This is a genomic window from Enterobacter sp. MF024, from assembly GCF_005843915.1.
Classification (GTDB): domain Bacteria; phylum Pseudomonadota; class Gammaproteobacteria; order Enterobacterales; family Enterobacteriaceae; genus Enterobacter; species Enterobacter barmai.
In genome coordinates, this window is record NZ_VCBB01000017.1 from 1 (window position 1) to 113,477 (window position 113,477).

Annotated in this window: 109 protein-coding genes and 1 tRNA gene; 43 read left to right on the forward strand and 67 right to left on the reverse strand. The window is 56.1% G+C overall.

Features of this window, described 5'->3' with window-relative positions; all coding sequences use genetic code 11:
- Window positions 1–79: 79 nt before the first annotated feature.
- From FFB58_RS19795 to FFB58_RS19810, 4 genes are read right to left on the reverse strand one after another with little or no spacing between them, the layout of a single operon-like run.
- Window positions 80–382, reverse strand: coding sequence for a PTS lactose/cellobiose transporter subunit IIA (locus FFB58_RS19795; RefSeq protein WP_072250852.1), 303 nt, complete (start codon window positions 380–382; stop codon window positions 80–82).
- A gap of 11 nt (window positions 383–393) precedes the next feature.
- Entirely contained in the window at window positions 394–1,779 is a 1,386-nt protein-coding gene (locus tag FFB58_RS19800; protein WP_039030208.1) for a glycoside hydrolase family 1 protein, read from the reverse strand.
- Between the two features lie 17 nt (window positions 1,780–1,796).
- Window positions 1,797–3,122 (reverse strand): PTS sugar transporter subunit IIC, encoded by a 1,326-nt coding sequence (locus FFB58_RS19805; RefSeq protein ID WP_039030207.1) that lies wholly within the window; start codon window positions 3,120–3,122, stop codon window positions 1,797–1,799.
- 12 nt (window positions 3,123–3,134) lie between these two features.
- Window positions 3,135–3,449, reverse strand: coding sequence for a PTS sugar transporter subunit IIB (locus FFB58_RS19810; RefSeq protein WP_039030206.1), 315 nt, complete (start codon window positions 3,447–3,449; stop codon window positions 3,135–3,137).
- A gap of 294 nt (window positions 3,450–3,743) precedes the next feature.
- On the opposite strand from FFB58_RS19810, the gene FFB58_RS19815 reads away from it, so the two are divergent.
- Window positions 3,744–4,691, forward strand: a complete 948-nt coding sequence (locus tag FFB58_RS19815) for a LacI family DNA-binding transcriptional regulator (protein ID WP_039030205.1) — start codon at window positions 3,744–3,746, stop codon at window positions 4,689–4,691.
- A 36-nt stretch (window positions 4,692–4,727) separates the two neighbouring features.
- On the opposite strand, the gene FFB58_RS19820 is transcribed toward FFB58_RS19815, so the two are convergent.
- On the reverse strand, window positions 4,728–5,024 hold the full coding sequence (locus FFB58_RS19820; RefSeq protein ID WP_039030204.1) for a YicS family protein: 297 nt from the start codon (window positions 5,022–5,024) through the stop codon (window positions 4,728–4,730).
- A 322-nt stretch (window positions 5,025–5,346) separates the two neighbouring features.
- Here FFB58_RS19820 and FFB58_RS19825 point away from each other — a divergent pair, with 322 nt between their 5' ends.
- Complete coding sequence (locus tag FFB58_RS19825) at window positions 5,347–5,766, forward strand: GNAT family N-acetyltransferase (protein ID WP_138370788.1); 420 nt, start codon at window positions 5,347–5,349, stop codon at window positions 5,764–5,766.
- Here the strand turns inward: FFB58_RS19825 and FFB58_RS19830 are convergent.
- The gene (locus tag FFB58_RS19830) at window positions 5,763–6,422 is read right to left on the reverse strand and encodes a TetR/AcrR family transcriptional regulator (RefSeq protein ID WP_039030202.1); all 660 of its coding nucleotides are present in this window, start codon (window positions 6,420–6,422) and stop codon (window positions 5,763–5,765) included. The two genes, FFB58_RS19825 and FFB58_RS19830, sit on opposite strands and share 4 nt — an antisense overlap.
- A 78-nt stretch (window positions 6,423–6,500) precedes the next feature.
- Between FFB58_RS19830 and FFB58_RS19835 the strand changes: the two genes are divergently transcribed.
- The 3 genes from FFB58_RS19835 (at window position 6,501) to nlpA (ending at window position 9,362) form a co-directional block, all read left to right on the forward strand.
- A complete protein-coding gene (locus FFB58_RS19835; protein ID WP_138370789.1) occupies window positions 6,501–8,006 on the forward strand; it encodes an MDR family MFS transporter in 1,506 nt (501 codons plus the stop codon).
- 111 nt (window positions 8,007–8,117) lie between these two features.
- On the forward strand, window positions 8,118–8,384 hold the full coding sequence (locus FFB58_RS19840) for an AbrB/MazE/SpoVT family DNA-binding domain-containing protein (RefSeq protein WP_138370790.1): 267 nt from the start codon (window positions 8,118–8,120) through the stop codon (window positions 8,382–8,384).
- 174 nt (window positions 8,385–8,558) lie between these two features.
- Window positions 8,559–9,362, forward strand: a complete 804-nt coding sequence (gene nlpA / locus FFB58_RS19845; RefSeq protein ID WP_039030200.1) for a lipoprotein NlpA — start codon at window positions 8,559–8,561, stop codon at window positions 9,360–9,362.
- A 14-nt stretch (window positions 9,363–9,376) separates the two neighbouring features.
- Here nlpA and FFB58_RS19850 read toward each other — a convergent pair whose 3' ends face one another.
- Window positions 9,377–9,652: a type II toxin-antitoxin system RelE/ParE family toxin gene (locus FFB58_RS19850; protein ID WP_138370791.1), complete on the reverse strand. Its 276-nt coding sequence runs from the start codon at window positions 9,650–9,652 to the stop codon at window positions 9,377–9,379.
- A gap of 3 nt (window positions 9,653–9,655) precedes the next feature.
- Window positions 9,656–9,904, reverse strand: a complete 249-nt coding sequence (locus FFB58_RS19855; RefSeq protein WP_138370792.1) for a ribbon-helix-helix domain-containing protein — start codon at window positions 9,902–9,904, stop codon at window positions 9,656–9,658.
- Window positions 9,905–10,085: 181 nt separating this feature from the next.
- Between FFB58_RS19855 and FFB58_RS19860 the strand changes: the two genes are divergently transcribed.
- Both FFB58_RS19860 and FFB58_RS19865 read left to right on the forward strand, forming a co-directional pair.
- Window positions 10,086–10,865, forward strand: coding sequence for an MBL fold metallo-hydrolase (locus tag FFB58_RS19860; protein ID WP_138370793.1), 780 nt, complete (start codon window positions 10,086–10,088; stop codon window positions 10,863–10,865).
- 25 nt (window positions 10,866–10,890) lie between these two features.
- A complete protein-coding gene (locus FFB58_RS19865) occupies window positions 10,891–11,844 on the forward strand; it encodes a helix-turn-helix domain-containing protein (RefSeq protein WP_138370794.1) in 954 nt (317 codons plus the stop codon).
- A 28-nt stretch (window positions 11,845–11,872) separates the two neighbouring features.
- Here FFB58_RS19865 and FFB58_RS19870 read toward each other — a convergent pair whose 3' ends face one another.
- The 4 genes from FFB58_RS19870 to FFB58_RS19885 all read right to left on the reverse strand — a co-directional run bounded on the left by FFB58_RS19870 (window position 11,873) and on the right by FFB58_RS19885 (window position 15,403).
- Window positions 11,873–12,961, reverse strand: coding sequence for an AAA family ATPase (locus tag FFB58_RS19870; protein WP_138370795.1), 1,089 nt, complete (start codon window positions 12,959–12,961; stop codon window positions 11,873–11,875).
- 144 nt (window positions 12,962–13,105) lie between these two features.
- On the reverse strand, window positions 13,106–14,065 hold the full coding sequence (locus FFB58_RS19875) for a DUF523 and DUF1722 domain-containing protein (RefSeq protein ID WP_138370796.1): 960 nt from the start codon (window positions 14,063–14,065) through the stop codon (window positions 13,106–13,108).
- A 102-nt stretch (window positions 14,066–14,167) separates the two neighbouring features.
- Complete coding sequence (uraH, locus tag FFB58_RS19880) at window positions 14,168–14,578, reverse strand: hydroxyisourate hydrolase (protein ID WP_138370797.1); 411 nt, start codon at window positions 14,576–14,578, stop codon at window positions 14,168–14,170.
- Between the two features lie 99 nt (window positions 14,579–14,677).
- On the reverse strand, window positions 14,678–15,403 hold the full coding sequence (locus FFB58_RS19885) for a MerR family transcriptional regulator (RefSeq protein WP_138370798.1): 726 nt from the start codon (window positions 15,401–15,403) through the stop codon (window positions 14,678–14,680).
- 117 nt (window positions 15,404–15,520) lie between these two features.
- Between FFB58_RS19885 and FFB58_RS19890 the strand changes: the two genes are divergently transcribed.
- Together FFB58_RS19890 and FFB58_RS19895 are read left to right on the forward strand one after the other, a co-directional pair.
- Complete coding sequence (locus tag FFB58_RS19890) at window positions 15,521–16,045, forward strand: lipocalin family protein (RefSeq protein ID WP_138370799.1); 525 nt, start codon at window positions 15,521–15,523, stop codon at window positions 16,043–16,045.
- Between the two features lie 76 nt (window positions 16,046–16,121).
- The gene (locus FFB58_RS19895) at window positions 16,122–17,120 is read left to right on the forward strand and encodes a class I SAM-dependent methyltransferase (protein WP_138370800.1); all 999 of its coding nucleotides are present in this window, start codon (window positions 16,122–16,124) and stop codon (window positions 17,118–17,120) included.
- A gap of 134 nt (window positions 17,121–17,254) precedes the next feature.
- On the opposite strand, the gene FFB58_RS19900 is transcribed toward FFB58_RS19895, so the two are convergent.
- From FFB58_RS19900 to FFB58_RS19925, 6 genes are all read right to left on the reverse strand, one after another.
- A complete protein-coding gene (locus tag FFB58_RS19900; protein WP_138370801.1) occupies window positions 17,255–18,556 on the reverse strand; it encodes a TRAP transporter large permease subunit in 1,302 nt (433 codons plus the stop codon).
- Window positions 18,556–19,059, reverse strand: a complete 504-nt coding sequence (locus tag FFB58_RS19905) for a TRAP transporter small permease (protein WP_138370802.1) — start codon at window positions 19,057–19,059, stop codon at window positions 18,556–18,558. Before FFB58_RS19905 ends, FFB58_RS19900 begins: the two co-directional genes overlap by 1 nt.
- Before the next feature lie 47 nt (window positions 19,060–19,106).
- Complete coding sequence (locus FFB58_RS19910; protein ID WP_039030190.1) at window positions 19,107–20,093, reverse strand: TRAP transporter substrate-binding protein; 987 nt, start codon at window positions 20,091–20,093, stop codon at window positions 19,107–19,109.
- Window positions 20,094–20,596: 503 nt separating this feature from the next.
- A complete protein-coding gene (locus tag FFB58_RS19915) occupies window positions 20,597–20,929 on the reverse strand; it encodes a hypothetical protein (RefSeq protein WP_138370803.1) in 333 nt (110 codons plus the stop codon).
- A gap of 202 nt (window positions 20,930–21,131) precedes the next feature.
- A complete protein-coding gene (rhuM, locus tag FFB58_RS19920; protein WP_138370804.1) occupies window positions 21,132–22,169 on the reverse strand; it encodes a RhuM family protein in 1,038 nt (345 codons plus the stop codon).
- A 64-nt stretch (window positions 22,170–22,233) separates the two neighbouring features.
- Entirely contained in the window at window positions 22,234–22,521 is a 288-nt protein-coding gene (locus FFB58_RS19925) for a SymE family type I addiction module toxin (protein ID WP_138370805.1), read from the reverse strand.
- 125 nt (window positions 22,522–22,646) lie between these two features.
- Here FFB58_RS19925 and FFB58_RS19930 point away from each other — a divergent pair, with 125 nt between their 5' ends.
- On the forward strand, window positions 22,647–22,838 hold the full coding sequence (locus FFB58_RS19930) for a toxin-antitoxin system HicB family antitoxin (protein WP_138370806.1): 192 nt from the start codon (window positions 22,647–22,649) through the stop codon (window positions 22,836–22,838).
- Window positions 22,839–22,881: 43 nt separating this feature from the next.
- Entirely contained in the window at window positions 22,882–24,054 is a 1,173-nt protein-coding gene (locus FFB58_RS19935; RefSeq protein WP_138370807.1) for a HEPN domain-containing protein, read from the forward strand.
- Between the two features lie 102 nt (window positions 24,055–24,156).
- Here FFB58_RS19935 and FFB58_RS19940 read toward each other — a convergent pair.
- Window positions 24,157–24,251, reverse strand: a tRNA-Sec gene (locus FFB58_RS19940).
- A 283-nt stretch (window positions 24,252–24,534) separates the two neighbouring features.
- Between FFB58_RS19940 and FFB58_RS19945 the strand changes: the two genes are divergently transcribed.
- Together FFB58_RS19945 and yicI are read left to right on the forward strand one after the other, a co-directional pair.
- Window positions 24,535–25,929: a glycoside-pentoside-hexuronide family transporter gene (locus FFB58_RS19945; RefSeq protein WP_039030187.1), complete on the forward strand. Its 1,395-nt coding sequence runs from the start codon at window positions 24,535–24,537 to the stop codon at window positions 25,927–25,929.
- 12 nt (window positions 25,930–25,941) lie between these two features.
- Entirely contained in the window at window positions 25,942–28,260 is a 2,319-nt protein-coding gene (gene yicI / locus FFB58_RS19950; protein ID WP_138370808.1) for an alpha-xylosidase, read from the forward strand.
- Window positions 28,261–28,352: 92 nt separating this feature from the next.
- Here the strand turns inward: yicI and FFB58_RS19955 are convergent, their stop codons facing one another.
- Window positions 28,353–30,062, reverse strand: a complete 1,710-nt coding sequence (locus FFB58_RS19955; RefSeq protein WP_039030185.1) for an AsmA family protein — start codon at window positions 30,060–30,062, stop codon at window positions 28,353–28,355.
- Window positions 30,063–30,181: 119 nt separating this feature from the next.
- Window positions 30,182–31,573, reverse strand: a complete 1,392-nt coding sequence (locus FFB58_RS19960; protein ID WP_138370809.1) for an NCS2 family protein — start codon at window positions 31,571–31,573, stop codon at window positions 30,182–30,184.
- A 224-nt stretch (window positions 31,574–31,797) separates the two neighbouring features.
- Between FFB58_RS19960 and gltS the strand changes: the two genes are divergently transcribed.
- Window positions 31,798–33,000 carry a sodium/glutamate symporter gene (gene gltS / locus FFB58_RS19965; protein WP_039030183.1) on the forward strand — a complete coding sequence of 401 codons (1,203 nt, stop codon included), beginning with the start codon at window positions 31,798–31,800 and terminating at the stop codon, window positions 32,998–33,000.
- On the opposite strand, the gene recG is transcribed toward gltS, so the two are convergent.
- The 5 genes from recG to gmk are packed head-to-tail and all read right to left on the reverse strand — an operon-like array spanning window position 33,001 to window position 38,864.
- Window positions 33,001–35,082, reverse strand: a complete 2,082-nt coding sequence (gene recG / locus FFB58_RS19970) for an ATP-dependent DNA helicase RecG (protein ID WP_138370810.1) — start codon at window positions 35,080–35,082, stop codon at window positions 33,001–33,003.
- Window positions 35,083–35,085: 3 nt separating this feature from the next.
- Complete coding sequence (gene trmH, locus FFB58_RS19975; RefSeq protein WP_039030181.1) at window positions 35,086–35,775, reverse strand: tRNA (guanosine(18)-2'-O)-methyltransferase TrmH; 690 nt, start codon at window positions 35,773–35,775, stop codon at window positions 35,086–35,088.
- Window positions 35,776–35,779: 4 nt separating this feature from the next.
- Window positions 35,780–37,891, reverse strand: coding sequence for a bifunctional GTP diphosphokinase/guanosine-3',5'-bis pyrophosphate 3'-pyrophosphohydrolase (gene spoT / locus FFB58_RS19980; RefSeq protein WP_039030180.1), 2,112 nt, complete (start codon window positions 37,889–37,891; stop codon window positions 35,780–35,782).
- Window positions 37,892–37,910: 19 nt separating this feature from the next.
- Complete coding sequence (rpoZ, locus tag FFB58_RS19985) at window positions 37,911–38,186, reverse strand: DNA-directed RNA polymerase subunit omega (protein ID WP_039030179.1); 276 nt, start codon at window positions 38,184–38,186, stop codon at window positions 37,911–37,913.
- A gap of 54 nt (window positions 38,187–38,240) precedes the next feature.
- Window positions 38,241–38,864, reverse strand: a complete 624-nt coding sequence (gmk, locus tag FFB58_RS19990; protein WP_039030178.1) for a guanylate kinase — start codon at window positions 38,862–38,864, stop codon at window positions 38,241–38,243.
- Window positions 38,865–39,115: 251 nt separating this feature from the next.
- On the opposite strand from gmk, the gene ligB reads away from it, so the two are divergent.
- On the forward strand, window positions 39,116–40,786 hold the full coding sequence (ligB, locus tag FFB58_RS19995; protein ID WP_138370811.1) for an NAD-dependent DNA ligase LigB: 1,671 nt from the start codon (window positions 39,116–39,118) through the stop codon (window positions 40,784–40,786).
- Here ligB and FFB58_RS20000 read toward each other — a convergent pair.
- From FFB58_RS20000 to FFB58_RS20010, 3 genes are all read right to left on the reverse strand, one after another.
- On the reverse strand, window positions 40,783–41,400 hold the full coding sequence (locus FFB58_RS20000; RefSeq protein WP_039030176.1) for a trimeric intracellular cation channel family protein: 618 nt from the start codon (window positions 41,398–41,400) through the stop codon (window positions 40,783–40,785). The two genes, ligB and FFB58_RS20000, sit on opposite strands and share 4 nt — an antisense overlap.
- Before the next feature lie 165 nt (window positions 41,401–41,565).
- Window positions 41,566–43,503: an acyltransferase family protein gene (locus FFB58_RS20005; RefSeq protein WP_138370812.1), complete on the reverse strand. Its 1,938-nt coding sequence runs from the start codon at window positions 43,501–43,503 to the stop codon at window positions 41,566–41,568.
- Between the two features lie 173 nt (window positions 43,504–43,676).
- Window positions 43,677–44,540, reverse strand: coding sequence for a YicC/YloC family endoribonuclease (locus tag FFB58_RS20010; RefSeq protein ID WP_138370813.1), 864 nt, complete (start codon window positions 44,538–44,540; stop codon window positions 43,677–43,679).
- Window positions 44,541–45,010: 470 nt separating this feature from the next.
- Here FFB58_RS20010 and FFB58_RS20015 point away from each other — a divergent pair, with 470 nt between their 5' ends.
- The 6 genes from FFB58_RS20015 (at window position 45,011) to pyrE (ending at window position 51,285) form a co-directional block, all read left to right on the forward strand.
- Window positions 45,011–46,711, forward strand: a complete 1,701-nt coding sequence (locus tag FFB58_RS20015; RefSeq protein WP_138370814.1) for a lysophospholipid acyltransferase family protein — start codon at window positions 45,011–45,013, stop codon at window positions 46,709–46,711.
- Between the two features lie 46 nt (window positions 46,712–46,757).
- A complete protein-coding gene (locus FFB58_RS20020; protein ID WP_138370867.1) occupies window positions 46,758–47,723 on the forward strand; it encodes an HlyD family efflux transporter periplasmic adaptor subunit in 966 nt (321 codons plus the stop codon).
- Entirely contained in the window at window positions 47,716–48,633 is a 918-nt protein-coding gene (locus FFB58_RS20025; RefSeq protein ID WP_138370815.1) for an ABC transporter ATP-binding protein, read from the forward strand. Before FFB58_RS20020 ends, FFB58_RS20025 begins: the two co-directional genes overlap by 8 nt.
- A complete protein-coding gene (locus FFB58_RS20030) occupies window positions 48,620–49,759 on the forward strand; it encodes an ABC transporter permease (RefSeq protein WP_138370816.1) in 1,140 nt (379 codons plus the stop codon). The genes FFB58_RS20025 and FFB58_RS20030 overlap by 14 nt, the downstream gene beginning before the upstream one ends.
- 96 nt (window positions 49,760–49,855) lie before the next feature.
- Window positions 49,856–50,572, forward strand: coding sequence for a ribonuclease PH (rph, locus tag FFB58_RS20035; RefSeq protein WP_039030171.1), 717 nt, complete (start codon window positions 49,856–49,858; stop codon window positions 50,570–50,572).
- Window positions 50,573–50,643: 71 nt separating this feature from the next.
- A complete protein-coding gene (gene pyrE / locus FFB58_RS20040) occupies window positions 50,644–51,285 on the forward strand; it encodes an orotate phosphoribosyltransferase (RefSeq protein WP_138370817.1) in 642 nt (213 codons plus the stop codon).
- A gap of 41 nt (window positions 51,286–51,326) precedes the next feature.
- Here pyrE and slmA read toward each other — a convergent pair whose 3' ends face one another.
- The 3 genes from slmA to coaBC form a co-directional block, all read right to left on the reverse strand.
- Entirely contained in the window at window positions 51,327–51,923 is a 597-nt protein-coding gene (slmA, locus tag FFB58_RS20045) for a nucleoid occlusion factor SlmA (RefSeq protein ID WP_039030169.1), read from the reverse strand.
- 116 nt (window positions 51,924–52,039) lie between these two features.
- Window positions 52,040–52,498, reverse strand: coding sequence for a dUTP diphosphatase (gene dut, locus FFB58_RS20050; protein WP_039030168.1), 459 nt, complete (start codon window positions 52,496–52,498; stop codon window positions 52,040–52,042).
- Window positions 52,476–53,687 (reverse strand): bifunctional phosphopantothenoylcysteine decarboxylase/phosphopantothenate--cysteine ligase CoaBC, encoded by a 1,212-nt coding sequence (gene coaBC, locus FFB58_RS20055; RefSeq protein ID WP_138370869.1) that lies wholly within the window; start codon window positions 53,685–53,687, stop codon window positions 52,476–52,478. Before coaBC ends, dut begins: the two co-directional genes overlap by 23 nt.
- Before the next feature lie 174 nt (window positions 53,688–53,861).
- Between coaBC and radC the strand changes: the two genes are divergently transcribed.
- From radC to mutM, 4 genes are all read left to right on the forward strand, one after another.
- Complete coding sequence (radC, locus tag FFB58_RS20060; RefSeq protein ID WP_138370818.1) at window positions 53,862–54,527, forward strand: DNA repair protein RadC; 666 nt, start codon at window positions 53,862–53,864, stop codon at window positions 54,525–54,527.
- Window positions 54,528–54,743: 216 nt separating this feature from the next.
- Complete coding sequence (rpmB, locus tag FFB58_RS20065; RefSeq protein ID WP_002436699.1) at window positions 54,744–54,980, forward strand: 50S ribosomal protein L28; 237 nt, start codon at window positions 54,744–54,746, stop codon at window positions 54,978–54,980.
- A gap of 22 nt (window positions 54,981–55,002) precedes the next feature.
- Window positions 55,003–55,170, forward strand: a complete 168-nt coding sequence (rpmG, locus tag FFB58_RS20070; protein WP_003024094.1) for a 50S ribosomal protein L33 — start codon at window positions 55,003–55,005, stop codon at window positions 55,168–55,170.
- 72 nt (window positions 55,171–55,242) lie between these two features.
- Window positions 55,243–56,052: a bifunctional DNA-formamidopyrimidine glycosylase/DNA-(apurinic or apyrimidinic site) lyase gene (gene mutM, locus FFB58_RS20075; protein WP_138370819.1), complete on the forward strand. Its 810-nt coding sequence runs from the start codon at window positions 55,243–55,245 to the stop codon at window positions 56,050–56,052.
- A gap of 45 nt (window positions 56,053–56,097) precedes the next feature.
- Here mutM and coaD read toward each other — a convergent pair whose 3' ends face one another.
- The 7 genes from coaD to FFB58_RS20110 form a co-directional block, all read right to left on the reverse strand.
- Entirely contained in the window at window positions 56,098–56,577 is a 480-nt protein-coding gene (gene coaD, locus FFB58_RS20080; RefSeq protein ID WP_039030164.1) for a pantetheine-phosphate adenylyltransferase, read from the reverse strand.
- A gap of 3 nt (window positions 56,578–56,580) precedes the next feature.
- Complete coding sequence (locus tag FFB58_RS20085; RefSeq protein WP_138370820.1) at window positions 56,581–57,351, reverse strand: glycosyltransferase family 2 protein; 771 nt, start codon at window positions 57,349–57,351, stop codon at window positions 56,581–56,583.
- Window positions 57,351–58,625, reverse strand: a complete 1,275-nt coding sequence (gene waaA / locus FFB58_RS20090; protein WP_138370821.1) for a lipid IV(A) 3-deoxy-D-manno-octulosonic acid transferase — start codon at window positions 58,623–58,625, stop codon at window positions 57,351–57,353. The genes FFB58_RS20085 and waaA overlap by 1 nt, the downstream gene beginning before the upstream one ends.
- A 153-nt stretch (window positions 58,626–58,778) precedes the next feature.
- The gene (locus tag FFB58_RS20095) at window positions 58,779–60,413 is read right to left on the reverse strand and encodes a sulfatase-like hydrolase/transferase (protein ID WP_138370822.1); all 1,635 of its coding nucleotides are present in this window, start codon (window positions 60,411–60,413) and stop codon (window positions 58,779–58,781) included.
- A gap of 18 nt (window positions 60,414–60,431) precedes the next feature.
- Window positions 60,432–61,403, reverse strand: coding sequence for a hypothetical protein (locus FFB58_RS20100; protein ID WP_039030161.1), 972 nt, complete (start codon window positions 61,401–61,403; stop codon window positions 60,432–60,434).
- A gap of 8 nt (window positions 61,404–61,411) precedes the next feature.
- Window positions 61,412–62,395, reverse strand: a complete 984-nt coding sequence (locus tag FFB58_RS20105) for a glycosyltransferase (protein WP_138370823.1) — start codon at window positions 62,393–62,395, stop codon at window positions 61,412–61,414.
- 125 nt (window positions 62,396–62,520) lie between these two features.
- Entirely contained in the window at window positions 62,521–63,891 is a 1,371-nt protein-coding gene (locus FFB58_RS20110; protein WP_138370824.1) for an O-antigen ligase family protein, read from the reverse strand.
- Window positions 63,892–64,145: 254 nt separating this feature from the next.
- Here FFB58_RS20110 and FFB58_RS20115 point away from each other — a divergent pair, with 254 nt between their 5' ends.
- On the forward strand, window positions 64,146–65,249 hold the full coding sequence (locus FFB58_RS20115; protein ID WP_138370825.1) for a glycosyltransferase family 4 protein: 1,104 nt from the start codon (window positions 64,146–64,148) through the stop codon (window positions 65,247–65,249).
- On the opposite strand, the gene FFB58_RS20120 is transcribed toward FFB58_RS20115, so the two are convergent.
- The 5 genes from FFB58_RS20120 to rfaD are packed head-to-tail and all read right to left on the reverse strand — an operon-like array spanning window position 65,228 to window position 70,405.
- Window positions 65,228–66,337, reverse strand: a complete 1,110-nt coding sequence (locus tag FFB58_RS20120; protein ID WP_039030158.1) for a glycosyltransferase family 4 protein — start codon at window positions 66,335–66,337, stop codon at window positions 65,228–65,230. The two genes, FFB58_RS20115 and FFB58_RS20120, sit on opposite strands and share 22 nt — an antisense overlap.
- On the reverse strand, window positions 66,334–67,437 hold the full coding sequence (gene rfaQ, locus FFB58_RS20125) for a putative lipopolysaccharide heptosyltransferase III (protein ID WP_138370826.1): 1,104 nt from the start codon (window positions 67,435–67,437) through the stop codon (window positions 66,334–66,336). The genes FFB58_RS20120 and rfaQ overlap by 4 nt, the downstream gene beginning before the upstream one ends.
- Window positions 67,430–68,413: a lipopolysaccharide heptosyltransferase RfaC gene (rfaC, locus tag FFB58_RS20130; RefSeq protein ID WP_138370827.1), complete on the reverse strand. Its 984-nt coding sequence runs from the start codon at window positions 68,411–68,413 to the stop codon at window positions 67,430–67,432. The genes rfaQ and rfaC overlap by 8 nt, the downstream gene beginning before the upstream one ends.
- Window positions 68,414–68,416: 3 nt before the next feature.
- Window positions 68,417–69,463 carry an ADP-heptose--LPS heptosyltransferase RfaF gene (gene rfaF / locus FFB58_RS20135; RefSeq protein WP_138370828.1) on the reverse strand — a complete coding sequence of 349 codons (1,047 nt, stop codon included), beginning with the start codon at window positions 69,461–69,463 and terminating at the stop codon, window positions 68,417–68,419.
- A 9-nt stretch (window positions 69,464–69,472) separates the two neighbouring features.
- Window positions 69,473–70,405 (reverse strand): ADP-glyceromanno-heptose 6-epimerase, encoded by a 933-nt coding sequence (gene rfaD, locus FFB58_RS20140; protein ID WP_039030154.1) that lies wholly within the window; start codon window positions 70,403–70,405, stop codon window positions 69,473–69,475.
- A 215-nt stretch (window positions 70,406–70,620) separates the two neighbouring features.
- Between rfaD and kbl the strand changes: the two genes are divergently transcribed.
- The 3 genes from kbl (at window position 70,621) to FFB58_RS20155 (ending at window position 73,795) form a co-directional block, all read left to right on the forward strand.
- Window positions 70,621–71,817 carry a glycine C-acetyltransferase gene (kbl, locus tag FFB58_RS20145; protein WP_039030153.1) on the forward strand — a complete coding sequence of 399 codons (1,197 nt, stop codon included), beginning with the start codon at window positions 70,621–70,623 and terminating at the stop codon, window positions 71,815–71,817.
- Window positions 71,818–71,826: 9 nt separating this feature from the next.
- The gene (gene tdh, locus FFB58_RS20150) at window positions 71,827–72,852 is read left to right on the forward strand and encodes an L-threonine 3-dehydrogenase (protein ID WP_039030152.1); all 1,026 of its coding nucleotides are present in this window, start codon (window positions 71,827–71,829) and stop codon (window positions 72,850–72,852) included.
- 139 nt (window positions 72,853–72,991) lie between these two features.
- Window positions 72,992–73,795, forward strand: a complete 804-nt coding sequence (locus FFB58_RS20155; RefSeq protein WP_138370829.1) for a glycosyltransferase family 2 protein — start codon at window positions 72,992–72,994, stop codon at window positions 73,793–73,795.
- 21 nt (window positions 73,796–73,816) lie between these two features.
- On the opposite strand, the gene FFB58_RS20160 is transcribed toward FFB58_RS20155, so the two are convergent.
- Genes FFB58_RS20160 through gpmM form a run of 3 tightly spaced genes read right to left on the reverse strand, consistent with a single transcriptional unit; the run spans window position 73,817 to window position 77,605 of the window.
- Window positions 73,817–74,761, reverse strand: coding sequence for a divergent polysaccharide deacetylase family protein (locus tag FFB58_RS20160; protein WP_138370830.1), 945 nt, complete (start codon window positions 74,759–74,761; stop codon window positions 73,817–73,819).
- Between the two features lie 3 nt (window positions 74,762–74,764).
- On the reverse strand, window positions 74,765–76,024 hold the full coding sequence (gene envC, locus FFB58_RS20165; RefSeq protein WP_286172805.1) for a murein hydrolase activator EnvC: 1,260 nt from the start codon (window positions 76,022–76,024) through the stop codon (window positions 74,765–74,767).
- A 33-nt stretch (window positions 76,025–76,057) separates the two neighbouring features.
- Window positions 76,058–77,605, reverse strand: a complete 1,548-nt coding sequence (gene gpmM / locus FFB58_RS20170) for a 2,3-bisphosphoglycerate-independent phosphoglycerate mutase (protein ID WP_138370832.1) — start codon at window positions 77,603–77,605, stop codon at window positions 76,058–76,060.
- A gap of 248 nt (window positions 77,606–77,853) precedes the next feature.
- Between gpmM and FFB58_RS20175 the strand changes: the two genes are divergently transcribed.
- From FFB58_RS20175 to cysE, 5 genes are all read left to right on the forward strand, one after another.
- Window positions 77,854–78,285, forward strand: coding sequence for a rhodanese-like domain-containing protein (locus FFB58_RS20175; protein WP_039030147.1), 432 nt, complete (start codon window positions 77,854–77,856; stop codon window positions 78,283–78,285).
- A gap of 14 nt (window positions 78,286–78,299) precedes the next feature.
- Window positions 78,300–78,551 carry a glutaredoxin 3 gene (grxC, locus tag FFB58_RS20180; protein WP_032615744.1) on the forward strand — a complete coding sequence of 84 codons (252 nt, stop codon included), beginning with the start codon at window positions 78,300–78,302 and terminating at the stop codon, window positions 78,549–78,551.
- Window positions 78,552–78,583: 32 nt separating this feature from the next.
- Complete coding sequence (gene secB, locus FFB58_RS20185) at window positions 78,584–79,051, forward strand: protein-export chaperone SecB (protein ID WP_039030146.1); 468 nt, start codon at window positions 78,584–78,586, stop codon at window positions 79,049–79,051.
- Window positions 79,051–80,070, forward strand: a complete 1,020-nt coding sequence (gpsA, locus tag FFB58_RS20190; protein WP_039030145.1) for an NAD(P)H-dependent glycerol-3-phosphate dehydrogenase — start codon at window positions 79,051–79,053, stop codon at window positions 80,068–80,070. The genes secB and gpsA overlap by 1 nt, the downstream gene beginning before the upstream one ends.
- Window positions 80,071–80,149: 79 nt before the next feature.
- Window positions 80,150–80,971, forward strand: a complete 822-nt coding sequence (cysE, locus tag FFB58_RS20195) for a serine O-acetyltransferase (RefSeq protein WP_039030144.1) — start codon at window positions 80,150–80,152, stop codon at window positions 80,969–80,971.
- Here cysE and trmL read toward each other — a convergent pair.
- The 8 genes from trmL to FFB58_RS20235 form a co-directional block, all read right to left on the reverse strand.
- Window positions 80,968–81,441, reverse strand: a complete 474-nt coding sequence (gene trmL, locus FFB58_RS20200) for a tRNA (uridine(34)/cytosine(34)/5-carboxymethylaminomethyluridine(34)-2'-O)-methyltransferase TrmL (protein WP_039030210.1) — start codon at window positions 81,439–81,441, stop codon at window positions 80,968–80,970. The two genes, cysE and trmL, sit on opposite strands and share 4 nt — an antisense overlap.
- 101 nt (window positions 81,442–81,542) lie before the next feature.
- Window positions 81,543–82,730 (reverse strand): FMN-dependent L-lactate dehydrogenase LldD, encoded by a 1,188-nt coding sequence (gene lldD, locus FFB58_RS20205; RefSeq protein WP_039030143.1) that lies wholly within the window; start codon window positions 82,728–82,730, stop codon window positions 81,543–81,545.
- The gene (lldR, locus tag FFB58_RS20210; protein ID WP_138370833.1) at window positions 82,727–83,500 is read right to left on the reverse strand and encodes a transcriptional regulator LldR; all 774 of its coding nucleotides are present in this window, start codon (window positions 83,498–83,500) and stop codon (window positions 82,727–82,729) included. Before lldR ends, lldD begins: the two co-directional genes overlap by 4 nt.
- A complete protein-coding gene (gene lldP, locus FFB58_RS20215) occupies window positions 83,497–85,152 on the reverse strand; it encodes an L-lactate permease (protein ID WP_138370834.1) in 1,656 nt (551 codons plus the stop codon). Before lldP ends, lldR begins: the two co-directional genes overlap by 4 nt.
- Window positions 85,153–85,421: 269 nt before the next feature.
- On the reverse strand, window positions 85,422–85,784 hold the full coding sequence (locus FFB58_RS20220) for a YibL family ribosome-associated protein (protein ID WP_039030140.1): 363 nt from the start codon (window positions 85,782–85,784) through the stop codon (window positions 85,422–85,424).
- 59 nt (window positions 85,785–85,843) lie between these two features.
- Window positions 85,844–86,434, reverse strand: coding sequence for a mannitol operon repressor MtlR (gene mtlR / locus FFB58_RS20225; protein ID WP_138370835.1), 591 nt, complete (start codon window positions 86,432–86,434; stop codon window positions 85,844–85,846).
- The gene (gene mtlD / locus FFB58_RS20230; RefSeq protein ID WP_072036667.1) at window positions 86,431–87,579 is read right to left on the reverse strand and encodes a mannitol-1-phosphate 5-dehydrogenase; all 1,149 of its coding nucleotides are present in this window, start codon (window positions 87,577–87,579) and stop codon (window positions 86,431–86,433) included. Before mtlD ends, mtlR begins: the two co-directional genes overlap by 4 nt.
- A gap of 108 nt (window positions 87,580–87,687) precedes the next feature.
- Window positions 87,688–89,601 (reverse strand): PTS mannitol transporter subunit IICBA, encoded by a 1,914-nt coding sequence (locus FFB58_RS20235; protein WP_039030137.1) that lies wholly within the window; start codon window positions 89,599–89,601, stop codon window positions 87,688–87,690.
- 653 nt (window positions 89,602–90,254) lie between these two features.
- Here FFB58_RS20235 and FFB58_RS20245 point away from each other — a divergent pair.
- The 5 genes from FFB58_RS20245 (at window position 90,255) to selB (ending at window position 95,792) form a co-directional block, all read left to right on the forward strand.
- Window positions 90,255–90,611 (forward strand): DUF3302 domain-containing protein, encoded by a 357-nt coding sequence (locus FFB58_RS20245; protein ID WP_039030136.1) that lies wholly within the window; start codon window positions 90,255–90,257, stop codon window positions 90,609–90,611.
- A gap of 2 nt (window positions 90,612–90,613) precedes the next feature.
- The gene (locus FFB58_RS20250; protein WP_138370837.1) at window positions 90,614–91,750 is read left to right on the forward strand and encodes an HlyD family secretion protein; all 1,137 of its coding nucleotides are present in this window, start codon (window positions 90,614–90,616) and stop codon (window positions 91,748–91,750) included.
- Between the two features lie 93 nt (window positions 91,751–91,843).
- A complete protein-coding gene (locus FFB58_RS20255) occupies window positions 91,844–92,452 on the forward strand; it encodes a glutathione S-transferase (protein WP_138370838.1) in 609 nt (202 codons plus the stop codon).
- A gap of 104 nt (window positions 92,453–92,556) precedes the next feature.
- Window positions 92,557–93,942, forward strand: coding sequence for an L-seryl-tRNA(Sec) selenium transferase (selA, locus tag FFB58_RS20260; protein WP_138370839.1), 1,386 nt, complete (start codon window positions 92,557–92,559; stop codon window positions 93,940–93,942).
- The gene (selB, locus tag FFB58_RS20265) at window positions 93,939–95,792 is read left to right on the forward strand and encodes a selenocysteine-specific translation elongation factor (protein ID WP_138370840.1); all 1,854 of its coding nucleotides are present in this window, start codon (window positions 93,939–93,941) and stop codon (window positions 95,790–95,792) included. Before selA ends, selB begins: the two co-directional genes overlap by 4 nt.
- On the opposite strand, the gene FFB58_RS20270 is transcribed toward selB, so the two are convergent.
- Complete coding sequence (locus FFB58_RS20270) at window positions 95,789–96,676, reverse strand: ROK family protein (RefSeq protein WP_039030131.1); 888 nt, start codon at window positions 96,674–96,676, stop codon at window positions 95,789–95,791. The genes selB and FFB58_RS20270 overlap by 4 nt on opposite strands.
- 166 nt (window positions 96,677–96,842) lie before the next feature.
- Between FFB58_RS20270 and aldB the strand changes: the two genes are divergently transcribed.
- Window positions 96,843–98,381 carry an aldehyde dehydrogenase AldB gene (gene aldB, locus FFB58_RS20275; protein ID WP_138370841.1) on the forward strand — a complete coding sequence of 513 codons (1,539 nt, stop codon included), beginning with the start codon at window positions 96,843–96,845 and terminating at the stop codon, window positions 98,379–98,381.
- Here the strand turns inward: aldB and FFB58_RS20280 are convergent.
- Window positions 98,378–99,340, reverse strand: a complete 963-nt coding sequence (locus FFB58_RS20280) for a LysR family transcriptional regulator (RefSeq protein WP_138370842.1) — start codon at window positions 99,338–99,340, stop codon at window positions 98,378–98,380. The genes aldB and FFB58_RS20280 overlap by 4 nt on opposite strands.
- A 119-nt stretch (window positions 99,341–99,459) precedes the next feature.
- On the opposite strand from FFB58_RS20280, the gene FFB58_RS20285 reads away from it, so the two are divergent.
- Window positions 99,460–100,200 carry a MipA/OmpV family protein gene (locus FFB58_RS20285; protein ID WP_138370843.1) on the forward strand — a complete coding sequence of 247 codons (741 nt, stop codon included), beginning with the start codon at window positions 99,460–99,462 and terminating at the stop codon, window positions 100,198–100,200.
- A 50-nt stretch (window positions 100,201–100,250) separates the two neighbouring features.
- Here FFB58_RS20285 and FFB58_RS20290 read toward each other — a convergent pair whose 3' ends face one another.
- Window positions 100,251–102,206: a glycoside hydrolase family 127 protein gene (locus FFB58_RS20290; protein WP_138370844.1), complete on the reverse strand. Its 1,956-nt coding sequence runs from the start codon at window positions 102,204–102,206 to the stop codon at window positions 100,251–100,253.
- A 10-nt stretch (window positions 102,207–102,216) separates the two neighbouring features.
- Entirely contained in the window at window positions 102,217–103,617 is a 1,401-nt protein-coding gene (locus FFB58_RS20295) for an MFS transporter (RefSeq protein WP_039030126.1), read from the reverse strand.
- Window positions 103,618–103,843: 226 nt separating this feature from the next.
- Here FFB58_RS20295 and FFB58_RS20300 point away from each other — a divergent pair, with 226 nt between their 5' ends.
- The gene (locus FFB58_RS20300; protein ID WP_138370845.1) at window positions 103,844–104,662 is read left to right on the forward strand and encodes a helix-turn-helix domain-containing protein; all 819 of its coding nucleotides are present in this window, start codon (window positions 103,844–103,846) and stop codon (window positions 104,660–104,662) included.
- Here the strand turns inward: FFB58_RS20300 and araD are convergent, their stop codons facing one another.
- The 8 genes from araD to yiaK form a co-directional block, all read right to left on the reverse strand.
- Window positions 104,663–105,358, reverse strand: coding sequence for an L-ribulose-5-phosphate 4-epimerase (gene araD, locus FFB58_RS20305; RefSeq protein WP_138370846.1), 696 nt, complete (start codon window positions 105,356–105,358; stop codon window positions 104,663–104,665).
- Window positions 105,352–106,212, reverse strand: coding sequence for an L-ribulose-5-phosphate 3-epimerase (locus FFB58_RS20310; RefSeq protein WP_039031165.1), 861 nt, complete (start codon window positions 106,210–106,212; stop codon window positions 105,352–105,354). The genes araD and FFB58_RS20310 overlap by 7 nt, the downstream gene beginning before the upstream one ends.
- A gap of 2 nt (window positions 106,213–106,214) precedes the next feature.
- Window positions 106,215–106,868 (reverse strand): 3-keto-L-gulonate-6-phosphate decarboxylase UlaD, encoded by a 654-nt coding sequence (gene ulaD / locus FFB58_RS20315; protein ID WP_039031164.1) that lies wholly within the window; start codon window positions 106,866–106,868, stop codon window positions 106,215–106,217.
- Window positions 106,865–108,370, reverse strand: a complete 1,506-nt coding sequence (locus tag FFB58_RS20320) for an FGGY-family carbohydrate kinase (protein ID WP_138370847.1) — start codon at window positions 108,368–108,370, stop codon at window positions 106,865–106,867. Before FFB58_RS20320 ends, ulaD begins: the two co-directional genes overlap by 4 nt.
- Window positions 108,371–108,514: 144 nt before the next feature.
- Entirely contained in the window at window positions 108,515–109,834 is a 1,320-nt protein-coding gene (locus FFB58_RS20325; RefSeq protein ID WP_039031162.1) for an MFS transporter, read from the reverse strand.
- Window positions 109,835–109,881: 47 nt separating this feature from the next.
- Window positions 109,882–110,808, reverse strand: coding sequence for a DUF4862 family protein (locus FFB58_RS20330; RefSeq protein WP_138370848.1), 927 nt, complete (start codon window positions 110,806–110,808; stop codon window positions 109,882–109,884).
- Window positions 110,809–110,959: 151 nt separating this feature from the next.
- Window positions 110,960–111,427: a YhcH/YjgK/YiaL family protein gene (locus tag FFB58_RS20335; protein WP_138370849.1), complete on the reverse strand. Its 468-nt coding sequence runs from the start codon at window positions 111,425–111,427 to the stop codon at window positions 110,960–110,962.
- 10 nt (window positions 111,428–111,437) lie between these two features.
- Window positions 111,438–112,436 carry a 3-dehydro-L-gulonate 2-dehydrogenase gene (gene yiaK / locus FFB58_RS20340; protein WP_138370850.1) on the reverse strand — a complete coding sequence of 333 codons (999 nt, stop codon included), beginning with the start codon at window positions 112,434–112,436 and terminating at the stop codon, window positions 111,438–111,440.
- 225 nt (window positions 112,437–112,661) lie between these two features.
- Here yiaK and yiaJ point away from each other — a divergent pair, with 225 nt between their 5' ends.
- The gene (yiaJ, locus tag FFB58_RS20345) at window positions 112,662–113,477 is read left to right on the forward strand and encodes an IclR family transcriptional regulator YiaJ (protein ID WP_039031158.1); all 816 of its coding nucleotides are present in this window, start codon (window positions 112,662–112,664) and stop codon (window positions 113,475–113,477) included.

The following is a 113,477-nucleotide window of genomic DNA, read 5'->3' on the forward strand; positions in this document are numbered from 1 at the left end:
ACAAGTTGATTTTTATTTTATGGGTACAGAGGCTTTACACTATTATCGTAAGACTATCTCCATTACTGATATTTAAATATTAGCGCTGATATAAATGAATAATCTCTTCGGATAATTCACGGGCCAGCAGCGAGTTCATTAAATGATCCTGGGCGTGCACCATAATTAAGGTCATCGGCTGACGGGCTTCGCCCGCGTCCTGCTCGATGAGTTTGGTCTGCATATGGTGCGCCTGGCGCGCGTAACCATCGGCTTCGCGCAGCAGGCTTTTCGCTTCGTCAAAGTTGCCCTGCCGCGCAGCATGCAGTGCTTCAAAGCACAGGCTGCGCGACTGACCAGCATTGACGATGATTTCCATTACGGCTTCTTCTAAGGCAATCATCATCTCTTACTCTATTTATCGAAACTATTATTCAGAGAGGTTTGGGCAAACCATTCTCCGCTCTTTTTAATGGTGCGCTGCTGCGTCTCTAAATCGAGCTGGACAAAACCATAGCGGTTTTTATACGCATTGCACCACGACCAGTTATCAATAAATGTCCACATATGGTAGCCAAGACAATTACTGCCTTCGCTAATACCTTTATGCAGCCATTTAAGATGTTCAGAAATAAAGTCGATACGATATTGGTCGTTAATCTGGCCGTTCTCAATAAAACGCTGCTCGTTTTCGACGCCCATTCCATTTTCAGAAATAAAACAGCGTGGGTTGCCGTAATTATCGCGCAGGTTAATGAGAATATCGTAAATACCCGGCTCGTAGATTTCCCAGCCGCGATACGGGTTCATCTTGCGTCCCGGCATCTCGTAGCTGTCGAAGAACCATTCCGGCATAAACGGCGCGTTCGGATTAATGGCCGTATCACGACACTTCACCCGACGCGGCTGGTAGTAGTTAATGCCCAGCAGGTCGATTTTACCGTCAGCAATCAGCGCGCTGTCTTCTGGCAAACAGGCTGGCAGCTGATCGTGCGCTTTCAGCATCGCCACCAGGTCCGCCGGGTATTCACCGCACAGCACCGGGTCGAGGAAGCTGCGGTTAAACAGCAGATCGCAATGGTGCGCGGCTTTCACGTCCGCTGGGTTCTGTGAACGCGGATAGGACGGGGTCAGGTTCAGCACGATGCCAATCTCACCGGGGTGATGCCCGGCGCGAAAGGCGCGAACCGCCTGCGCATGGGCCAGTACGGTGTGATAAGCCACCGTGGCCGCACGACGGAAATCGACCACGTTCGGGTAGTGGAAATCATACAGATACCCGCCCTCTACCGGCACAATCGGCTCGTTAAAGGTAAACCAGTGCATTACCCGATCGCCAAAAAGCTTAAAGCAGGTTTCTGCGTAACGACCATAAGCCGCCACCACATCCCGGTTTTCCCAGCCGCCAATCTCCTGCATCGCCATCGGCATGTCGAAGTGGAACAGGGTGATAAACGGCTTGATGCCCTGGGCGATCAGTTCGTCGATCACCTGGTTGTAGAAGGCCACCGCCTCCTGGTTCACTTCCCCGGTGCCGTCCGGGATCAGGCGCGCCCAGCTTATCGAGGTGCGAAAGCTATTGTGGTTCAGCTGCTTTAACAGCTGAATGTCGGCTTTCCAGTGCTGATAAAACGTGGACGTATTCTGCGGCCCCACCCCGTTGTGAAAGCGATTCGGCTCTGTGGCAAACCAGTGATCCCAGATGGATAATCCTTTACCACTGCTTTGGCTTTCCCCTTCGGTTTGAGTTGCAGAACAGGCGCTACCCCACCAGAAGTTCTCGGGAAATGCATATTTCATAAATCGTCCTCTTTGACTTAATTGCCGACGGTCTCTGCTGCACCTACGGTCGCCTGCGCTTTCTGCTCTTCGGTTTTCACCAGAGAACGCTCATAAGCACGCAGGAACGGTAAATACATCAGCGCCGACATCACCATACAAATGACGCACATCACCACCGGACTCAGGGCCCAGTTTGCCGCCCAGGAGGCACCAATCGGAGCCGGGGTCGTCCACGGCGTCAGCGACACAACCTGTGCCAGCCAGCCGAGTTTGGTGGCGGTATACGCCAGACAAGCGTTGATCATCGGAACGAACACGAACGGAATAAACAGCATCGGGTTCATGATGATCGGCGCACCGAACAGAATAGGCTCGTTGATGTTAAAGAAACTTGGCACCACGCCCATTTTACCAATGGTACGCAGGTGCGTTACGCGGCTACGCAGCAGCAGGAAGGCCAGCGGCAGGGTAGAGCCAACGCCGCCGATCAGCAGGTAGTGGTCCCAGAAGCCCTGCAGATAGACGTGCGGCAGTGCAGCGCCGGCAGCCAGCGCGGCCTGGTTGGCGGAGAGGTTAGCCATCCAGAACGGGTTCATGATGCCGGTGACAATCAGCGCGCCGTGGATGCCAGCGAACCAGAAGATCTGGCACAGCAGCACGGAGAGCAGGATAGCGGGCAGGGAATCCGAAGCGGAAACCAGCGGCTCCAGCAGGTGCATAATCGCCTGCGGGATAATCATCCCGGTCTGGGCTTCGATAAACAGGTTCAGCGGGTGCAGGGTACCGATAATGACCACGACCGGGATCAGGATCTCAAACGAACGCGCCACGCCGGTCGGCACTTCTTTCGGCAGACGGATGGTGACTTTGTGATCCTTCAGCCACGCGTAAACGCGGGTGGCATAGATAGAGGTGATTAGCGCGGTGAAGATCCCCTGGCCCGACAGATACTGGGTGGAGATTTTGCCGTCGGCATACGGGGCGGCCACCAGCAGGAACGCCATAAACGCCAGCAGGCCGGACATCACCGGATCGAGGTTAAACTGACGCCCGAGGCTCGCACCAATGCCCACGGAGATAAAGAAGGTCATCACGCCCATGCTGAGGTTAAACGGCAGCATCAGCTGTTCGCGGTAGGTCTCAGAAAAATCCAGCCAGCCGCGGGCAAAGCTGTTGGTGGTATCCGCGGAGAACGGCGGGAAGATGAACACCAGCATAAACGAGCCGATGATCATGAACGGCAGCGCGGCGGTAAAACCGTCGCGGATGGCAATCACGTACTTCTGCTGGCCCAGTTTGCCCGCCAGCGGCGCGATGGACTGCTCAATGACGGCAACCATAGATTGATATAACGAACTCATGAGAACACCTTCTTAGTGTGCCGCTTCAATGAGCGACAGAGCATAGTCCAGCACCTTATCACCACGTTGCATACCGTAGTCCATCATATCAATGGCTTGTACCGGCACACCTTGCGTAGCAGCCTTGTCTGAGAGCGTTTTTAACATGTATTTGACTTGCGGTCCGAGAAGCACGACCTGGTATTGCGGAAACTGCGTATCAAATTCTGCAACACCGTAAGCATCGATTTTGACAGGTAAACCGCGTTCGTCCGCGGCTTCGACCATTTTCCGTACCAGCAGACTGGTGGACATCCCGGCAGAACAGCACAGCATAATCTTGAACATCGACAACCATCCTCAAAATGTAAATAGTTATTGCGGAGATGATTGGATAACATATGGAAACCGGTTTCCATCCATATAAGACAGAAGTGTGACAGCCATCAAGATCCCTTGCTTATGGGGCCTGGTAATCGGATTTGGGTCACATATTTTGGCTGCTTTTGCATCAGTTAGAGTGGAAACGGAAAATCGGTTTCCATGGAAAACGGAAACAGATATACTCCTGAATGGCTATAATATGAGCCGAAGTGGGATCGGGAATTACAGGGGCCAGGAGAGACCTGTCAGGGGAAAAAGATGTCTACAATCAACGATGTATCACGTCTGGCCGGGGTGTCTAAAGCCACGGTATCACGGGTGTTGAGCGGGTCGCGCGGCGTGAAGGAAGCCAGCCGCCAGGCCGTACTGAAAGCAGTGGAAGAGCTGAACTATCGGCCAAACGTGATTGCCCAGTCGCTGCTCAGCCAGTCAACCGGCTGTATCGGGGTGATCTGCGCCCAGGACAACATTAACCAGACCACCGGTTATCTGTACGCGCTGGAAAAACATCTCAGCCAGCACCAGAAGCACCTGCTGCTTCGCTTCGCCAACTCTAAAGCCGACGTCATGAACGCGCTGGAAGAGCTCTCCTGCGGGTTATGCGATGACATTCTGATTATCGGTGCCCGTTTCCCGCTGCACATCGATCAGGAGAACGTCATCCTGGTGGACTGCATGGAAACCAACAACGTCAACAGCATCCAGTACGACCATGCTTTTGCCGCGGAAACCGCCTGTAACTTTCTCGCCAGCCAGGGGCGCCGTCAGATTGCCCTGATCCACCCGCACGGCAGCGGTTTTGCCGATCAGGTGCTGCTGGGCTACAAGCATGGGCTGGAGAAAAACTTCCTGCCGTTTAATCGCAACCTGGTCTTTATGGACGCCACCTCCTCCTCCGTGGCGCTGCAGGAGTTGCTCAACAACGCCAGTACGGTCAATTTCAACGCCTTACTGGTGGCCGACGAGCAGGAAGCACAGCGGGTGATCCCGCAGCTGCAGGCTTTCAACCGGTCCGTACCGGGGGACATCATGGTGTTCAGCCTTGCGGGATCGCTGCATCTGCCGGGCATTCCGACCATTCCGGCGATTGAGTATTCGATGGATGCCATGGCGGCACGGATCGTCAGCTGGCTGAATGAGAAGACCCAGATGCTCGGGTCGTATGTGCTGCGCGGGGATTTAATTATTCCGGATGTGCGGCGCTAAAAAACTAAGGGGGCTTAATGGCCCCTTTATGCGTAATCAGTAATCCTCCATGCAGTCCACCTGATTGACGGCATCCCAGTAACCTTCCTGGTTGTTCCGCTCCATCGCCACCACCGCGTTTTTGACCAGCATCTGATTCGCCTCAGAAGCCATAATCATCGCCTGCCACTCTTTATCGGTTTGCTTGCGTTGCGGGGAACAGGCTTTCTTCACATCCTTTAAAACCGCCTGTTTCATCTGCTCTAATTTTACCGGGTCGTTCATCTCCTGAGCATGAACGAAGGCGGCGAAAAGCAGGCAGACGATGAGGCAAAACAGGTGCGCTGACTTCATGGAAACCTCCGGAAAAAAACACACACGTTTATGAAATATATCGTTACATCCGCCTTTGCGACCCAAGCCGAAAGTATTAATTTTGCCAATAGTTGCGCAGGGGTACGACTAAGCGTAGCCGCAGAATTTGGGGTACAGGCAAGCCCGGAAGAAAAATTTGTGACGGCGGGGGACGGACAGCGCACAAAGGGTGATGCTGCTCGCAAAGGGGGTTTTGCGTTGATTGCACTTACATTTTTTTGCCAGCACAACGCCAGAATTTAGCGATTGTATCCTGGGCTCAGTGTGCGATAGTCGATGTGCAACGTAACGGGGGAATGATATGCAACTGAGTATTACCGACACCATTACTGAACATGAACAGGAAGAGTTACTGCAGGGACTGCGGATCTATAACAGCCAGTTTATTAGTTTCTCCCGCGTGGCGAGTGATATCGCCGTTTATGCCCGTGATGAGAACGGAAAAATGCGCGGGGGTCTGATCGGCAACCGCCAGGGCGAGTGGCTGAACATTAAATATCTGTGGGTTAGCGATGAAATACGCGGCAACGGGCTCGGGGGCCAGCTGATGCAGGTCGCCGAAGGCGAAGCGCGGAAACAGGGATGCCGGCATGCGCTGGTGGATACCTTCAGTTTCCAGGCGCGTCCGTTTTATGAAAAGCAGGGCTATCAGGTGACCATGACGCTGGAAGATTTTCCGTACGAGGGAATACAGCGCCATTACCTGTCGAAGGCGCTTTAAGCGCCAATACCGCTACCGATCACCGCCAGCGCATGACGCACGATCTGCTCAGGCGAGAGGGCGCGTAACCTCTCGTCATTGCGCATCCGCGAAAAGGGCACCAGCACCAGGCTCAACAGGGTGGTGAACAGCAGCTCCGGCGCCAGGTCGCGGTTCAGTTTGCCCTCCTGCTGCCAGCGGGCGACGGTTTCGAGCGTCGCCTGATATTTCTCATCGCCAAACCGGGCCTGCAGATGCGCACGCAGCACCGGCATTTCACCAATCACCTCCTGCATCCACAGCGGTGCGAACCAGTGGTGTTCCACGGCCAGTTCGGCCAGCTTTTCAACCATTAACGTCAGGGCAGTCACCGGATCGTCCGGATGGGCGCTGAAAAGCGTGGCGATGGCGCTGCGCAGCGGCAAAAAGCGCTCCTCGATCATTGCGTCGAGCAGTTGCTCCCGGGAGTTGAAGTAGTAGTGGAGCATCGCGGGCGTCACACCGGCCTCTCTGGCAATGGCGTTGAGTGACGTGCGGGCAATCCCCTGACGGGCAAAGAGATCCAGGGCGATATCCAGCAGCTGTTCCCGGCTGGTGGCGGTGGGTTTGCTCCCGCGCGGACGACCGGGGCGGCGGGCCTGTGGCGTGGGCTCAGAATTATCTTTATGTGCTGACATGCGCGGAGGATCCCTTGACCTGATTCATAACTTCATTAAATATTAATTATCCAATTAATTAATTTCAAGCGGTGTTTCATGGTGTCCGATTCGACAACGCAAACCAAAAACGCGCCCTCGGTGCGGCTGCTGTTCAGCGCGCTGCTGCTGGTGATGCTGCTCTCGGCCCTCGATCAGACCATCGTCTCCACGGCGCTGCCCACCATTGTGGGTGAGCTGGGCGGTCTGGATAAGCTCTCCTGGGTCGTCACGGCCTATATTCTGAGTTCCACGATTGTGGTGCCGCTGTACGGCAAGTTTGGCGATCTCTTTGGCCGCAAAATTGTTCTGCAGATCGCCATTGTCCTGTTTCTGGTGGGCTCAGCCCTGTGCGGGCTGGCGCAGAACATGACCCAGCTGGTGCTGATGCGCGCCCTGCAAGGGCTGGGCGGCGGCGGGCTGATGGTGATCAGCATGGCGGCGGTGGCCGACGTGATCCCCCCTGCGGAGCGCGGTCGTTATCAGGGTTTATTCGGCGGGGTCTTTGGTCTCGCGACGGTGATCGGCCCGCTGGTGGGCGGCTTTCTGGTGCAGCATGCCTCCTGGCGCTGGATCTTCTACATCAACCTGCCGCTGGGGCTGTTTGCCCTGCTGGTGATCGGCGCGGTATTCCACGGCAGCGCGAAGCGCAACAAGCATGAGATCGACTATCTGGGGGCGATTTACCTCAGCATGGCGCTGCTGTGCATCATCCTGTTTACCAGCGAAGGGGGGACGGTTCGCGAGTGGAGCGACCCGCAGCTGTGGTGCATCCTGGCCTTTGGCCTGACGGGGATCGCCGGGTTTATCTATGAGGAGCGGCTGGCGTGGGAGCCGATTATTCCGCTGTCGCTCTTCCGGGATCGCAGCTTCCTGCTCTGCAGCCTGATTGGCTTTATCATCGGTATGTCGCTGTTTGGCTCGGTGACCTTCCTCCCGCTCTATCTGCAGATTGTCAAAGAGGCCACTCCGACCGAGGCCGGTTTACAGCTGATTCCACTGATGGGCGGGCTGCTGCTGACCTCGATTATCAGCGGGCGCATTATCAGCCGCACCGGGAAATACCGCCTGTTCCCGATCCTCGGGACCCTGCTGGGTGTGGTGGGCATGGCCTTGCTTACGCGGATCACCATTGCGTCGCCTGTCTGGCAGCTGTACCTGTTTACCGGCGTACTGGGGGCGGGGCTGGGCCTGGTGATGCAGGTGCTGGTGCTGGCGGTGCAGAACAGCGTGTCTGCGGATCAGTACGGGGTGGCGACGTCCGGCGTGACCCTGTTCCGCTCCATCGGCGGGGCAATTGGCGTGGCGCTGTTTGGCGCGGTCTTCACCCACGTGTTGCAGTCGGGCCTGATGGCGCGCATTCCCGAGGGCACCGAGTTGCCGCGGGAGATGAACCCGACTGCCATCCATCACCTGCCGGATGCTCTGCGCCTGGACTATCTGGACGCCTTTGGCTCCGCCATTCATGCGGTGTTCCTGATGGCTGCCGGGATTATGGTGCTGGCTTTTGTGCTGTCGTGGTTTTTGCGCGAGGCACCGCTGCGCAAGGGAGAAGCAAGACGTTAGCGATTCGGCTATTTGTTGCGAGTCGCTTTCCGAATTTGAACGCTGCGGCTTGTCTTCCTTCCCTGTGCTGGCGCATGCTTTGGCCTGGTCAATAAAGCAGCAGAGGTGGCAATGGAACGCAAAGCAAAAGTGATCAAAAAGGGACGCAATCAGGCGGTGCTCCTGCCTGATGAATTCGCCTTTGAGACGGAGAGTGTGTACATCCGGCGGGATGAAGAGGGGAATGTTGTTTTGGCTGCAGAACCTGCTCAGGAAAAAAGCTGGGATGAGTTTTTCAGGTTGTTGGAAAACCTAACCGTACCCGATTCATTTTTGAGTCCAGAGGAGAGAAATCAGAGCATTACAAAGAGGGACCCTCTGGATGGAGCTCAGGTATGAGGCCTGACGTACCACGCCCGGTGGCGCTACGCTTACCGGGCCTACAAACCCAGGCACGCAGTCATCCGGAAAATCTGCATATAACTTATCCTTCTTATTGATTCCTTTTCGTTTTTTAACCTGCCGCTGGGTTGCCGATATAGTCGATAAAACATTTATCAAAAGGACTGACTGGTGAAACTTCGATTGGGTGCGCTTCTTCTCGCTGGCCTGCTGCTGGCGGGCTGTGACCAAAGCAGCAGCGATGCTAAACACATTAAAGTCGGCGTGATTAACGGCGCCGAGCAGGACGTGGCGGAAGTCGCCAAAAAAGTGGCGAAAGAGAAGTTCGGCCTCGACGTCGAGCTGGTGGGCTTTAGCGGCTCGCTGCTGCCAAACGACGCGACCAACCACGGCGAGCTGGATGCCAACGTGTTCCAGCATCGCCCGTTCCTGGCGGAAGACAACAAAGCGCACGGTTATAAGCTGGTGGCCGTCGGTAATACCTTTGTCTTCCCGATGGCGGGCTATTCCCGCAAGATAAAATCGGTGTCTGAGCTCAAAGATGGCGCAACCATCGCCATCCCCAACGACCCCACCAACCTGGGCCGGGCGCTGTTGCTGCTGCAAAACGAAAAGCTGATCGCCCTGAAGCCGGACGTAGGTCTGCTGCCGACGGCGCTGGACATCACCGCTAACCCAAAAAATCTCAAAATCATGGAGCTGGAAGGGGCGCAACTGCCGCGCGTGCTGGACGATCCGAAAGTGGATGTGGCGATTATCAGCACCACCTATCTCCAGCAAACCGGGCTGTCGCCGGTGCATGACAGCGTCTTTATCGAAGATAAAAATTCGCCCTACGTGAACATCGTGGTGACGCGGGAAGACAATAAAGATGCGGAAAACGTGAAGGAGTTTATCCAGTCGTATCAGTCACCTGAGGTGGCGAAGGCGGCAGAGACTATCTTTAACGGCGGCGCTGTGCCGGGCTGGGAATAAAATAATGCAGGGCGCTAGCGATCTTCCCGACGATGCCAGAGGTCGAGAATATAGAGCGCAGTGCCCTGTATTTCATAATGCACTTCATATTCATCAAAAAGCATTTTTCTGACTTCACGCGGCGCATAGCGGGGTTGATAAACACCCATAGCAGGGCACTCTCCGAGGTTCGTTGTTCCTTCCATAAGCCTGTCGAGTACGTTATTGGCGTGTTGACGACTGTACTGAAGTGCAAACTGGTAAATCCTTTCAAGATCGTCCTGAGCTTTCCGTGTCCAGAATATTTCCATGAATTACTCTTTTTTCAGGCGTGCCGCAAAATCCAGAATTTCTGAGTGGCTGACTACCCGCCCGGCATCGACATCGGCCATTCCGGACAGAATATCGTTATGGCGGCGTTCCCGTTCAGCGAGCATAAACGTCAGCGCCTCTTTGATGATCCAGCTTTTTGAGCGATCCAGCTCCTGAGCCAGCTTTTCGATAGCCAGCGCCAGTTCTACAGGGATTTGGGCGCTGATGGTCTGTTTAGCATGCGAAGGCATGATGACCTCACTTAATAACAGTTAATAACTTTTATTAATTTAGCATAGCTTTGGCGGGAATCGCAGCATGAACATAGTTCAGTAGCGTTTGGCCCAATCCCATCGCTTAATGCCCTTTAGCCCACATCCTGCAGTTCGCCCTCCGGCTATTCTTTTTGCATCACAGACCGGAGAACAGCCCATGAACATCACCCACATTCGTAACGCGACACAGCTCATTACCTACGCCGGAAAGCGTTTTCTGGTTGACCCGATGCTGGCACCCAAAGACGCATACCATGGTTTCCCCGGCACCGCGCGGGAGGAAATTCGCAACCCGATGGTAGAGCTGCCCTGCGCGGTTGAGACCCTGCTGGATGTCGATGCCGTTATCGTGACCCATACCCACCCCGATCACTGGGATCAGTATGCGATTGAGCAGATCGCCAAAGACAAGCCGATCTTCGTGCAGAACGAGGAGGACGCGCAGCTGCTGCGCAGCCAGGGTTTTACCAAACTGACGGTGCTGACGGACAACAGCCGGCTTGGCGACATCCAGCTCAGTAAAACCGACGGCGGTCAGCACGGTACCGATCGCGCCTATGCGGTGCCGGAGCTGGCGGAGCGGCTGGGCGAAGCCTGCGGTGTGGTGTTTCGTCACCCTGACGAAAAGACGCTCTGCATTGCCGGGGATACCATCTGGCGCGAGGCGGTGGCGATCGATCTGCAAAAGCATCAGCCGGATGTGGTGGTAATCAATGCCGGTTATGCCCATGTCATCGGTTTTGGGCCGATCATTATGGGCCAGGAGGATGTGCTCAACCTCCACTTCCTGTTACCGCAGGCGAAAATTGTGGCGGTCCACATGGAGGCCATCAACCACTGCCTGCTGACCCGCAGCGCGTTGCGCCAGTACGCAGAGGACAACCAGGTCAGCGAGGTGCTGACCATTCCCCAGGACGGCGAAACCGTTATATTCTGAGGTTTTCAGGGGAAAGGAGAGAGCAATGCCGCTTACAAAGGTCGCGATTGTCGCCGTGGACGGCTTTAGCCCGTTCCACTACTCCGTCCCCTGCATTCTGTTTGGTGATTCGGTTTCGGGTGAAAAGCGCTTTAATGTCACGATCTGCGCCGAAAAACCGGGATTACTGACCTCGCCAGACGGCTTCGCACTCAACGCCACGCAGGATTATTCTGCGATTGGGCAGGCGGATATCGTGGTGGTGCCTTACTGGCAACACGTGCTGGAGCGTCCGCCGCAGGCGCTGCTCGACAGCCTGGTGCAGGCAAGGGACAACGGGGCGGAGATTGTCGGGCTCTGTCTGGGGTCGTTTGTTCTCGGATACGCAGGCATTCTCGACGGTAAACGCGCGGCTACACACTGGGAGTTCGAGCGCCAGTTTCAGACGCTTTTCCCGGACGTGCAGCTCGATATCAACGCCCTTTACGTCGACGACGACCGTATCATTACCTCTGCCGGCACCGCCGCCGCGCTGGACTGCTGCCTGTATATCATCCGTCAGCGCTTTGGCGGCTCGGTGGCAAACCAGATCGCCCGGCGGATGATCGTGCCGCCGCACCGCGAGGGCGGGCAGGCGCAGTTTATTGCCCAGCCGGTGCCGGAAACGACCCGGGATGTGCGGATTAACAACCTGATCGACTATCTCCAGCGTAATATCAGCCAGCCGCTCAGTCTGGATGTCCTGGCAGACAGCGTGGCAATGAGCCGCCGCACGCTGACCCGCCATTTTATGAAAGCCACCGGAATGAGCGTCATCGAGTGGATCACCGCCGAACGCCTGCGGCGTAGCCAGCTGCTGCTGGAAAGCAGCAATCTGCCGATGGAAGCAGTGGCAGAGCAGGTGGGATATCTTTCAGCAGTGACCTGGCGTCAGCAGTTTAAGGCCCGCTTTGGCGTCAGCCCGGCGGAGTGGCGCAAAACCTTTCGTATGCGATCGTAGGCCGGGTAAGCGTAGCGCCACCCGGCATTTACCCCAGCCGCGCCATCTTCGTCTCTCCCTCCACCATCGAGAGCTGATAGAGCGAAAACGACCGGTGCTTCTCGATCAGGTTCGCCAGCTCCGGCGAGTGGCTGGTAAGCCAGATCTGCGAATAGCGGCTGGCCTCGGCAATCAGGCTCGCCAGGGCAGGCAGCATCTGCGGGTGCAGGCTGTTTTCCGGTTCGTTGAGGGCGATAAAGGCGGGCGGACGCGGGCTGAGCAGCGCCACCGCCAGGCACAGAAAACGCAGCGTGCCGTCGGAAAACTCCGCAGGCTCCAGCGGTCGGCTTAAGCCTTCGCGCTGCATCATCATGCGAAAGCGCCCCCCGGTGTTGTCGCTGTAAAACACGCAGCCCGGGAATGCCTGATCGAGAATGCGCATCAGCAGCAGCTCGTCGCCAATCTCGACGATGGTCTGAAACGCGGCCGCCAGGTTTGCGCCGTCGCTTGCCAGTACCGGCGAGCGGAACCCCACCTGCGGGGCGCGCATGGCTGAACCGGACGCGACGGAAAACTCATGATAAAAGCGCCAGTTACGCAGGGACTCGCGCATCTGCGACACCTCCGGGTAGAGGTGCGGCTCCCCGAGCTGCCCGAACACCGATTCGTTTTCATAGAGGGTGCCGCTGTGGGTCACCTTCTCGTGGTGAACGTTATTCAAAAACACCGTCTGGTTTTTACGCTGCATCAGGCGCGCAGAGGGGCGGCGCTGATGGCCGCTCAGCCAGATGGACTCCTCTTTGATTACCGGATCGAGCTGAAACTGCGAGGGATAGGGCAGCTTCTCAACAAAGCCCACCTGCAGTTCGTATTCCCAGGTCTCGGTTTCCACCGCCAGGCTCATGCGCCGCAGCTGGTCGCTGCGGGTTTTGCCCGCCCAGAACACCTTCAGAATGCCGCCTTCGTTCGCCAGCGCCTGGGAAAACTGCCCCTGCGCCGCGCTGTGCACCAGATGGATCGCCTTATAGATGTTGGATTTTCCGGTGCCGTTCGGGCCGAAAACGATGTTGAGCTGCTCCAGACCCAGCGACATGTCGCGGATCGAGCGATAGTTTTGAATGTGCAGGGTGTTGATCATCAGCGTACCCCTTTGCGGTCTTAAACTGTATAAAGTTACAGTATTTTAAGTAAACTGCAAAAAAAAAGACGACAGTGAGGGTGTCGTCTAAAAGGGGTATTGTTCGGGCCTCTGTGGGTCAACGGGGCCTTCGCATTTTTATCTTCATGTCACGGCCAGACGCAGACCCAAATCATCAGGATAGGGATCAAAGTAGTTTTGCGTCATCAGATAGCGGTCGGGGTATTCCGCCAGGTAGTGCTTCAGCAGCGTGAGTGGGGCGAGAATGGGCAGCAGCCCGTCGCGATAGTGCAGGATCACGTCCCGGAGTTCGCCGCGCTGACGGCTGTTTAGCTGGTTACGGAAATAGCCCTGAATATGCATCAGCACGTTGGTGTGATTTTTCCGCGAGGCGGGCTGCTTCAGGATCGCCATCAGCTTTTCGCGGTACGCCTCGAAGAACGCGTCCAGGTCTTCCCACTCGTGCAGCGAGGCGACAAACGGGCCAATCTCACGATAGCCTGCCTGATGGTGGGCCAGCAGCTGGAGTTTGTAACGGCTGTGGAAATCCAGCAGCGCGCGGCGCGTCAGTCCCTGGGCGCGCAGGGTGTTCAGTTCGTGAAGGGCGAAGACGCGCTCCACGAAGTTCTCCCGCAGCACCGGATCGTGCAGGCGTCCATCTTCCTCCACGGGGAGCCACGGCCAGGTTTCAAGAAGGGCGGCGGTGAACAGCCCGACACCCTCCTTGCGGCCCCGGTTGCCGTTTTCATCATACAGCCGCACGCGCTCCATGCCGCAGCTTGGGGATTTGGCACAAACGATAAATCCGGCCAGATCGCCGACCTTAGGCAGATAACCCGCCGCAAAGTCGGCCATCTTTTGCGTAACGTCTTCATGAGGTGCTTTGCTGAACCGCATCTGCGTCTCACCGCTGTCGGTCAGCGTCAGGCGCAGCGCCGGGCGCGGCGTTGGCAGGCCAATGGCCATTTCCGGACAGACGGGCCTGAAGGTGACCCACTGGGCCAGCTCGTCCATGACAAAGCCCATACGCTTATGCCCGCCGTCGAAGCGAACGGCGGAACCGGTCAAACATCCGCTAATACCCAGCACAGGTTTCGTTGTCATGGTGTGTACCTCCAGAGCCGATATCTAAAAGTTACACAAATTGACTATTTTGTCCAAGTATTGGCAGAGTTATTTTTTATTACCGATAAATATCAATGGCTTTTAACTGCCCTTATAGGTGGAATAACCGTACTGGCTGAGCAGCAGCGGAATGTGCAGCTTTTCGTTGGTGCGGGTCACGGTAAACAGCACCGGGATCTCCGGGAAGAACGAGGTCAGCTTGTTCGCCTGGAAGTAGTCGGCGGTTTTAAAGGTCACTTTATAGACGCCAGGCTGCATATCCTGATCTTCGGGATAGAGCGACTTGATGCGGCCGTCCTGGTCGGTTTTACCGCTGGCGACGGTGGTCCATTTGTCCTGCTGCTGTTTTTCCAGCGTGACGCTGACGCCCGGCGGCGGCGTGCCGGTTTGCTGGTCAAGAATATGGACGCTCAGCGTGCCGACAGGGGCACTAAAGGCGACAGGGGCGAAGGCCAGAGAGGCAAGGATCAGCAGAGGGGCAGTCTTTTTCATTGGGTTTTCCTGTGGAGTGGTAAGTCACAGGAAAACGTTAGCATCTGCCGCGCAGGAAAATATTCAACTTTTCGTGAAGATTCCCACAGGAGAAAATCGTCAGAGGATAATCACCTCAAGGGAAACCTGCTGCTGCCACTGCTCAACCTGCTTTTTGCGCGCGGCGTTGAGTTTACCGCTGGTGACCAGCAGCCACTGGCGGTCCGGGAAAATCTCCGGGGCCAGCGCGGCAGGGGGAATGGGCAGGATGTTGATCCGATGGCCCTGACCGGTACGGCTTAAGGCCTCGAGCCAGATTTCGCACGGGTCGTTCAGGTGCCAGCCGCTGAGCAGAAGGTTATCGCCCGGCGCTTTCTTATCGCCCTCAAGACAAAACGAGGTGTAGGCGATGATGATGCCGTCGAGGATCTCGCGCAGGGTCATGGCGGCGGCAACGTTGGCCGAGACCTGGCTGCGCAGGGGGCGTAACACCTTCGCCACCAGTTCCGGCCGCGGATATTCGCGACCGGCGTCGTAAATCATCTGGCGCAGGGATTCGATTTTCCCTTCCTGCAGACGTTGCAGCATGCTCATTTGCAGCGATAGCCAGTTGTTGGTGCGGTTCGGGGAAGGGCGCTCCAGCAGCGGCTTCACCTGACCAATGGGGACGCCTTTTTTCACCCAGTCGAGGATCTTCAGCGCCTGCTGGACGTCCTCTTCGCTGTACTGGCGATGGCCGCCCTCGGTGCGCTGCGGCTTAAGTAAACCGTAGCGGCGCTGCCACGCGCGAAGGGTGGTGGCGGTGATGCCGCTGAGTCTGGCGAATTCGCCGATGGAGTAGGCCATGTCTGCATCCGAAGGGAAGGAATAATCTCAATATACTACGAATATTTGCCTGCGGGATGAAGCACCAGACCGGTGCACTACACTTTACTTCCAGACGCGCAAATGAAAGGAGTTCTCATGAAACTATGGCCTGTTGTGACCGGTGTCGCCATTGCGTTGACCCTGGTTGCCTGCAAATCCCCAACGCCGCCGAAAGGCGTGCAGCCGATCACCAATTTTGACGCCAGCCGCTATCTCGGCAAATGGTATGAAATCGCCCGTCTCGAAAACCGCTTCGAGCGTGGGATGGAGCAGGTGACCGCCACCTACGGCAAGCGCAGCGACGGCGGGATCAGCGTGCTCAACCGGGGATACGATCCGGTGAAGCGCAAATGGAATGAGAGCGAGGGGAAAGCCTATTACACCGGTGCGCCAACGACCGCCGCGCTGAAGGTCTCGTTCTTCGGCCCGTTCTACGGCGGATATAACGTGATCAAGCTGGACGATGACTACCAGTACGCGCTGGTCAGCGGCCCGAACCGCGACTACCTGTGGATCCTGTCGCGCACGCCAACCATTCCGGACGCAGTGAAACAGGATTACCTGAACACCGCGCGCAGCCTGGGCTTCCGGGTCGATCAGCTGGTATGGGTGAAGCACTAAAGATCGTGCTTTCTTCCTGGGGCGGTGAGCGAACAGGGAAGTAGACTTCCGTCATGGGCAAACGGGAGATGAACTTATGCACTGGCAACCCTTTCGCGGCACCGCGCCGTCTACCATGACCATCCACAGCGCGTCGTTTCCTGATATCAGCGATAACTGGCCGATGAAAGACGAGGTGACGCGCGAACTCAACGCCTTCGACCGGGCGTTAAAAGCGGACCCGCAGCTGATGCCGCCCATCGTGGAAAAGGATGCCCGCGGAGAGAAAACCCTCAAATGCCAGCACCGCTGGTCTGAACAGGCTTATACCAATCGCCCCGCCGTTGTGGCCTGGCGCACCCGGCTGGTGCCCACGGCGCTGGCTCTGTACGCTATCCAGAACCCGCTGGACGAACACCTTCCCGACGGCACCCGTATGGACAGCAACAGCCGCCAGTGGTTTATTCACGCCAATGACGCTATTGGTATCCGCTCCCGCGCGAAAGTGATGGCCGTGCTGGCGGAACAGTACCTGCGTAACGATATCGACAACATCTGGGTCAGCCTCGCCAGCGGTGCGGCCGTTCCGGTGCTGGAGGCGCTGCGCGGCGCGCATCTCGACGGGCAAAAGGTGCATCTAACCCTGGTGGACTACGATCCCGTCTCCCTGAAATGGGCGGAGAAAATGACCGCCGCCGAGGGGCTGAGCGTCGGAGAGCAGGTCACGATATTGCAGCGCGATCTGAAAGATTGCCTGATCCACAGCGACAAACTGGTGCAGGAATTGGGCGAAGGCCACGTCGAGCTGGTGGATGCGCTGGGGATCTTCGAATATTTCAACGACACCGAGGCGGTGACCTTCCTGAAACACGTCCTGCGGCTGGTGAAACCCGGCGGGGCGATCATCGTCTCGAACATGCTGACCAGCAGCCCGCAGATCGATTTTGCCCTGCGCTGTATCGGCTGGACGCCAATATTTCCCCGTACTCTGCAACAGCTCCAGGATATCCACCTGGCGGCGGGCATTCCGGCGGAAAACGTCACGGTGATCGTGCCGAAGGATGGGGTGTATGCGGTGATGGAGGTGCGGGTTTAGCTTCCCTCTCCCGTTGGGGAGAGGTGTAGAGGTAGAGGCGCTAATTCCCGCCCAACGCCGGGTGGCGGCTTCGCCTTACCCGGCCTACAAAAACCAAAACCGTAGGCCGGGTAAGCATCGTGCCAGCGCGAACGTTACATCAGCCCCAGCGTCCGGGGAATAAACAGGGAAATCTGCGGGATGTAGGTGATCAGCATCAGCGCGATCAGCAGTGCGGCATAGAACGGCAGCAGCGGCTTGATCAGGTGCTGGATTTTCACCCCTGAAATCGAACAGCCGACGAACAGGGCGCTGCCCACCGGCGGCGTCAGCAGGCCGATACACAGGTTCGCCACCATCATGATGCCGAAGTGGACCGGGTCCATCCCCAGCTCCTGAGCAATAGGCAGGAAAATCGGCGTGAAGATCAGCACCGCAGGCGTCATATCCATGAAGATGCCGACAATTAACAGCACGATGTTGATCAGCAGCAGGATGATCAGTGGGTTATCCGAAATCCCCATCAGCGTGTCGCTGATCATGTACGGGATATCGGCATTGGTCATCGCCCATGACATACCTACCGAAAAACCAATCAGCAACAACACGATGGACGTGGTGACCACCGATTCCAGAATCAGCTTCGGCAGCTGATGCCACTTCACCTCACGGTAGATCAACACCGACAGGATGAAGGTATACACCACTGCAATCGCCGAGGCTTCCGTGGCGGTAAACACGCCGCCCAGAATGCCGCCCATCACGATGACCACCAGCAGCAGGCTTGGCAGGGCGTCGAGAAGCGCTTTCGCAGCCTGGGCGCAGGTCGGGCGTTCGGAGAGGGGGTAATTGCGTCGTTTGGCGATGATGGCGCAGACCACCATGATGGCCAGCCCCATCAGAATGCCTGGCAGATAGCCCGCCATAAACAGCGATGCGACCGATACGCCACCCGCCGTCAGCGAGAAGACAATCAGCACGTTTGACGGTGGGATCAGCAGCCCGGTAATACAGGAAGAGACGTTCACCGCCGTTGAGAATGCCGGATCGTAGCCCTGCTTTGTCTGGATTGGGTTGAGCGTCCCGCCCACTGCCGCCGCGGCGGCAACGGCTGAACCTGAGATTGAGCCGAACATCATATTCGCCAGCACGTTTACGTGGCCCAGCGAACCCGGCACGCGGCCGACCATCACCTGCGCCAGGTTAATCAGCCGTATCGCTATTCCCCCACTGTTCATCAGCGTCCCGGCGAAAATAAAGAACGGGATCGCCAGCAGGGCGAAGTTATCCAGCCCGTTTGCCAGACGCTGGGAGACGGTGATCACCGCGATGTCCCACGGGAACATCAATAGCATCGAGGCGAAGGTGGCAATGCCGATAGAAAACGAAATAGGCAAGCCGATAAACACCAGCACAAAGAAAGTGCCGAACAGTGTTAATGCGATCGTTCCATCCATCAGTGAACTCCTTCCTGCGGCCGGGACAGGCCGCGAATGCCGGTAGCGATAAAGTACAGGGCGTAGAACATCATTACCGCGCCGCACAGGGGCAGGATGACGTAGACGTAACCCATCGGGATTTGCATGGCGGCGGAGACCTGGGATGTCGCCAGGGTTTTATCAATTAGCTTCAGGCCGCCGGTAACGATAACCAATCCTGAGAAGAGGAAAATCAGCACGTTAATGACAATATTCAGAAGCGCCTGCTTTGGGCCTTTCAGCATCATGGCGAACAGATCGATAGAGAGATGCCGCTGCGCCCCGACGGTATACGCCGCGCCCAGTAGCCCTACCCAAATCATCAGGTAGCGGGCCAGTTCATCGGTCATCGTGCTTGGCTGGTTCAGCACATAGCGGCTGAACACCTGCCACACCACGCAGACCACCAGCGCGATCATCACTGCGACGGAAAAGGCCGCAATAGTGCGATCAACCAGCGTTTTTATGCGGTCAATTATCATCGGTTATTCCCTGGAGAAGCGGGCCTGCAGGCAGGCCCGGAGGTGCGTTATTCAGCGGCTTGTTCGAATTTTGCGAGCAGCGCGGCCTGCTTAGGATCTTTTTTGAAGTCGTCGTACAGCGGCTGTACGGCTGCGCGGAACGGTGCTTTGTCGACGGTAACAAACTTGCCGCCCATCGCTGTGGCCTGCGCACGCGTTTCTGCTTCGACCTTATCCCAGGCTTTCTGCTGCCAGGCCTCAGAGTCCTTCGCGGCTTTGGTGAGGACCTGCTGCTGCTCCGGTGTCAGCTTGTTCCAGGTTTTCGTGGAGATAACCAGGAAGTCCGGAATGGAAGCATGCTCGTCTTCAGAAAAGACGTTCGCGATTTCAATGTGACGGGTCTGCACCCAGGACGGGACGTTATTTTCAGCGCCATCCACCACGCCCTGCTGCATGGCGGTATACACTTCGCCGAACGAGATTGGCGTCGGGGAACCGCCCATCAGCTCAACCATTTTCAGGGTTGTCGGGCTTGCCTGAACGCGAATTTTCAGCCCTTTTAAATCGGCCGGCGTGGTAATGGGTTTTTTAGCATAGAAGCTGCGGGTCCCGGCGACATAGGCGGAAAGCGCAAAAAAACCTTTATCTTTACTGGCGTCCATAATTTCTTTGCCGACGCTGCCAAAGACCACTTTATTAAAATGCGCCTGATCCTTAAACAGGTACGGCAAATTATAAATGGCATACGTATTATCAAATGACTCCAGATCGCTGGCGGAGCCTTTGGTCATATCCAGCGCGCCGTTTTGCAGTAATTCCATGGTTTCTCGGGCGCTGCCCATTTGACTGCTCGGATAAATACGCAGCGTCATATTGCCATTGGAAAGTTGTTTGACCTCTTTAGCCATCTGCTCAAAGGCCTGATGAACGACGTGGCTGCGTTCAAGATTATGTGCCAGTTTTAACGTGACTTTTTCTGCTGCACTCGCCCCGGTAGCCAGCAGTGCAAACAGAGATGCGCCCAGAAGAGTTCGGGTGAATAAAGGTGATTTCATGATGTGCTCCATGCTGAAATTATATACGTTTGGTTTATATCTGGTGGCTATTAAACTATTTCTGTATGACATCTTATCCTGGTTGTCAGACAGCAATGGATAATCTGCGTCACACTTTTTCCGCAGACGATGAATTTGTGTCGCTTTTTGTGCGCTGGGTTAAATTTATTTAAGAAGCATGATGTGCGAATTATTAATAGTGGAAATATAACGGAGGAAATACACAGGTAATATCGATGGGTTGATTCATTATTAACGAGGTTAAATATCTTTTGGTGGCGGTATCGGAAATACCGAATATTGGATCAGGAATAACCGGGGGGATGCCTGAGTATTGGCACGATCGGCTCCCTCTCCTCTTTGGGGAGAGGGATGGGGTGAGGGGGAGCACGGGGTTGGGTGATTGTTTCGCTGAAGGGAATTTTTGATGAGGCGGTTTCGGGACCGATATTGTTCAGGCTTAGCTGAAAATAGTGGGCTGTGAGGTTAAAAAAAATGATTATCTACCGATCATGATTATCATGAGTCCGGTGTATTCTATAATACCGCCAGGATTTATACGCCAGAACTGGCGGTTGTACGAATACTACAATGAGCATTGAAATTAATAAGCCTGTATCAGTAGATATAACATAAGCCGTATTATTTGAAACCATAACCCAGATAAATACTGCCATACAGCAGAAAAATACCCAGAGCACAATTCTAAAGCGATTAGCAAGATCATGAATGGATTCATCTAAACTTCCGCAATAGTTATCTACATTATTTTTGATTTTTTGTAGATCCGCATGGCTAAGTCCTGATTCCAGTAATGCGGTTTCACTTACTTTCATAACACCCACCTTTCATCCTTAAAAGTTGCAGATATTTCGTGACGATTGTACATGAAATAGACTGACAAAGCGGAATTGTCACTGTAAACAGACCTGTTTTAGTTCCATGCATTTTTGCTCGGGGTGGGGTGCGTTTGCTGAGTGAAACGCACCACGGTCTGTCAGGCAGAAAAGGAATAGTTTTTAAGGTGGGCTTTCAGAGCTATTTTTTGGCTTCTTTTTTCCATTGTAGTAAACCGGCGATATCCTTCTCGCCCTCGGCTTCCTTCAGGCGTCGTTGCTGGTCGGCAAACTGGTTATATTCAGCCTGTGCTTTTTCGTCTGCCATCTTCTTACTGATAGTTCCGGCGCCTTGCAGAACTTCACGATCGTTAAACTGCAAAAACTGATCGAGCTTAACCTGCCAGTCGCGCAGAAATACCTGCTGGCGACGACGGGCCTGATCTTCGGCGAAGTCCAGCCACATATTAACTACGCGATTAAGTTCGCTGACTTCATCCTGGTTAAGGTAGTTTTTAGCAACCGTCACATCACATTTGCGCACGTCTTCGCCTTTATAACTGGTTAAGCCCATATGCGGTTTTTTAGCATCAGCACGTTTGTGGATGAGTTCAGCAGCAGTAAGGCCGGTACAGGCGAAATGCAGTTTATTCTGGATGATTTGGAAAAACTGGGTGGTTTCTTTAAGGGATGGCTGGTAATCGGCTGCTAACGCGAAGATCTCACGCACCCGCAAATAAACCCGGCGTTCGCTGGCGCGAATATCGCGGATGCGTTCCAGCATCTCATCGAAATAGTCAGGCACAGAGGATGAACCAACAGGCGGATTTTTCAACCGTTCGTCATCCATCACGAAGCCTTTGATTAGGTACTCCTGAAGGGTCTGGGTAGCCCACTGGCGGAACTGAGTGCCGCGAGAGGAGCGGACGCGGTAGCCGATGGCAATGATAACGGGCAGGCTATAATGCAGCGTGTTTCGACTTACCTGGCGATTCCCTTCCGTTCGAACCTGTAAGTAAGACTTACAGGTTGCGTTTTGCTCAAGTTCGCCTTCTTCATAGATTGCTTTGATATGTTGCGTAATGGCCTGGGGAGTAACCTGATAAAGGCTGGCGAGTGTCGCTTGTGGGAGCCACAAAGTTTCCTGCTCGAAGCGACACTCAATGCGTATTTCACCATCGCTGCTGGCAAACATGACAAATTCCCCGGTAGGGGAATGAGTTATCTGTTCATCTGCCATGTTGCCTCCGGTTTCATCCATTTAAACTCAATCGCCTGAAGAGTATGCCAGATATCACCGGTGGTTACACAATAGCCAGTGCTCCTTCAATCCCTTTCAGCTTCTGCTGCGCCTGTTTTAATTCGCTCAGCAGCATCTTTTCATATGGGTTGTGCGCCATCACGACGATACAGCCATCCATGACTTTTAACGTCACCTTATCGCCAGTATCAAACCCCGCCGCACGCAGCCATTTGCCGGAAAGGATCAGGTTTGGCGTACTGCGATCGCGACCTTGCGGGCGATATCCCACTATTAATGTACGCTCAGTTCCGGTTGCGGTGGTGTCTGGGGTAGAATGCGAATCAGCCATAATCAACTCCTTGATAGTTGGTGAGGTTAGACGCTCCGGTGTGTTCGAGCACACTGGCGCGTTGATAAAAATGGAGGTTTAGGTGGCCTCCTAATTTGATTTAGAGTAGATGGATAGGTGGCCCCATGTCAATCATAGCGCGTGAAAAAAAACCAAAAGGCGGTGGGCAATCTCCGCAGTTTAAAATGCGTATTGATCCGGCATTGAAGGAGCAGTTGGATGCTGTGGCTGCGGAGGAAGGGGTGAGTCTCGCTAGTTGGCTGAAGGAACTGGCGAGAGAGGCTTTGCGTAACCGAGGAATAAATCCAAAAGCTTAAAATCTTCTTTTATGAACATATATAAGAATTTAAGGACGTTAATATGAAAGTTGAGTATTTGGTTACGATAGAAATTAAAGATTCATTCTGCAAAACAAAAAAAGCATTTATTAATTTCATACAATCAAATTCCGAAATAATATTGACAAAAGAAAAGGTAAATTACAAAAATAATACATTCTATCTTGAAGTTCTGGAAGAAAAATCCCCATCTGAACGTCATAACATTTTTCATCTAAAATTAAAAAACGATAATGATGAAAAAATAGAATGTTTTGTTGAGTTTTTGAAAGTATTTAGAGGCATGCTGCATATTGCGTCAAAAAATAACGTGCAAACTATTTGGGATGATGTCAGCTTTAACTACTCATTAAAATGCTACCCCATAATACATGAGATAGAGAATTTGATGAGGAAGTTAATTACAAAATTTATGCTCACAAATGTAGGGTTAGGTTGGATTGAAACAACTTTCCCTGATGAATTACGTAAAACAAAAAGAGATAGAAGTGCATCTGCGCATAATAACTATTTATATGAAACCGATTTTATTCAGCTTTCAAGCTTTTTATTTGATACATATAGAACGCAAGATATAGATGACCTTATTCGTACCATAAAGAACCATAAGGATAATTCTATCGAGATTGATAGCATCAAAGAGTTTATTCCATCGTCTAACTGGCAAAGATTCTTTCAAAAACATGTTGATTGTGAAGGAACATATCTTAAGAGTAGATGGGAAAAACTTTATCAATTACGGTGTAAAATTGCACACAATAACATTGTCGATAAAAATGATTATGAGTTAATAATTACTCTTAATAATGAAGTCAAACCCATTTTAGAGGCTGCAATATCATCTCTTGATAAAATTACAGTCCCAGAAAGTGAAAGAGAAGAATTAGCGGAAAATGTTGCTATAAACAATAATCAATATTATGGTGACTTTATTGTTTCTTGGAAAGATTTTGAGAAAAATGTAAGGGATTTAGCCTACAAAAGTGGAGTTTCTTCTAACGCTAGAACTATGCCATTAACACCGATTATCGAGCAATTAAGGCATAGGAATCTAATAAGCGAGGATGTTTTTGAACAGTATTTGAAGTTGAGGCAAGTTAGGAATACTGTCGTTCATGATGTAAGTAGGGAAGTTACAGTTAATGATTTAGAGTATTATACTATGGTGATTAAAGGGCTTAATAATATGATTTAAATAATTAATATGTTATTTATATGTTCTATTTTAGTTTGAGAGTATAATTACTTGATGATAAAAATAAAAATTTATGATTAGGAGTGATATATCAGAAAATTTTGGCGGAAGATCACAGGAGTCGAACCTGCCCAGGACCGCTGGCGGCCCCAACTGGATTTGAAGTCCAGCCACCTCACCGGAGATGACGATCTTCCGCGCCTCGATTGCTACATGGAGGCGGGGCGCATTATATCTACTTTCAATCATTTACCCCAACCTTTCGCACACATTTTTTAGTCCCCTTTTGACCTGCATCCCCCCTTTTAAGGCAATTCTTAAGAAAATCCTCAGGTTACATTTTCCTTCCACGCACTTTTAACGCGATCACAAAAAACAAGAATCGTAAAAACGTAACCAGAAAACGCAATACCTGACGGGCGGGGCATGGTTTACAAAACATGTAACCGGTCTCAGCGCCCTACGCGTGAAGGAAAAATAATGAAAAGCGAAGTCTTATCCGTCAAAGAGAAAATTGGTTACGGCATGGGTGACGCCGCAAGTCACATCATCTTCGACAACGTCATGCTCTACATGATGTTCTTTTACACCGATATCTTCGGCATCCCCGCCGGGTTTGTCGGCACCATGTTCCTGCTGGCGCGCGCGCTGGATGCCATATCCGACCCGTGCATGGGGCTGATTGCCGACCGCACCCGTAGCCGCTGGGGTAAGTTCCGCCCGTGGATATTGTTCGGCGCCATCCCGTTTGGCCTGGTCTGCGTGCTGGCCTACACCACGCCCGACCTCAGCCTGAACGGCAAAATGATCTACGCCGCCGTCACCTACACCCTGCTGACCCTGCTCTATACCGTGGTCAACATCCCTTACTGCGCGCTGGGCGGGGTGATCACCAACGACCCGACGCAGCGTATCTCCCTCCAGTCCTGGCGCTTTGTGCTGGCGACGGCGGGCGGCATGCTCTCCACGGTGCTGATGATGCCGCTGGTGAATATGATTGGCGGCGAGGATAAAGCGTTCGGCTTCCAGGGCGGCATCGCGGTGCTGTCGGTGGTGGCATTCCTGATGCTGGCGTTCTGTTTCTTCACCACCAAAGAGCGCATCCAGGTGCCGCCGAGCACCACCTCCATGCGTGAAGATCTGCGCGACATCTGGCACAACGACCAGTGGCGCATCGTCGGGCTGCTCACCATCCTCAACATTCTGGCGGTGTGCGTGCGCGGCGGCGCGATGATGTATTACGTCACCTGGATCATGGGCTCGCCGGAGCTGTTCGTCGCCTTCCTCACCACCTACTGCGTCGGCAACCTGATTGGCTCCGCGCTGGCGAAACCGCTCACCGACTGGAAGTGCAAAGTCAGCGTCTTCTGGTGGACCAACGCCCTGCTGGCGGTGGCAAGCGTGGCGATGTTCTTCGTGCCGATGCAGGCCAGTATCACCATGTTCGGCTTTATCTTCGTGATTGGCGTGCTGCACCAACTGGTGACGCCGATCCAGTGGGTAATGATGTCCGATACCGTCGATTACGGCGAGTGGACCAACGGCAAACGCCTCACCGGCATCAGCTTTGCGGGCACGCTGTTCGTGCTGAAGCTGGGCCTGGCGCTGGGCGGGGCGTTAATCGGCTGGATGCTGGCAGGCGGCGGCTACGATGCCGCAGCCAAAACCCAGAACAGCGCGACTATCAGCATCATCATCGCCCTGTTTACCCTGGTACCGGCCGCGTGCTACCTGCTGAGCGCGGTGATCGCCAAACGCTACTACAGCCTGAAAACGCCATTCCTGGTCAAAATCATGAGCGATCTGGCGCAGGGCGCGCGTCGAAATGAGCAGGAGTTTAATACCCTGCCGGTCAGCAAAGAATTGCAGAACTAAGAGGACGAAAGCATGAAAATCAGTGACGGAAACTGGCTCATTCAACCGGGCCTGAACGTAACCTGTCCGGTTCAGGTGTTTGATGTGGAACAGCAGGGTAACGATCTGGTGGTCTATGTCGCCCCACGCGACGTACGTGAGCGCACCTGGCAGCTGGATACCCTGATGTTCACGGTGCGCTTGTTCTCGCCGCAGGAGGGGATTGTCGGGGTGCGAATCGAGCACTTCCAGGGCGCGCTCAATAACGGCCCGCACTACCCGCTCAACGTTCTGAAAGACGTTAACGTGCAGATTGAAAACAATGCGGAACTGGCTGAGCTGAAAAGCGGCAACGTCAGCGTGCGCGTCACCAAAGGCGAGTTCTGGTCGCTGGATTTCTTCAGGGACGGGCAGCGCATCACCGGCAGCCAGCTGAAAAACAACGGCTACGTGCAGGACGGCAACACCGATCGCAACTACATGTTTGAGCGTCTGGATCTGGGCGTGGGCGAAACCGTCTACGGTCTGGGCGAGCGCTTTACCGCCCTGGTGCGCAACGGCCAGACGGTCGAGACCTGGAACCGCGATGGCGGCACCAGCACCGAGCAGTCCTACAAGAATATCCCGTTCTATCTCACCAACCGCGGCTACGGCGTGCTGGTGAACCATCCAGAAAACGTCTCGTTTGAAATCGGCTCCGAGAAGGTGTCGAAGGTGCAGTTCAGCGTCGAGGGCGAGTATCTGGAGTATTTCGTCATCGACGGCCCGACGCCGAAAGAGGTCCTGAACCGCTATACGCAGTTCACCGGCCGTCCGGCGCTGCCGCCTGCGTGGTCGTTCGGCCTGTGGCTCACCACCTCGTTCACCACCAACTACGATGAAGCGACGGTGAACAGCTTTATCGACGGCATGGCCGAGCGCGACCTGCCCCTGCACGTTTTCCACTTTGACTGCTTCTGGATGAAGGCATTCCAGTGGTGCGACTTCGAATGGGACCCGGTAACCTTCCCGGACCCGGAAGGGATGATCCGCCGCCTGAAGGAGAAAGGGCTGAAGGTCTGCGTGTGGATCAACCCGTACATCGGGCAGAAATCGCCAGTTTTTAAGGAGCTGAAAGAGAAGGGCTATCTGCTGAAACGCCCGGACGGCTCACTGTGGCAGTGGGATAAATGGCAGCCAGGGCTGGCGATCTACGACTTTACCAACCCCGAAGCCTGCAAATGGTACGCCGACAAGCTGAAAGGCCTGGTGGATATTGGCGTCGACTGCTTCAAAACCGACTTCGGCGAGCGCATCCCGACGGACGTGCAGTGGTTCGACGGCTCCGATCCGCAGAAGATGCACAACCACTACGCCTACATCTACAACGAACTGGTGTGGAACGTGCTGAAAGAGACGGTGGGTGAGGAAGAGGCGGTGCTGTTTGCCCGTTCGGCGTCGGTGGGTGCGCAACAGTTCCCGGTTCACTGGGGCGGCGACTGCTACGCCAACTACGAGTCGATGGCCGAAAGCCTGCGCGGCGGGCTGTCGATCGGGCTCTCCGGGTTCGGGTTCTGGAGCCACGATATCGGCGGGTTCGAGAACACCGCTCCGGCACACGTCTATAAACGCTGGTGCGCGTTCGGGTTGTTCTCCAGCCACAGCCGCCTGCACGGCAGCAAATCCTACCGCGTGCCGTGGGCGTATGACGACGAGTCCTGCGACGTGGTGCGCCACTTCACCCAGCTGAAATGCCGGATGATGCCGTACCTCTATCGCCAGGCGGCGCTGGCCCGTGAGTTCGGTACGCCGATGCTGCGGGCGATGATGCTGGAATTCCCGGACGATCCGGCCTGCGACTACCTCGACCGCCAGTACATGCTGGGGGATTCAGTGCTGGTTGCACCGGTGTTCAGCGAGGCGGGGGACGTGCAGTTTTACCTGCCGGAAGGGCGCTGGACGCACCTGTGGCATAACGACGAAATCCAGGGCAGCCGCTGGCATAAACAGCAGCATGATTTCCAGAGTTTGCCGGTCTACGTCCGCGACAACACCCTGCTGGCGCTGGGCAACAACGATCGGAAACCGGACTACGCGTGGAATGAAGGCACCGCCTTCCAGCTGTTTAACCTGGCCGATGGCGCTACGGCGGTGAGTGAAGTCCCTGGGTTGAACGGTGCCGTGGCCTTTACCCTGACCGCAACGCGCAGCGGCGATACCCTGACGTTAAAAGGGTGCGGCGAAGCGCGGGGCTGGTCGGTCTGTTTGCGCAATGTGCAGCAGATCGGCGGGGTGAAAGGGGCGTCAAACGTCGGCAGCGAGTGGGGTGTGGTGGTAAAAGCGGAGGGGAGCGAGGTGGTGATTCACCTCTGAGTCCCCTCACCCTAACCCTCTCCCCATAGGGGAGAGGGAATAGTGAGTGCTCATCTTTAAGCGGGTGAGGACGGGTTTTCTCCCTCTCCCTTTTAGGGAGAGGGCAGGGGTGAGGGTTCTGCAACCGTGCTCACCGCTCCGCCCGTCATCGTCTGCGTCACCTGCTGTTTATCCATATTTACTGCGCTAAGTCTGCCGTTGACCGTCGGTTTCAGCGGGGAATCTTTCTGCACATTGCCGCTGGCGGTGAGCTGAATATTGCCATCGCCTGCGATCGGCAACGCTGGCCAGCCCCACTGCTGGATCACGTTCAGCGGCACGCCGCGCCCGGTCAGGTTGACGGTGGTCTGGCGTACCGGGGTCTGAGATACCGTCGCTTTTGCCTCAAGAATGCCTTTTTCGGTAAAGGCGCTCAGTTCATTGATAGAAATTGTCGAAGCGTTGGCTGACAAGGAGAGCGACGGACGGCGCACGTCCACGCGGTTAAAGGTGGCGGCCGCGCCGTTCAGCGTGGCGGTGCCCGCCCATACGCCCCACTGGCGATCTTTCGCCAGCTGCAGGTTGGTGCCGTAGCCGTCCAGGGCGGTGATCTGCCACGGGAAAACGGTGTCGACGTCGATCACCAGGTTACGGCTCAGGCCAAACTTGCGCAGCGTGACGCTTTGCAGCCACTCCGGCAGAGTATCCAGCCACTGCGTTTTCCAGTTCTCCGGCAGGGTGTATTCCAGCCCGGCGACGGCGACATCATCCAGCACCAGCGCTTTACCGCTGCGCAACCAGTTGCCGGAAGTGCGCACCATCCCGCCTTCCCAGCGCGAGGTGAACTGACGCAGGGCAATCCCCTGCGGGGAGAATTCGGCGTTGAGGATCGGGTCGAACAGGTGCAGGGAACCGTAGATAAATTCGCTGGCGTTCATCGACAGGCGACCGTCCTCGCTCTGCCAGTCGCCCTGGCTCAACGTCAGGTTGCGCAGGCTTAAATCGAGATCGGTTACCGCCCAGTCCGGCCCCTGCAGGCGGGCGTCGGTCACGTCCAGGCGACCAATCTGCAATGACGGCAGGGTGGTGATGGGGGCAAAGAAGTCGGCCAGGGATTTATCGCTCTGCAGGCGGATATCGTTCAGGCGCATGTTGTCCACCTTCCAGCCACCGTTGGCGTCGCGCCGCGCGGTGCCGGTGAGCGAGCCCCGGGCCATATCTGCGCCGATGGTGGTCAGCACCACCTCTTTATCACTCAGCTCGCCTTCAATCAGCACGTTGCTGGCCGGCACGCCGTTCAGCGTCAGCGACCCGGCGCTGATCTGGATCTGCGCTTTTTTGCCCAGTACGTTACCCGCTTCAGGGTCCCAGGGACGCACGCCGCCGGTCACCTTCTGGGCGCTCAGATCCCACGCGGTATTCGGGCTGTTGAACGCCATGTTATTCAGCAGCAGGCGATCGGCCTGGAAGGGAAGAGGGGCGGTCTGCGGCGAGAGGTTCAGCGTGCCGTCAAACAGGGTAATGGTATCCATGTGCAGCGGATCGGTGAGCTGGCGGCTGCTCACGCCAATATCGACCATTTTTGCGACCAGCGTCGCGGGCTGGCCGTCGCGCCCGAAGGTGACATTTTTCAGTACCAGGTGCGTGGGCGACGAGAAGCGGTGATCCATCAGGTCGAAGTTGAGTTCGTAATCGGTGTTTACCGTGATCCAGCTGCTGACCTGCGCTGCGCCCCAGCGAGTCTGGACAAGGATATAGAGCGCGAGGATCGCAATAAGCAGAACGGCCAGAATACCGACGAGAAGCTTTCCAATAAATTTCATGGTCTTCCATCACGTAAAACGCACATAAAGGAGTTATGCACGATTTATGCGCAATGCTCAAGGCGGGAATGGTGTAATTACGTGTCACGGCAGCAGTTGCCTGCTGCCGTAAAAGGGGATCAGTTCTTTTCTGGCGGGAAAATCAGGTTCAGGACGATAGCGGTTATCCCACCGGCGGCGATGCCGGAAGAGAGCAGGTTCTTCACCCAGTCCGGGGCGAACTGCAGGATCAGCGGCTGCTGAGACACACCCAGACCCACCGCCAGCGACAGGGCGATGATCATGATGGCGCGGCGGTTCAGCGGCTCGCGGGAGACGATACGCACGCCCGATGCCGCGATGGTGCCGAACATCACCAGCGTTGCGCCGCCCAGGACCGGCTCAGGGATGTGCTGCACAAAGCCGCTCACCGCCGGGAACAGGCCGAGCACGATCAGCATCAGCGCCACGACAAAGCCCACGTAGCGGCTGGCAACGCCGGTCAGCTGGATCACGCCGTTGTTCTGGCCGAAGCAGGAGTTCGGGAAGGTATTGAACACGCCGGATACAAAGGAGTTCAGGCCGTTTGCCAGTACGCCGCCCTTCAGACGCTTCATGTACAGCGGGCCAGAGACCGGTTGTTCAGAAACGTCAGACGTTGCGGTGATGTCGCCGATAGTTTCCAGGGAGGTGATCATGAATACCAGCATCAGCGGCAGGAGCAGGTTCCAGTCAATGCCCAGGCCGTAGTAAAGCGGCGTCGGGACCATGATCAGCGGGCTGTCGGTCGGTGCGCCGGACTGCGGCAGCATACCCATCGCCCAGGCTGCCAGGTAGCCTGCGGCCATGGCAATCACCAGCGACGCGACGCGCAGGTACGGGTTACGCTGACGGTTGAGCAGAATAATGATCGCCAGCACGATACCCGCCAGCAGCAGGTTTTTCGGCGCGCCGAAGGTGTGATCATTCATCGCCGCATAGCCGCCGCCGATGGAGGTCAGGCCCACCTGAATCAGCGACAGGCCGATAATCATCACCACAACGCCGGAGACCAGCGGGGTAATGATGCGGCGCGCCAGGTGCAGAACGCGGGAGATGACCATTTCGGTGCAGCTCGCCAGCATCAGGGTGCCGAACAGCGCCGCCATCATCGTTGGCACATCCGCGCCGCCGGTTTTCAGCGCCGTACCGCCCATGATCAGCGGGGCGACAAAGTTAAAGCTGGTGCCCTGAATCGACAGCAGACCGGAGCCTACCGGGCCCCAGGCTTTAATCTGAATGATGGACGCCACGCCCGAAGCGAACAACGACATGCTGATGATGTGTTGCGTGTCCTGCGCCGGTAAACCGAGCGCCTGGCAGATCAGCAGAGCGGGAGTAATCACGGCCACAAACATGGCCAGCAGATGCTGACAGGCGGCGAACAAGGTCTGCGCCAGCGGCGGACGGTCTTCAAGACGGTAAATCAGTTCACTGTTTTGCGTCTGCGCAATCGGTTGCGCATCCTGCTGTTCAACGGCGTTAACGGACATCTGCTGCGACCCCTGGAGGAAAAGCGGGCATTTTAGCCGAGTGGATGAGAAAAGCAAACGATTGCCAACAAAAAACGCAGAGAAATTCTACTGCAAAATACGCCTTTTTCTGTCCCGGGGCGGCAAAGTTCATTACACTCCTGCTCCCGATTGTGGTTATAACGCGCAATCGTTACAGGAAAACGCGCATGTTGATGGAGCACGTGCCTTTAAAGGAGCCCACTATGATTCATCTCGATACGTTGTCGACCCTCGTTGCGGCAACACTCGTTTTACTGCTTGGCCGTAAACTGGTTCACAGCGTCCCTTTTCTCAAAAAATACACCATCCCGGAGCCCGTCGCGGGCGGATTACTGGCAGCCATTGCGCTGCTGGTGCTGAAAAAAAGCATGGGTTGGGAAATCAACTTCGATATGACCTTAAAAGACCCGCTGATGCTGGCCTTTTTCGCCACTATCGGCCTGAACGCCAACCTTGCCAGCCTGAGATCTGGCGGTAAGGTGCTGGGGGTGTTCTTAATTGTGGTGGTGGGACTGCTGGTAATGCAGAACGCCATCGGTATCGGTATGGCGTCGCTGCTGGGACTGGATCCGCTGATGGGTCTGCTGGCCGGTTCGATCACCCTGTCGGGCGGTCACGGTACCGGCGCGGCCTGGAGCAAGCTGTTTACTGAACGCTACGGCTTCCAGAATGCCACTGAAGTAGCTATGGCCTGCGCCACCTTCGGGCTGGTGCTGGGCGGCCTGATTGGCGGGCCGGTGGCTCGCTATCTGGTGAAACACTCCACCACGCCGGACGGCAGGCCGGATGACGAAATGGTGCCGTCGGCATTTGAAAAACCGGACGTCGGGCGCATGATCACCTCTCTGGTGCTGATTGAAACCATTGCCCTGATCGCCATCTGCCTGACGGTAGGTAAAGTGATTGCACAATTGCTGGCGGGTTCCGCGCTAGAGCTGCCGGTCTTTGTTTGTGTGCTCTTTGTCGGGGTGATCCTCAGCAACAGTCTCTCACTGCTGGGCTTTTATCGCGTCTTTGAGCGGGCGGTATCGGTATTGGGTAACGTCTGCCTGTCGCTGTTCCTGGCGATGGCGCTGATGAGCCTCAAGCTGTGGGAGCTGGCGTCGCTGGCTCTGCCAATGCTGGCGATTCTGGGGGTACAAACCCTGTTTATGGCACTCTACGCTGTCTTCGTCACCTGGCGACTGATGGGTAAAAACTACGATGCGGCAGTGCTGGCGGCAGGACACTGTGGCTTTGGTATGGGGGCAACGCCGACGGCGATCGCCAACATGCAGGCCATTACCGAGCGCTTTGGCCCGTCGCATATGGCGTTTCTGGTGGTACCGATGGTGGGGGCGTTCTTTATTGATATCGTCAACGCGCTGGTCATCAAACTCTATCTGATGCTGCCGATGTTTGGCTGATCAGGCGTTCGAGTAACGCCCGGTCTCTGGCATCCAGCGGTCGATTAACGCTGCCGCCTGTTCGGGGTAGCGTTCATGAATATGGCGTGCCAGACGCTGAACTTCAGGGATCATGCCCTGATCGCGCAGTAAATCTGCCACTTTAAACTCGGCGTTCCCGGTCTGACGGGTGCCGAGTAGCTCACCCGGCCCGCGGATCTCCAGATCCTGTTGCGCAATCACAAAGCCGTCGTTGCTGTCGCGCAATACCTGCAGGCGCTTCTGTGCCGTTTTCGACAGCGGTGCTTTGTAGAGCAGCACGCAGTGAGAGGCCACCGCGCCACGTCCGACGCGACCACGCAGCTGGTGCAGCTGGGCCAGACCCAGACGCTCCGGGTTCTCGATGATCATCAGGCTGGCGTTAGGCACGTCTACCCCCACTTCAATTACCGTGGTGGCGATCAGCAGATGCAGCTCGCCCTGCTTGAAGGCCTGCATTACCGCCTGTTTCTCCGCAGGCTTCATGCGGCCATGCACCAGCCCGACGTTCAGCTCCGGCAGGGCCAGCTTAAGCTCTTCCCAGGTGGCTTCCGCCGCCTGCGCTTCCAGCAGGTCGGACTCCTCAATCAGCGTGCAGACCCAGTAAGCCTGACGGCCTTCCTGCAGACAGGCGTTGCGCACGCGCTCGATGATGTCGCTGCGGCGCGTGTCCGGGATAGCGACGGTGGTTACCGGCGTACGCCCCGGAGGCAGTTCGTCGATGACGGAGGTGTCGAGATCGGCATAGGCGGTCATCGCCAGGGTGCGCGGGATTGGCGTCGCGGTCATGATCAGCTGATGCGGGTGGTATCCCTGCTGGAGCCCTTTCTCCCACAGCGCCAGACGTTGATGCACGCCGAAACGGTGCTGCTCATCAATGATCACCAGCGCCAGCCCGTGAAACTGCACCTGCTCCTGGAAGATGGCATGGGTGCCGACAATCATCTGCACCTGACCGCTGGCAATCGCCTCCTGCTGCGCCTGTCGCGCCTTGCCTTTTTGCTTCCCGGCCAGCCAGCCCACTTCAACGCCCAGCGGCGCAAACCAGTTGCGGAAATTGTTCGCGTGCTGCTCGGCCAGCAGTTCGGTCGGCGCCATCAGGGCCACCTGTCTGCCGTGGGCAATGGCGCGCAGAGCGGCCAGGGCGGCCACCAGCGTTTTACCCGAGCCCACATCGCCCTGGACCAGGCGCATCATCGGCACGTCCAGCGCCATATCGCGCTCGATCTCGGCGGTCACGCGGGCCTGGGCCCCGGTGGGTTTAAACGGCAGCGAGGCCAGCAGTTTATCTTTTAAATCATTACGGGCCGGGAGCGGCAGGGCGTGAAAACGCTGTGCGCCGGCGCGTAACGCCAGCATGCTCAGGTTATGCGCCAGCAGCTCTTCGAGGATAAGGCGTCGCTGCGCCGGATGTTGGCCGCTCTCTAAATCGCTGAGCTGCAGCGTCGGCGGTGGTCGGTGCAGGGTGCGCAACGCGTCCGGCAGACTCATCATCCCCTGTGCCAGCTCGGGCGGCAGCAGTTCGGCTATGGCGCAGGTGTCGAGCAGCTCCAGCGCCTGATCGGTCAGCTTGCGCAGCGTCGCCTGCTTCACGCCTTCAGTCGTCGGGTAGACCGGGGTCAGCGTCTCCTGCAGCTCCGGCGTGCTGAGATCGCCCTGTACGCGGTACTCCGGGTGGATCATCTCTGCGCCGTATTTGCCGCGTTTGGCTTCGCCGTAGGCCAGCACCCGTCGCCCGGTAGCGAGGCTGTTTTTCATTGCCGCGCTGAAGTTAAAGAAGCGCATCGTCAGAATACCGGAGCCGTCGCTGATCTGGCAGGTCATCATCCGGCGGCCGCCGAAGGTGATGTTGCAGTTCAGGACTTCGCCTTCAACGGTGGCGTAAATGCCAGGCAGAAGTTCGCCAATCTGATAAAGCTGGGTGCGGTCTTCGTAACGCAGGGGGAGGTGCAGGAGGAGATCCTGCACGGTATGCAGGCCAATTTTTGCCAGTTTGCTGCTCTGGGCCGCGCCAACGCCCGTCAGGGAATTGAGCGGCACAGCATCCAGCAGGCGGCCTTGCATGATTTACTTCGCCGCCTGCATGGTGGCCCACCACGTCGCATCGGCTTCAATTTCGCCCTGCAGATTCACGTGGGGGTAAGGTAATTTTTTCTGCTTCGCCACTCTGGCCAGCACCGGATAACCGCCTTCAAACAGCAGGCGCTGCTGTTCGTCTTCCGGCAGCATGCTGTTCTCGCGTTCGTACATCCCGGCATTTTGTCGCTGACGTTGCGCTTCATACAGAATGAGCGCCGAGGCCACGGAAACGTTCAGGGACTGCACCATGCCGATCATCGGAATGATGATGTCCTGATCCGCCAGATCTAACGCTTCCCGGGTGATCCCCGTTTTCTCCTGACCCATCAGAATGCAGGTCGGGCGGGTGTAATCAATTTCGCGGAAATCGACGGCTTTGTCGGAAAGATGCGTCGCCAGTACCTGCATGCCGCGCCCTTTCAGATGCGAAATAGCTTCGCCAATGGTGTCGTGGGCTTTGACCTGTACCCAGCTGTTGCTGCCTGCGGCAGCCGAGGCCATAGGACGCATTCGCGTCCCCTTCCAGACGGCGTGCACTTCATGCACACCGACGGCGTCTGCGGTACGGACGATAGCAGCAACGTTATGAGGTTTATGGACCTGCTCCATGCAGACCGTCAGATCGGGCTGACGCCTGGCGAGCATCTCACAGATACGTGCATAACGCGTTGCATTCATAACACTAGTTTCGGTTACGGGTGACTTTAATGACGTCAGCCATCACGCGGATTTTGCGCATGATATTCGCCAGATGCACGCGGTCCCGCGCCGTCAGACGAATAAAGGCGCTGTACACACGGCCATCCTTCTCTTCGGTATTCAGGCTATGAATATTGGAAGAGGCGGTATTGATTGCCGCCGTCAGGTTCGCCAGTGCGCCCTGGTGGTTGAACATATCCACCTTGATCTCGGTGATAAATTCCTGCTCGGTCTCTTTATCCCACTCGACCGCCATAAACTTCTCGGGCTCTTTCTGGTAGCCGCGAATGTTACGACAGGATTCGTGATGGATAACCAGCCCTTTACCCGGGCTGACGTGGGCAATAATCGGGTCGCCAGGGATAGGGCGGCAGCACTTGGCAAAGGTGATCAGCACGCCGTCGGCGCCCTTGATCGGCAGATGCCCGTGGCTGGTGGATGACGGCTGCGGTACAGAGGTTTCACCCTGCTGCAGGTTCTTCGCCACCACGACGCTCATTGCATTACCAAGACCGATCTCCGCCAGCAGATCGTCAAGCGTGGCGAGCTTCATACGCTCGATTTCACGCTGCACGTTCTCTTTCGGGATCTCGGCCAGCTTGCGGCTTCCGCCAAGTGCATGGTTGAGCAGACGGCGACCCAGGCTAACGGAGTCGTCGCGTTTGAGGTTTTTCAGCAGCTGGCGGATCTTGGCGCGAGCTTTTGAGCTCACAACAAAGTTGAGCCACGCCGCGTTCGGACGTGCGCCAGGCGCTGTAATAATTTCTACCGTCTGGCCGCTGGTCAACGGCTGTGACAGCGGGTACGGCTGGCGGTCGACACGTGCCCCTACGCAGGCATGACCGATATCGGTATGCACGGCGTAGGCGAAGTCGACCGGCGTGGCACCAGCAGGCAGTTCGACAATGCGCCCTTCTGGTGTGAAAACGTAAATCTCATCCGGGAAGAGATCGGATTTAACGCTCTCGATAAATTCAAACGAGCTACCGGCGCTCTGCTGCAGTTCCAGCAGGCTCTGCATCCAGCGCTGGGCGCGGATCTGCGCGGTGGTGCTGGTTTCGCCGTGCTCTTTATAGGCCCAGTGCGCGGCAACACCCATCTCCGCCATCTGATCCATATCTTCGGTACGGATTTGCACTTCAACCGGCACGCCGTGCGGGCCAATCATTGAGGTGTGCAGGGACTGATATCCGTTCGCTTTTGGAATAGCGATGTAATCTTTCATCCGACCTGGACGCGGTTTGTACAGGCTGTGCATCTGACCGAGTACGCGATAGCAGGTGTCGGAGTCGTGGACGATCACGCGAAACGCGTAGATATCCATGATCGAGTGAAAACGCTGCTCTTTGAGCACCATTTTGCAGTAGATAGAGTACAAATGCTTTTCGCGACCGCTGACGCGGCAGGGGATACCGGCTTCCTGCAACCGTCCTTCGATTTCTGAGAGGATCTTCTGAATCATCTCTTTACGGTTGCCACGCGCGGCTTTCACCACCTCTTTAATCACGCGGAAGCGGTTCGGGTACAACGCTTCAAAACCCAGCTCTTCCAGCTCGGTTTTAATGTGATGAATACCTAAACGGTGCGCCAGCGGGCTATAGATTTCGAGGGTTTCACGGGCAATGCGACGACGTTTGTCCGGGCGAAGAGAGCCCAGCGTGCGCATATTATGGGTACGGTCGGCGAGTTTGATCAAAATGACGCGGATATCCTGTACCATCGCCATGATCATCTTGCGGAAGTTTTCGGCCTGCGCCTCTTTCTTGTCGCGGAAATTCAGCTTATCAAGTTTAGAGACCCCTTCCACCAGCTCGGCAACGCTTTTGCCAAACAGCTGTTCCATATCCTGGTAGGTGGCAGGGGTATCTTCTATCACGTCATGCAGCAGGGCGGCCATCAGCGTTTCATAGTCGAGTTTCATCTCGGCCAGAATACAGGCCACCGCTACCGGGTGCGTGATATAGGGTTCACCGCTTGAACGTGTCTGGCCCTCGTGAGCGTCACGTGCAACGAGATACGCCTGCTGGAGACGTTTAATCTGATCTACCGGCAGGTAGGTTTGAATCAGTTGATTCAGGCTTTCAAACAGATACAAGGGCGACCCGCAGGTTTAATTAACGACGACCTTCAGCAATGGCGGTAACGGCCTGCAGTTCTGCGGCTTCCTGCTCTTGCTGCTCCTGGCGCTCACGAACATCGAGGATCTGGCTGTTGATCAGGCCTTCTTCGATTTCGCGCAGTGCGATAACGGTAGTTTTATCGTTTTCTTCCGGTACCAGTGGATCTTTACCGCCTGACTGCATCTGACGAGCGCGACGCGCGGCGACCAGCACCAGGTCAAAACGGTTACCAATTTTCTCTACAGCGTCCTGAACAGTTACGCGTGCCATACTTAAAATGCTCCACAGATGAAGAAATGACTGGGCATGATACTGAATGTGGGTTCAGTCTGCCAACAGTTTGGTGATTAATGCGTCATGTCGCTGCTTCTGGCGGCACATGCGCAGACGTTCGGCGCGAAGGATAGTTTTGAGATCGCTCAGGGCGGCATCAAAATCATCATTCACAATCAGGTAATCATATTCGGCGTAATGGCTCATTTCCGCAACTGCCTGGGCCATACGTTTTGCGATAACCTCTTCGCTATCCTGACCGCGGCCGCGGAGACGACGATCCAGCTCATCTTTTGACGGCGGTAAAATAAAGATGCTGCGCGAATCAGGCATTTTCTTGCGGATCTGCTGTGCGCCCTGCCAGTCGATATCAAGGAACACGTTTACGCCGGTCGATAATACCTGCTCAATGGTTTCACGCGAGGTGCCGTAATAGTTCCCGAAGACCTCAGCGTGTTCAAGAAACGCGTCTCTGCCAATCATCGTTCTGAATTCGTCGTGATCGACAAAGAAATAATGTTCACCGTGTACCTCACCCGGACGCGGCGCGCGCGTGGTGTGAGAAACAGAAACCTGCGTATCATACAACGGTTGGGTTTTTAACAGCGCCTGAATCAGGCTGGATTTACCCGCGCCACTTGGGGCAGAAACAATATAAAGCGTGCCTTGAGCCATGAGAGTCTTTTGTATGTGTTAGCGAAGAAAGTCCTACATACGGGCTTATTATACACGTCGCCGCTGCGTGACGTAGCCTTTGTCACACTTTTTCCACGCTTTGATTGATTTTTGCGAGCCTTTTTCCTGTTTTCTGCGGTGTTTGCTGCAACAAAAATTCAATTCTGATGTTGCCTCGTAAAGTCGGTTTTTGCGTGTCGCCTGCGGCGGCGCATCGCGTTATACCCCTTACAAAACAGGGAGGGATAACGATGTGGCGATATGTTGGCGTGCTGTTGTGGATCTGGAGCTGCGTGGGGCTGGCGGTATGCCCGGTCTGGTCTCCAATGCAGGCAGAACAGGAGATAGCCAGGCTTAGCGCGCAAATCGCCCGCTGGGATAAGGCGTACTGGCAGCAGGGCGTCAGCGACGTGAATGATGAAGTGTATGACCAGCTTGCGGCGAGGCTGAAACAGTGGCGGGGCTGCTTTGGCGATGAGCAGGCGTCAGAGGCGCTGGCGGGTGTAGGAGGCGCGGTTAAACACCCGGTAAGCCATACCGGGGTTCCAAAAATAGCCGATAAAGCGGCACTCCGGCAGTGGATACAGGCGCGCCGTGACCTGTGGATCCAGCCGAAAGTGGATGGCGTGGCGGTGACGCTGGTCTACCGGCAGGGGCAGCTTGTGCAGGCGACAAGCCGGGGTAACGGCCTGAAAGGTGAAGACTGGACGGAGAAGGTCAAACGTATCGCCTCGGTGCCCGGGCAGGTAAAAGGCCCGCTCGCAAATAGCGTGCTGCAGGGCGAACTCTTCCTGATGCGCGATAACCATATCCAGCAACAGATGGGGGGAATGAATGCCCGGGCAAAAGTCGCCGGGACGATGATGCGACACGACACCGGCGCAAGGCTGGATAATATCGGTATCTTCATCTGGGCGTGGCCGGATGGCCCCGCCTTGATGCCCGAACGTCTGCAGGCGTTAACCCGAGCGGGCTTCACCCTTACCGGTCAGTGGACGCATAAAGTCAGTTCGGTAGAGGAGGCTGAAAAATTACGTGACCGCTGGCATAAGTCACCGCTGCCCTTTGTGACTGATGGCATTGTGATCCGCGCGGCGCAGGAGCCCGCAGGCAACCGCTGGCTGCCCGGTGAAGGCTGCTGGGTGGTGGCATGGAAATATGCGCCGGTCGCGCGGGTTGCGGAGGTGCGCGCCATCCATTTTACCGTGGGGCGTACCGGCAGGATTGCGGTGGTCGCCACTCTTGAGCCCGTGCAGCTTGATGATAAAAGGGTGCAACGCGTCAACCTGGGATCGGTGAGGCGCTGGCAGACGCTGGATATTGCGCCGGGGGATCAGATTCAGGTCAGCCTGGCCGGGCAGGGGATACCGCGCGTCGATAAAGTCGTCTGGCGAGGGAGCGAACGACGCAAACCCGTGCCGCCCGAAACGCGCTTTACGCCGCTCACCTGTTTTTATGCCACGCCGGAATGTCACAGGCAGTTTATGGCCCGGCTGACGTGGTTGAGTTCATCGTCAGTGTTGAATATCGAAGGGCTGAGTGAGGCTGGCTGGCAGTCGCTGCATCAGGCGCACCATTTTGATCACCTTTTTTCATGGCTGGCGCTCAGTCAGGAACAGTTGCAGCAGACGCCCGGTATAACGTCGCAGCGCGGCCTGCGGCTCTGGCATCAATTCAATCTGGCCCGTCGCCAACCTTTTACTCGCTGGCTTGATGCGCTGGGCGTTCCCCTGCCGCGCATGGCCATGCGCGCGCTCAGCGATCGGCACTGGCAGCAGTTGCAGAGCAGGGATGCGTTACGCTGGCATCAGGTTCCGGGCGTCGGTCCGGAAAAGGCGCGCAGGCTGGTGGAGTTTGTGCATCATCCCACCGTGAATGCCCTGACGTCCTGGCTGGGCGAGCAGGGCGTGCAGGGTTTTTAGTGGCTGTCGTGTGTGTAATAAAACACGGGTAATCCCAGCTTCAAACGCAGCGCCAGCAAGCGGGCGGTAAAGCCAAACAACAGCGTGGAGATGATCACCACGTCCTGATTGCTCACGTAGTGCTGAAGTGCGACGTACAGCACGGCGGAGGCAAAGGAAACGCCAGCATAGAGCTCTTTCTGGAAGACCAGCGGAATACGCTTGCAGAACATGTCGCGCAGCACACCGCCAAATACGCCGGTGATCACCGCCGCGATAGTGGCGATGACCGGGCCATGACCCATATCCAGCGCGACCTGGGCGCCAATAATGGAGAATACGATCAGACCGAGGGCATCCAGCACCAGAAACAGACGGCGCAGATGGGGCATAACCGGGGCGGCAATGGTTGTCAGCACGGCGGCGACGGCCACGATAATCACGTATTCAGGGTGTTGTACCCAGCCGAGCGGATAGTGGCCCAGCAGGATATCCCGGACAGACCCGCCGCCCAGCGCCGTGGCGGTGGCAATAATAATGACGCCAAAGGTATCCATACGACGACGCCCGGCGGCCAGGGCACCGGTCATGGCTTCAGCGGTAATACCGATCAGATACAGGATATGCAGCAGCATGTTACCCCCAGAGTTAAGGCCGTCAGGGTAACGTTTTGTGCTCTGGCTCACGATTTAGATTTTCTTGTGCGAGCGGTTAAGCCTTATTTTATCTAATGACACTTTGGCTTAAATAGAGCGATTCGGGGTTTTTACTCCAGAAATCGCATTAGATTTATTTAGCTTTTAATCCCGTTGGCGGGTAAAAACCTGTCGGAACATCGGCACCAGGACTTTATTACCGGTTTCGCTGAGGTGGTTATCATCGAAATACCACGGCTGTAAGTTTTTGCTGCCCATACAGCGGCTCGCCGTACAGAGCCATGCGGTGGGATCGAGAACCTGAACGCCACACTGTTTAGCTGCACGCGCCTGAGCCTGCAGAATGACCGCGTTTTGTTTAGCGTAAGTCGCAGTGGGGATGGATAAGTCGTGCGTGGTTCTGCCGGTCATCAGCCGATGAGATAACGTGCGAGGCACATTCTGCGCCATTTCCGGGATCGGGTTGACCAGATATACGGGGCGTGTGCTGTTAAGCGAGCATGCCATGTCCACTATCGCATCCGAGTACTGACGCAGGTAGTCCTGCTGGTTTTGCGACCCGGTACCGAAGTTGACGAGGCGCTTTTCGGCATAGTGCGTGAGTCGGTTCACAATCACCACCGGCACGTCAGGCGGGTAATCCTTCAGCCTTGAAGGAAGAGAGCGGTTAAATGCCCCGCAGCGATTTTGTTCTCCCAGTTCGCCTCTCGCCAGCGTCGGACAACCAGAGGCGGTGATCCCGATAACCGAACCTTTATCTTTTGCTGCTTCTGCCAGCGCGGTGGCGGTAGCTTCCGCATGGCTGTCGCCCACAATAATGGCAACAGGCTGACCTGTACCGTAAGTGCTCAGGTGCGTTTTAGGGTTGGCAGCGTAGTTTTTATTGGTGGCTTCCAGCGCGATTTTGTTCACCAGCGGGTCGGGCTGGCTGACAACAATCTGGTTTTTCACCAGATAACTAAACAGCCAGGCGACACCCACGCAGGCAAACAGGATCAGCCAGAAGGCGCGAGTTGAACGCTGGCTAAGGTAATTTTTGCCGGGTTGCTCGATAAGCACCCACGACAGCCAGCCGGCGGCAAAGGAGAGCGCAATCGCGCTCATTACCCACAGCCCGTTATGCTGCTTTCCGCAGTAGAGCAGAAACACCGCGACAGGCCAGTGCCATAAATAGACGGAATACGAGCTCAGCCCCGCCCAGCGAAAATTGCGGTCAAACAGACTCACCAACGGCTGGTAGTCACTGTAGATCACCAGCATCGCGCCCATGACGGGCAGTAAGGTCAGGGGCCCCGGCCAGGCTTGCTCAGCGGTGATGAAAAAGAGAGAAAACAGGATCAGCGCGTAGCCCGCAAGCGCCGCAACCGGGCGAAGCATAAACGGCATGACAAAGCGCTGAGCGGCGTACCACACCAGTCCACCACACAGCATCTCCCAGGCGCGATAAGGCATCAGGTAAAAGCTGGTGGCCGCATTGGTGGGCGTGTGCGTAATACTCACTATAAACGCCGCGATAGTGAGCACCGCCAGGCATAAGCCGGTGTTCAGCTTTTTTCGCAGGGGATAGAGCGCCATCATAATGAAAGGCAATACCAGATAAAATTGCCATTCAACGGACAAAGACCAGGTATGTAAAAACCAGTTCTCATGGGAGTCGAGGGCAAAATAGTCCCCGGACTCTTTATTCAGTTTCAAATTGGAAATAAATAAGGCGGCATAGCCAATGTAATTTCCGAGCTTCTGATACTCATTTGTCGGTAACCAGAAAAACGTCGTAACGGCCACAATCAGGCACATCGCCAGCAGCGCGGGAATTATTCTTTTGCAGCGGGCGGCATAAAAGTGAAGAAGATTAAAGCTGTTTCGTTCCAGTCCGGTAGCGATGATTTTGGTCATCAAAAAGCCGGAGATAACGAAAAACACATCCACGCCAGCGAAGCCGCCGGGCAGCAGCGTGGCGGTAAAGTGGTAAAACACGACAGATAGAATGGCTATTCCGCGCAGCAGGTTAATGTCCTGCCGGAAATCGCGGTCAACTGAGAGGCTTGAGGCTTCCTCTAAGGATAAGTTGATGTTTGCCATTATGATTCCTGAAGGGAGAGATCAGAATAGTGAATGCGGGATGCATTCTAACAAAAACAGTAAAAGAGTTCTTATGTTCTGATGCGCAGGTGGGATTCAGGACATACTCAAGCCAGTAATTGACAATGGTCCCTTAGCGGGACCATTAATAAAACAATAACGCACGTTACGGTTTATTCGATGTTCTGGATCTGCTCGCGCATTTGTTCAATCAGCACTTTCAGTTCAATCGCAGAGTTGGTTACTTCGGCATTGATTGACTTAGACGCCAAAGTGTTCGACTCACGGTTGAACTCCTGCATCATAAAGTCGAGGCGACGACCGACGGCCTCTTTCTTCTTCAGTATGTTGTAGGTCTCTTTGACGTGCGCTTCCAGACGGTCGAGCTCTTCCGCAACATCGATACGCTGGGCCATCAACACCAGCTCCTGCTCGAGGCGGTTGTTCTCCAACTGGACTTCGGCATCTTCCAGCTTGGCAACCAGACGCTCGCGCTGCCACTGGAGGATCTCCGGCATGTGGGCGCGGACTTTCGCCACTTCGCCGCTAACGCCTTCCAGACGCTGCTCGATAAGCGCTTTCAGCGCCAGACCTTCGGTTTCACGGGCGACGATGAAATCGTCCAGCGTGCTGTCCAGCGCGGTGAGGATCTCGGCAGTAATTGCATCCAGATCCTGTTCGCCTGAGGCCATCACGCCAGGCCAGCGCAGAATATCCACCGGGTTGATTTCGCCTTCGTCGCTCTGCATTTTGACCCAGTTAGCCGCATTCACCAGCTGTTTAGCCAGCTTCTCGTTGAGGATCAGTTCCCCTTGTGCGCTCGCATCGGGCTCAAAACGCAGATTGCATTCAATCTTTCCGCGGGTCAGGCGAGCGCGAATACGCTCACGCACCACCGGCTCAAGGCTGCGGAACTGCTCTGGCATACGGAAATAGGTTTCAAGATAGCGTTGGTTTACCGAGCGCATTTCCCAGGTAGCGCTGCCCCAGCTACCCTTGATTTCACGGCGGGCGTAGGCGGTCATACTGCGGATCATAGATGTTCCTGTTTTCGTAATAATGATGCAGAGGATTATAGCTATGCGAACGAGGACTTAACAGGAATAGTGATGAAATACTTGGATATGAATTCTTTTCTACCGCAAGGGTATAATGTGCTTAAAAGTAGCTGCTTAAAGTTTAGCGATATTTGATATGCTAAATAACACGTTAATGTTTTTATTCTATTATTCATGTTTGTTGCAAATATATTTCGTTACTCACAATTAAAACATAATCTTGAAAAATGAAATGGGGGTTTGTATTAAGCATTTTATATATATTGTTCAAAACTATTCATACAAGTGAAATTAAGTCGCGCATTAATTTTATTTCCTTTATGAATACTATCAATTTAATTATAAGTATGATTTTGCATAAGGTTTTTTTAAGTTTTCGTAGTATTGCTCGCAGATAGGATACCGGGTATAGTCCCTGTCAGGAAAGTTATTATAAAAAGGATTTTAAGATGGATGTTATTTTTAACAGAGTCATCAGGGAATTCTTCCCCGATACTAAACTACCTTTTTGGAAAAATTGGCTTTTCAGACGAGCATTTTGTAATAAAGCGTTTTCACGTTTGATTCATGATGATCAAATCTTTAATAAAAAAGGGATCTCCTGGGTTAATTCAGTTATTGATTTTTTCAAAGTAAATTGTGTAACGGATATCTGCGATTACAATAACATCCCTCGACATGGTGCTGCGGTTGTTATTTCTAACCATCCCACCGTTATGGATGGTTTGTCCTTAATACATACTGTGTCCAGGGTCCGTAAAGATATAAAAATAGTTGCGAACCAAATTTTACCTATTATCTTCCCACAGGTATCAGAGCTTACGATTGGAATTCAAAATATGGCTGGAAAAATGAGTCATAAGAAGTTCCGAGAGATGAACGACCATCTAAAAAATGGTGGTGTATTAATTATTTGTCCCGCTGGCAAATTGGCCAGTTGGTCACTTTCTGGATTACAAGAGCATGCATGGAATCCTGGTTTTTTACAGTTGGCGATGCGAAATGATGCGGCGCTAGTGCCTGTTCATATTACTGGTGCGAATAGTAAAACCTATTATTTTATGGCAACAATCTGGCGACAGTTATCCAACCTTATGATTATTCGCGAGTCTTTACGCCATCGCGGAAAAACCATTAAGGTTAAAATAGGACAGCAAATTTGCTTATCGTCCTTCGAGAAATATAACAAAGATCTCTCTGCAGCAGCCAATGCGTGTTCAATGCATCTCCAGAGCACCGGTAAGAATGGACCTGCGCTACTGGATACTGTCTCCCCGCAAGAACATATCGAAAGCAAAAGTGCATTAATCAATGCGATAAATGAGTGCGAAATCCTGAGACAGTTTAATGATGGTAAAAAGTTACTGATTTATCGTCGTAACACTGCCGGTAACTCGCCAATTATTAATGAATTAGGGCGCTTACGTGAACGCTGTTACCGCGATATTGGATCAGGTTCTGGTAAAGATAAAGATAACGATATTTTTGATGATAGCTATTTTCATGTCATTTTATGGGACCCCTCTGACACAGAAATCCTCGGTGCGTATCGAGTGATACCCGTCGGCGAGCAATTAGCCCGTAAGGGAGTCACAGGTCTCTACAGCAATAGCTTGTTTGAATATCACGAAGGTGCCTACACCTGCTTAGAAAAATCTGTGGAAATTGGTCGTGGATTTATCCAGAAACCTTATCAAAAAAGTATCGCACTTGATTATTTATGGCGAGGAATTTTTGATTTTGTTAAAAAATATCCTGGCTATAAATATTTGTTAGGTGTTTTGACGATTCCAGGATCTTTTCCAGAAGATATACAAAAGCTAATCGTGAACTTTTATAACATATATTTTTCAACGACAAATCAATTTTGCACGCCTGTAGATTTGTTTACGGCAGACGAGCCTCAGTTCTCTAACCATTTCTCCGGTAAAGATTTCAAAAATGACTGGATCATGCTCAACAATCTCCTGAGAGAAAGAGGTTATGAACTGCCATGGCCTTTCAAGCAGTGCGCTAAGTGGTTTTCGCCTGGAGGATCGGCGGTCATATGTTTTACAAAAGACGTCTCTTTTAACTCCATAGCAGGATTGAACCTTAGCGATATTGAAAAGCTAAATCAAATTTATTTCAAACATTATTTTAAGGATTAAATTATACATCACTGTATAAATATTATAGGCATATGGATGTGTGATGATGCAAAAGCCAAAAAAGACATTTTTAGCGCTGATAGCGGTACTGGTAATAACAGGCTGTGATAGCAAACCAGACAACATTTTCTCTGGATATTCACATGGAGAATTTGTATACCTCTCTTATTCTGGTACTGCGAGAATTGAACGGTTGTTAGTAAACAAAGGAGATGAAGTCACAAGCGGGCAGGAGTTGGTTAAGATTGAGTCATTTGATGCCCAAAATACTCTCTTGCAGGTTGAGGAAAAGCTGTCAGCTGAAAACGCATTATTGCGAAATTTAGCATCGGGAGAACGGCCTGAAGAGTTAGATATAATACGTGCTCAGATTAAAAAATCACGATCTTCAGAATCACAGGTTAAGCGCCAGCTTGAACGTTATCGTGATCTTTATGCCAAACAAGCCATATCACGGGCGGAATGGGAAGATATCAGCGATGAATTAACGCAAAAAGGCGCACAGGTTGAAGAGTTAATTAACCAGTTAAAAGCGCGCCAGCTGCCTGCCCGTCAGGATGAGATTAATAAACAGCTTGCGCAGGTAGAAGCCGTCAGGCTTGAACGGGATAAGGCTCTTTGGGATGTTCAGCAGACTACAATTGTTTCTCCGGTTAATGCCAGGGTCTTTGATACCATTTATCGAGCCGGGGAACGCCCTTCTGCGGGCAGCCCAATAATCAGCCTGCTACCGCCCGATAATATCAAGGTACGCTTCTTTATACCCGAAGCGATGCTCGGTAAATTTAAAGTCGGAACGAAAGTTAAGCTTTCATGTGATGGCTGTTCAGAGGCAATCCCTGGCATAATTAATTATATAAATCCTGAAGCCGAATTTACGCCCCCCGTTATTTACAGCACGAAACGCCGCGAGAAACTCATTTTCATGGCTGAGGCTATTCCTGCCCGGGAACAGGCTGCGCGTATGAAAATCGGTCAACCGTTTGATGTGGAAATCATTCCGGATGCATAATCTTTGTATTGATGTAAAAAACCTCAATAAGCATTTTGGCGAGCATCATGCCGTAAAAGATTTTTCTCTTCAGGTGGCAAAAGGTGAAATTTATGGTTTCCTCGGCCCAAACGGTAGCGGAAAAACAACGTCTATCCGGATGATGTGCGGTTTGATCACCCCAGATTCAGGAGAAGGCTCTTGTCTGGATATGGACATTTTTACCCAGCGGGAAGAAATCAAAAGAAATATTGGCTACATGACCCAGTATTTCTCCATGTGGGGAAGTTTGACTATTCGGGAAAACTTACTTTTTATCGCCCGGTTATATAGTCTCGACCAACCTAAAGCACGGGTTGAACGCGCACTTTCAGAGCTAGGTCTTACCTCCCGACAGCATCAGCTGGCGAAAGTACTCTCTGGCGGCTGGAAGCAGAGGATGGCCCTTGCGGCATGCATGCTGCATGAACCTGTTTTGCTCTTTCTGGATGAACCTACCGCTGGCGTGGATCCAAAGGCACGACGCGAATTCTGGCAGATGCTGCATCAGCTATCTGACAGAGGAATATCGATACTGGTCAGCACGCACTACATGGATGAGGCTGAGCGCTGCCATAAGGTTGCCTATCTGTCTTATGGCCGATTACTGGCGAATGGGACTATTCCTTCCATCATCGCGGCGCAGAATCTGATTACCGTGAGAACCAGCGGTGCCGGATTGACGGCACTTGAAAGCCAGTTGCAGCGTCTACCGGAGATTGAGCAAACCGTTATTTTTGGCAATCAGCTTTATATTACCTCCACAGATGAGGCGAAGTTAAAAGCCACGCTTTTTGCATTTACCCAAAAGGGCTATGAGTTCTGCCAGGTTGATACCAATCTGGAAGATGCATTTACCTATTTAATGAAAAGTGACTGTGAAAAAAATTAATATAAACTTCTCCATAACCCGCTGGATTGGCGTGGTTATCAAGGAAATTCACGAATTGCGTCGTGATAAAGTCAGTATCGGCATGGTGATCCTTACGCCTATTTTTCAGCTGATTATCCTTGGCTATGCAATAAATATGGATCCCCATAATTTGCCAACTGCGTTATTAAATTACGATACCGAACGCATGAGCCAGGTTTTTGTGACGAGTGCGCAAAATACCGGATATTTTTCGATGATACCTGTTGAGTCTGAAGAGGCTGCGCATAAAGCGTTTGTCCGGGGAGACGTCACGTTTATCGTGACTATTCCGGAAGGGTTTACACGTAACCTGCTCCGCGGTGACAAGCCTCAACTGTTAATTCAGGGCGATGCTATCGACCCAATGACAACGGGGAATGCGCTAAGCGCGCTGGTACAGGTTGCGAAATCGGCATTTCGGCAAGATTTGCCGGGAAACATGCGCGTAGCGCAAAAAGAGGATGATTTCGATCTGGTTATACATCGAATGTTTAACCCAGAAGGAATTACCCAGTTTAATACTATACCCGGTATTATGGGGTCGATACTCAGCACGACATTGATTCTCATGACAGCCTTGTCTATTACGCGTGAACGAGAAAACGGCGCGTTAGAAAATTTGCTGGTCTCTCCGTTGACCGGGCTGGAAGTGATTGTTGGGAAAATAACGCCGTTTGTTATTATTGGCCTTTTTCAGGCGACGTTAATACTGATCGCCGCCGTTCTGTTGTTCGATATCCCTCTTCACGGCAGCGTTTTCCTGCTGTTTATGGTGTTATTGATTTATGTTTTTCTTTGCCTTTCCATTGGCATTGGCATTTCTGGCCTGGCGCAAAATCAGTTGCAGGCGCTGCAAATGTCGTCCTTTTACTTTATCCCTTCAATCATGCTTTCCGGCTTTATCAGCCCCTTTATTAGTATGCCGGATTGGGCGAAAGCGATTGGCTCCTGTTTACCGCTGACCTATTTTATCCGGCTGGTTAAGGGCATTATGCTGAAAGGATATTCTGCAGCGGCATTGCTACCCGATCTTTTGCCGCTGATTGGCCTTGCGGTGGGTGTGATTGCCATAGGCTTGAAATCCTATCGCAAAACGCTGGACTGACATTATGTGTGTGCCCGGCAGGGGTTGGCATAGGCTTTTAGCCATGAAATTCGTATAATGCCGCCCACACATTCGTTTCAAGCCGGAGATATCATCATGCGTCCATCAGGCCGTAGCGCTAATCAGGTGCGCCCCGTCACCCTGACCCGTAACTATACAAAACACGCTGAAGGCTCCGTGCTGGTTGAATTTGGTGACACCAAAGTGCTGTGCACCGCCTCCATTGAAGAGGGCGTGCCGCGCTTTCTGAAAGGCCAGGGCCAGGGCTGGATCACTGCCGAATACGGCATGCTGCCGCGCTCCACCCATACCCGTAACGCTCGCGAAGCGGCGAAGGGTAAGCAGGGTGGCCGTACCATGGAGATCCAGCGTCTGATCGCCCGAGCCCTGCGCGCCGCGGTTGATCTGAAAACCCTGGGCGAGTTTACCATTACCCTGGACTGCGACGTGATCCAGGCGGACGGCGGCACCCGAACTGCTTCTATTACCGGTGCCTGTGTGGCGCTGGCCGATGCCCTGAACAAGCTGGTTGCAGCCGGTAAGCTAAAAGCGAACCCGATGAAAGGCATGGTTGCGGCGGTGTCTGTGGGTATCGTCAACGGTGAAGCGCTGTGCGATCTGGAATACGTTGAAGACTCGGCGGCAGAAACCGACATGAACGTGGTGATGACCGAAGACGGTCGTATCATCGAGGTTCAGGGCACCGCAGAAGGTGAGCCGTTTACCCACGAAGAGCTGCTCTCCCTGCTGGCGCTAGCCCGAGGGGGAATCGAATCTATCGTAACGACGCAGAAGGCGGCGTTAGAAAATTAATTTTAAAGGCGACTGATGAGTCGCCTTTTTTTTGTCCGTAGAAAAGCAAAAGTAAGATGAGGAGCGAATCCATGAAACCGTATCAGCGCCAGTTTATTGAGTTTGCGCTTAGCAAGCAGGTACTTAAGTTTGGCGAATTCACGCTGAAATCCGGGCGCAAGAGCCCCTATTTCTTTAACGCCGGGCTGTTTAATACCGGGCGCGATCTGGCACTGTTAGGCCGCTTCTATGCCGAAGCGCTGGTGGATTCCGGAATTGAGTTCGACCTGCTGTTTGGCCCGGCGTATAAGGGCATCCCGATTGCAACCACCACCGCCGTGGCGCTGGCGGAGCATCACGATCGCGACGTGCCGTACTGCTTTAACCGTAAAGAGGCCAAAACCCACGGTGAAGGCGGTAACCTGGTCGGTAGCGCGCTGCAGGGCCGTGTGATGCTGGTAGACGACGTGATCACCGCCGGTACCGCTATCCGCGAATCCATGGAGATTATTCAGGCCAACAATGCCACGCTTGCGGGCGTGCTGATCTCGCTGGACCGCCAGGAGCGCGGACGTGGCGACATCTCCGCTATCCAGGAAGTGGAGCGCGACTACAACTGCAAAGTGACCTCAATCATCACCCTGAAAGACCTGATTGCCTATCTGGAGGAGAAGCCGGAGATGGCTGACAGCCTGACGGCGGTGCGTGCGTATCGCGAAGAGTTCGGCGTCTGAGTTAATTGCCCGGTGGCGTTTCGCTTACCGGGCCTGCAATGTTATTGCAACTGGGCCGCCACTAACGGCCAGCGGGCGTCAAAATCATCCGTCGGACGATATTTGAATTCACTGCGCACAAAGCGCGAGAGCATCCCTTCACAGAACGCCAGTACCTGTCCGGCAAGCAGCGATTCATCTGTGCTGAAACCTTCGCCTTCACGCATCTTCTTTTCGCGTAATACCTGGCGCAGCTGCGCTTCAATACGTTCGAAAAGCTGGTTGATACGCCCCTGCAGCCTGTCCTGTTCAAACATCAGCGCGTGGCCGGTCAGGATACGGGTTAAACCCGGATTGCGCTCGCCGAAACCGAGGATCAGCAGGACAATCAGACGCAGCCGTGCGGTGGTGTCTTTTTCATCCTTCAGGATCAGGTTGATACGCGTGATCAGGCTATCTTCGATAAACTCGATCAGGCTGTCGAACATCCGCGTTTTGCTGGGAAAATGACGGTAAAGCGCCGCTTCCGACACGCCCACCGAGGCGGCCAGTTTTGCGGTGGTGATGCGTTGACTACCATCGCTGGATTCAAGCATCAGAGCCAGAGATTGAAGTATTTCTTCGCGACGATTCCTTTTCGCTGTTTGTTTTTCTGCCATGTTACAAAATACCCCTGAAAATAAGCACCTGTCAGGCTGGCATCCACACAACGACCGCAAACGGATGTTTGCGGTTTGTTATTACGTTATGCGTTGTGGAATGCGTATAGCCGGGTTTATTTACGCCCGGAATGGCCAAAGCCGCCTTCGCCGCGATCGGTCGCGTCGAACTCTTCTACCAGATTAAATTCAGCCTGTACCACCGGGACGAACACCATCTGGGCGACACGCTCGCCGGGTTGAATGGTGAAGCTGTCCTGGCCACGGTTCCAGACGGAAACCATCAGCTGACCCTGATAGTCAGAATCGATAAGCCCCACCAGGTTGCCCAGCACGATACCATGCTTATGGCCCAGGCCGGAACGCGGCAGGATCACCGCTGCCAGAGAGGCATCGGCAATGTGGATCGCAAGGCCGGTCGGCAGCAGCGTGGTGGCGCCCGGTGCCAGCTCTACGGCGTCGTCGAGGCAGGCACGCAGGTCAAGACCGGCAGAGCCGGAAGTGGCATAGGTCGGCAATGGAAATTGCTGACCAACACGCGGGTCCAGAATCTTAACGTCGATTTTTTTCATCATAACGGGTAACGATCTCGTCCAGTAATTGTTGGCCCAGGAGTTCCTTGCGCTCAAGCGGTAAGACTTTATCTCCATCCTGCCAGAAAAGGTGCAATGCGTTGCTGTCGCTGTTAAATCCTTGTGAGGCCAGCGATACGTCGTTCGCGCAAATCAAATCGAGGTTTTTGCGGGTACGTTTTTGCCGGGCATATTCTTCCACATTATTCGTTTCAGCGGCAAACCCAACGACGTAAGGGCGACGATCTTTTAGTGCGGCGACCCCGGCAACAATATCGGGATTTTTCACCATTTTCATTGTGATTTCATCGCCTTGCTTTTTGATTTTCTCATCCGCTATGGCGGCAGCGCGGTAGTCCGCCACGGCGGCACAGCCAATAAAAATATGCTGCTGCTGCGCCTGGGCCTGCACTGCGGCTTCCATTTCCAGCGCGGTTGTAACGTCGATGCGCTGCACGCCCGGCGGTGTGGGTAGCGACACCGGCCCGCTCACCAGCGTGACCTTTGCCCCGCGCAGTGCCGCGGCGGCGGCAATCGCAAAGCCCATCTTGCCGGAGCTCTGGTTGGTGATATAGCGCACCGGATCCAGCGGTTCACGCGTCGGACCCGCGGTAATCATGATGCTGAGATGTTGCAGATCGTTGACAGGTGAAAAATGGCTGGCGGCCAGATCCACAATTGCCAGCGGATCCAGCATGCGGCCCGGGCCGATGTCGCCACAGGCCTGGCTGCCGCTGTCCGGCCCCCAAATCAGCAGTCCGCGAGAGGCGAGGGTCGCCAGGTTATGCTGGGTTGCGGCGTTGCGGTACATCTGCTGGTTCATGGCAGGGACCACGGCGACAGGCGCCGGCGTGGCCAGGCAGATAGTGGAAACCAGGTCGTTGGCCATGCCGGCGGCGACGCGGGCGATGAGATCGGCGGTAGCCGGGGCGAGGATAACTAAATCGGCCCACTTACCCAGCTCGATGTGGCCCATCGCAGCCTCAGCTGCAGGATCGAGCAGGCTGTCCGAGACCGGGTAGCCTGAAACGGCCTGCAGGCTCATTGGCGTAATAAACGCTTTGCCCCCTTCGGTTATTGCCACCCGCACGTCCGCCCCACGCTCGCGTAAACGGCGCACCAGTTCTGGCGCTTTGTAGGCTGCAATGCCGCCGCTCACGCCAAGAACGATTTTTTTACCGGCCAGGCTCATCATGATTCTTTCCTGTTGGGTTCACCTGAGAAGCGGGCATTTTATCACAATCCGAAAAGCATCGTGATGTTGTCCATCCGCCACTTTGCGAGGCGTTACGCAAGACGAGAAATCCGTCGTCGTGAGGCATCGGGGTCTGTGGCAGCATAGCCTGGTCATGGAAGAGGAGAGAGTATGGAGACGTTATCCCCGCTGTTGCCGCGAGAGAAACTGCTGCGTGATGGCGCGATGCTGCTGACGGACGAAGAGCTGCTGGCGCTGTTCCTGCGTACCGGGACCCGGAGTAAAAATGTGTTTGCCCTTGCCAGAGATCTTTTGCAGCATTTCGGCTCTCTGCATGGTTTGTTGTCCACAGAGATGAAGGATTTCCGGCGAGTAGAGGGTATTGGTCTGGCGACATTCGCTCAGCTGAAAGGCATTGCTGAGCTTGCTCAACGCTACTACTGCTCGGGGATACGAGGCATCAACCCGCTGAAAGACCCGCAGATGACCCGGGAGTTTGTGCGCAGCCAGCTGGCGGAAGAGGAGCGCGAGATCTTTATGGTTATCTTCCTCGATAATCAAAATCGGGTACTGAGCCATAGCCGCTTATTTTCGGGAACCCTGAGCCATGTTGAGGTGCATCCACGGGAAATTGCACGCGAAGCGATAAAAGTGAATGCCGCGGGCGTGATCCTCGCGCATAATCACCCCTCAGGGCGCGCCGAACCGAGCAAAGCCGACAGAGACGTGACCGCACGCATCATCAAATGCTGTCAATTCATGGACATTCGTGTTCTTGATCATCTGGTCATTGGCCGCGGAGAATACGTTTCGTTTGCTGAACGTGGGTGGATTTAAGCCATTTCTCGCGATCCATCGGGATCTTTGTCTGTTCGGGACTTGAGCACATCCTCGAGTCAGCGTATACTACGCCACCTTTGAGAATCTCGGGTTTGGCATTTGGGCCTGGCAATCGATGGTTCACTTAGAATCGCGATGACTGGGCTGTAAAGCCTGACGAGGCGCCGATACCCCATACGAAGCTCGAGCTAATTTGATTTTTGGAGAATAGACATGTCCCGAGTCTGCCAAGTTACTGGCAAGCGTCCGGTGACCGGTAACAACCGTTCCCACGCACTGAACGCGACTAAACGCCGTTTCCTGCCGAACCTGCACTCTCACCGTTTCTGGGTTGAGAGCGAGAAGCGTTTTGTCACCCTGCGTGTATCTGCTAAAGGTATGCGTGTTATTGATAAGAAAGGCATCGATACAGTTCTGTCCGAACTGCGTGCCCGTGGCGAAAAGTACTAAGTACTTAAAGAGGAAATAAATCATGGCTAAAGGTATTCGCGAGAAAATCAAGCTGGTTTCTTCTGCTGGTACAGGTCACTTCTACACCACCACGAAGAACAAACGTACTAAGCCGGAAAAACTGGAACTGAAAAAATTCGATCCAGTTGTACGCCAGCACGTACTGTACAAAGAAGCTAAAATTAAATAATTTTAGAATCCTTGTATTGAAAAACCCCGCATCTGCGGGGTTTTTTGCATTCTGCATCCCAACGGAGGAACCATGCCTGAATTACCTGAGGTAGAGACCAGCCGCCGTGGCATTGAGCCTCACCTGGTCGGTGCGACCATTCTTCATGCTGTTGTCCGCAACGGTCGTCTGCGCTGGCCGGTGTCTGATGAGATCCACGCCCTGAGCGATAAACCCGTCCTTAGCGTGCAGCGCCGTGCAAAATACCTGCTGCTGGAGCTGCCCGACGGCTGGATCATCATTCACCTGGGGATGTCCGGGAGCCTGCGCATCCTCAGCGAAGAACTGCCTGCTGAAAAGCACGACCACGTCGATCTGGTGATGAGCAACGGCAAAGTGCTGCGCTACACGGATCCGCGCCGCTTCGGGGCCTGGCTGTGGACGAAGGAGCTGGAAGGGCATAACGTGCTGGCGCACCTGGGGCCGGAGCCGCTCTCAGACGCGTTCAACGCGGAGTACCTGAAGGCGAAGTGCGCAAAGAAGAAAACCCCTATCAAACCCTGGCTGATGGATAACAAGCTGGTGGTCGGCGTGGGGAATATCTACGCCAGCGAATCGCTGTTTGCCGCCGGGATCCATCCCGATCGGTTAGCCTCATCGCTTTCCGCCCAGGAGTGCGAACTGCTGGTCAGGGTAATTAAGGCGGTGCTGCTGCGCTCGATTGAGCAGGGCGGAACCACCCTGAAGGATTTCCTGCAAAGCGACGGCAAGCCGGGCTACTTTGCCCAGGAGCTGCAGGTCTATGGCCGTAAAGATGAGCCGTGCCGGGTGTGCGGTACGCCGATTGTGGCAACGAAGCACGCCCAGCGCGCCACGTTCTATTGCCGTCAGTGTCAGAAGTGATGCAGATGTAAGCCGGGCAAGCGCAGCGCCGCCCGGCAAAAAGAGTTATTTCAGCTTATCCATCAGCGCCTGATGCACGCTTGCCGGTAAGAAATGGGTGACATCACCCGCGTGGCGCGCCACCTCTTTCACCAGGGAAGAGGAGATAAACGACCACTCTTTGGATGGCATCAGGAAGACGCTTTCCAGCTCCGGCATCAGGTGGCGGTTCATGTGCGCCAGCTGCATCTCATATTCAAAGTCGGCCACCGCGCGCAGCCCACGAATTAAGATATTGGCCTGCTGGGCGCGGGCAAAATTCGCCATCAGATCGCTAAAGCCTACTACGTCAACATTAGGCAGGTGCGCCGTTGCGGCTTTTGCCAGCGCAACGCGCTCATCGAGATCAAACAGCGGCTTTTTGCTGGGGCTGGCGGCAATCGCCAGGATCACCGTATCAAACATGCTGGCGGCACGGGTGACGATATCAATATGGCCGTTGGTGATGGGATCGAAGGTACCCGGATAAATCGCTTTTGTGCTCATGGCTCACGCTTTCTCTGAGTAGCCGCGGCTCAGCGCCCACAGCTCGGTGTATTTATTAAAAGTATACTGGGCGTTAACCACCGCCAGTAACCAGCCCTGTTTCCCGTCCAGCACGCCACCACGCAGCACCAGCGTCTTCAGAAACGCCCCTGCGGTGTGGCTGAAAATTCCTGCCAGTGAGGTTCTCTTGCCGCGCTGGTGACGCTCCTGGGCCCACGCCGTGGCGTAATTAAGCTGTTTACGCTGGAAGCTGGCGAAATCACGGCAGGTGAGATGCAGCAGATCGCCGTCGAGGGCAATCACTGGCGCGCCGTCGCAGGCCAGCGATTCATGAACCAGGTTATCGTTGTACTGATAGCGCGTGCGCGGGTAAAGGCGCATCACGCGATCGGGATACCAGCCGCTGTGTCGCATAAAGCGGCCAAGGAAATAGTTGCGCCGGGCGATGCTGTAGACGGCGTCGGGCTGAGGGGCAGCCAGTACGCGCTGAATAGCCTGTTGAAGTTCAGGCGTGACGCGCTCGTCGGTGTCGATCATCAGGACGTAATCGCCGGTGGCGAACTGCTGCGCCCGCTGGCGCTGGATGCCATAACCCTGCCAGTCGGTATTAACATGCACCTGTACACCGGCGACGCGGGCGACGTTAACCGTGTCGTCGGTACTGCCGGAATCAAGCAGGACAATCTCATCGGCCCATGCCACGGAGGCGAGGCAGTCCGGCAGCAGATCAGCGGCGTTTTTGGCGATCATGACCACCGAAAGACGCGGGGGCATCAATGGCTCCGCACGGGCAGGTAAGGCTGCAGAAGTTGCAGCAGGCGGGTCAGCGCCCCCTGGTTCTGATGCAGCACTTCAACGGCGTGGCGGCCATACCACAGACGATAGTCTTCGTCGGTCAGCAGGGTGGAAATTTCCTTCACGATAGAGTTCGCATCGGTGACCGTAATCAGCCCGTCAGCCTGCTGCAGTTTGGCGCAGATATCTTTGAAGTTGAAGGTATGTGGCCCCATCAGCACCGGAATGGCGTGGGCTGCGGGCTCCAGCGGGTTATGCCCGCCACGCTCCACGAGGCTGCCGCCAACAAACGCCAGGTCTGCAATACCGTACAGCAGCATCAGTTCACCCATGGTATCGCCAATCACCACCTGGGTGCTGGCGGACGGGATTTCACCGCTGCTGCGCATCGTGAAGCTGAACCCGCCCTTTTGCACCATCTCGCGGGCGTCTTTAAATCGCTCAGGATGACGTGGCACCAGAATTAACAGCAGATCCGGGAAGGTTTCCAGAAGCTGGCGATGCGCCTGCAGGATAATCTCTTCTTCACCGTCGTGGGTGCTGGTGGCGATCCACACTTTGCGGCGCGGTGCCCACTGGCGACGCAGGGTCACTGCACGGGCTGCCAGCTCCGGCGTAACCGAAATATCAAACTTCAGGCTGCCGGTGACCGCCAGCTGGTTGCGCTTCAGGCCCAGCGACAGGAACCGGGCGCCATCTTCTTCATTTTGTGCCGCAATCAGGGTGATTTTGCTCAGCAGGCGGCGCATAAAGTTGCCCAGCTTGCCGTACCCCTTCGCGGAGCGCTCCGACAGACGGGCGTTGGCTACCACCAGCGGAATTTTGCGGGCGTGCAGGGCGGAAATCATATTCGGCCACAGCTCGGTTTCCATCACGATCACAAGCTTAGGGCGCACGGTGTTGAGGAAACGGTTCATGGCGCAGGGTAAATCATACGGCAGATAGACGTGATGCACGTCTTTGCCAAAGGCGGACATGGCGCGTTCGGAACCGGTTGGCGTCATGGTGGTGACGGTGATCGGCAAAGACGGATAGCGGTGGCGCAGGGCGCGGACCAGCGGAATAGCGGCCAGCGTTTCGCCCACCGAAACGGAGTGGAGCAGGATACCGTCCGGCGCAACTTTGTTGCGGCAATAACCATAGCGTTCAGCCCAGCGTTTACGGTAGGCAGGCGCTTTACGGCTACGCAGCAGCAGTCGTAGCCACACCAGTGGCTGAATAATATAGAGCAGAGCGGTATACAACAATTCCAAGCGATTATCCGTTTTTTCAGTTTCGGCGGGCAAATTCTAAGCATTTAGGCCGTTTAAAGCTATCCCTTTGGCGCTTTTGCTCAGCCATTTGCCTGCGTTACGTGCGTTCACAGATAAAAAACGGGCATTAGCTGCCCGTTTAATTATTTCTGCTTAACGTTCCGCTTCCGGCAGCTCGTTCAGGTGATAGGTGACGCGCTCCGACAGTCCCCGAATATCACCCCCGGTGATGTAGTAGCTGTCGTCTTTCTGGTTCGGGTTACTGACCGCATACCCCAGCATCTTGTTGATCAGCGTCGCCATCTGGTAATGGTTGAGCGGGACCTGCGGGCTAATGTCGCTCATCGTATACGCCGGGTCGTTGCTGAAGTAGAGGAACGGCACCTGGGCAATGGGCATCTCGACGATGGAGTGACCGAACAGACCGCCATCGCCCACGCGTTCGCCGTGATCCGAGGTAATAAAGACCAGTACCGGCAGTTTGGATTTTGCCATCGCAGTACGGATCGCCGACGCCAGCTCTTTGTCATACAGGCGCACGGCATCATCGTACTCGTTCTTCTTCTGCGCCACGTCATCACTCAGGCGTGGGGTAGAGAATTTGGCAAAGCCCTGCGGGATATTGCGCTCGTAAGGGATGTGCGGCGCACGGCTGTTCAGCACCATCAGGAAGGGTTTGTTCCAGTCCAGCTTCGCCTGCTCAACGGAAGGGGTCAGCACCACATCGGCACCCACGTCCGGCGCCGGGCGGATCTGCGTATCTTCCCACAGGTCAATATCGTGGATACCAATCCAGTTGCTCAGCCCTTCCAGACCCTGGGCGGAGATAAACGCCGTCTGGTAGCCCTGCTTTTTAGCATTGGTGAAGATGTTGGTCGACTTAGACTTATAGGCGGCGTAGTTGTCCGGCTCGCGCAGGTTGTTGACCAGCATCGGGATCGCCACACGTGTGGAGACCGCGTTCGACACGATCAGACGGCCGGTCCCCTGATACTGCTGCATCAGCGCGTTCAGCTCAGGCGTGGTGTCGCGCTCATAGCCCAGCGCGCTGACGTGGTGCGGATTCAGGCTCTCGCCAATCGCCAGGATGATGGAGTATTTCCCGACCTGGCTGCCTTCAACCGGCTTAACCTCATAGGGCTCATAGTGCGCGATGTTCTGGTTCTCACCGGAAAGGGCTTCCGGGATCAGGCGAATGGCGCTGTAGCTCATGGCCGACAAACCGTTACGCAGCAGGGAGTGGCGCAGATCCGGGTTGAATTTGTACATCTGCCCGTCGATGGCTTTGTAGAACTGACCGGCGAACATCACCACGATAGCCAGCAGGCACGGCATAGCCACCCACTTATGCCACTGCGGCGCAAGGCGACGGGTAAAGACCAGCGCGAAGATCACCGCGACGGCCATGATGATAAAGTAGATCCCAAGCGATCCCAGACTGTCCGTAATGCCGCTGGCGATATCTTTGGTTTCGACAAAGGCCAGCCACACTTCGCTCGGGCCATAAAACTGGCCGTAGAACTGGTAATAGACCGCTTCCGATATCTGCACGATAAAGGTGACCGCCAGCAGGAGCCGGGTCAGGAAGTAGCGGGCGCTGACGGCCGCCAGCAGGGAGATAATCAGGTACAGCGACATGTCGCTGGATTTCGGCTGGTACACATGGTCTTTCAGCAGGATGATGATTTCACACAGTGAAAACAGCACCAGGAATACCAGGGTTAATATCAGAGTACGCAGAATATTGCGGCGTGGCGTCAATGACGATCGTAAGGATGCTTTAAACATAAATGGACTCAAAGTAACTCAAAACTTCTTAGTCAGCGGGCGAATGGCTTTACCGAAACCAAAACGCAGTGCACGAACCAGGGTAGGGCGTTTATGCAGTCCTTTACGCCAGATATCTTCAAACAGGCTGAACCAGCGCGCGGCGACCGCTTCGCGGGAGTAGACCTGCAGACGCTTGTCACCCTGCTCACGCATCTGACGATAGAGTTCAGGGTGGTTTTTCAGCCGCATAATGGCATCGAAGGCTTCATCAGGCGTTTTGGCTATCAGGTAATCGAGTTCGCTTTCGCGAATAGCGCGATAGGAAGGTTCATCGTCGCAGATCATTACCGTTTTGCCGAGCCAGTTGTTAATCAGCTTGCTGGCAGGTTTGCGGGCCAGTTTGTGGTCATGTGATTTACGGAAACTGATACAGACGTCGACGTCCTGGTAGTTGGTCCAGTTATCGAAGGAGATACGCAGGTCTATGCCTTGCTCAGCCAGACGCTGTTTGAAAGCCTCGCTGCGGAACGCCTCCGGGAAGCTGTCCACGCGGCCAAAAAAGGCCACGGTTTTAATGGTTTCATCGGTACGTTCGCGCGGTTTCACCCCCGGCTGCGGCCAGTAGGGGACGAATACACCGTTGCTGCGGTTGCCGGCTTCCGGGTTCTGATCCACCACCACGTCAGCGCCAATCACCGGTGGGCGGTCAGCACGGGCCACGACGGTCACGCCACGCCAGGGTTTAACGCGCGAGCCAAAATCATCGTTGTGCATCAGGTTGATGGCATCCGGTCGACACTCTGATCCAAAAGAACACTCAATGTCGTCGCCGTAATAGTGTTTCAGCGCCAGGGTAGTCTGGAATGTCCAGCCGCCGCGCCCGCCGCAGTAAAAACGCTCCGGAATGGTGTCCGGGTTTACGCGGTTATCGAGCAGCGTCTGGAAATCTGCATAGTTTTTAGCGATGAAATCAGCGCGGGAGACTGCGTGTAATTTAAGTTTGCTCATAATGTCCGTTAGCCGATGATTTTCTTAAGACGGAAGTAGCGACGCCCCAGGCGCCAGCGCTGACGCAAACCACGCGCGTTTTGCCAGATCATCGACCAGATGCCGCGATCGAACAGTTCCTGGGTGATTTCGCGTTTTTTCGCGCTGTCTTCGATGTTGTTAATGCTGTGCAGAATACCCAGACCCTCTTTGGCGATTTGCCACTGACAGGCCGGGACACGCTTCACCTGTTCCGGGTGGCGCTTATTAATGGCGTCCAGCATTTCGAGGATCTTCATATAGTGACGTGACGAACGCATACGGGTGTCGTCAGTGCCAGGCGTATGGGAAACCGAGGCAGAGTGGATCAGATAGTCGTAATAGACTTCGTCAATATACTGAACGCGTTTTGCGGTAAGCAGCACTTCTGTAGTCCAGGGAATATCCTGATGGCGCAGGCCATGCTCGAAGGTAAAACCCTGGGCTTTGATAAAGGCGTGGCGATAAATATTCAGCCAGGTGACGTGCAGGAATTTGCGCGAGGTCAGCGCCATCTGCAGCCATTCGGGGCCGTCCAGTACGCCGGTTGAGGCCAGTTTATCGGATGGGAAAATCTTTTTCGACGGGCGGCCATCGTCATAAATATAGGTGCCGTTGCAGGTCGCGACATCCAGCTGGCCCGCAAAGGCGATCTCCAGCAGACGGGGATACATGCCAGGGTAAATAACGTCATCAATATCCGGGAAAGCAACGTATTCGCCGGTAGCCACGGCAAGGCCGGTATTGCGCGCGGCTGAGACGCCGCCGTTAGGCTGGTTAATGACCTGAAAATGGGTAAATTCGTCGGCATAGCGGGAAATAATTTCAGCTGAGCGATCCGTCGAGCCGTCATTAACAATAATCAATTCCAGACTCGGTAAATTCTGCTGTTTAATGCTGTCAAAAAAAGCGCTCAGGAATTTTTCGCCATTATAAACGGCAACGATGAGGCTTAATTGAGGCGTTTCAGACATGCTTTCTCCGTAAAAATACGCAGCAATTAAAAGGGTATAACCATTACATTCAACGGCATTTCGACAGCCGACAGGCTAAAGCGTTCCGCGCCAGAGTGTTAAACACCTCTGGCGCGGATAAATTATCAGGATGTTAGCTTTTCAGTCGGCGCAGGGCGTAGCGCGCACATGCCAACCAGCAGGCCGGTCAGTAACATATACTGCTCAAGATAGTGATCTTTGAGGTTATGGTCGACCATGGTTCGGCAGAAGAAGCCGACGGTAAAGAGCAGCAGGAACATCCCTACCATCATGTTGCCGCGACGGAACTCCCGCCAGCCGATGTACCAGCAGCCCACCAGCAGGAGCAGCCAGCCCGCGATGCCGACAACACCGTTCTGAATACCGAATTCAATCAGGCCGTAGTGGCTGTGGGGAATGTTAATGCGGTTATCCTGGGTATCCCGGCGCAGCACATAGCGGAAGGCCTCTTTTTTGGCCCCTACGCCTGCCGGGTGTTCGGCAATTAACATCCAGCCCTGGTGGAAGAAGCTGGCCCGACAGCCATTAGAATGGTTCATCGGTACACCCAGACTGTTTACCGGTACCGCACCGTCTGTTTTGTTATAGCAAAAGCTGGTGAAAGGAGCATTCCAGCCAGCAATGGCATCACTTTCAAGGGTTTGCCAGCGAGGGTCAGTTTTCCAGGAGGCGTAACCGAGCAGCGCAGAGGCAATAATAAGACCAACCAGAATGCCACCGGTGACGATAACCCGGCTGCGGCGCATGCTGTGCAGGCTCAGCAGGATAAAGGTAGAGAAAAGGCTACCGACCAGACCGATGGTACCCCAGCGGGTATCTACCAGCGCGGTACAGACCAGGTTGCTCAGCAGGATCAGCGTCAGGAACGGGGTTTTCAGGCGCAGGAAGCGTTGTTTTAACAGACCGCGCGCCAGCAACTCCGCAAGGATAAAGCCGGTGATCATGTTGATCTGGAAGCTCATGCGGGTGCGGTTATAGACAATCCGCGTTTCGCCCCAGTGAATAAAGCCGTCACGCCAGTAGAGCCAGAGAGTATCAAGCAGATGGACGCAGACCACGCCCCAGAAAAAGAGGATCACCAGCGTAAAGTAGCGCGCGGCGGTCACGGAAGGGTATGTCCTTTGGATCGCCGGTAATAGTACCAGGCCCGCACAGAACAGTAATACCGGACGTAACCACTGGCCGCTCCAGGCAGAAACCATCTCTTTTATGTCTGGCGCGACAAAAAAACCATTAATCAGAATAAAGAAAGTTAACGCCCATATAACAATAAGAACGAACTTAATTTTGCTTAAATCCAGCCGTTGTCTGGTAGTGCTTTTGCTAAAAAACAGGCCAAGGGCGACAGCAACAATGGGATAAATCAAACCATTGCGGTGAAACGGCAGCTGATCGTTGGGAATAGGCCAGACAAAACATAAAGCCAGTACAGCAAGGACTAACAGACCTGTCAGAATGTTACGAGTATTTGTCATATATTTTGGGCTGGTTAAGGATTTTCGGTTCTTACCGGCTAATTAACAATGCAGTGAGCGATTTCCACGGTTTTTCAGTGGGAAATAAAAAGCCAAAGAAAACTATCACAAATACCTGACCTACAGAAGGACAATGTTTGTAAGCAAGAATAATCCCTATCGCGCCTTCAGGTACCGGGAGTTTATGTATTACCGGGGCCGTAACGGTTATAATTTGTTGTTATGCCAGCTATTGCACAATAACCAGGAAAAGTATGCATATTGTTCACACTGAAGCAGACGGGGGTAAGGGCGGCCAGCCGTTACGCATTATTAATGAATCTCTTGGGATGATTCAGCGCGGCCATCAGGTGACCATACTTTGCCCGGAAAGTGCCCCGCTGCACGCCCTGGCACGCGATGCCGGGTTAACGGTGGTCACCATGCCGTTAAGGCGTAAAAATCTTCATAGCCTGCAGCAGCTGCGCGGCTGGCTGAAAGCGAACCGCCACTCTGTTGATGTCATAAACAGTCACAATTCTGCCGATACCTGGCTGGTGGCGCTGGCTAATCTCACCCTGTCGAATCCGGTCCCGCTGGTGCGTACCCGTCATGCCTCCGGCGTCCCGCGCAATAACTGGACCACCCGCTGGCTGTTTCGTAAAGCCTGCGCCCACATCGTGACCACCGGAGAGGCGCTGCGTCAGCAAATGGCGGACATCGGCGTGCCGATGGCCCAGAGCACGTCAGTACCCAGCGGCGTGGATACGCAGCGTTTTCATCCGGCGGATAAACAGCAGGCCCGGGCGCACTGCGGTCTGTCGCAGGAGGATTTCTGGCTGGGGGTAGTGTCGCATCTGCGTCCAAACAAAGGCCATAGCGTGCTGTTACGCGCTCTCGCTGCCATTGATAACCCGCACATTAAGCTGGCGATTGTCGGTGAAGGGCCGCATAAAGCGACGCTGGAGCAGGAGATCGTGGCTCTGGGGTTACAGGAGCGGGTGGTGATGGCGGGGCACCGCAGCGATCCGGAGCGCTGGTTCCCGGCGTTTGATATCGCGCTCAGTCCTTCGCACGATATGGAGGGCGTTCCGCAGGGGGTACTGCAATCGCTGGCCTCGCGGATCGCGACCATTGCCACCGACGCAGGCGGCACGGCAGATGCGGTGATTAACGGCCAGACCGGGATGTTGATTGCGCAGCGCGACGAAGCGGCGCTGCGCGAGGCGATTGTGAAGCTGTATGTGGACGCTTTGCTGCGCGAAACGCTGGCGCAGCAGGGTTACGATTACCTGTGCAGCCATTTCACCCGGGAGTGCATGCTGGAGTCGATGGAGAAGGTCTTCTCCACCGCGGCTCAGCGCAGCAGTTCGCGATAGAGCGCCTGCAGCTCTTTCGCCATTCGCTCCAGGGTATAAGGCTCAGCAGTCGCGCGTGCTGCTGCTGAGTAATCAGTGCCCTGCCTGCGTCCTTCAAGCCAGAGTCCGATTGTCTGCTGATAACCATCGCTGTCGAGCGCGTCGCGTACCCAGCCGTTTACCCCCTCTTCAATCCACTCCGCCGCACCGCAGCCATGGCTGGTGAGCAGCGGCAGGCCGCAGGCCAGCGCTTCGACACAGACGTTCGGGAAGGGATCGTAAAGCGTCGGCAGGATCAGCGCGTCGGCGGTGCCGTAAACCTGGCGTACGTCGGCAACCGGCCCCAGAAAACGTACCCGGGATGCCACACCGAGCGTCTGCGCCAGCTTTTCAAATTTGCGGGCGTGCTTGTCGCGCCCGGCAATCAGCAGCCAGACGTCAGGATGCGGCACAATAGCCCGCAGCGCCGTCGCCACCCCTTTACGGCTGAAGCCGGAACCCACATAGGCCAGAACAGGCGCATTCTGTGGGATCCCCTGCGCATCGCGCAGAGAGTGCGTGCGCACCGCCGGGCTGAAGTGGTTGGTATCCACACCGTTGTAGATCACCGTCAGCTTGTCATCCGTCAGGCCAAAGCGGCGGGCAATATCGTCCCGCACCATCTTCGAGTTGCAGATCACTTTGCGCAGTGCAGGGTGAGTAAACATCTGCGCTTCCGCCCGCAAAATATAGCGATGGTAGCGGCTCAGGGACTGCGCCCAGCGCGCCAGCGGCGACTGGATGCGGTTGTACTGCTCAAGCCAGGTGGCGTGTACGCCGTCACCGGCCCGGAAGATGGTTGCCCCCGGAATGCGCTCGTGGCTCTGCACGATATCGAACTGCGCAAACTGCGCCGCCGCGGCGTCGGCAAAGCCCGATTCGCGGTCAAGGCGGTTACGGAATGAGGGATTAACGGTCAGCGTTTTCCAGCCAGCGGCATCTTCCCACTGGCGGGCGATCAGCGTGACGTCCAGGGCCGTATCCTGAGCCAGGACGTTCAGCGCGCGGGAGACGAAGCGCTCCGCGCCGCCGTTAGGGTTATAGGTCTGTCGGACGATAGCCAGCTTCATGCCGGATTTTCCAGCAGCAGGGTATCAATGGCGCTCAGCACCATTTGCGGGGTGATGGCCGTAATACAGTCGGAGACGCCACTGTCGCCGCAGCCCGCTTTACCGCAGGGCTGACAGGTAAATCCTGCAGTGATGACGCGATAGTTTACTCCCCACGGCGCCCATTTGATCGCCCCGGTCGGGCCGAAGATGGCGACGGTCGGGGTGCCCACGGCGCTGGCGAGGTGCATCGGCATAGAGTCGACGCCGAAATAGATCCGCGCATGCTTCATCAGCGCACCCAGCTCTTTCAGGTTCAGCTGGCCGCTCAAATCAAACACCGGCTGGGTGAGCGCAGCGCGCAGCTCATCCATATAGGCTGTCTCTTCTTTTGACGGCGCGGCGGAGAGGATAATGGGCAGGCCGCGGGCCGCCAGCGTATCGATGGTCGCCGCCAGCTTGTTGATATCCCAGGCCTTAAACATCCAGCGCGACGTGGGATGGACCAGAATATAAGAGCCGCTGCTCAGCCCGAATCCGGCCAGTTTCTCCGCAATCGACGCTTCTGCCGCGTCGCCCGGCACAAACAGGGTATGTTTGTCGGCATCGGTCTGCGGATGAATGCCGATCCGCCGCAGCGCATCCAGGTTCACCTCCACCATATGGCGGCTGTTATCCTGGATCGCCGGATAGAGGGTGGTAAAGGATTTCACCCAGCGACGACGCGCCAGCCCGCCACGTTTATCAGGCTTAAAGCCGACGGAGACGCGGGGCTTCAGCCGACGCGCCAGACGGGCGCCGTGCCAGTGTTCGGTCAGGTTGATCAGCACGTCGTAGTCACGCGCTTTCAGGGTGTTCAGCAACGCACGGTACAGCCGGAACTGCGCGAACCAGCCTTTTTTACGCCAGTTACGCCCGATGGTGTGCACCTGGTCGATAAACGGATGGCTGGTGAGCATCGCCTGGGTGTCGTCATACACCAGGGCATCCACTTCGACGTTGGGATAGTTAGTTTTCAACACCGTGAAGACCGGCGAGGTCAGCAGAACGTCACCGTGATGACGCAGCTTAACAATCAGCACGCGCTTCGGTGGGCGCTCCGCTGAGAAAAAATCAGACATAGGCTCTCTCTGCTGCCAGCAAAGGCTCTAATTGCGCAAATACCGCAGTGGCGGACAGGTCGCTCAGCTGCGATGAATGTTCCGGGCGGCAGATATATTGATTTTTGCCGTAGCCGCCAATCAGACCCGGATCCGTCGGGCCGTAAAGCGTAATATTAGGACGATCCAGCGCCGCCGTCAGGTGGCTGAGTCCGGTATCAACCGAGACGACTGCCGTTGCTCCCGCCAGCTCCTGCGCGACGCCATCCAGCTTCATGCGGGGCAGCACGTCCACGTATGCAAACCCTTCTGCCAGACGTTTCGCCCTCGCCTCTTCATGCGGGGCGCCCCACGGCAGCCTGATGCGCAGGCCCGCGTTGCCCAGCAGGCCGATAAGCTCACGCCAGTGCGCTTCCGGCCAGTGTTTATCATCCCGGGTGGTGGCGTGCAGGAAGATGAGATAAGGCGCGTCTGGTTTTGCATCGTGCAGGAAATGCTGCGAAATCGCATAGTCGCCCTGCATCTCTGGTCTGGCATAGCCGAGGCTTTTGGCGAACAGCTCCCGGGTGCGTTCTACCGCGTGCTGCTGTTTAGCGATGGCGTGACGGCGGTTATAGAACAGGCTGGCCAGCGGTTCGCGGGCGCTCTGCCAGTCCATGCCGTGCTTCACGCCGTGCGCCAGCCGGGTGACCAGCGCCGCGCTTTTCACCAGCCCCTGGGCGTCGATGATGGCATCGTAACGCTGAGCCTGCACCGCCTCGCGAAAGGCCTTACGCTCGGCCTTGATCGGGGCGGAGAACCAGGCTTTGCGCCAGCGACGGATCGCGACCGGGATCACCCGATCGACGGCGGCATGCCAGGTGGGGATCTGCGCGAAGCCTTCTTCCACCACCCAGTCAAAACGGATGCCCGGAATCGCCTGCATGGCGTCAGTGAGCGCGGGCAGGGTGTGCAGCACATCGCCCATGGAGGAGGTTTTAACGATCAGTACCCGCATCCGTTATCCTTCTTCGCTCAACAGCAGCTCGTTGAGCTCGTCGAGGACACGCTGCGGGGTAATCTCGATCAGGCTCTGGTGATAGCCTTCGGCGGCGTCACCTTTACGCACTTTGTGGTAGCCGGTGATCAGACGAATGACGCGCGCCTTACTGGACAGCGGCGGCGTGAAGTCCGGGCTGCTCGGGCCGTACAGCGCCACCAGCGGGCGGTTGAGCGCCGCGGCTACGTGCATCAGGCCGGAGTCGTTCGTCACCACCGCCTTACAGGCGGCGAGCAGGATCACCGCCTGCTCCAGCTGGGTCTCCCCGGCCAGGTTACGGCACCAGGCCTGCTGCTCGATGCTCAGGGCGGCGAGAATTTCATTGCCCGCCTCGTGATCTTTCGCCGAGCCGAACAGGACAATCTGATAGCCTTCATCGATCAGCTGCTTCGCCAGCTCGGCATAGTGATAGTGCGGCCAGCGCTTCGCCGGGCCGAACTCCGCGCCGGGGCAGAAGCCAATCATCGGGCGATCGGCCAGCAGGCCAAAGGTGTTGCAGGTCTGGGATTTCTCACCCTCGTTGACCTGAAGCTGCGGCCAGAGCAGCGGCTGCGGCAGGTCTTTCGCGCTGCGCATCACCCCTTTGTCATAGGCCAGGGCCACATAGCGCTCCACCATCAGCGGCCAGGCCTCTTTATCCAGCACGCGGGCGTCATTCAGCAGGCCGTAGCGCATCTCGCCGCGCCAGCCGGTACGGTGCGGCACCCCCGCAAAGAACGGGACAAGGGCAGACTTAAAGGAGTTAGGCAGCACGAAGGCGCGGTCGTAGCGTTTGTCGCGCAGGTTATGGCCGAGCTTGCGGCGCTCTGCGAGCTCCAGCGCCCCGTGGCCGAGCGGCATCGGGATCGCCTCGTTAACTTCTGGCATCCGCGATAACAGCGGACGGCACCACGCGGGTGCCATCACGTCAATTATCGCCTGGGGATAGCGCGCCTTGAGCGTGCGATAGAGACTTTGCGACATCATCATGTCGCCCACCCATGACGGGCCGATCACCAGTATCTTCATGCTTATTTCTTACGCCTTGCGGTTCAGCCAGGCCATATATTCCGTTACCCCTTCGGCAACGGTCTTGAACGGCTTGTCATAGCCCGCAGCGCGCAGGTTGGTCAGATCTGCCTGAGTAAATGCCTGATAGCGGCCTTTCAGCTTATCCGGGAACGGGATGTACTCAATGCTGCCTTTCTGGTGGTACGCCAGGGTTGCGTCAGCTACCGCCTGGAAGGACTCTGCGCGACCGGTCCCCAGGTTGAAAATGCCGGAAACGCCGTTTTCCCAGAACCACAGGTTAACTGCCGCCACGTCACCCACGTAGACGAAGTCACGCTTGAAGCCATCGCTGCCTTCGAACAGTTTCGGGGTTTCGCCATTGTTCAGCTGGGTATTGAGGTGGAAGGCCACGCTCGCCATGCTGCCTTTGTGGCCTTCGCGCGGTCCGTAGACGTTGAAGTAGCGGAAGCCGACAATCTGGGAGTTCGCTTCTGGCAGCACCTGGCGCACGTATTCGTCGAACAGGAACTTGGAGTAGCCATAAACGTTCAGCGGCTGCTCGTATTCGCGGGATTCGATGAAGTCGGAGGTGCGTCCGCCGTAGGTCGCCGCAGAAGAGGCGTACAGGAACGGAATTTCACGCTCCAGGCAGTAGTGCAGGATCTCTTTAGAGTACTGGTAGTTGTTGTCCATCATATACTTGCCGTCCCACTCGGTGGTGGAGGAGCAAGCACCTTCATGGAAGATTGCGTCGATATCGCCGAACTCTTCACCCGCCATAATCTGGATCAGAAAGTCTTCTTTATCCATGTAGTCGGCAATGTTCAGATCCACCAGGTTTACGAACTTGGTGCCGTCTTTCAGGTTGTCCACCACCAGAATGTCGGTGATGCCTTTGTCATTGAGGGCCTTGATAATGTTGCTGCCGATAAAGCCCGCGCCGCCGGTAACGATGATCATAACTGTAACCTTTGAAGTGTGGAGCCCGGGGACAATCCCGGGCACTAATATTCATATCATATCATTAGTATGACCACCCTTCAGCCATTCACCGACTTAGCGCAGGGGTACACGTGATTTATGCTGCAAAAACGATAACAGTTAAAGCGTCATCTCGTATCAACGTATAGCTTTGGGTAATATGTGCCAAAATTTGTTGAGTCTGGAGAATTGCAATGCGTGGTGATTTTTACAAACAGTTAACCAGTGACCTGGAAACCGCGCGGGCGGAAGGGTTGTTCAAAGAAGAGCGAATCATTACTTCCGCTCAGCAGGCGGATATCACCGTTGCCGACGGCAGCCAGGTGATTAACTTCTGCGCCAACAACTACCTGGGTCTTGCGAATCACCCTGAGCTGATTGCCGCTGCGAAAGCGGGCATGGACACCCACGGTTTTGGCATGGCCTCCGTGCGTTTCATCTGCGGTACCCAGGACAGCCACAAGGCGCTGGAGAGCAAGCTGGCCGCCTTCCTCGGGATGGAAGACGCCATTCTGTACTCGTCCTGCTTTGATGCCAACGGCGGTCTGTTCGAAACCCTGCTCGGCGCGGAAGATGCGATTATTTCCGATGCCCTGAACCACGCGTCGATCATCGACGGCGTGCGTCTGTGTAAAGCGAAGCGTTTCCGCTACGCCAATAACGACATGGTTGAGCTGGAAGCGCGTCTGAAAGAGGCCCGTGAAGCCGGTGCGCGTCACGTGCTGATCGCCACCGACGGCGTGTTCTCCATGGACGGCGTGATCGCCAACCTGAAAGGCGTTTGCGACCTGGCAGACAAATACGATGCGCTGGTGATGGTCGATGACTCCCACGCCGTCGGCTTTGTCGGCGAAAACGGCCGTGGATCCCACGAATACTGCGACGTGATGGGCCGCGTGGACATCATCACCGGCACCCTGGGGAAAGCCCTCGGCGGCGCGTCTGGCGGCTATACCGCGGCGCGCAAAGAGGTGGTGGAGTGGCTGCGTCAGCGTTCCCGTCCGTATCTCTTCTCCAACTCCCTGGCCCCGGCCATCGTTTCCGCCTCCATTAAAGTGCTGGAGATGGTGGAATCGGGTGCCGATCTGCGCGACAAACTGTGGGCCAACGCCCGTCTGTTCCGCGAAAAAATGACCGCCGCAGGCTTTACGCTGGCCGGTGCCGATCACGCCATTATCCCGGTCATGCTGGGTGACGCCGTGGTGGCGCAGAACTTCGCCCGCGAACTGCAGAAAGAGGGTATTTACGTCACCGGTTTCTTCTTCCCGGTGGTGCCAAAAGGTCAGGCGCGTATCCGCACCCAGATGTCTGCGGCGCATTCCCCTGAACAAATTGAGCGTGCGGTGGAAGCCTTTACCCGCATCGGCAAACAACTGGGCGTGATTGCCTGAGGACGTGTGATGAAAGCGTTATCCAAACTGAAAGCGGAAGAAGGCATCTGGATGACCGACGTTCCGGAGCCGGAAGTCGGTCATAACGATCTGCTGATTAAAATTCGTAAAACCGCCATCTGCGGTACTGACGTACATATCTACAACTGGGACCAGTGGTCGCAGAAAACCATTCCAGTCCCGATGGTGGTCGGTCACGAATACGTCGGCGAAGTGGTTGGCATCGGTCAGGAAGTGAAAGGCTTTAAAATTGGCGATCGCGTCTCCGGCGAAGGCCATATCACCTGCGGCCACTGCCGTAACTGCCGCGGCGGACGCACCCACCTGTGCCGCAACACCGTCGGCGTGGGCGTTAACCGCCCGGGCTGCTTCGCAGAATACCTGGTGATCCCGGCGTTCAACGCCTTCAAAATCCCGGACAACATCTCTGACGATCTGGCCTCCATCTTCGACCCGTTTGGTAATGCGGTGCACACCGCGCTGTCGTTCGACCTGGTGGGCGAAGACGTACTGGTTTCCGGTGCAGGCCCAATCGGCATCATGGCGGCTGCCGTGGCGAAACACGTCGGTGCGCGTAACGTGGTGATCACCGATGTGAACGAATACCGTCTGTCGCTGGCGCGCAAAATGGGCGTTACCCGTGCGGTGGACGTCTCTAAAGAGAACCTGAACGACGTGATGGAAGAGCTGGGCATGACCGAGGGCTTTGACGTCGGTCTGGAGATGTCAGGTGCGCCGCCGGCGTTCCGCACTATGCTCGACACCATGAACCACGGCGGACGTATTGCAATGTTAGGTATTCCACCGTCGGATATGTCCATCGACTGGAACAAAGTTATCTTCAAGGGGCTGTTCATCAAGGGTATTTACGGCCGCGAGATGTTCGAAACCTGGTACAAGATGGCGGCGCTGATCCAGTCTGGTCTGGATCTCTCCCCAATCATTACTCATCGCTTCTCCATCGATGAGTTCCAGCAGGGCTTTGACGCGATGCGTTCAGGCCAGTCAGGGAAAGTTATCCTGAGCTGGAATTAAGTAAAAAGCGCCTGCGGGCGCTTTTTTTTCGCTGGCCTCACGTTTTTTAGTCCACAACCGGAATGCCACCAACTTTTCTTCGCTTTTTTCCCCCTGCGCTTATAGAGTCTTTGGAAGTTTACTCAACTTTACAGCGCCTATGTTCAAGCTCACCGTTTGTTTATTGACCTGTAACTCAGCGCGACTGCTGCGAGAGGTGTTACCTCCGTTGATGGTGGTCGCCGATGAGATCGTTGTCCTCGACTCCGGCAGTCACGACGGCACGTTAGCCATTTGCCAGGAGTACGGCATCAGCACCCATCATCACCCTTATGCCATGCATGGCGTACAGATGAATCACGCCATCGATCTGGCGAGCAACGACTGGGTGTTATGCATGGACAGCGATGAGATTCTGGATGCGAAAACCGTGGATTTCATCCTGCAACTGAAGGCAGGCGAGGAACCTCATCCGCAGCTGGCGTGGCGCATCTCCCGCTACTGGCACGTGCTGGGGGAAGAGGTACGCACTATTTATCCCATCTCTTCACCTGACTTCCCGGTACGGCTGTTTAACCGCACCCAGGCACGCTTCAATCAGCGTCCAGTGGATGACAAAGTGGAAGGGGCGATCCAGTCGGTAAAAATCCCGGGTCGCGTGCGCCATGATACCTTCTATTCTCTTCATGAAGTGTTCAACAAGCTCAACAGCTACACCACTCGCCTGGTGAAGTACCAGACCATCAGGCCGTCGATTGCGCGCGGTGCAATCAGCGCCATCGGCGCGTTCTTCAAGTGGTATCTGTTCAGCGGCGCGTGGCGCCAGGGGAGAGTCGGCGTGGTGACCGGTCTTTACGCCACCTTTTACAGCTTTCTGAAATACTTCAAAGCCTGGTATCAGCACAAGGAACAAAAAGCGTCCGCGAGCAAAAAAAAGCACGCGGACTCCCACGTCATTGAGTAAGCCATCCCGCCTGAGCTGGGATTAACTTTTCTTACCCCATCCCTGCCACTGCAACTGAACATATTTCACCAGCGTGCTCTGGCTGATGCTTTCACCAATCACCGAGAAGTAGCGGGTGACGTAGACCGGCTCCGGCGGCTGTTTAGGTGCGCAAAGCGTCACGCCACGGAAAGGGTTACGCGGTTTTGTGCCAGGCGCAGCGCCGGCGGGCGGCGGGCTGACCGGCCGGGAGGTATCCACCTGCGGCTCGTTGAGCAGGCTGCTCGCCGGAACCAGGGTGATATCCGCAGACAGGGATGGCAGCATCTGCTGCAATACGCGAACGGTGGACGGATGCGGGTGACCAATAGCGATAGCCGAACCTGAGCGACGGGCTACCTGCACGGCGCGGTTAAACTGGAAGCGGATATCGGCTTCGTTCTGCGTGTCATCGAGGAACACTTTGCGCTTAATCACCTTCACGCCGGTGCCCTGGGCAGCGCGCATCGCCTGGCTGTTGCCGATGGTCATGCTGTCCAGAAAGTAGAGGTTATAGCGCGCCAGGGATTGCATCACCTTCTGCATGCCAAACAGGCTGGAGGTCATGGCGCTGCCCATGTGGTTGTTCAACCCCACCGCGTAAGGCACTTTGTTGTACGCCTCGCGGATGATGCGGTCGATCTCGTCGCTGCTCATCTCCGGGCGCAGCGTGTCTTTTTCCAGCGGCTGTTTACTGAGCGGCGCCATCGGCAGATGGATCAACACTTCATGCCCGCTGTTATGGGCTTTGGTGGCCATTTCATGCGCGTGAGGCGCGTTTGGCAGGACGGCGACAGAGACGGCGGACGGCATCGCCAGGACCTGATTTTCTGTGTGTGGACGATAACCGAAGTCATCAATAACGATAGCGAGTTTACCTGCGTAAACCGGCATCGCCAGCGCCAGTGCGCTGACGAGGGGAAAAACCATACGACGAAATTGAAGCAAAACTTATCTTCCCAACCACGGCTGTGGATTGACCGCCTGACCCTGGCGACGAATTTCGAAATAGAGTGACGGGCGGCCCTGACCGCCACTGCTGCCCACAAGGGCGATAGCCTGACCGGCCCGCACCTGGGTACCAACGCTGACCAGCGCGCTCTGGTTGTAGCCGTAAAGACTCATGTCGCCTTTACCGTGCTCAACCACGACCACCAGGCCGTAACCCTGCAGCCAGTCGGCGAGGATCACCCGGCCATCGGCGATAGCTTTCACTTCGCTGCCTTCCGATGCGCCGATTACAATCCCCTTCCAACGTAGCTCACCCTGCAGCTGTTCGCCATAGCGATGCAGAATTGAGCCCCGTACCGGCCAGTAGGCCTGACCACGCGGAGAGCCCAGACCGCCGGTGCGGGACATCAGCGAGCGTTCGTTTTCGGTGGGTTTATAGGTAGTGCCTTTGCGGGAGGCTTCCTGCTGCTTGTCGCGCACGGCCTGCGCCTCGCGGGCCTCTTTCTCGGCGCGCGCTTTGGCGGCCGCTGCCGCGCGGGCGATGCTGTTGCGCAGCTTGGATTCGTTAGCGCGCATTTCGCTCAGCTGGCTCTGGCCTTCCTGAATGGAGGACTCCAGCCCGGCAAGGGTTTTCTTACGCTCGTTGCGCGCCTGCTCGAGTTTGGCCTGCTGGGCCTGCTGATCGTAAAGCAGAGTTTGCTGCTGGCTCTGCTTCTCTTCCAGCTCTGCTTTTTGCGTGGTGACCTCTTCCCGCGTCTGCTTTAGCTGGGCGATGGTCTCCTGGCGGGACTGGTTGAGATAGCCGAAATAGGCCTGCAGGCGCTGACCGCGCTGGCTCTCTTCGCCGCTGAGGATCAGCTGAACGCCGGTGTGTTCACCCTGGCGAAAGGCCGCGTCTAACTGGGCGGCAAGGCTGCGCTCCTGAGCCGCACGCTGGCGCTCAAGTTTGGCGATAGACGCATTCATCTCGTCTATTTGTTTATTCAACTGGGCGAGGGTGTTCTGGGTTTCACGCAGCTGACGCGCGGCCGCGGAGATGGCCTCTTCCTGCTTTTTAAGCTGCGCAAGCAGGGAGGAGCGCTGCTGCTGCTGCTGGCGTACCGCGCGCTCTTTGGCGGCGATATCGGCCTGAATGGTTTTGAGCTGATCGCGCTCATCTGCCTGGGCAGATGCAGCGCACAACAATACGCCAGCGCTGAGTGCGCTGGCGTACAGTAAAGGCCTGACTGATAACCGTAACGGCTTCACGACCCATGTGATTGAAACAATCGCCTTTCCCCTCATGGGGAGGGATTATTCCACGATGAACAGCGGCTTACCAGTCATCTCTTGCGGGATTTCCATGCCCATCAGGGCCAGCATGGTCGGGGCAACGTCCGAAAGCTTACCGCCATCCACTGCTTTGACTGATTTATCACCGACATAAATCATTGGGACCGGCAGGTTAGTATGCGCGGTGTGCGCCTGGCCGGTGGCCGGGTCGCGCATCTGTTCGGCGTTTCCGTGGTCGGCGGTGATCAGCATCTGGCCGTCCGCCGCTTCTACTGCTTTGGTCACCTTCGCAATGCACTCGTCCAGCGCTTCAATGGCTTTGATTGCCGCTTCCATCACACCGGTGTGGCCAACCATGTCGCCGTTCGGGTAGTTACAGATGATGGTGTCATATTTGCCGCTTTCGATAGCCGCGATCAGCTTCTCGGTCAGCTCGGCAGAGCTCATCTCTGGCTGCAGATCGTAGGTCGCCACTTTCGGCGAGTTGATCAGAATGCGATCTTCGCCTTTGAACGACTCTTCAACGCCGCCGTTAAAGAAGAAGGTAACGTGAGCATATTTCTCGGTTTCGGAGATGCGCAGCTGGGTCTTGTCGTGCTTCGCCATCCACTCGCCGAAGGTGTTCGCCAGGGAAGACGGCGGATAGGCGCATGGCGCTTTGATGTCGGCCGCGTATTCGGTCAGCATCACGAAATCGCCGAGCTTAACCTCTTTTTTACGGGCGAAGCCGTCGAAGTCGGCATTCACGAAGGCGCGGGTAATTTCGCGGGCGCGGTCGGCGCGGAAGTTCATGAAGATCAGCGCATCGCCATCTTCCATCGCGGCATCGGCCTGGCCTTCAGCACGGATGACGGTCGCTTTCACGAATTCGTCGTTTTCATCGCGGGCGTAAGCGGCTTCCAGCGCGGCAACGGCGGTGTCTGCCTGGAACTCGCCTTTGGCTTCAACCAGCAGGTTGTAGGCCTGCTCAACGCGATCCCAACGGTTGTCGCGGTCCATGGCGTAGTAGCGGCCAATGATGGAGGCCACGCGGCCTTTGCCCAGGGCGGCAAACTTCTCTTCAAAAGCTTTCAGGGAAGATTCAGCGCTGCGCGGCGGGGTATCGCGGCCATCGAGGAAGGCGTGCAGATAGATTTTGTCCGCCCCTTTTTCCGCAGCCAGCTCCACCATCGCCATGATGTGATCTTCGTGGCTGTGAACGCCGCCCGCAGAGAGCAGGCCCATAATATGTACGGCTTTGCCCGCTGCCGCCGCTTTCTCAACCGCGCCGGTCAGGACCGGGTTAGCAAAGAAGGTACGTTCTTTAATTTCAACATCCAGACGGGTCAGATCCTGATAAACAATGCGGCCCGCGCCCAGGTTGACGTGTCCAACTTCGGAGTTGCCCATCTGGCGATCCGGCAGACCCACTTCCAGGCCGGAAGCATCGATCAGCGTATGTGGACGTTTTGCCCACAGCGCATCCATGACCGGGGTTTTAGCGTTGAAAATGGCGTTATCCTGCTGATCTTCGCGATAGCCATAGCCGTCCAGAATCATCAGTACCATAGGTTTTTTAGAAACCGACATTGCGACAACCTCTTTGCTCAAAAGACAAAAAATTTGCGTAATTTTACTACAGCTGAATCGATCAAATAGCCGCAGAAGATCAAAGAAACCGCCGGGCCAAGGGTAAGGATAGGGGAATTTTGGTCTTTTTTTTCGTGGCAGTACGCAGAAAATGGATTAGCTTATTGTCGCTGGCTGTATTTGCCACAACGCACAGGTATACTCCTGTCCTGGTTTTTTATTCACTCAGTCGGGAGTCGTTACCCCCCATGCAAGAAATTATGCAATTTGTCAGCCGCCACCCCATACTTTGTATCGCGTGGATTGGTCTACTGGCAGCAGTACTGTTCACCACTTTTAAAGGCCTCACTTCGAAAGTGAAGGTGATCAACCGCGGCGAAGCAACGCGCCTCATCAATAAAGAAGAGGCCGTCGTTGTCGATCTGCGTCAGCGCGACGATTTCCGTAAAGGTCACATTGCAGGCGCCATTAACCTGCTGCCGACCGAAATCAAAGCCAATAACCTTGGCGAACTGGAAAAGCATAAAGATAAACCCGTTATTGTCGTTGATGGCACCGGTATGCAGGCTCAGGAGCCGGCAAATAACCTCGTCAAAGCAGGCTTTGCTAACGTCACTGTCCTGAAAGACGGCATCTCTGGCTGGAGCGGCGAGAATCTGCCTCTGGTTCGCGGTAAATAAACAGGAGTTGAGTCATGGCCAATATCGAGATCTACACCAAAGCGACCTGCCCGTTCTGCCATCGTGCAAAAGCGCTGCTGGACAGCAAAGGCGTTGCTTTTCAGGAGTTACCTATTGATGGCGATGCTGCAAAGCGTGAAGAGATGATTAAACGTAGTGGCCGTACGACGGTTCCGCAGATTTTTATCGATGCGCAGCACATTGGTGGCTGTGATGACTTGTATGCGCTTGATGCGCGTGGTGGACTTGATCCCCTGCTGCGCTAAGGCGTTTTAGGACAATTAAAAAGGGTTTTTCCATGTCAGAACAAAACAATACCGAAATGACTTTCCAGATCCAGCGCATCTACACCAAAGATGTCTCCTACGAAGCACCTAATGCGCCGCACGTTTTCCAGAAAGACTGGCAGCCAGAGGTTAAACTTGATCTGGATACCGCTTCCACCCAGCTGGCGGAAGATGTGTATGAAGTCGTGCTGCGTGTTACCGTAACCGCCTCTCTGGGCGAAGAGACTGCATTCCTGTGTGAAGTACAGCAGGGCGGCATCTTCTCCATCGGCGGCATCGAAGGTAATCAGATGGCGCATTGCCTGGGCGCATACTGCCCGAACATCCTGTTCCCGTATGCCCGTGAATGCATCACCAGCCTGGTTTCCCGCGGTACGTTCCCGCAACTGAACCTTGCGCCGGTGAACTTCGATGCGCTGTTTATGAACTATCTGCAGCAGCAAGCTGGCGAAGGTACTGACCAACATCAGGATGCCTGATGAGTACTGTCAATGCGTCAATGACTGTGATCGGTGCCGGCTCTTACGGCACCGCTCTTGCTATCACCCTGGCAAGAAATGGTCACGAAGTGGTTCTCTGGGGCCACAATCCTGAACATATCGCGACGTTAGAAGCCGATCGCTGCAACGTTGCGTTTCTCCCCGATGTGCCTTTCCCTGACTCACTGCATCTTGAAAGCGACCTTGCGACTGCGCTTGCCGCCAGCCGTAATATTCTGATCGTGGTGCCCAGCCATGTCTTTGGCGAAGTGCTGCGTCAGATTAAACCGTTGATGCGTGATGATGCCCGCGTGGTCTGGGCGACCAAAGGGCTGGAAGCCGAGACCGGCCGCCTGCTGCAGGATGTCGCCCGTGAAGCGCTGGGGGATGCTATTCCGCTGGCGGTGATCTCCGGGCCGACCTTTGCGAAAGAGCTGGCGGCAGGGCTGCCAACGGCTATCTCGCTGGCGTCCACCGACGAGACCTTCGCTGACGATCTGCAGCAGCTGCTGCACTGCGGTAAAAGCTTCCGCGTCTACAGCAACCCCGATTTTATCGGCGTCCAGCTGGGCGGCGCGGTGAAGAACGTGATCGCTATCGGTGCGGGCATGTCCGACGGCATCGGCTTTGGCGCGAACGCGCGTACCGCCCTGATCACCCGCGGGCTGACTGAAATGTCCCGCCTTGGCGCGGCGCTCGGTGCCGATCCAGCCACCTTTATGGGGATGGCAGGGTTAGGCGATCTGGTGCTGACCTGTACCGACAACCAGTCCCGTAACCGTCGTTTCGGCATGATGCTTGGCCAGGGCATGGACGTGATCGGCGCGCAGGAGAAGATCGGCCAGGTGGTGGAAGGCTACCGCAATACCAAAGAAGTCCGCGAGCTGGCACACCGTTTTGGTGTCGAAATGCCAATAACCGAGGAAATTTATCAGGTATTGTATTGCGGAAAAAATGCGCGCGAGGCAGCATTGACCTTATTAGGTCGTGCACGCAAGGACGAGCGTAGCAGCAGTTAACTGCAGGAAAGCGTTGTCACCTGAATGACCCGGCCGGCAAAGAACTGGCCGGTCATTATCATTACGTCTGGAGTAAGCAATGCCGTGTGAAGAACTGGATATCGTCTGGAACAATATTAAAGCCGAAGCCCGGGCTCTGGCTGACTGTGAGCCTATGCTGGCCAGCTTCTACCACGCGACGCTACTCAAGCACGAAAACCTCGGCAGCGCCCTGAGCTATATGCTCGCCAATAAACTGGCTTCACCGATCATGCCCGCTATCGCCATTCGCGAAGTGGTAGAAGAGGCCTATGCGGCCGACCCGGAGATGATCGCCTCCGCCGCGTGTGACATTCAGGCGGTTCGCAACCGCGACCCGGCGGTGGATAAATACTCCACGCCGCTGCTCTATCTGAAAGGTTTCCACGCCCTGCAGTCCTACCGTATCGGCCACTGGCTGTGGAACGAAGGCCGCCGCGCGCTGGCCATCTTCCTGCAAAACCAGGTTTCCGTAACCTTCCAGGTGGATATCCACCCGGCGGCAAAAATTGGTCGTGGCATCATGCTCGACCACGCGACCGGTATTGTAGTGGGTGAAACGGCGGTGATTGAAAACGACGTCTCGATCCTGCAGTCCGTAACCCTCGGCGGGACCGGGAAAACCAGCGGCGACCGTCACCCGAAAATTCGTGAAGGGGTGATGATTGGCGCAGGCGCGAAGATCCTCGGCAATATCGAAGTGGGACGCGGCGCGAAGATTGGCGCCGGTTCAGTCGTGCTGCAACCTGTGCCCCCGCATACCACCGCCGCAGGCGTTCCGGCGCGTATCGTCGGCAAGCCGGACAGCGATAAACCGGCGATGGATATGGATCAGTTCTTCAACGGCATCCACCATACCTTTGAGTATGGCGACGGGATTTAACTTCTGAGAATGGCGCCAGGGTATCCCAGCTGGCGCCAGGCCTCATACACCACCACCGACACCGCGTTCGACAGGTTCATGCTGCGGCTGTCCGGCATCATCGGAATGCGGATTTTTTGTTCAGCGGGCAGGGCATCAAGAATGGTGGCCGGCAGGCCGCGCGTTTCCGGGCCAAACAGCAGATAGTCGCCTTCCTGATAGCTAACCGCGCTGTGGGCAGGCGTGCCTTTAGTGGTCAGGGCAAAGATCCGTTCCGGCTTTTCCGCTTCCATAAATGCGGCCTGATCCTTATGGCGGATCACGGCGGTAAATTCATGATAATCCAACCCGGCGCGGCGCAGACGCTTGTCGTCCCACGTAAAGCCCATCGGCTCGATGATGTGCAGACGAAAACCGGTGTTGGCGCACAGGCGGATAATATTGCCGGTATTAGGCGGAATTTCTGGTTCGAATAAGACGATGTTAAGCATGCTGCCCCATTTCATTAGGCTCTGAAATTGCGGGGGGCAGCTTACCATCCCCTCTCCCCTTTGGGGAGAGGGTCAGGGTGAGGGGATCAGACCGCACCAACCTAAGCCGCATTTCCCTGCGCCAGCGGTGCCAGCCCGGCAGGGATCTTACTCAACTCCTGCACCAGCATCTCCTTGCTGATTTCCGGGATGGTTTTCGCGCCGGTCAGCGTCATCGCCACCTTCATCTCTTTCTCGATCAGGTTAAGCAGATTCGCTACTCCCGCCTGACCGTGGGTCGCCAGAGCGTACAGATACGCCCGGCCCAGCAGGACGGTGTCGGCCCCGAGGGCAATCATGCGCACCACGTCCAGACCGTTGCGGATCCCGGAATCTGCCAGAATGGCGATATCGCCCTTAACCGCATCGGCAATGGCGGGCAGGGCGCGGGCCGAGGAGAGCACGCCGTCGAGCTGGCGACCGCCGTGATTCGACACCACAATCCCGTCGGCGCCAAAGCGCACCGCATCCCGGGCATCTTCCGGATCGAGGATCCCTTTGATCACCATCGGGCCATCCCAGAACTCGCGGATCCACTCCAGGTCTTTCCACGAGATCGACGGATCGAAGTTATTTGCCAGCCAGCCAATGTAATCTTCCAGTCCCGTCGGTTTACCCAGATAGGCGGAGATATTCCCCAGGTCATGCGGGCGACCGTTCACCCCCACATCCCAGGCCCATTGCGGATGCGTCACCGCCTGCCAGTAGCGGCGCATCGCTGCGTTCGCACCGCTCATCCCGGAGTGGGCATCGCGGTAACGTGCGCCGGGCGTCGGCATATCCACGGTAAAGACCAGGGTGGAACAGCCTGCCGCTTTGGCGCGCTCCAGGGCATTGCGCATAAACCCGCGATCGCGCAGGACGTACAGCTGGAACCACATCGGGCGCTTGATGGTCGGGGCGACCTCTTCAATCGGGCAGACCGAGACGGTGGAGAGGGTAAAGGGAATGCCTTTCGCATCCGCCGCCGCTGCGGCCTGCACTTCACCGCGGCGAGCGTACATGCCGCACAGCCCGACCGGGGCGAGGGCCACCGGCATGGAGAGCGTTTCGTTGAACAGTTTTGTCTCAAGGCTCAGGTCAGACATATTCTTCAGCACGCGCTGACGCAGGGCCACTTCCGACAGGTCTTCCACGTTGCGACGCAGGGTGTATTCGGAATAGGCTCCGCCGTCGATATAGTGAAACAGGAACGGCGGCAGGATGCGCTGGGCGGCGGCGCGATAATCACTGGCTGCGGAAATGATCATGAATTGTTCTCCCTGGAAATAGCGTTGTCGCCAGGCAGACGGGTAATACGCGCCTGTCGGGCCTGATCTTCATCGAATCGTTTAATGGTGGTGTGGACGAAGCCCAGATGCGCCATCATCGCTGCGCGTGCGGCTTCGGCATCACCGGCAAGAATGGCGTTGAGTACCGCCTCGTGCTGCTCGGTCAGCCTGGCAAAAACGGGGGGCACCAGGTACATGCGCTGGCGGCTCTGCTTAACGGAGGATTGCAGCAGGTCGAAGAAGCCGCGCATGGTCTGGAGCAGAACGACGTTATGCGAGGCCTCGGCGATGGCCAGATGGAAACGCACGTCCGCCTGCGAGGCGATATCCGGGTCGCTGCTTTGCGTGGCGTCGAAACAGGCTCTGAGCTTCTCTTTATCCGCCTCGGTCGCCCGCATGGCCGCATGCCAGGCGGTGCTGGTTTCGATGGCGTGGCGGGCTTCGAGGATATCGAAGCTGTAGTCCGGGTCGTTCTCCATCAGGGTTTTCAACGGCTGAACAATGTTCTGTCCGGACCAGTCATCGTGCTGCCAGCGCACAAAGGTCCCGCCACCGCGACGGCTCACCAGAACCCCTTCGCTGACCAGGGTCGCTAAGGCTTCGCGCAGCGAGTTGCGCGACACGCCAAGCTGGGTGGCAAGCTGGCGCTCGGCGGGTAACTTCATGCCCGCCTCCAGCTGCATCTCTTCAATCAGCGCCCGCACGCGAGAAGCGATCTCGTCGGACAGGCGTCTGGGCATCACTATCATGGGATCATCCAGGTTAAGACATAGGCCTGCAGGGTGGTGATCACCCCCACCATGCAGGTAAATATCAGGCTGTGTTTAACGGTAAAGCGGAACAGATCCGACTCTTTGCCCACCAGGCCTACCGCCGCACAGGCAATGGCGATGGACTGAGGCGAGATCATCTTGCCGGTCACGCCGCCGGTGGTGTTGGCTGCCACCAGCAGCACATCCGACACGCCAATCTGCTGGGCGGCCGTGGCCTGCAGGGCCGCAAACAGGGCGTTCGACGACGTATCCGACCCGGTCAGGAACACCCCCAACCAGCCGAGGAACGGCGAGAAGAAGGTGAACGCGGAGCCGGTATGGGCCAGCGCCAGCGCCAGCGTCGATGACAGGCCGGAATAGTTCGAGATAAACGCGAACGCCAGCACCATGCCGATGGAGTAGATCGGCAGCATCAGTTCTTTAAGGGTAGCGGCAAACGTCTGCACCGCAGCAGCCGGCTTCATGCGCAGCCACACCACGGAAAGGATAGCGGCAAACAGGATTGCCGTGCCGGTGGCAGAGAACCAGTCGAACTTGAATACCGCCGCGTACGGCGTGGCGTCGTGCACCACCGGCGGCATACGCGCGACCATCTTGTCGAGGAACGGCACGGAGATATTCACCACCATGTCGTACAGCGCGCCGTTCGGAGCGAACAGGGCTTTAAACGGCGGAATACTCCACAGGGTAACGGTCGCGGTCAGGAACAGGAACGGCGACCAGGCGCGGACAATCTGTCCCGGCGTGTAGCCGGTGCGGGCCAGGGTCTGATCGACCTGCGAGGCGCCCATATCGGCAAAGCGGAAGATACGCACCGGCTGCCAGCGTTTCAGGAACAGCGTCAGGCAGACCAGAGAAACCAGGGACGAGATAATGTCCGGCAGTTCCGGGCCGAGGAAGTTGGAGCTCAGGTACTGGGCGATAGCGAACGAGCCACCGGCGACCATCACCGCAGGCCAGGTCTCCTTCACGCCGCGCCAGCCGTCCATAATCGCCATGATCCAGAACAGCACGATAATGGTCAGGAACGGCAGCTGACGGCCCACCATCTGGCCAATCTCAAAGCTGTCCAGCCCGGTGACCTGCCCGGCGACCAGAATCGGAATGCCCATCGCACCAAACGCCACCGGCGCGGTGTTCACGATCAGACACAGCCCGGCGGCATACAGCGGGTTAAAGCCCAGCCCAACCAGCAGGGCGGCGGTGATGGCCACCGGCGCACCGAATCCGGCGGCCCCTTCAAGGAACGCGCCGAAGGAGAAGCCGACGATCAGCATCTGCAGACGCTGGTCCGGCGTAATGGAAAGAATCGACGAGCGGATAATGTCGAACTGCCCGGTCTTGACCGAGATTTTATAGACGAAGACCGCAGCAATGATTATCCAGGCGATCGGCCACAGGCCGTAGAAGAAGCCATAGACGACAGAGGCCAGCGCGCGATCGACCGGCATTTTGTAGAAGAACAGCGCGACCATCAGGGCAATAGCGACGGTGTACGTCGCGGCAAGGTATCCCTTCAGCTTGAGTTTAATCAGCGCGAAGAAGAAAAACAGGATAGGTAGCGAGGCGATCAGGCTCGACAGCCAGATGTTTCCTGCCGGATCGTAGTTTTGTTGCCAGAGGCTCATTGCAGGTCTCCTGAGGACCACACCCGTTGTGAGGCGGTGAGTCTGTGCTCATCTCTGCGTCACATTCAGTGTAAAAGTGGTCCTGCCAATAGTGTGATGTAGGGTTAATGACAACAAATGGTTAACCAAATGTTATTGGTCGGCAATGATTTTGTAAGTGAAGATTATGGAAGTGTGAACCAGGGAAGGGTTGGTTGCGGAATTGGTTGGGCCAATTTTAGACGTGACAGAAAGGTAGGCCGGGTAAGCGCAGCGCCACCCGGCAAAAATCAGAACTCAGTCTTGCAAAAACCGGTCATCTCTTTCAGACCCATTTCACGACCCAGCTCGGTCATCGGGTGTACAACCACCAGGCCACGCACGCTTTTCTTCAGCTTGCCCATATCGGCCTGCTCTTTTTTGGTGATGGCACGGCGGAAAGGCAGTTTGGACAACTTCTGCGCTTCTTTGCTCAGCTTCTGCTCTTTCACGCCGCGCAGGCGCTCGATTTCGGTTTCCAGCGTCGCTTTCTCTTTTTCCAGCTCGGCGTACTTCTCGGCGGCGTCAACCAGCGACAGGCTGGCCTGCTGGTGGCGGATCAGATCCAGGCGATCGCTCAGGCGTTTGATTTCACTCTTTTCGACTTCTTTCATGACAAATGGCTCTAAAAACAGGGGGAATTACTACAAATGATACACGAATGTGCGCAGGCTTACTTCTGAAACGCTTTTTTTAAGCTGATTCGGGAAATCAGCTCGGTCAGGGAGAGTACCATCGTGGAGCGAACGATCTGCTGGTAACGCTGTTTCTGCATGGCGTACAGCTCAGGATCGCTGGTATCAAAATGCGGTGCCGGGGGCAGGGCGGTGACGCAGTGCAACTCGCCCAGCGGGCCGAGGATCTCATCGTCGGTAAACGCATACTCGTTACCGTCGTGATTCAGCTCTTCACGCAATGCCATCAGCAGTTCGGCATCTTCATACTCGTGACGGCTGATGACGCCCAGGCCATAGATCAGTTTCATACGCACGGATAAATCGCCCAAGGGGCCGTCACCGTCGAGCAACGGTTCAACTGCGTATTTCACCGCGTAGTCGTCTTTGCGAAACACCTGAAGCACCAGGATATTCACCGCCTCGGTTAATAACTCGACGGCGGATATCAGGAAGCTTCGTACGGTTTTGCCAGCATTCAGACGCTCCAGCACACGGTTTTCAAAGGCCTGGGTTTGTTCCATTATTGCCTGCATATCTGACAATCTATCTTCCGGGCACAGGATGACCTGCGCCAGTTCCTGCATCATTTGGTTGCGTTATAAACGTTCACCGCCTCCACAACCACGTTGCTGTTGGCATCCAGACCGGATACCTGCGCCAGCGCGGCCTGTGGACCTTTCTCGGCAATTAGCTGCGCCAGCTCCTGCGCCTGCGGATCTTCTTCGCTGCGGTAGTGCATCGCGGCGGCAATACCCTGAACCAGGTTGCTGTGCGGCAGACCGTATTCCAGGGTGCCGAGCAGCGGTTTGATCAGGCGATCGCCCGCACTCAGTTTGCGCAGCGGCTGACGGCCAACGCGCTCAACGTCATCTTTCAGATACGGGTTTTCAAAACGACCGAGGATTTTCTGAATATATGCCGCATGCTTATCGGCATCAAAACCGTAGCGTTTAATCAGTACCGCGCCGCTCTCATCCATTGCACCTTTTACCACGGCGCGGACGTTCTCATCGAGAATGGCGTCACGAATGGTCTGATGACCGGCTAATTTACCGAGGTAGGCGGTTATAGCATGCCCGGTGTTCAGCGTGAAGAGCTTACGCTCGACAAATGCCATCAGGTTATCAGTTAATTCCATCCCGGCGATCTCAGGCAGCGCGCCCTTGAACTGGGTTTTATCGACGATCCACTCGCTGAAGGTCTCAACGGTTACTTCCAGCGGATCGTTAGTGGCGGATTCTGACGGGGGAACGATGCGGTCCACGGCGGAATCGACAAAGCCGACATGCTCTTCAACCCAGGCTTTATCTTCTTCAGCCACCGCCGCCATAACATGGCCTTTCAGCTGGGTGGTGCCGCGCACCATGTTTTCACAGGCGATAATGTTCAGCGGGGCCTCGTTGCCCTGAGCTTTACGTTTTGCCAGACCTTTCGCCACCGCCGGCGCGATACGCTCCAGAACCACCGGACCGACGGCGGTGGTGACCAGGTCAACCCCGGCAATCAGATCGATAACGTCGTCGCCAATGCTGCTAACCGCGTTCACGCCGCTTACGGTTTCGACCTGCTCGTTTTCACCTACCACATGCACCTGATAGCTATGACGTGCATTCAGGGCATCAAGTACCGTCTGATTTACATCGGCGAATGTCAGCGTAATGCCCGCGTCTGCCAGCAGTTTGCCGATAAAGCCACGACCGATGTTACCTGCGCCAAAATGTAATGCTTTCATAGTATTAACCTTCATCAATGTTTTTACCCGAGAGGGCTGGGGTGAGGAACCACGTTAATTTCCCCTCACCCTAGCCCTCTCCCCAACGGGGAGAGGGAGGTACAGAACTTATTTGTTCAGCAGCGCCAGAACTTCTTCGACGCTGGTGGTGTTAGCCAGACGTTCGATAACGGTCTCGTCGTCCAGGGCATTGGTCAGGCTGGTAATCACCTGGATGTGCTCGTTGTTACGGGCCGCGATACCAATCACCAGACGGGCGATGTCGTCTTCTTCTTCACCGAAGCGCACGCCTGCCGGGTACTGACAGAACACCACGCCGGTTTTCAGGACGCGATCTTTCGCTTCAACCGTACCGTGCGGCACCGCAATGGATTCGCCCAGGTAGGTCGGGGTCAGTTTTTCACGTTCCAGCATCGCTTCAACATATTCTGGCTGAACGTAGCCCCCTTTCACCAGCTGCTCACCGGCGAAGCGAATCGCTTCTTCTTTATGGCTCGCGGTACGGCCAAGGAAGATGTTCTCCGCACCCAGCTTGAACAGGTGGCTGTTGCTCTCGTCGAAGCTGTCCTGCAGGCTGGTACGCACTTTCACTTCGTTATCTTCGTGGCGCTGCGCCGCAACCAGACGTTCGGTCAGGCTGGTGTACAGGCCGCTGTCGAGGAAGTTGGTCAGAGAAATATGCTGCGCCTGCGGTACCTGGCGCATCGCACGCTCGGTCAGATCGCGGTGGGTGATGACCAGGTCAACATCCGGCGGCAGGCTGTTAATCGCGCTGTTGGTTACGGAGATCTGGGTCAGACCCGCATCCGCCACTTTCTTACGCAGGACGCCTGCACCCATGGCGCTGGAACCCATACCGGCGTCGCAGGCGACGATGATTTTACGTACGTGGCTCAGGTCGTTAGAGACATCACCCGCAGCCAGCGGCGTTGCAGCAACACCTTTAGACTGGGATTTCATGTCCTGCATACGACGGGTTGCCGCTTCGATATCGTCTTCTTCTTTCACCTTGCTGGTTTTCAGCAGGATTGCAGAGACCACGAAGGAGACCGCCATGGCCGCGAAGATTGCCGCCAGGTTAGCGAAGTAAGCGCCTTTCGGGGTCATCGCCAGTACCGCCAGGATAGAACCCGGAGATGCCGGAGAAACCAGGCCGCCACCCAGCACGCTCAGTGTGAACACGCCAGTCATACCGCCGAGGATAACGGCGAGGATCAGACGTGGGTTCATCAGCACGTACGGGAAGTAAATTTCGTGGATACCGCCCAGGAAGTGGATGATTGCCGCACCGCCCGCAGACTGTTTAGCGCTACCGCGACCGAAGAAGATGTACGCCAGCAGGACGCCCATACCCGGACCCGGGTTAGCTTCGATCAGGAAGAAGATAGACTTGCCGAGGTCGTGAGACTGCTGAATACCCAGCGGTGAGAAGATACCGTGGTTAATGGCGTTGTTCAGGAACAGGATTTTCGCCGGTTCAACAAAGATGGACGCCAGCGGCAGCATGTCGTGGGCAACCATGAAGTTAACGCCCGCCGCCAGAATTTTGGAGAGCACTTCAACTGCCGGGCCAATGCCGAGGAACGCCAGAATCGCCAGGATCATACCGATGATGCCGGCAGAGAAGTTGTTCACCAGCATTTCGAAGCCGGATTTGATCTTGCCATCGACCCAGACGTCAAATTTCTTAATCGCCCAGCCGCCCAGAGGACCGGCAATCATTGCGCCGAGGAACATCGGCATATCCGCACCGACGATAACACCCATGGTGGTGATCGCACCGACCACGCCGCCACGGTCACCGCCCACCAGACGACCACCGGTATAACCGATGAGCAGCGGCAGCAGATAGGTGATCATTGGGCCAACAAGTTTCGCCAGCGTTTCGTTAGGCAACCACCCTGTCGGAATAAATAACGCGGTGATGATACCCCACGCGATAAACGCGCCGATATTTGGCATCACCATGTTGCTGAGGAATCGACCAAAGCTTTGTACTTTGATCTTAAAATCGGATGACATAAAACACCCCTTCTTCTGTTTACGCAGGCCTTGAGCCCGAGGTTTGTTGTTAATGCGGCGGCAGAGGTTGCCCTGTTCTGATGCGTGAAATCTGGCACTTAATTGTTTAGCTGTCCAGACAGGCTAAATTTGTGTGATCTGAGTCACGTAAATGTAGGGGGTGTGGTGAGAAATGAAGTGATCAATATCACAAAAATGACGTGTAAAAAAAATACAATGAACGCAAAAGCGGCAGTTAAGGCCATTAAATGTGAAACAAATCACATTTCGTCGTCGCGGATTTGTTTCCGTAGTGTGATCAAATCCACAAAAAATTTTTATGCGGATTTCTCTGGATGTGATCGCTGGCAACATCTGCTCTTACAATCGACGCCAGGCTGTAACTCAGCAACACTTATAGCTAAAAAAGCGTAGCGGTAATGTGGTATGGCGAAAAGTTCTAAGCTGGATTAAGCTCAAACTGTAAACTTAAGTCTATTATTATTCAGGATATATTTTGACACGCTTCTAAACTTGCATGGAGATATAAGAAAAAACCATACTCCCCGGCTCTGAAATAATAAGTACATCTTTATGTGCTTAAGAATGAATTAATGTGGCTACTTACCATTTAATTATTTTAATGAGTTTACGATTTATTTAGTGAGGCAAATATGTTTCTCAACTATTTTGCGCTGGGTGTGTTGATTTTTGTCTTCCTGGTTCTTTTTTATGGAATCATCGCTATCCATGACATTCCGTATAACATGGCCAAAAAGCGCAACCATCCCCATGCCGATGCCATTCATACGGCAGGGTGGATTAGCCTGTTTACGCTCCATGCTATCTGGCCGTTTCTGTGGATTTGGGCAACCCTTTATCAGCCCGAACGCGGGTGGGGTATGCAAAACCACATTCAGCCTCCAGACCGTAATCCCGACGTGGATGCGCTGGCAAAGCGCGTAGCCGAGCTGGAACAAAAACTGGCCGCAGTGCCGCCTGTTGCTGATAAGAATACGCCGGAGCACTAATCATGGATCTGTTGATCATTCTGACCTATGCCGCGTTTGCGTGGGCCATCTTTAAAATATTTCGTATTCCGGTAAACCAGTGGACACTGGCGACCGCGACCCTGGGCGGTGTGTTTATTGTTGCCGCGCTTATTTTATTAATGAACTATAACCACCCGTATACGTTCACGGCGCAGAAAGCGGTTATCTCTATTCCGATTACGCCGCAGGTAACGGGAGTTGTTACGGAAGTCACGGATAAAAATAACCAGCTTATTAAAAAAGGCGAAGTGTTATTTAAAATCGATCCGGGCAGGTATAAAGCCCGCGTCGATCGCCTGCAGGCGGACCTGGTGACGGCGACACACAATATTGATGTCCTGAAAGCCCAGCTGGCGGAAGCCCAATCGAATACCACCCGCGTGTCGGCCGAACGCGATCGTCTGTTAAAAGACTATCAGCGTTATGTAAAAGGCAGCCAGGCGAAGGTGAATCCCTTCTCTGAAAGCGATATTGATAACGCGCGGCAAAATTACCTGGCGCAGGACGCCATGGTGAAAGCGTCGGTGGCGGAACAGGTTCAGATCCAGAGCCAGTTAGAGAGCATGTCTAACGGTGAGCAGTCGCAGATTGCCTCCCTGCGCGCCCAGTTAGCGGAAGCGCAATACAACCTGGACCAGACCGTCATCCGTGCGCCGAGCAACGGCTACATCACCCAGGTGCTGATTCGCCCAGGTACTTACGCGGCTTCACTGCCGCTGCGTCCGGTGATGGTCTTTATCCCTGAGCAGAAACGCCAGATTGTGGCGCAGTTCCGCCAGAACTCGTTACTGCGTCTGAAACCAGGCGATGAAGCCGAAGTGGTATTTAATGCCCTGCCGGGCCAGGTCTTCTCCGGTAAGCTGACCAGCATTCTGCCGGTGGTGCCCGGCGGTTCCTACCAGGCGCAGGGGGTGCTGCAGGCGCTGACGGTGGTGCCGGGTACCGACGGTGTGATTGGTACCATCGAACTGGATCCGAACGTCGACGTGGACGCCCTGCCTGACGGTATCTACGCCCAGGTGGCGGTCTATTCCGATCACTTCGCCCACGTTTCCGTGATGCGTAAAGTCCTGCTGCGTATGACCAGCTGGATGCACTACCTCTATCTCGATCATTAATCCCCAAAAAGGCAGGTATGCGATCCGCGTACCTGCCTTTTTTTCTATGCCTGGGCCATACTTATCCTTTTGTTGGCGGATAAGGAGCAGGCAATGAAACTCATCGGCAGTTATACCAGTCCCTTCGTGCGTAAAATCTCCATTCTCCTGCTGGAGAAAGGCATCACTTTTGAATTTATTAATGAACAGCCCTATCAGGCTGAAAGCGGTGTCGCGCAGTACAATCCCCTGGGCAAAGTCCCGGCCCTGGTCACCGACGAGGGTGAGCACTGGTTCGACTCGCCGATCATTGCCAGCTACATCGAACTGCTGGATATCGCCCCGGCTATGATCCCCCGTGAACCCAAAGCGGCGCTCGTTATCCGGCAAATTGAGGCGCTGGCGGACGGGATTATGGATGCGGCGCTGGCTTCCGTGCGTGAACAGGCCCGTCCGGCGGCACAGCAGTCTGAAACGGAGCTGCTGCGCCAGCGCGAAAAAATTGTCCGTAGCCTCGACCACTGTGAACAGCTGATCCGCGAGGGGAAAATTGCCACCGACAGCGTCAATCTGGCGACCATCGCTATCGCCTGCGCCATCGGCTACCTCAATTTCCGCCGCGTTTCGCCAGGCTGGTGCGTCGATCGTCCGCTGCTGGTGAAGCTGGCGGAAACCCTCTTCCAGCGCGAAAGTTTCGCCCGCACCGAACCGCCAAAGGCTTGACGTAGCCCGTTAACACTTCCCTGCCGGACGCGGTACAATCCCTCCTGACATTGACTCCCTCTCCCGTCGGGAGGGGGGAAGATACCTAACCGTCAGGCGCATTCATGACTACTCAGCACGCTCTCTACAGCCAACTCCCCGCGACCGATCGTCTGCTTCGCGATGCCCGTCTTACTCCCGTTATTGCCCGCTTTGGTCACAGCCGAACGGTGAAGACCTTGCGCCTGCTCCAGGACGAAGCCCGCGCCGGGATTCGCGCCGACAATCGCCTGCCGGCCTGGTGTGACGACTGGGCGCAGGAGACCGAAAAACGGCTGGCGCAGGATGAAGCCCAGGGGCTGCGGCAGGTGCTGAACCTGACGGGCACGGTGCTGCATACCAATCTGGGGCGCGCGCTGCTGGCTGATGAGGCGGTTGCCGCCGTTACCCAGGCGATGCAGGTCCCGGTGACCCTGGAGTACGATCTCGACGGCGCCGGACGCGGCCACCGCGACCGGGCCCTGGCGGGGCTGCTGTGCCAGCTCACCGGGGCGGAAGATGCCTGCATCGTGAATAACAACGCTGCGGCGGTGCTGCTGATGCTCGCTGCCACCGCGAGCGGTAAAGAGGTGGTGGTCTCGCGCGGTGAGCTGGTGGAGATTGGCGGCGCGTTTCGCATCCCGGATGTGATGACCCAGGCCGGGTGCCAGCTTCGGGAGGTGGGCACCACCAACCGTACCCACGACCGGGATTACGCCGCAGCCATCAATGAAAATACCGCCCTGCTGATGAAGGTCCACACCAGTAATTACCAGATCGAAGGCTTCACCCACGCCGTCGATGAGGCGGAGCTGGTGCGCATCGGGCAGGAGAAGGGCGTGCCGGTGATTGTCGATCTGGGCAGCGGTTCGCTGGTGGATCTCACCCGCTACGGCCTGCCAAAAGAGCCGATGCCGCAGGCGCTGATTGCCGCAGGCGTCAGCCTGGTGAGCTTCTCGGGGGACAAATTGCTGGGCGGTCCGCAGGCCGGGATTATCGTCGGCAGGCGCGATCTGATTGCCAGATTGCAACAGCACCCGCTGAAACGCGCCCTGCGGGCGGATAAAATGACCCTCGCCGCGCTGGAGGCGACCTTGCGCCTCTATCTCCACCCGGAGACGCTGGCCGAACGGCTGCCGACGCTGCGCCTGTTGAGTCGCGATGCCGCCGCTATTCACCGTCAGGGGGAGCGGCTGCTGACGCAGGTCGCCGCCCACTACCCGGACTTTGAGGTTCGTGTGGAAGATTGCCTGTCCCAGCCGGGCAGCGGATCGCTGCCGGTAGATCGCCTGCCGGGCGCCGCCCTGACCTTCACCCCGCGCGACGGGCGCGGCGGTCAGCTGGATGCGCTGGCGTTGCGCTGGCGATCGCTGCCCGTGCCGGTGCTGGGGCGGATCAAGGACGGGCGACTGTGGCTGGATTTACGCTGTCTGGAAGATGAAGCACTGTTTCTGGAGATGTTGTTGAAATGATTATTGCCACTGCCGGTCACGTTGACCACGGCAAAACGACGTTGTTGCAGGCGATCACCGGCGTCAACGCCGACCGCCTGCCGGAAGAGAAAAAGCGCGGCATGACCATCGATCTGGGTTATGCCTACTGGCCGCAGCCGGATGGCCGGGTGCTGGGGTTTATCGACGTGCCGGGGCACGAAAAGTTTCTGTCCAACATGCTGGCGGGGGTGGGCGGCATCGATCGCGCCCTGCTGGTGGTGGCCTGCGATGACGGGGTGATGGCGCAGACGCGCGAGCACCTGCAGATCCTCAATCTGACCGGCAATCCGCAGCTGACGGTGGCGCTGACCAAAGCCGACCGCGTCGATGACGCCCGGGTGGAGGAGGTGCGCGAAGAGGTGCTGGCCACCCTGCGCGACTATGGCTTCGCGGATGCGACGCTGTTTGTCACCGTCGCCGCCGAGGGGCGGGGAATAGATGCCCTGCGCGCCCATCTGCAACAGCTTCCTGACCGCGCCCATGCGGATCATCACCGTTTTCGCCTGGCTATCGACCGCGCCTTCACCGTGAAAGGGGCGGGGCTGGTGGTGACCGGTACGGCGCTCTCTGGCGAAGTGCGCGTGGGCGACAGCCTGTGGCTGACCGGAGTTAATAAGCCGGTGCGTATTCGTGGCCTTCACGCGCAGAATCAGCCTGTCGAACAGGCCCACGCCGGGCAGCGCATCGCCCTGAACCTGGTGGGCGATACGGAAAAAGCCGAGCTTAACCGCGGCGACTGGCTGCTGGCCGAAGCACCACCGGAGCCGACCACGCGCGTGATTGTCACCCTGCAGAGCGACGTGCCGCTCACCCAGTGGCAGCCGCTGCATATTCACCATGCCGCCAGCCACGTTACCGGCCGCGTCTCGCTGCTGGAAGGCCGTCTTGCGGAGCTGGTCTTCGATACCCCGTTGTGGCTGGCCGACAACGATCGTCTGGTGCTGCGCGATATCTCTGCCCGCGTCACCCTGGCCGGGGCGCGGGTCGTGACGCTCAATCCACCGCGTCGCGGGAAGCGTAAGCCGGAGTACCTGAGCTGGCTGGCGACGCTGGCAACGGCGACGGATGACCACGACGCGCTGCTGGCGCATCTGGCGCGCGGGGCGGTTAATCTGGATGAGTTTGGCTGGGCACGCCAGCTCAGCGGGGAAGGTCTGCGCCAGCTGGTCCAGCAGCCGGGTTTTATCCAGGCCGGTTCCAGCCTGCTCAATACCCCTGTTGCCGCCCGCTGGCAGCGTAAAATTCTGGATGTGCTGGCGACCTACCATCAGCAGCATCAGGATGAGCCCGGACCCGGACGTGAGCGCCTGCGTCGCATGGCGCTGCCGATGGAAGATGAAGCCCTGGTGCTGCTGCTGATCGAGCGGATGCGCGAGAGCGGGGAGCTGCACAGCTACCACGGCTGGCTGCATCTGCCGGATCATAAAGCGGGCTTTACCCCGGAGCAGCAGGCCATCTGGCAAAAAGCGGAGGCGCTGTTTGGGGACGAACCCTGGTGGGTACGTGACCTGGCGCGTGAAACTGCCACCGACGAGCAGACCATGCGTCAGGTGTTGAAGCATGCGGCGCAGCAGGGGCTGATCACGGCGATCGTCAAAGATCGCTATTACCGCCACGATCGCATCGTCACCTTCGCCAACCTGATCCGGGAGCTGGACAGCGAGCGCGGCTCCACCTGCGCGGCGGATTTCCGCGATCGGCTTAACGTCGGGCGCAAGCTGGCGATCCAGATCCTCGAGTACTTCAACCGCATTGGCTTCACCCGCCGCCGAGGCAACGATCACCTCCTGCGTGACGCACTGCTCTTTAGCGGGGAGGCACAGCCTTAGGTCTCGCTTCTGGCAAGCTTCTGTTTTGCCAGCCACACGGCGCCCAGCCTGCCCGCCTGGTTACCCAACTGGCAGGGCAGGATCGGCACCTGCAGCGATTCCCACTCTTCAAAGGTTCGCAGGTGCCTGTCGAGCAGTTGATAAATTTTCTCCTGCTCGCTGATACCGCCGCCAATCAGCACTACCTGCGGGTCGAACATCGAAATCACGCTGTAGACCCCGCGCGCCAGAAACAGCGCCCACTCTTCAACGGCTTCGCGCAGGTGCAGGTCGTTCTCCATGCGCTCAAACAGCTCTTCGCCTTTCGGCATATCATCCCCGGAAACCCCCAGCGCCCGGCGGCAGGTCTCCATCAGCCCTTTGGCCGAGGCGACCTCATGCATCCCTTCGCCGTTCTTACCGACCGGTATCACCCCGAACTCCCCGGCGCGGTAGTGCGAGCCGCGATAGAGATCGCCCCCGAGCACAATGCCGCCGCCGATCCCGGTACCGAGCGTCATGCAGACAAAATTCTCATACTCACGCCCCGCGCCGCGCCAGCGCTCACCCAGGGCGGCGCAGCTGGCGTCATTGTCGGCCACCAGCGGCAGATCGGTCAGCTCTGCGAAAAGGTCATACAGGTTGACATTATCCAGGTACTCCAGCGCGCCCGCTTTCGCCGCCTCGCCGGTATGGGTATTGATGTGCCCCGGGATGCTCACTCCGATCGCCACGATCTCATGTTCGTCCTGGTAAGCTTTGACCACCTCACGCCACTGTTTTTTGAAACTCTCTTCATCCTCTGGCGTATCAAATTGATCGGTGGTGAGTTCGTTGCCGTCCTCGTCGATCACGCCGTGTTTAATGTGGGTTCCGCCCACGTCAAAGCCGATAAAAAGCCGCATTTATCCTTACCTCCGCCCGGTTTATGCGCTTTAAGTATGGCTCAGCGCCGGAAACCAAACGTAAAGTAAGGTAATGCGTGAAGGGGCTCGCAAAGCAGATGACAACTGGCGATATTTTCACCGTCGCGGTCTACCTTTGAATGACACTACACACAAGGAGACAGTCATGACGAACAACCCTCCATCAGCACGTATTCTACCTGGCGAATATGGTTTTCCTCTCAAGCTTAAAGCCCGTTATGACAACTTTATCGGCGGCGACTGGGTTCCTCCGGCCGACGGCGATTACTACCAGAACCTCACCCCGGTGACCGGCCAGCCGCTGTGCGAAATCGCCAGCTCCGGGAAGCGCGATATCGATCTGGCGCTGGACGCCGCCCATAAAGCGAAAGAGAAATGGGCGCACACCTCGGTGCAGGATCGCGCCGCGGTATTGTTCAAAATCGCCGATCGCATGGAGCAGAATCTGGAGTTGCTGGCAACGGCAGAAACCTGGGACAACGGGAAACCGATCCGTGAAACCATGGCCGCCGACGTGCCGCTGGCTATCGACCATTTCCGCTATTTCGCCTCCTGTATTCGTGCTCAGGAAGGGGGGATCAGCGAGGTGGATAAAGACACCGTGGCCTATCACTTCCATGAGCCGCTGGGCGTGGTCGGGCAGATCATCCCCTGGAATTTCCCGCTGCTGATGGCCGCCTGGAAAATGGCCCCCGCGCTGGCGGCAGGGAACTGCGTGGTGCTGAAGCCGGCGCGCTTGACGCCGCTGTCGATACTGCTGCTGATGGAAGTGGTGGGCGACCTGCTCCCGCCGGGCGTGGTGAACGTGGTGAACGGCGCGGGTGGCGAAATCGGTGAATATCTGGCGACCTCCAAACGGATTGCCAAGGTGGCGTTTACCGGCTCCACCGAAGTGGGCCAGCAGATCATGCAGTATGCGACCCAGAACATCATCCCGGTGACGCTGGAGCTGGGCGGTAAATCGCCGAACATCTTCTTCGCCGACGTGATGGACGAAGAGGACGCCTTCTTTGATAAGGCGCTGGAAGGCTTTGCGCTCTTTGCCTTCAACCAGGGCGAAGTCTGTACCTGTCCAAGCCGGGCGCTGGTACAGGAGTCCATTTACGAGCGCTTTATGGAGCGCGCCATTCGCCGCGTGGAGTCGATCCGCAGCGGCAACCCGCTGGATAACGTCACCCAGATGGGGGCGCAGGTCTCCCACGGGCAGCTGGAGACGATCCTCAACTACATCGATATCGGCAAGAAAGAGGGGGCGGATATCCTGACCGGCGGACGGCGCAAGATGCTGGACGGTGAGCTGAAAGAGGGGTACTACCTCGAGCCGACCATCCTCTCCGGTAAAAACAACATGCGCGTCTTCCAGGAGGAGATCTTTGGCCCGGTGCTGGCGGTAACCACCTTCAAAACCATGGAGGAGGCGCTGGAGCTGGCTAACGATACGCAGTATGGCCTGGGGGCGGGCGTCTGGAGCCGTAACGGCAATCTGGCGTATCAGATGGGGCGCGGGATCCAGGCGGGTCGCGTGTGGACCAACTGCTATCACGCTTACCCTGCCCATGCCGCGTTTGGCGGGTATAAGCAGTCGGGTATTGGCCGTGAAACGCACAAGATGATGCTGGAACACTACCAGCAGACCAAGTGCCTGCTGGTCAGCTACTCCGACAAACCGCTCGGCCTGTTCTAACCTTTCAGCGCAGGCCGCCCATGGGTGGCCTGCTCAATCTGCTTACGCAGGGTATTCAGCACGCCATCCAGCACAAACTGCACCCGCCACGGCTGATAGTCACGTTTACGGAAGATAGCCACCAGATCCAGCCACCACTCCTCCTGATGGGTGAAACAGGGCACCATCAAGCCCTGTTCAATCTCCTTGTTCAGGCTCTCTTTGGGCGCAAAGACGATCCCCAGATGATTGCGCGCCAGTTCCAGCGCCGTCTGGGTGTTGTCGCAAATATAGTTTCCGGTGACTTTATAATCCTGGACCTGCTTGCTGTGATTCGAGCGAAAACGCCAGATGTTAGCGTCATCGACGATCATTGAATCAATAAGAATGCAGGAGTGGTTAATTAAATCGTCAGGGTGATTAATAGGGTGCTTCTTAATATATTCTGGGGTGGCAAAAGCGGTAACAGAATATTTCGTTAAGGTCGTGGCAACCAGGTTTTCATCTTTTGGTTGAGCATAAGAAATTAAAATGTCGCAATCGTCGGGAAAAATGACGCCTTCGAAATATTCATTCCGGTCGAGGTTGCAGGTTTTCAGGCTAATGCGAATATCGCCGATATTTTCGATCTCATGAACTACGTGGCGGGCCAGATAGGTAATGATCCCCGTCGGCCCATAAATGGTCACCTTGCCGCGTTTTTCATGCTTATAATCTGCAATAAAATTAACCAGTTGATCGTTCTTTTCCAGCGAGGCGTTGATGAAGGGCAGCAGCGCCTCGCCGAACTGGGTAAGCGCCAGATGGCGGGTGGTGCGCTCAAACACCTTCAGCCCAACGCGGGTCTCAAAATCAGAGAGATATTTACTCACATTGGCCTGGGCCATGCCTAACAATGCGGCAGCGTCACCGATACTGTGCGTCGCGGCAATGACGGAAACAATTTTTAATTCTCTTGGTTTGATTTGCAGCTTGTTCATTGCCTGACGCTCATCTATATGAATTTATATATAATATTATACGAATATCAAAATTGCATTGCGATTTTTGTAACCATTATTATGCGCCGGGTCGTATGACATTTAATGGATTACAAACAATGAAGTTTAAAAATAATTTACTTATCGCGGCCGCTTTATTTACGGCGACGTCCGCAATGGCCGATGATTTTTCAATTGGCGCGGGCGCCGTGTTTAATGAGTCGCCATATAAAGGCTATAACGAGAATGTCTCCGCTGTCCCGTTAATTAGCTACGAAGGGGAACACTTCTACGTGCGTCAGGCTACCGGCGGCTGGATCGTCTGGAAAGATGCCAAAAACGAACTCAGCCTGACTGCCTCCTGGATGCCGCTGAGCTTCGACCCGGAAGACAACGACGACCATGCCATGAAGCAGCTGGACGAGCGCAAAGCCTCCGCGATGCTGGGCGGTGCGTACTACCATCACGAAAGCTGGGGTAGCCTGAAATTTGCGATTGCCGCAGATGCGATGGATGAGAGCGGTGGCGTGATGGGTGAAATGTCTTACTTCCGTCCGTTCCGCATGGAGCGCCTGACCCTGACGCCATCGGTGGGCGTGCTCTTCCACGATGAGAGCTTCAACGACTATTACTACGGCGTCTCTGCGAAAGAGTCCCGTCGCAGCGGTCTGCAGCAGTACACCGCAGGTGAAACCGTCACTCCGTATGTGGGTGTGGCTGCCAAATATCAGCTGACGCAGAACCTCTGGCTGAACGCCAGCGCCGTCTATACCGTGCTGCCTGACGACGTGAAAAACAGCCCGATGATCGACCGTGACGACAGCTTCGCGCTGATGACCGGCCTCTCCTGGAAATTCTGAGTTTCCAAAAATCAGCCCTCAGGGACGAGGGCTGCCTCAGCGGTTACTGCTTACGCCTCATCCACCCAGATCCGCATCTCCCCTTCGCCACGGTTCGCCCAGCTAAACCACGGAATAAAGGTCAGGGTCTGCGCCTGTTGCGTGGTGGGTGCCCTGTCGTACTGCCACAGCGGCTGTTGTTCAGCGTCCGCGGCATGGCGGGTAAAGCCTTGCGTCTGGATCAGCATCTTGTGAGCAAAAATCCCTTTGCCTTCAAACAGCTTAAATTCGCTGTGCGCCGGAAGCGCCAGGTTGTGCAGCCCCGCGCCGTTATCCGCTTCTTCAAGACAGTAAACCAGCGGTCCGCGCTGCAGGGCCACTTTCCCGGCCTGCTGGCGCACCTGCGGATTACCGTAAACCCGGCGGACCGGCATCGGCAGGGTTAAGAGCAGCGTATCGCCCTCCTGCCAGCGGCGGGTCAGGTAGAGATAGCCCTGACGCACCTCACCCGTAACGGCTTCGCCATTCAGCGTCAGCCGTGGCGCGTCGCACCAGTCCGGCAGACGCAGGGCCAGGGTATGGTCGATGGCAACAGGTGAGACGATCTCGATTTTGACCTGCTCCTGCCACGGATAATTGCCGCTAATCCGCACCTGCAATTCCTGCCCGCCCACCGGGAACGCCATGCTGTTGCCGATGTAGAGGTTAATAAACAGGGCGTCGTCGCGAAGGGTATAGATGTAGTGACCAATCGAGGTCAGGACGCGGGCGATGTTCGGCGGACAGCAGGCGCAGCCGAACCAGCGCTGGCGAACCGGCTTCACGTGATCGTAGATATGGTTAAACTTCAGCGTCTTCGGATGCACTTCCAGCGGATTGACGTAGAAGAAGTGCTTGCCGTCCAGCGCCATGCCGCCGAGAACGGTGTTGTAGAGCGCGCGCTCCATCACGTCGGCGTACTGGCTGTTGGCCTCCATCTCAAGCATCCGGCGGGCAAACATCATCAGGCCGATCGAGGCGCAGCTTTCGGCATACACGGTGTCGTTGGGCAGATCGTAATCGCTGCTGAAGGCCTCGCCGCTGCTCTGGGAGCCAATCCCGCCGGTGATATACAGCTGGCGTCGGGCCATATTGTTCCACAGGCGCAGGCAGTCCTGGCGTTTGCCTTCATCCTGGCTCAGACGAGCCAGGTGCGCGACGCCGGTCATCAGATAGACGAAACGCACCGCATGGCCGATCGCCGTTTGCTGTTCGGCCAGCGGCTGATGCGCCTGGCTGTAGGCTTTATCCTGCACCATCCACGCCGGGCCGTAGGTGTTCCAGTAGGAGGTTTTGCCCCGCTTCTCATATTCAATGTCGTAGAAGTGCGGCTGGGTGCCGCGCTCCTCGACGAAATACTTCACCAGCGCCAGATAGCGCGGCTCCTGGGTGACATCGAACAGGCGCATCAGCGCCAGCTCGATCTCCGGGTGGCCGGGATAGCCGTGCAGCTGCTGCTCGCCCGGGCCAAAGACGCTGTCGATATGGTCGGCCAGCCTGCACACCACCTCCAGCAGACGGCGTTTGCCGGTGCCCTGGAAGTAGGCCACGCCTGCTTCAATCATGTGTCCGGCGCAGTAAAGTTCATGGCACTCCGCCAGATTGGTCCAGCGTTCTTCCGGCGCTTTTACCGTGAAGTAGGTGTTCAGATAGCCATCGTCGCACTGCGCGGCGGCCACCAGCTCGATCACCTCATCGGCGGTCTTTTCCAGTTCCGCGTCGGGCTTCTGGCACAGCGACCAGGCGACCGCCTCCAGCCATTTCGCCACGTCGCTGTCCTGAAAGACCATTCCGTAAAACTCACCGCTCTGCTGGCCTGCCGCGATGCGAAAGTTGCTGATGGCATGGCTCGGTTCGGCCTCCTCGATGCGATCGTTCAGGGCATCCCACTGGTAGGGAATAACGACGTCGCGCACCAGCTGTTGATACTGCCCCAGAAACGGGTCGCTGATTTTCAGTTTATGCAGGTCGGGTTCCATTATGGACATCATGTTCTCCTCAGGAGTGAGCGTGACGCTGGCGCAGGTCGGTGGCAATGCGCGCCATCATCGGGTTATCGAGTCGGCACTTGCGGATCGCCAGCGCCAGCAGCAGATGGAAAAGGGCAGGTAGCAGGGTTTCCATGGCGGTGATGCCCTGCAGCGAGGCGGGTGTCTGGTTGCCCGCGCCCGGCTGGTAGGCCACAAAGATAAACACCAGGCTGATGATCCCGGCGCTGGAGGCCCAGGCCAGCTTGATAAAGAACAGGTTAAAGGCGAAGTTCATGCCGGAGGAGCGCACGCGGGTTTTCCACTCGCCGTAGTCATCGGCAAAGGCCATCAGCGCGAAGTGCAGCGGCAGGGTAAAGCCGAGGATCACGCCGTTCGCCAGAATAACCACCAGCCACAGGGTCTGATGCGCCGGGCCGCCTGGCAGGAACCACATCCCCAGCGCCAGTACTGCCAGCACCAGGTTGGTGTAGTAGTAGAGTTTGACGGTATCGCTGCGGCGCGACAGCAGGTTAACGATCACCGCCCCCAGAATGGCGGCAAAGGTCACCATGGTGAAGAACAGCGAGGTGTAGGCGGTGCTGCCTTCCAGCACGTAGGTGATGAAATACATATAGCCGCCGCCGCGAATGTTAAAGACGTTGATCAGCAAGAAGGACATCACCAGCATCAGCAGCAGCTGGTCGTTCTGACGCAGACCGGCGAGGTGCTCCTTGAGCGTAAATCTTCCCATCATCGCCAGCGGTACCCGCTCGCGCACCCAGAAGAAGCAGCACAGGAACATCACCACCGCAATGGCGCACAGCACCCCGACGCCCAGCTGATACCCCTGCGCTACGTTGCCCTTGCCGAGCAGATCAACCAGCCAAGGCAGGCCGACGGAGACCAGGAAACCGGCCACGCCGCACAGCACAAAGCGCCAGGACTGGCAGGAGAGCACTTCGCTGTGGCGGGTGGTCATGGTGTTGATCAGCGCGCAGTAGGGCACGTTGATGGCGGTATAACCCACCGAGAGCAGCAGATAGGTGCCGAAGGCCCAGGCGATTTTGACCCCCATGCCCGCGTCCGGCACGGTGAAGGTCAGCACGCCGATAATGCCAATCGGCAGGGCGACCCAGAGCTGCCACGGGCGAAAGCGCCCCCAGCGGCTTTGGGTCCGGTCGGCGATGACCCCCATTACCGGATCGGATATCGCATCAAACACGCGCAGGGCGATAAACAGCGTACCGACCAGCGCCGGGGTTAAGCCAAAGACATCGGTATAGAAAAAGGTCAGGAAGTTCATGATCAGACAGGTGATCACCGTTCCGCCGGCATCGCCCAGGCCATAGCCGATTTTTTCTCGCACCGTCAGGCGATCGTTGACGGTCTGTTGGGCAAGCTCTGTCTGTGTAATCGGAGTAGAAGTCATGAGGTAACTCCTCGGGTTATCGGATTTTTTATGTTGTTTTGCAGAGTACCCGATTAATTTTGCACTCTTCCCCGGGTCCAACAAGGGAAGGGAAAAGTATAAAAAGATAAGGATTCCGACCTTGTTCGCAAAATGTGATTTAGATCGGGAAGAAGGGGAAATAGCTGTTAATAATCAGGGATAAAGAAAAATAAATCGTTCATTAATAGCGAGAAAGTGAATAACCATGCTCGAATTATCCATAGCGCTTCCGCTTCAGGTGCAAAACGGCGGCTACTTCATCTCCCGGGGCGTAGGGCGACACCCGGCGCGCAGGCTCGACTCGTGGGAAATCATCTTTGTGGAAAAGGGGACGTTAACGATCCAGGAGGAGACAACGGTTTTTGAAGTCCATGCGGGGGAAAGTTTGCTCCTCTGGCCTCATCGTCGGCATAAAGGTATCGAGGATTTTCCCGCCGACTTACGCTTTTACTGGCTGCATTTTGAGGTGCAGGAACAGGCCTCAGCGTCACCCTGGAGCACGCTGCTGTCGGTGCAGCAGCATGGTAAAACAGGCGATCCGCAGGCGATGACCGCACTTTTCCGCCAGTTTCTGAGCGAACAGGAGAAACTTCAGCGCAGCCCGGCGCTGGAGTTTATTTTGCTGCTGATCCTCCAGCAGCTCTCCCTGACGGCCGGGCAGGAGCCGTCGCCGGATGAAGCGGGCGTCAACCTGGCGTGGAAGGCGCGGCAGCTGATCGGCACCCAGTTTCACCTGCCGCTCTCGACGTCGCAGCTCGCCCGGGAGCTGCACTGCAACGCCGACTATCTCGGGCGGGTGTTTCGTCGGGTCTTTCATCTGACGCTGACCGAGGCTATCCACCGTCAGCGGGTCAGGGCTGCGGAAAAGTTACTCCTCAACGACGCCGTGTCGCTCAAGGAGGTCGCGATGCGCTGCGGGTTTAACGATGTAGGCTATTTCCGGCAGATCTTTCGCAAACACACGGGGCTAACGCCCGGCGTCTGGAAGCGTCGCTACTGCAAGGAGCACATTAATTCCGCCTGATCACTGCCCGTAATAGGCATTCGCCCCGTGCTTGCGCAGATAGTGTTTATCCAGCAATTCCTGCTGCATCACCGGCAGTTGCGGCGAGAGCTGGCGCGAGAACAGCCCCATATAAGCGCACTCCTCCAGCACCACGGCGTTGTGCACCGCATCGGCGGCATCTTTGCCCCAGGCAAACGGCCCGTGAGAGTGGACCAGCACGGCCGGGATCTGCATTGGGCTTAAGTCGCGCTCCTCAAAGGTTTTAATGATCACTTCGCCCGTCTGATATTCGTATTCGCCCTCAATTTCTGCCGGGGTCATCAGGCGCGTGCAGGGGATGGTGCCATAGAAATAGTCGGCATGCGTCGTACCCCAGGCCGGTAAATCCATCCCCGCCTGGGACCAGATGGTGGCATGGCGGGAATGGGTATGCACGATCCCGCCAATCTCCGGATAACGACGATAGAGCGCCAGATGGGTCGGGGTATCGGAAGAGGGCTTTTTACTGCCCTCCACCACCTGCCCTGTGGCGATATCCACCACCACCATATCCTCCGCGGTCATCACGTCGTACTCCACGCCGGAGGGTTTGATCACCATCAGCCCGCTCTGGCGGTCAACCGCGCTGACGTTGCCCCAGGTAAAGGTCACCAGCTGGTGGGCGGGAAGGGCCAGATTTGCCGCCAGCACCTCGGTTTTGAGTTGTTCTAACATGTCATGCCTCCTTCCTGCATACGGGCTTCAATCCAGCGCCGTGCCTGAATGATCTCCAGCACCGGCTCTTTGGCTTTTTCGGTCCACATTTCAATCAGAAATGCGCCGCGATAGTTCAGCTTATTCAGCGTGTTAAAGGTGCCAACAAAATCGACGCAGCCCTCGCCAAAGGGCACATCGCGGAACTGGCCGGGGCTTTGCTCGGTGACGGGCTGGGTATCTTTCAGGTGGATCGCGGCGATGCGGTCAATGCCCAGCGTCAGCTCGGCGGTGACGTCGTTGCCCCAGGCGCTCAGGTTGCCGATATCCGGGTAAACGCTGAACCACGGCGAGGCGAGCATCTCGTCCCACTTTTTCCACTTGCTGATGGAGTTCATAAACGCGGTATCCATGATCTCTACCGCCAGCATCACCTGCGCAGCGGCGGCCTGCTCGACGGCCCACGCCAGCCCTTCGGCGAAGCGCTGCTGCGTGCCCTCGTCATGCTCTTCGTAGTAGACGTCATAACCCGCAAGCTGGATGGTGCGAATGCCTAAATCCCGGGCCAGCCTGATGGCTTTGGTCATGATCTCGCGGGCGCGCTCGCGCACAGTTTCATCGCGGCTGCCAAACGGGAAACGACGGTGGGCAGACAGGCACATCGACGGGATCGCCACGCCGGTTTCCAGCATCGCTTCGACCAGCGACGCCCGCTGCGTGGTACTCCACTCGAGGCGCGACAGACGCTCGTCAGTCTCGTCGACCGACATTTCAACAAAATCAAAGCCGCAGCTTTTCGCCAGAACCAGACGCTCAGGCCAGGTGAGTGCTTTCGGCAGCGCTTTTTCATAAATACCCAACGGATGCTGGCGCATGGTTACGCTCCCCAGATGTCGCGGATTTGCGAATGGAATGTCTGTGCCACCTGAGGTGGATTTGCGGCGCCTGCCAGCGCGCGCCCGGCGATAAAGGCTTTGACGTTGATCTGCTTAAACAGCGGCAGGTCGGCGGGGGTGATGCCGCCGGTGATGGAGAGTTGTAAACCCACATCGGAAAGCGCCTTCATTTTAGCGAGATCGGCCTCTCCCCACTGCTGACCGCTGGCCTGCGCGTCGCGTCCGCGATGGTAGATTGCCTGCTTCACGCCGACGCGATACCACGCCCGGGCATCATCCAGAGTCCAGTTACCAAACAGTTCCATCTGGATTTCACCGCCGCAGCGCTGGGCCACCTCATGGCCTTTTTCGACGGTGGCCAGCGGCGCGGCACAGATGATGGTCATCCAGTTCGCGCCTGCGCCAAACGCCTGCTCCGCCAGCGTTTCTCCGGCATCGGCCACTTTCCAGTCGGCGACGATAATTTTATCCGGGCACTGCTCGCGCAGCGCACGCACGGCGTTCAGCCCTTCGGTCAGACACAAAATGGTGCCCGCCTCGACGATATCGACGTGATCGGAAAGCGTCGCAACATCGTTTTGTGCGGCCTGAAGTGAGGTGTGGTCGAGCGCCAGCTGCAGTAATGGTCGGCTCATAGGTCGTGCTCCTTAACCTGGGCGTGATAGCCCTGTAGTGCTGAAATGAGTAACTGGTAGCGCTGATATTTGCGCTGGTAGGCCGCGTGGGCGCCCATGTCGGGTTCAATGACCCGGATGTCATGTTTAAGGGCGCGCTGGGCGGCATGAAAATCGGGATAAACGCCGATACCGACCAGGGCGGCCAGTGCCGCACCGGAACAGCCGGTCTCTTCCACCTGCGGCAGTTCAATGGCCAGGCCGCTGACGTCCGCAAGCATTTGCATCCACACATCCGAATGGGTTGGGCCGCCTGTTACGCGCAGTGCCTGTACGTGGGTAAAGCGTTCAAGCATGCGGTTGAGATGGGTCATGTGGCTGAACACCACGCCTTCGTAGACCGCCTGTAGCAGATGCGCGCGGGTATGCAGCGCCTGCATGCCGTAGAAGCCGCTGGTCATCTCCAGCCCGGCGTTGCTGCCATAGAGGAACGGCAGGAAAAACACATCGCTTTCGGCTTTGGGCAGACCGGCGACGGCGTGGTTGATTTCACTGAACGGCATGTCGCCCCACTGCGCGGTCAGCCACTCGAGGTTGCCGGAAGAGGTAGGGCTGGCTTCGTGAACAATGTACTGCTGCGGATGAACGTAGCGGCCATAGACGTAAGGGAAAGGTTCGTCGTCGCGGATGCCATTGGCAATTCCGCTGGTGACGGCCCAGGTCCCCATCACGGCGTTAAGCGTATGTTCGTCGTGCAGTCCGGCGCAGATCGCGGTGGAAACCACATCAAACAGTCCGCCCACGACGGGCGTGCCCGCCGCGAGACCGGTCAGGGCGGCTGCCTGAGAGGTGATTTCCCCGCAAATTTCTGCTGAACCAACAATGGGCGGCAGTGCGCCATCCATTTCGCTGATACCGAGCCAGCGCGTAAGCTGGGGATCGTACTGGCCGGTGTTCATGTTGTAGAGGTTGGATTCAGAGATGTTGCTCTCTTCACAGCCTTTTACGCCGGTGAGGCACCAGCGCAGATAGTCATGCGCCATCATCACGCAGCCAATCTGCTGATAACGCTGGGGCTCGTTCTCTTTGACCCAGCGCAGGAGCGAGGCCGGATGCCCCGTCCACAATGTCTGACGCGTGTGCGGATACAGTTTTTCGGGAATACCGTCCTGCTGCCAGCGCTGAACAATCACCAGCGCCCGGCGATCGGAAGAGAGCATGGCATTACCCAGCGGCTGGTCGTTTTTGTCCAGCATAAACAGGCCCTTGCCCTGAGCCGATATGCCGACGCCTTTGATCTGCTCGCCGCTGATACGGGCATTTTTGAGCAGCAGAGCGACGGTGGCATGGCAGTGCTGCCAGAGCTGGTGCATATCCCTTTCGGCGTAGCCGGGACGGGGGCTGAGCGTGGCAATCGAGCAGCGCTCAATGGAAATTTCTTTGCCCTGGCTGTTGTATAACCCGGCTTTCAGATAAGTACCGCCACAATCGATACCCAGCCAGAAGGGCTCTTTTTCACTCATCTTTGATTCCCTTATCGCCGGGTGGCGCTTCGCTTACCCGGCCTACGGTTTGGTGCTGCTGTTGCCGGGTGGCGCTACGCTTACCCGGCCTACGGTTCATTGGTGTTGTAGGCCCGTGCAAGCGAAGCGCCGCCGGGCGTTTATTCAGGCCGCACGCTTATGCGGATTCGCCGTGGGATGAGGCTCGGCTCCGGCATCGCATTTCGCCGGGAGCAGCAGGGCCAGCAGCGAGGCCAGCGCCAGCGAAACCGCCAGGCAGTAAACGCCTGCGTCTTTGCTGTACAGGGTGATCAGCACGCCAACGGCATAAGGCCCACAGAACCCACCGAGGTTGCCCAGGGCGTTGATTACCCCGCGTGCGCCGCCCGCCATCTCTGCACTAAACAGACGCGCCGGGATCGTCCAGAACACCCCTGCGGCGGACTGCAGGAAGAAGCCGCAGCCCACCAGCGCGGCATACGCCAGCCAGGTGTTCTCTTTCAGCGCCACGGAGAGGAACATGCAGAGCGCGAAGCCAATCAGCGGCAGGGAGACAAACAGCTTGCGTTTGCCGGTGCGGTCGGAGAGCGTGGAGAAGAGGAACATGCCCGCAATGGCACCGATATAAGGCAGGATGGCGAGCATCCCCACCTGGCCGATGCTGGTGTGGGTCAACTCTTTCAGAATGGTGGGCAGCCAAAGGGTGTACCCGTAAATCCCGGTCTGATAGAAGAAGTTCAGGGCGATCAACTGCCACATGGTTTTGTCGGACAGCACGGCGCTGAGCGAGGCGTTCTTCACCTCTTTACCGGCAATGGCCCGCTGCTCCGCCGCCAGCGTTTGCACCAGATAGTTCTTCTCGGCGTCTGAGATCCAGCGCGCTTCCTGCGGACGGTCGTAAATTGTGTAGGCCCACAGCACCAGCACCAAGATGGACATCAGCCCTTCGATGATGAACAGCCAGCGCCAGTCGAGCGCGGTAATGATCCAGCCCGACAGCGGGGCGGTAATGATCCCGGCAATCGGCACGAACATGATCACAATGGCATTGGCGCGGCCGCGTTCGGCATCCGGGAACCAGTTGCTGATCATGGTGAGCACGACGGGTAACATTCCCCCTTCCGCCACGCCGAGTAAGAAACGCAGCACCAGCAGCTGATACTGGCTGGTGACGAGACCGGTCAGCACTGAGATCACCGCCCAGGCGACCAGTGACCAGCCGATAAACTTTTTACCGCTACCATGAACGGCAATCTTGCCGCCGGGAACCTGCAGGAACAGGTAGCCGATAAAGAAGATGCCGCCCGCGAGGCCCGCCATGGTGGCGGAAATACCTAACTCCTCATCCATACCGCCGGGCATTGCAAAGGCGATATTTACGCGGTCCATATAAGAAATAATACAGGCAATAAGAATAGGAGGGATGATTCTTAGCCAGCGCTGGCGCGGAATTTCCGCTTGTAGGGCATGAGTAGAAATATTCATATTTAATATCTCAGTGAAGGTAACCGGAATACGTCTTTTTTGTATTGTTATCGTGTGGCTTTATTTAAGGCGCTAATGCCGTCGCGCAAAATAGCGATTCGATGACTGACGTCAGCATTAGCATTTATTTCAAGTAATTTAATACCGGAGAATTTCAACGTTGCGGCGCTTGCCGCAGTAAAGAGTGCTTCTGCCTGTTCAGGCGTCATTAAACTTTCGGCACAGAACGAAGAAAACGGCGCGTGCAGATCCTGCCATTCACCGTACTCGCCCTGGGCGGTGGTTCCGGAGAACATCACCGCCCCCAGTTTTCCTGCCCTGAGCGCGGCTTTGACGTGTTCGAGCGGAAGCGTTGTGTTGCGCCCTTCGATAGCCGAACGCGCCCAGTTGATGCGCAGGCTAATATCGGTCTCTTTCACGACCTCCAGCACCTGCTCCAGGGGTAAAAACCCCTTGCGCGGTGACGGGCCGGTCATGGCATCGCAGTGCTCCAGTACCAGATCGCAGGACCAGTCCCAGCCCGCGATTTCCCGGATAGAGCGGGAGAACGCTTCGGTGGCGCGATCAACGCAAGCATTACCCGCCTGCGGTGCCGCCTGCATCTCCAGGGCGATCACCTTGCCCGGAAAGCGACTGTTTACGGCATCAATCTTCTGGTGAAGATGGCGGTAAAATTCGACGCAGGCTTTGCGCTGATCTTCATCAGCAGAGGCAAGGCCAAACGCACCGTTCAGTCCGCGACGGCGCATGGTTTCCATCACCGCTGTTACCACAATTTGCCAGTCGCCCGGCGTATGGCGAAACAGCCATTCGTCGCCCAGAGGATGGAGATTTTCAAGGCACGGTTGTTCCAGCCCGCGAATATGTGGCGTGTCAGAAAGTTCCCGCCAGAAGGCCTGTTCTTCTTGTTCCCCTTTCTGGTGAAACGAGGGTGCGCAGGGGTACGCACCAATAATAAAATCGGTATTGGTCATTTCGCGTTCCTGTATTTATACCCGTCATACTTCAAGTTGCATGTGCGTTGGCTGCGCTCGTTCACCCCAGTCACTTACTTATGTAAGCTCCTGGAGATTCACTCTCTTGCCGCCTTCCTGCAACTCGAATTCTTTAGGGTATATCAGAAAATTACGGTAATTCGCTGATTGCCACTTTCACCACAATTTTACGAATTGCGGTTTCCTTGTTTTTAATACAGGCAGGACGATGAACATCCTGCGGGAAAAATATGGCGTAGCTGCCAGGTATCATTTCGATAAAGGATTCATTTTCACTGTCGTGATAAAAAATAATATCCCGCTGTTCCAGCAATGATTCGCTGATTTTGTTATTTCCGGTATCAATGGCGATACCGATCTTCTCTTCACCCCAGGCCAGGAATTGAATATCCAGATAGCGGCGGTGAACTTCCGGGCGATTCTCGTGCTGCTCCTTAGTGTTAAGGTCAAGCACCTGGGCAAAGATGTTGCGACCGTCAATTTCCACCACCCCTGGCGCCAGCGTGGTGAAATCCGTGGTGCGCAGAAAATCGAGGGCTTTTTCAATCGCCGGCGGCAGGCGGCACGGATTTGGCTGTGAAATATGTCCGAATATCATGGCCCACTCCTTACAGAGACTGGATCTTTGCCCACACGCTGTCGTCAATGGTGATGCCGTTGCGGCGGTTCTCTTCGAGCAGGCGCGTAAATTCATGCCCCGGCAGACGGACGGCGACATTTTCATCGGAACGTTCGGCGGTAGTGATGAAGTCCATAATGCGCTGAAGCTTGGCGTCGCGGGTTGGGCCGTCGATCAACTTGTCGACCTCAATGGCGATAAAGATCTGCGACACGCCGTACTCATCGCTATTGTCCTGGGTCACTTCCGCCACGGAGGATCCGTTGGAGAGCAGGGTGGCGATCATGTCCAGCACGATAGATAAGCCGGAACCTTTCCAGTAGCCCATCGGCAGAATGCGACGGTTTTTTTCGATAACGCCAGGTTCTTTGGTCAGATTGCCCTCATCATCAAACCCGCCGTCCACCGGCAACTCGCGGCCTGCGAGGCGGTTCACCTCCAGCATTCCGTAGGAGAACATCGACATCGACATGTCCACCATGGTGATCGGGCTGGACGGAATGGCCACGATCAGCGGATTGGTGCCGATGCGGCACTCTTTTGCACCCCACGGCGGCATCACGGCGATGGAGTTGGTCCAGCAAATTCCGATATAGCCTTTCTCTGCGGCCTGCCAGCCGTAGCTGCCGCCGCGCATCCAGTGGTTTGCGTTACGCAGTGCCACCAGACCAATGCCGTGATCGGATGCCAGTTCGGTGGCGCGATCCATCATCTTTTTCGCCGTCAGGTTTCCGATGGCGCGCTGGGCATCCCACTGTTCAATCGCGCCCAGCGTGGTGATGCGTTTGGGTTGGGCGTCAGGAATGATATCGCCCGCATCAAGTTGCTGAATAAAACGCGGGAAGCGGTTGACGCCGTGTGAATAGACACCGGATTCCGTCGTGCGGGCAAACATCTCTGCGCAGGCGTCAGCGGTTTCCGCTTTCACGCCGCGAGCGAGCAAAACCCGATTGAACGCCGCTTTTAACTCTTCGAAGGTCACTTTCATCCCTGTTCTCCTGTTCTTTTTAGGGGCAAGTGTGAGTGCTTTTTTATCGCTAAATTTCACTATGCGAAATCTGATTTCAAATATAGCGATCAAATTTTGCCAAATCAACGACATTCACGATTTTCAAAATCAATTAAAATCAACAGGTTGTGTATTTTGTGTTGAGGTCGTGAACTGAGCCACACTTTGCGCTACCATCAGGGCGCGATGAAAAGGAGCAATTTTATGAGCATGAAAGAGAGCGAAATGACGCAAGAAAAAGAGAGGCCAGCAGGTAGCCAAAGCTTGTTTCGCGGCTTGACGCTGATTGAGATCCTCAGCAACTATCCGAACGGTTGCCCACTCGCCCATTTATCTGAACTTGCGGGGCTGAATAAGAGCACCGTGCACCGGTTACTCCAGGGGTTGCAGTCCTGTGGTTATGTTACCCCGGCCCCGGCGGCAGGCAGTTATCGTCTGACCACCAAATTTATCGCCGTCGGACAAAAGGCGCTGTCGTCGCTGAACGTTATCCACGTGGCGGCCCCCCATCTGGAGGCGCTGAATATCGCGACCGGCGAGACGGTGAACTTCTCCAGCCGCGAAGACGATCACGCGATTCTGATTTACAAGCTCGAGCCGACGACTGGCATGCTGCGCACGCGGGCTTATATCGGCCAGCATATGCCGCTCTACTGCTCCGCAATGGGCAAAATCTATATGGCGTTTGGTCACCATGACTATGTGGCGAGTTACTGGGAAAGCCATCAGGAACAGATCCAGGCGTTGACCCGCAATACCATTACCGAACTGCCCGCTATGTATGGCGAACTGGCGGATATCCGTGAGAAGAGCATGGCGATGGACAAAGAAGAGAATGAGCTGGGCGTCTCCTGTATTGCCGTTCCGGTCTTTGATATTCATGGCCGCGTGCCGTATGCCATCTCTATTTCGCTGTCGACTTCACGCATGAAGCAGGTGGGTGAGAAGAACTTGTTAAAACCCCTGCGTGAAACCGCAGAGGCTATCTCCCGTGAGTTGGGCTTTACCGTTAGCGAGTAA

Excerpts from the sequence above, each read along its gene's own strand:
- FFB58_RS19850 (WP_138370791.1), bottom strand. The coding sequence starts at position 9,652 with ATGGAAATATTCTGGACACGGAAAGCTCAGGACGATCTTGAAAGGATT.
- rfaQ (WP_138370826.1), bottom strand. The coding sequence starts at position 67,437 with ATGTCTGATTTTTTCTCAGCGGAGCGCCCACCGAAGCGCGTGCTGATT.
- rfaC (WP_138370827.1), bottom strand. The coding sequence starts at position 68,413 with ATGCGGGTACTGATCGTTAAAACCTCCTCCATGGGCGATGTGCTGCAC.
- FFB58_RS19930 (WP_138370806.1), top strand. The coding sequence starts at position 22,647 with ATGTCAATCATAGCGCGTGAAAAAAAACCAAAAGGCGGTGGGCAATCT.
- rph (WP_039030171.1), top strand. The coding sequence starts at position 49,856 with ATGCGTCCATCAGGCCGTAGCGCTAATCAGGTGCGCCCCGTCACCCTG.
- FFB58_RS19830 (WP_039030202.1), bottom strand. The coding sequence starts at position 6,422 with ATGTCAGCACATAAAGATAATTCTGAGCCCACGCCACAGGCCCGCCGC.
- FFB58_RS19865 (WP_138370794.1), top strand. The coding sequence starts at position 10,891 with ATGCCGCTTACAAAGGTCGCGATTGTCGCCGTGGACGGCTTTAGCCCG.
- coaBC (WP_138370869.1), bottom strand. The coding sequence starts at position 53,687 with ATGAGCCTGGCCGGTAAAAAAATCGTTCTTGGCGTGAGCGGCGGCATT.
- FFB58_RS20115 (WP_138370825.1), top strand. The coding sequence starts at position 64,146 with ATGCATATTGTTCACACTGAAGCAGACGGGGGTAAGGGCGGCCAGCCG.
- rfaD (WP_039030154.1), bottom strand. The coding sequence starts at position 70,405 with ATGATCATCGTTACCGGCGGCGCGGGCTTTATCGGCAGCAACATTATC.
- FFB58_RS19955 (WP_039030185.1), bottom strand. The coding sequence starts at position 30,062 with ATGAAATTTATTGGAAAGCTTCTCGTCGGTATTCTGGCCGTTCTGCTT.
- FFB58_RS19860 (WP_138370793.1), top strand. The coding sequence starts at position 10,086 with ATGAACATCACCCACATTCGTAACGCGACACAGCTCATTACCTACGCC.
- FFB58_RS20015 (WP_138370814.1), top strand. The coding sequence starts at position 45,011 with ATGGATGTTATTTTTAACAGAGTCATCAGGGAATTCTTCCCCGATACT.
- rpoZ (WP_039030179.1), bottom strand. The coding sequence starts at position 38,186 with ATGGCACGCGTAACTGTTCAGGACGCTGTAGAGAAAATTGGTAACCGT.
- secB (WP_039030146.1), top strand. The coding sequence starts at position 78,584 with ATGTCAGAACAAAACAATACCGAAATGACTTTCCAGATCCAGCGCATC.
- rpmB (WP_002436699.1), top strand. The coding sequence starts at position 54,744 with ATGTCCCGAGTCTGCCAAGTTACTGGCAAGCGTCCGGTGACCGGTAAC.
- FFB58_RS20000 (WP_039030176.1), bottom strand. The coding sequence starts at position 41,400 with ATGCTGCTGCATATCCTGTATCTGATCGGTATTACCGCTGAAGCCATG.
- selA (WP_138370839.1), top strand. The coding sequence starts at position 92,557 with ATGACTACTCAGCACGCTCTCTACAGCCAACTCCCCGCGACCGATCGT.
- FFB58_RS20105 (WP_138370823.1), bottom strand. The coding sequence starts at position 62,395 with ATGTCTGAAACGCCTCAATTAAGCCTCATCGTTGCCGTTTATAATGGC.
- dut (WP_039030168.1), bottom strand. The coding sequence starts at position 52,498 with ATGATGAAAAAAATCGACGTTAAGATTCTGGACCCGCGTGTTGGTCAG.
- grxC (WP_032615744.1), top strand. The coding sequence starts at position 78,300 with ATGGCCAATATCGAGATCTACACCAAAGCGACCTGCCCGTTCTGCCAT.
- FFB58_RS20005 (WP_138370812.1), bottom strand. The coding sequence starts at position 43,503 with ATGGCAAACATCAACTTATCCTTAGAGGAAGCCTCAAGCCTCTCAGTT.
- FFB58_RS20255 (WP_138370838.1), top strand. The coding sequence starts at position 91,844 with ATGAAACTCATCGGCAGTTATACCAGTCCCTTCGTGCGTAAAATCTCC.
- FFB58_RS20100 (WP_039030161.1), bottom strand. The coding sequence starts at position 61,403 with ATGAGCAAACTTAAATTACACGCAGTCTCCCGCGCTGATTTCATCGCT.
- kbl (WP_039030153.1), top strand. The coding sequence starts at position 70,621 with ATGCGTGGTGATTTTTACAAACAGTTAACCAGTGACCTGGAAACCGCG.
- FFB58_RS19945 (WP_039030187.1), top strand. The coding sequence starts at position 24,535 with ATGAAAAGCGAAGTCTTATCCGTCAAAGAGAAAATTGGTTACGGCATG.
- FFB58_RS20010 (WP_138370813.1), bottom strand. The coding sequence starts at position 44,540 with ATGATCCGCAGTATGACCGCCTACGCCCGCCGTGAAATCAAGGGTAGC.
- gmk (WP_039030178.1), bottom strand. The coding sequence starts at position 38,864 with ATGGCTCAAGGCACGCTTTATATTGTTTCTGCCCCAAGTGGCGCGGGT.
- recG (WP_138370810.1), bottom strand. The coding sequence starts at position 35,082 with ATGCAAGGCCGCCTGCTGGATGCTGTGCCGCTCAATTCCCTGACGGGC.
- FFB58_RS19890 (WP_138370799.1), top strand. The coding sequence starts at position 15,521 with ATGAAACTATGGCCTGTTGTGACCGGTGTCGCCATTGCGTTGACCCTG.
- FFB58_RS19895 (WP_138370800.1), top strand. The coding sequence starts at position 16,122 with ATGCACTGGCAACCCTTTCGCGGCACCGCGCCGTCTACCATGACCATC.
- FFB58_RS19910 (WP_039030190.1), bottom strand. The coding sequence starts at position 20,093 with ATGAAATCACCTTTATTCACCCGAACTCTTCTGGGCGCATCTCTGTTT.
- slmA (WP_039030169.1), bottom strand. The coding sequence starts at position 51,923 with ATGGCAGAAAAACAAACAGCGAAAAGGAATCGTCGCGAAGAAATACTT.
- FFB58_RS20245 (WP_039030136.1), top strand. The coding sequence starts at position 90,255 with ATGTTTCTCAACTATTTTGCGCTGGGTGTGTTGATTTTTGTCTTCCTG.
- FFB58_RS19905 (WP_138370802.1), bottom strand. The coding sequence starts at position 19,059 with ATGATAATTGACCGCATAAAAACGCTGGTTGATCGCACTATTGCGGCC.
- gltS (WP_039030183.1), top strand. The coding sequence starts at position 31,798 with ATGATTCATCTCGATACGTTGTCGACCCTCGTTGCGGCAACACTCGTT.
- selB (WP_138370840.1), top strand. The coding sequence starts at position 93,939 with ATGATTATTGCCACTGCCGGTCACGTTGACCACGGCAAAACGACGTTG.
- mtlR (WP_138370835.1), bottom strand. The coding sequence starts at position 86,434 with ATGATGCAGGAACTGGCGCAGGTCATCCTGTGCCCGGAAGATAGATTG.
- FFB58_RS20220 (WP_039030140.1), bottom strand. The coding sequence starts at position 85,784 with ATGAAAGAAGTCGAAAAGAGTGAAATCAAACGCCTGAGCGATCGCCTG.
- FFB58_RS20235 (WP_039030137.1), bottom strand. The coding sequence starts at position 89,601 with ATGTCATCCGATTTTAAGATCAAAGTACAAAGCTTTGGTCGATTCCTC.
- FFB58_RS19800 (WP_039030208.1), bottom strand. The coding sequence starts at position 1,779 with ATGAAATATGCATTTCCCGAGAACTTCTGGTGGGGTAGCGCCTGTTCT.
- mtlD (WP_072036667.1), bottom strand. The coding sequence starts at position 87,579 with ATGAAAGCATTACATTTTGGCGCAGGTAACATCGGTCGTGGCTTTATC.
- FFB58_RS20120 (WP_039030158.1), bottom strand. The coding sequence starts at position 66,337 with ATGAAGCTGGCTATCGTCCGACAGACCTATAACCCTAACGGCGGCGCG.
- FFB58_RS19835 (WP_138370789.1), top strand. The coding sequence starts at position 6,501 with ATGGTGTCCGATTCGACAACGCAAACCAAAAACGCGCCCTCGGTGCGG.
- rfaF (WP_138370828.1), bottom strand. The coding sequence starts at position 69,463 with ATGAAGATACTGGTGATCGGCCCGTCATGGGTGGGCGACATGATGATG.
- trmL (WP_039030210.1), bottom strand. The coding sequence starts at position 81,441 with ATGCTTAACATCGTCTTATTCGAACCAGAAATTCCGCCTAATACCGGC.
- FFB58_RS20320 (WP_138370847.1), bottom strand. The coding sequence starts at position 108,370 with ATGAGTGAAAAAGAGCCCTTCTGGCTGGGTATCGATTGTGGCGGTACT.
- FFB58_RS20300 (WP_138370845.1), top strand. The coding sequence starts at position 103,844 with ATGCTCGAATTATCCATAGCGCTTCCGCTTCAGGTGCAAAACGGCGGC.
- FFB58_RS19870 (WP_138370795.1), bottom strand. The coding sequence starts at position 12,961 with ATGATCAACACCCTGCACATTCAAAACTATCGCTCGATCCGCGACATG.
- yiaJ (WP_039031158.1), top strand. The coding sequence starts at position 112,662 with ATGAGCATGAAAGAGAGCGAAATGACGCAAGAAAAAGAGAGGCCAGCA.
- FFB58_RS19820 (WP_039030204.1), bottom strand. The coding sequence starts at position 5,024 with ATGAAGTCAGCGCACCTGTTTTGCCTCATCGTCTGCCTGCTTTTCGCC.
- lldP (WP_138370834.1), bottom strand. The coding sequence starts at position 85,152 with ATGAGCCTCTGGCAACAAAACTACGATCCGGCAGGAAACATCTGGCTG.
- araD (WP_138370846.1), bottom strand. The coding sequence starts at position 105,358 with ATGTTAGAACAACTCAAAACCGAGGTGCTGGCGGCAAATCTGGCCCTT.
- FFB58_RS20330 (WP_138370848.1), bottom strand. The coding sequence starts at position 110,808 with ATGACCAATACCGATTTTATTATTGGTGCGTACCCCTGCGCACCCTCG.
- FFB58_RS20290 (WP_138370844.1), bottom strand. The coding sequence starts at position 102,206 with ATGTCCATAATGGAACCCGACCTGCATAAACTGAAAATCAGCGACCCG.
- mutM (WP_138370819.1), top strand. The coding sequence starts at position 55,243 with ATGCCTGAATTACCTGAGGTAGAGACCAGCCGCCGTGGCATTGAGCCT.
- FFB58_RS20285 (WP_138370843.1), top strand. The coding sequence starts at position 99,460 with ATGAAGTTTAAAAATAATTTACTTATCGCGGCCGCTTTATTTACGGCG.
- FFB58_RS19795 (WP_072250852.1), bottom strand. The coding sequence starts at position 382 with ATGATTGCCTTAGAAGAAGCCGTAATGGAAATCATCGTCAATGCTGGT.
- FFB58_RS19915 (WP_138370803.1), bottom strand. The coding sequence starts at position 20,929 with ATGAAAGTAAGTGAAACCGCATTACTGGAATCAGGACTTAGCCATGCG.
- radC (WP_138370818.1), top strand. The coding sequence starts at position 53,862 with ATGGAGACGTTATCCCCGCTGTTGCCGCGAGAGAAACTGCTGCGTGAT.
- aldB (WP_138370841.1), top strand. The coding sequence starts at position 96,843 with ATGACGAACAACCCTCCATCAGCACGTATTCTACCTGGCGAATATGGT.
- FFB58_RS20110 (WP_138370824.1), bottom strand. The coding sequence starts at position 63,891 with ATGACAAATACTCGTAACATTCTGACAGGTCTGTTAGTCCTTGCTGTA.
- FFB58_RS19840 (WP_138370790.1), top strand. The coding sequence starts at position 8,118 with ATGGAACGCAAAGCAAAAGTGATCAAAAAGGGACGCAATCAGGCGGTG.
- FFB58_RS19875 (WP_138370796.1), bottom strand. The coding sequence starts at position 14,065 with ATGACAACGAAACCTGTGCTGGGTATTAGCGGATGTTTGACCGGTTCC.
- cysE (WP_039030144.1), top strand. The coding sequence starts at position 80,150 with ATGCCGTGTGAAGAACTGGATATCGTCTGGAACAATATTAAAGCCGAA.
- coaD (WP_039030164.1), bottom strand. The coding sequence starts at position 56,577 with ATGAGCACAAAAGCGATTTATCCGGGTACCTTCGATCCCATCACCAAC.
- FFB58_RS19960 (WP_138370809.1), bottom strand. The coding sequence starts at position 31,573 with ATGTCCGTTAACGCCGTTGAACAGCAGGATGCGCAACCGATTGCGCAG.
- yicI (WP_138370808.1), top strand. The coding sequence starts at position 25,942 with ATGAAAATCAGTGACGGAAACTGGCTCATTCAACCGGGCCTGAACGTA.
- ligB (WP_138370811.1), top strand. The coding sequence starts at position 39,116 with ATGTGGCGATATGTTGGCGTGCTGTTGTGGATCTGGAGCTGCGTGGGG.
- FFB58_RS19805 (WP_039030207.1), bottom strand. The coding sequence starts at position 3,122 with ATGAGTTCGTTATATCAATCTATGGTTGCCGTCATTGAGCAGTCCATC.
- rpmG (WP_003024094.1), top strand. The coding sequence starts at position 55,003 with ATGGCTAAAGGTATTCGCGAGAAAATCAAGCTGGTTTCTTCTGCTGGT.
- tdh (WP_039030152.1), top strand. The coding sequence starts at position 71,827 with ATGAAAGCGTTATCCAAACTGAAAGCGGAAGAAGGCATCTGGATGACC.
- FFB58_RS20085 (WP_138370820.1), bottom strand. The coding sequence starts at position 57,351 with ATGCCCCCGCGTCTTTCGGTGGTCATGATCGCCAAAAACGCCGCTGAT.
- FFB58_RS19900 (WP_138370801.1), bottom strand. The coding sequence starts at position 18,556 with ATGGATGGAACGATCGCATTAACACTGTTCGGCACTTTCTTTGTGCTG.
- FFB58_RS20250 (WP_138370837.1), top strand. The coding sequence starts at position 90,614 with ATGGATCTGTTGATCATTCTGACCTATGCCGCGTTTGCGTGGGCCATC.
- FFB58_RS20020 (WP_138370867.1), top strand. The coding sequence starts at position 46,758 with ATGCAAAAGCCAAAAAAGACATTTTTAGCGCTGATAGCGGTACTGGTA.
- FFB58_RS20155 (WP_138370829.1), top strand. The coding sequence starts at position 72,992 with ATGTTCAAGCTCACCGTTTGTTTATTGACCTGTAACTCAGCGCGACTG.
- rhuM (WP_138370804.1), bottom strand. The coding sequence starts at position 22,169 with ATGGCAGATGAACAGATAACTCATTCCCCTACCGGGGAATTTGTCATG.
- FFB58_RS20310 (WP_039031165.1), bottom strand. The coding sequence starts at position 106,212 with ATGCGCCAGCATCCGTTGGGTATTTATGAAAAAGCGCTGCCGAAAGCA.
- FFB58_RS20270 (WP_039030131.1), bottom strand. The coding sequence starts at position 96,676 with ATGCGGCTTTTTATCGGCTTTGACGTGGGCGGAACCCACATTAAACAC.
- gpsA (WP_039030145.1), top strand. The coding sequence starts at position 79,051 with ATGAGTACTGTCAATGCGTCAATGACTGTGATCGGTGCCGGCTCTTAC.
- FFB58_RS20280 (WP_138370842.1), bottom strand. The coding sequence starts at position 99,340 with ATGAACAAGCTGCAAATCAAACCAAGAGAATTAAAAATTGTTTCCGTC.
- FFB58_RS20025 (WP_138370815.1), top strand. The coding sequence starts at position 47,716 with ATGCATAATCTTTGTATTGATGTAAAAAACCTCAATAAGCATTTTGGC.
- FFB58_RS19810 (WP_039030206.1), bottom strand. The coding sequence starts at position 3,449 with ATGTTCAAGATTATGCTGTGCTGTTCTGCCGGGATGTCCACCAGTCTG.
- FFB58_RS19925 (WP_138370805.1), bottom strand. The coding sequence starts at position 22,521 with ATGGCTGATTCGCATTCTACCCCAGACACCACCGCAACCGGAACTGAG.
- FFB58_RS19935 (WP_138370807.1), top strand. The coding sequence starts at position 22,882 with ATGAAAGTTGAGTATTTGGTTACGATAGAAATTAAAGATTCATTCTGC.
- ulaD (WP_039031164.1), bottom strand. The coding sequence starts at position 106,868 with ATGAGCCGACCATTACTGCAGCTGGCGCTCGACCACACCTCACTTCAG.
- lldD (WP_039030143.1), bottom strand. The coding sequence starts at position 82,730 with ATGATCATTTCCGCAGCCAGTGATTATCGCGCCGCCGCCCAGCGCATC.
- pyrE (WP_138370817.1), top strand. The coding sequence starts at position 50,644 with ATGAAACCGTATCAGCGCCAGTTTATTGAGTTTGCGCTTAGCAAGCAG.
- FFB58_RS19885 (WP_138370798.1), bottom strand. The coding sequence starts at position 15,403 with ATGGCCTACTCCATCGGCGAATTCGCCAGACTCAGCGGCATCACCGCC.
- FFB58_RS20325 (WP_039031162.1), bottom strand. The coding sequence starts at position 109,834 with ATGAATATTTCTACTCATGCCCTACAAGCGGAAATTCCGCGCCAGCGC.
- FFB58_RS19855 (WP_138370792.1), bottom strand. The coding sequence starts at position 9,904 with ATGCCTTCGCATGCTAAACAGACCATCAGCGCCCAAATCCCTGTAGAA.
- FFB58_RS20095 (WP_138370822.1), bottom strand. The coding sequence starts at position 60,413 with ATGTTTAAAGCATCCTTACGATCGTCATTGACGCCACGCCGCAATATT.
- FFB58_RS20175 (WP_039030147.1), top strand. The coding sequence starts at position 77,854 with ATGCAAGAAATTATGCAATTTGTCAGCCGCCACCCCATACTTTGTATC.
- yiaK (WP_138370850.1), bottom strand. The coding sequence starts at position 112,436 with ATGAAAGTGACCTTCGAAGAGTTAAAAGCGGCGTTCAATCGGGTTTTG.
- FFB58_RS20335 (WP_138370849.1), bottom strand. The coding sequence starts at position 111,427 with ATGATATTCGGACATATTTCACAGCCAAATCCGTGCCGCCTGCCGCCG.
- uraH (WP_138370797.1), bottom strand. The coding sequence starts at position 14,578 with ATGAAAAAGACTGCCCCTCTGCTGATCCTTGCCTCTCTGGCCTTCGCC.
- gpmM (WP_138370832.1), bottom strand. The coding sequence starts at position 77,605 with ATGTCGGTTTCTAAAAAACCTATGGTACTGATGATTCTGGACGGCTAT.
- FFB58_RS19825 (WP_138370788.1), top strand. The coding sequence starts at position 5,347 with ATGCAACTGAGTATTACCGACACCATTACTGAACATGAACAGGAAGAG.
- lldR (WP_138370833.1), bottom strand. The coding sequence starts at position 83,500 with ATGATAGTGATGCCCAGACGCCTGTCCGACGAGATCGCTTCTCGCGTG.
- trmH (WP_039030181.1), bottom strand. The coding sequence starts at position 35,775 with ATGAATGCAACGCGTTATGCACGTATCTGTGAGATGCTCGCCAGGCGT.
- FFB58_RS19815 (WP_039030205.1), top strand. The coding sequence starts at position 3,744 with ATGTCTACAATCAACGATGTATCACGTCTGGCCGGGGTGTCTAAAGCC.
- FFB58_RS20295 (WP_039030126.1), bottom strand. The coding sequence starts at position 103,617 with ATGACTTCTACTCCGATTACACAGACAGAGCTTGCCCAACAGACCGTC.